We start from the raw sequence: 114490 nt of genomic DNA on the forward strand, positions 1-114490 counted from the left end.
GAACGTGTTTACGATCTCGCGAGCCAGAGCGAGACAAGGCGAAAACCGCTGAGAAAGCGGAGCGCACACGCGGCACACGAGCATTTCTCACCGTGCCGCATGTCACGACGCGCAGCAGATCGTAAACAGGTTCTTAGCCGCTCACCGTCAGCGCGGAGCAGCCGGCGCCGCCGGCCCGGCTGACCCGGATCTGCACCGGGATGCGCTCCTTCAGCGCCTCCACATGGCTGATCACGCCTATGGTTTTGCCGCCGGCGTTGAGCGCGTCCAGGGCGTCCAGCGCCAACTCCAGCGTTTCGCCGTCCAGGGTGCCGAAGCCTTCGTCCAGGAACAGCGAATCGATCGAGGTTTTGTGACTGGCCAGGTCGGACAGGGCCAGCGCCAGCGCCAGGCTGACCAGGAAGCTTTCGCCGCCGGACAGGGTGCGGGTGTCGCGCGCCGCGTCGCCCTGCCAGCTGTCGACGATTTCCAGCTCCAGCTCGCCGTCGGCGCGGCGGCGCAGCCAATAACGGCCGTGCAGCCGGCTCAGATGGCGGTTGGCCAGCGCCACCAGATGCTCCAGCGTCAGACCCTGGGCGAAGCGGCGGAATTTGTCGCCGGCGGCGGAGCCGATCAGGCCGTTCAGCCGCTGCCAGACGTCGGCTTCGTCGCGCAGGCCGTCGATGCGGGCGAACAGCTCCCGCTGTCCGTCGCGGCGCGCAAGGTCGTTGTCCAGCAAGGCGCGCAAGGCGCCGTCCTCGCCGGACAGCCGTTGCCGCTCGGCGTCCAGCGCATCCATGCGCTGGCGCAGTTCCGCTTCCGGCAGGTCTGAGGCGTTTTCCCGCTCCAGCGCTTCCAGCCGTTCCGCGCCCTGCTGACGCAGCGCCGCCGTGCGCAGCCGTTCTTGTTCCAGCTGCCGGCTCAAGGCGCCCAGGCGCTCGCGCTCCACATCCGGCAAGGCCGCCGCCAGGAAGGCGGCGGCGTCCGCAAACGGGCTGGCGGCCAGCGCTTGGGCCCAGGCCTGCTCCGCCTCTTCGGCGCGCCGCCGCTGGCGCGCGGCGTCCGCCTCCGTCCGTTCCCGCGCGCCCCGGTTCCGGGCCAAGGCCCGCGCCAATTCCTCGCAGTCCGCCGCCGCGGCGAGCCAAGCGGCCTCGGCGTCGCCCTGTTCCGGCAAGGGCGCGCCGTCCGGCAGCCCCAGCGCCTTCCAGCGCTCTTCCCAGTCCGCGACGCGCTCGCCGGCCAGCCGGTGCGCGGCGGCCTGGGCCTCCGCGTCCGCCTCGCCCTGCCGGCGGGCTTGCTCCAAAGCCTTCCAGGCTTGCCAATCGGCGTCGCGCCGCTGCAGCCAATCCGCCTCCCGCCCCGTTTCCGGGGCCTGGAAGCCGGCGGCGGCGATGTCGGCCTCGCGGCCCTCGGCCTGTTCCCGCCACTCGGCCTCGCGCTGCGCGAGTTCGTCCCCCAGCGTTTGCAGGCTCTGCTCCAGGCTGCGCAGGCCGTGTTCTTGCAACGTCCGTTTCTGGCTCAGCGCCTGCGCGGCCTCGCTCTGCCGCCGCGCGTCCGCGCGCGCCAGCTCCAGCGCCGCTTCGGCCTGCTCGGCGGCGCGCAGCGCGCTTTCCTGCCGCTGTTGCCGCCGCTCGGCGTCCTGGCTCGCCTGTTCCAGCCGCTCTCCGCGCCAATCATCGTCCGCCAGCCCGCAGGGCGCGCCCTCGCTCAACCATTGCGCGGCTAGGCGCTCGCGACGCGCTTGCTCCTGCTCTGTCGTCTCGTCCAGCTGCCGCAATTGCGCTTCGTCTCGCGCCAGTTGCGCCGCCGCCTGCTGGCCTTGCTCGCGCAAGGCCTCGAGCGCGGCCTCCTTGGCGCTCAAGGCCGCCTCGGCGGCGCCGATGTCCAGCGCCTGGTAGGCGGCCACCGCCGGATGTTCGCTGGCGCCGCACAGCGGGCAGGGTTCGCCCGGCCGCAAGGCGGCGCGGTGCTGCTCCAAGCTGAGGATGCGCCGCTCCTGCTCCAGCAGCCGCCGCTTGTCCGCCGTCTGCTCCTGCATCTGCCGGTAATCGGCGCGCAACCCTTGCAGGTCGGCGTCATGGCGGGCGCGCTCGGCTTCCAGCTCCGCCCTTTCCTCGCGCCGGCCGGCCAGCCGCGCTTCCAGCGGCCTCAGTTCGGCGGCCAGCGCCGCCAGGCCGCGCAAAACCGTGGATTGCCGCAAGGTGAGCTGCCATTGCTCGCGCCATTCGGACAGGCTGCAGCCCTCCTGCGCCGCGCTCGCGCCCTCTTCCGCCCGCCGCAAGGCGGCGTCGGCCTCAAGGCCCTGCCGTTCAGCCGCCTCGGCTTCCGCATTCAAGGCCGTCAGACCCTGCCGCTGGCGCAGCGTTTGCGCGTCCAGTTCCGCGATGCGCGCGGCGCAGCCCTCGCGCTGTTGGCGCAGCCGCTCCTGTTGCGCGAAGCCGGCTCGCCAGCGTTCCAGCAACTCGCCCAAGCGCGCGTGATGGCTCAACCGCCTCGCGGAGGCTTCTTGCTCTCCCGCAACGGCCTTGAGCGCGGCCAGGCGCTCGCGCTGGGTCCGCTCCAGCCGGCGGGCGTGGCTCAAGGTCCGCCAGTGGCCTGCCTGCCAGTCCGCGTTCAAGGCCGCGCTCTCCTGCCCCAGCGCCTGGCTTTCCGCGTCCAGCCGCAGCAACTCCGTCCGCGCCTGCTCCGTTTCGCGCCATTGCGGCTGGATGCGCCGCGCCGGTTCGTCTCGACGCAAACGCTCCAGCTCCGGCTCCGCCTGCGCTTCGCGCTCGCAGGCCCGCCGCCATTCGCCGTCCGCGTCGGCGCTGTGGCGCCGCGCCTGCTCGACGGCTTCTCGCCATTGCCATTGCCCGCGCGCCCGCTCCCACTCGCCTTGCGCCTGGAGCGAGACCGCGCCGAGCTCGGCCAGCCTCGCCTCCATTTCCCCCCGCCGCTCCGGCGCCAGCAACTCCACGCCGTCGGCGCGCGCCTGCCATTGCTCCAGAGTCTGGCGCGCGTCGCGGGCGCGCTCGAACACCTGTTGCGAGATCCGGCCGTAGATTTCGCTGCCGGTCAGCTCTTCCAGCAATTCCGCGCGCGCGTTGGCGTCGGCGTTGAGGAAGGCGGCGAAGCCGCCTTGCGCCAGCAGCATGGATTTGGTGAAGCGTTCGTAATCCAGGCCGGTGATGGCTTCTACGCGCTTGAGCTTGTCCGCCACCTGGCTGCTGAGAATCTCGCCGTCGGCGTCGGCCAGCTCCACCTTGGGCGCTTGCAGCGCGCCGTCGGGCTTGTCGCGGGCGCGGCGCTGGCTCCAGAAGGCGCGGTAACGCCGGCCTTTGACTTCGAATTCCACTTCCGCCAGGCAGTCCGCGGTGTGCCGGCTCATGATGTCGTTGCTGCCCTGGGTCACCGCGTCCAGCCGCGGCGTCTTGTGGTAGAGCGCCAGGCAGATGGCGTCCAGCAAGGTGGATTTGCCGGCGCCGGTGGGGCCGGTGATGGCGAACAGGCCGCTGCCGGCGAAGGGTTCGGCGCTGAAGTCCAGCTTCCACTCCCCTTGCAGCGAATTGAGATTTTTCAGGCGCAGGGTCAGGATCTTCATGCCGTCTCCTCCCGCAGCGCGGCCAGGGTTTCGCGGTAGCGCAGCCGCAGTTGCTCCTGTAGCGGAGGCTCCAGGGTTTCCAGCGCCAGCCGGCGCTCGAACACGTCCAGCGGCGTCAGTTCGTCCAGGGTCTCTCCTGCGACGGCGGCCAATCCGGCGGCGGCCTGCCCGCGCTCCCGCCTCACCCGCAGCAGTTCCAGCGGCAAGTCCGCGCACATCGCCTGCGCGCGGGCGGCCAGATCGCTCAGGTAGTCGTCGGCGCTGACCACGACCTCCAGCCACACCGGCCGTGCGGCGCTGCCGGCTTCGGCGGCCTCCGCCAACAAGGCCGGCAACTGCGCCAGGCTGCCGCGCAACGAGCGCAAGGGCTGAAAGCAAGGCACCGCCAGCGGCGTGACCGCGCGCAAGCCCTGGGCGTCCAGTTCCACCAACAGCACTTCCTTGCCCTGGCCGGCCTCGTCGAAGCTCAGCGGAATCGGCGAGCCGCTGTAACGGATGTGCTCGTGGCCGCCCACTTTCTGCGGCCGGTGGATGTGGCCGAGGGCGATGTAGTCGACCGGCGGGAAGGCGTTGCTGGGGAAGGCCTCCAGCGCGCCGACGTAGATTTCGCGGACGGATTCGCTAGCGCTGGCGCCCACCGTGGTCAGGTGGCCGCTGGCGATGATGGGCAGTTCCAGGCCCAGCGCCTCGCGGCGGCGCAGCGCCTGCTGGTACACCTGTTGGTAGCGTTCGCGGATGGCGTCCTGCAAGGATTGCTGCTTTTGCTCCGCGCTCTGGCCGGCCTGGCTGCGCAGCACGTCGCGCGGGCGGATGTAGGGCAGCGCGCACAGCAAAGCGCCCGGCTCGCCGTCGCGGCGCATCAGGACCAGCACCTGTTCGGCCGGATCTTCGCTCAGCGCCGGCACCACGCAGGCGGACAGATAGGACAGCAGCGCGCGGCTTTCCGCCAGCGTAGCCACGGAATCGTGGTTGCCGCCCAGCAGCACCAGCTGCACGCCGGCGCGGTGGGCGGCGGCGATCAGGCCGTTGTAGAGTTCGCGCGCGTAGCTGGGCGGCGCGCCGGTGTCGAAGATGTCGCCGGCCACCAGCACCGCGTCGGCCTGGTGGACGGCGGCCTGCTCCAGCAGCCAGTGAATGAAGGCCTGGTGTTCCGCCTGGCGGGTCTTGCCGATGAAATGCTGGCCCAGGTGCCAGTCCGAGGTGTGAAGAATGCGCATGCCGGCCGCTGTGTGGGATTGATGCCCGGCAGTGTACCGCGTTGCGGCGCGCGGCGGCGCCCGGCCTCCCGGTTTATCGCCCCGGCGCTATCTGACGCCGCCGGCCGGCGGCGGCAAGGTCTTGGCGTTCAGCGGCGGACAATAGGCGTAGCCGGGGTGGCTTTGGCAGTCTATCGGCGTCTTGGGCTGCTGCTTGTCGCGCAGCGCCTGATCGGCTTGTTGCTGAGCGAGTTCGGACGGCGGCTCGTTGAAACGCTTGCTGTCGTAGCCGCGGCTCCAGCCCGGGTCCGCCGTCGCGGCGGTCGGCGCGGACGCCACCGCCTTGATGTCCAGCGTCAGCGCCGCCGCGCCGGCGGCCAGGCTCAAGCCGGCCAGGAATAAAGCGATCTGCGTCGAGTACCTCATCCGCGCCCTTCTCCTTTGCTAAATCCATTGCTTGCGATCGCCGTCGCTTTCGCGTCGGCCGAATAGATAGCGACTGGTGCCGGGCCGGCAAGTTCCGCCCCGGCGCCGCGGCGTCCATATGGACAGATGCGCCGCTGCAGCCATGGACATCGCCGCCGTATGCCTACAGAATGCCGAGGCCTCGCCCCGGCAAGGCCTTGATCAACCTGCCCCGCTCGGTGCGCCCCCATGACCCATCCCGAATCCCTCGCCCTGCTCCGCCGCGTCGACCAACGCGTCCGACTGCAACTGTCGCCGCTGGCCGCCGCCATCGATCAGCAAGCGCATTACCCGGAAGATATCTTGCGCGGCCTGGGCGAAGACGGCGTTTACGCGGCGCTGTTGCCGGCGGAGGCCGGCGGCAGGGCGCCGGGCCTCGCCGCGGCGATGGCGGCCATCGCCGAAGTCGGCGCCGTCTGCGGCAGCACCGCCTTTCTCGCCTGGTGCCAGAGCGCCAGCGTCTGGCTGCTGCGCCACGCGCCGCCGCGGGCGGAACTGAAATCGCTGATGACGGAATTGGCCGCGGGCCGGCGCCTGGGCGGCCCCGGCCTGTCCAACGCCATCAAGCACCTGGCCGGCCTGGAGCCGCTGCGGCTGCGCGCCGAACCCTGCGCCAACGGCTATCGGCTGTCCGGCGACCTGCCGTGGGTGTCCAATATCGGCGACGGACATCTGTTCGCCGCCGCGGCCGCCGTCGCCGACGGCGGCAAGCTGGTTTTCCTGGCCGATTGCGACGCGCCGGGGGTGCGGCTCTGCGACGGACCGCCCACCGCCGGCATGGCCGGCACCCGCACGCTGAGCGTGAAGCTGGACCAGGTGTTCGTGCCCGCCGAGCGGGTGGCGGCGGAGCCGGCCGACTTCGCCGCCTTCATCCGGCGCGTCCGTCCCGGCTTCGTGCTGGCGCAGGCGGCGGCGGGCCTGGGCGTCGTGCAAGGCTGCCTGGACGACATTCAGGAAGCCAATCGGCGCGACGGCGAACAAAACCGTTGGCTGGACCATTCGTATCAGGATCTGGCGGCGGAATTGGCCAGTTTATGGAGCGAAGCGAAAACGCTGGCGCCTCAGGCCGAGGCGGGCCAGGTTCAGCCTCTGCGCGTGCTGCGCCTGCGCGCCGCCGTGGGGGAGTTGTGCCTGCGCGCGGCGATGTCGGCCCAGCTGCACGCCGGCGCCGCCGGCTTCCTGCTGTCGCACTCGGCGCAGCGGCGGCTGCGCGAAGCCAGCTTCATCGCCATCGTGACGCCGACGCTGAAACAGCTGCGCCGCGAGATCGATCTCGCGGAACAGGCGCAGCCGGCTTAGAACCTGTTCAAAGTCTGCTGTGCTTCGTGAAGTGTTGCACGGTGAGTACGAGCTCAAAATGCTCATGTACCACGTGTACATTCCGCTTTTTCGCTAGTTTTCGCCTTGTCTCGCCCTTGCTCGCGAGACTTTGAACAGGCTCTTAGAACCGCCGACAAAACCCCTGCTCCCGCCTTGCGCTTCCAGGTCGGAGCATGGGCCTTCTCCGCGAAGGGCGGTCAGCGCTAGTGACGCAGATAGGCGAACAGCGCCACCAGGGCGATACAGGCGATCAGCGTCGCATGCAGCAAGACTTCCTCTTGCCGGGCGCTGAGCCGCCATTTGGCGTGGCGCTTGGCGCCCGCCAGGGGTAAATGAGGCGAAAAATGCTGATAAAACGCGCTGGGACTTCGATCTGCGGAGTCGGAATGACCGCTTTTCATGAGAAATAACTCTGAAGTTGTCGGGTGTAAGCAATTTTACACCCGCCACTCTATGCTTTTTACATTTTTTTCACAAGCGCGGCTTGCCGGCCGCCGGCCCGGCGCTTTATTCGCAGCCGGGCTGACCCAGATCAAACGCCGGCGTCGCCCGCCTGGAAGCCCGTCAGCACGTTCACCGCGTTGACGCCGATGTCGTCCACCATATAGCCGCCCTCCATCACGAACAGCGTCGGCAGACCCAGTTTGGCGATGCGCGCGCCCAGACGCAGGAAGTCTTCGCTCTCCAGGCGAAACTGACTGATCGGGTCATCCTTGAAGGTGTCCACGCCCAGCGACACCACCAGCGCGTCCGGCGCGTAAGCGGCGATCCGGCCGCAAGCGTGGCTCAAGGCTTCGCCGTAGGCCGGCCAGCCGGTGCCGTGCGGCAACGGATAATTGTGATTGAAGCCTAGGCCGGCGCCTCGGCCCTGCTCGTCGCCATGGCCGGAAAAATACGGGTAGGAGGATTTGGGGTCGCCGTGCAAGGACAGGAACATCACGTCGTCGCGTTCGTAAAAAATGCTCTGCCCGCCGTTGCCGTGATGGTAGTCGACATCCAGCAAGGCCACTCTGCCGGCGCCGCCGTCCAGGCAGGACTGCGCGGCGATCGCCGCGTTGTTCAGATAGCAGTAGCCGCCCATATACTCGGCCGCCGCGTGGTGGCCGGGCGGCCGGCACAGCGCGAAGGCGCTTTGCTCTCCCGCCAGCAAGGCGTCCATCCCGCCCAAGGCCACGTCGGCGCTGGCGCGCGCCGCCTGCCAGGTGCCGGCGGTGATCGCCACCCCGGCGTCCATCGCGTAAAAGCCCAGCTTGCCGTCGATGAACTCCGGCTCGATGTCGCCGCGCAGATCGCGCACCGGCCAGATCAGCGGCAAGGCGTCGTGACTGCGGCCGGCGGCCGTCCACTCGTCCCAGGCCCGCTCCAGGAAACGCACGTAGCGCTGGCTGTGCACGCGGGCGTAACGCGCGCTGTCGTATGCGCGCGGCGCGGCCACCGGGCCCAGCCCCGTCGCCCTCACTCGCGCCAAGATGGTGTCCGCGCGTCCCGGCTGCTCGAAACAGGGCATCAACACCCCGTCCTTCAGTTCGCAACCATGGTGCAAATGGTGCGCGTCGCTGTAAATCGTCAACATCGCCGTCCCTCCTCGCCTCTCGCTTGAATCGGCAAAAGCCCAGTATGCGCCGCGGTCGCTGGAATAGTTTTGCTTTTGCCCGGGCTTCGGCGCTAATCTGGAGCAAGAAAGCGATATTGAAAGCGATGGTTGAGCATGAACAGACTCAAAACGCCGCTGGATGACACGGATCTGACTCTGTTGCGGCTATTGCAGCAAGACGGAGCCATGTCCAATCCCAAGCTGGCCGAACGCTTGTCCCTCAGCGTCACCCCGTGCTGGCGCCGGCTGAAGCGGCTGGAGGAAGCCGGCTACATCAAGGACTACCAGGCCAATCTGGACCGCCGCAAACTGGGTTACGACGTGCTGGCCTTCGTCCGGCTCAGCTTCGGCGAACACGCCGACGACGCCCCCAACCGCTTTGAAGCCCAGATGCGGGAACGTCCGGAAGTGCTGTCCTGTCACAAGATCACCGGCGACGCCGACTACCTGCTGCAAGTGGTCGCGCCCAATCTGGACGCGTACAGCGACTTCATCGAAACCGTGCTGCGCCGCACCCCGGGCCTGCACTCCATCCACTCCAGCCTGGCGCTGCGCGAAGTCAAGGCCGGCAGCCGCCTCCCCATCTAGCGCGCTCAGGCGCCATGGAAGAACCCGCCCATGATCACCGTCCACCACTTGAACAACTCGCGCTCGCAACGCGTGCTCTGGCTGCTGGAGGAGCTGAATCTGCACTATCGGATTCAACACTACCAGCGCGACCCGCTTACCCTGCTCGCCCCGCCGGAGCTCAAAGCCGCCCACCCGCTGGGCAAGGCCCCGGTCATCAGCGACGGCGAATTGACGCTGGCCGAAACCGGCGCCATCGTCGAACACCTGGTGGACACCTACGGCTCCGGTCGGCTCAAGCCCGCCGCCGGCTCGCCGGAGCACAGCGACTACCTGTTCTGGCTGCACCACGCCGAAGGTTCGCTGATGCCGCCGCTGGTGATGAGCCTGGTGTTCGCGCGGCTGGGCCAGCCGCCGGTGCCCTGGCTGCTGCGGCCGCTGGCGCGCAAACTGGCCGCCGGCGTTCGCCGCGCCTATCTGCAGCCGCAGCTGGACGCGCTGCTGAGCCATACCGACCACAGCCTGGCCCGCAACGGCTGGTTCGCCGGCCCCGTCTTCAGCGCCGCCGACATCCAGATGAGCTTTCCGCTGGAAACGGCGCGCGCGCGCGGCTTCCTGGGCCGGGAACACCCGCACGCGCTGGACTTTCTGCAGCGCATCCACGCGCGCCCGGCCTACCAGGCCGCGCTGGAAAAAGGCGGGCCTTACGCTTACGGCGCCGATTGAACCCTTATTAATTGAGCGGCGTCGAAACCAGGGAATATCCGCGGCATGGACGCCCTTCTTAATGGCAGGGCGCCGCTTATTTTCATTATTGCTCCATGCCTACGGCTTATTTAGTGTTGCGGCGCACACAAAAATGTAAAAAAGTTTGATTCAGGATTGCCTATACCCGCAAAGCCCCCTATAATCCGGGCATCTCAAATACTGCAAAGGTTCATCGTGGACAACGACGGAAGTAGTCGATCTTGTATCGCAACGCCGTCTTGCAGGATTTAGCAGAACGTTTCCTCTGCCACATCCTGCAATGACAGGGTGTGGTGTCTAAAAATTCGGCAGCAACGCACATCAGCGGCCCCTTCTTGAGCGGTCCAGTGCGAGCCGGAATCCAGGCCAAACGGCCGCTTAGTTCAGACATCCCCAGATTCGCGCCGCGCGGGCGGCTTGCCGCCTGATTGCGCACGGACTCCCCTAGACGGCGTTTGCCTTCGGATTTCGTCGCGTCCTCCTTGCATCGCCAACGGGAGGAATCATCATGCGCTTGATCACTAAACTGGCGGCCCTGCTACGCCCAGGCAAAACCACCGCTCCGGCAGCCGTTTACCAGTTGAACATTTTTTGCGTCCATGCGGACCTGACCATGCTGCGCGTGCAAGCGGCCAAGCAACTGCACGCCCGCGGCCTGGAGGTGGAACGCATCGCCCTGACCGCCGGAGACAACGACCTGGCCTGTCTGAGCGTGCTGTTCGCCTGTCCCGACGTGGCCAGCCGTTGCCTGAATCAGCTCGCCGCTCATTTCTGCCAGCTGCCCCAGGTCAACCGAGTGCACTGGGCGCGCCACGCGCAGCGCCCCCGCGTGCCCAACCGCGCCTTTTTGCTGGCCCAGCGGGCCCACTTGGCGCACTGAACGCCCCTTGCTTGAACAATTCCCGCGCGCGGCCCGTCCGCGCGATTCTTGAAACGCAAACGCTGCCAGCCAGCAGGAGGTTCTGATGTTGATTGAAGACCCTGAACCGCGACCGCGCCGGCCCATGGCGAATTGCTGATCTGAGCCTCTCCCTTATTGCGACAGCGGGACTGGCCAATTAGCCGCCGCCGACCATCGCAATCGACCATTGAGTTTATTTTCATTTCTGCGTCTATAAAACACGGAAAGGGAATAATGCTGCCTGTCGCATTTTCAAAATGAAAATGAGGGAGAAGAATATGCGCCACAATAAACTGGCTTGGTTATTTAATTACCTCGCGCGCACCCCAAGCAAACGCCAAGACGAAACCAGCTGCCACCTGAATGTGATTTGCGACATCCCGGTGATTACCGCGCTGCGCAAGCAATTATTCTGGGAAATGCACACCCTGGGCCTGGCGGCGACCCACGTCACCATCACGCCGGCTTCCACCGCCGGGCAAGCCTGCCTGAGCGTGCGGCTGGATTGCCCGGTGGCCCTGCGCCGCGCCTTCAATGAAATGGCGCTGCGCCTGAGCAAAATGCCGGAAATTCATCGCGTGCGCTGGGGGCGCCGCAAACCGGAGACGCGGGCGACGCCCCGTCGCTGGGCCGCCAGCGCCTGAGCGCCCGCCCAATAGCCGCCGCGCCCAGGCGCGCCGTTCAACCTCTTGAGTCAAGAAAGGCCAGCCATGTCTGAAGAACCGGAACCCCGATCTTGCAGACCCGAGGCCGCCCGCACCGCCTGATCTCCTCCGCCTGACGGCGGCGGGATAGGCTCGCGCGCCTCGCCACCGTCAAACACAGCCCTGTCATTGCATGCCGCCAGGCAGGGACCGGCACGTCCGCACGCGACGTAAAGCCGGATCGCAAGGAGATCGCCATGAACGACATCATCCGCCACAACATCCGGCCGCAGCGCTATCAACTGTCGGTCATCTGCCCCACGCAAGCGGTCAAGGCCGCGCGCAGGGAAATCCGCGCCGCCGCGCAGGGGCACGGACTGAAAGTGTCCAGCTGGAACGAAACCCTGCTGGTCGGCGAGTGCCAGGCTTCCGGCGCGCCGGCCAACTGGATGCTGGCCACCGAGTTCCGTTCCCGCGGCGACGCCTCCATGCACTTCCTGGAAGCCGTCATGCAGCGGCTCGGCAATCTGCCGCTGGCCCGGGTCCGGCTGGACATTCTGCCCGGCCAGATCCGGCCCGAGTGGTCCGCCGGGGTGCGTCCGCTGGCCCAGTCCTGATTCTTCTTTCCGCGCCGCCGCTCAGCCGCGGCGGCGCGGGCTTTCACACTTCAACTCCGCACAAAGGAAACACCATGACTGACGAAAGTTACCCGCGACCGCCCGCCCTGCATACACCGACAACAGCGCAGGCGGGCGCAAAACTCGAACTCAGAACATCCGCAACACCCGCTGTGCTGCGCCCGCCAGACAAACGCTCCGCCTAAACGGGCCGGACGTACTGCGCGGGACTCGCGCGCAGGAGACTAAACAATGACGAAACACACTAGCAGCCGACACAAGCTGAAAGGCTATGTCGCCACCCCTAGCGCAAAACAGGAAAAACCGGTCATCCGAGCGGTACAGGAAGCCGACAGCTCCGTAGAAGAAACCCTGCAACGCGTACGCGGCCACCAGGACGGCCTGACCATGGCGGAAGCGCATCAGCGCTACGCCCAGTTCGGCCCCAACGAGGTGGCCCACGACAAGGCGCCGCACCCGCTGATCCAGCTGGCGCACGCCTTCAAGAACCCCTTTGTCGTCGTACTGATGGTGCTGGCCGCCATCAGCTATTTCACCGACATCTACTTCGCCGCCCCGGGCGATGAGGAATGGACCGGCATCACCATCCTGCTGACCATGGTGGGCATCAGCGGCCTGCTGCGCTTCTGGCAGGAGTTCCGCTCCGCCAAGGCCGCGGAAAAACTCAAATCGCTGGTGCGCAACACCGCCACCGTGCAGCGCCGCCCGGCCAACGGCAGCAGCCCGATCCGCCAGGAAATCGCGATGAACGAGCTGGTGGTCGGCGACATCGTCCACCTACAGGCCGGCGACATGATCCCGGCCGACATCAAGCTGCTGGAGTCCCGCGACCTGTTCATCAGCCAGGCGGTGTTGACCGGCGAAGCGCTGCCGGTGGAGAAGTACGACACCCTGGGCGCGGTGACTGAGAAATCGGCCAATGGCCAGGCCAACGGCGACACCGATCTGCTCGACCTGCCCAATATCTGCTTCATGGGCACCAATGTGGTCAGCGGCAAAGCGTCCGCCGTCGTGGTGGCCACCGGCACCGACACCTATTTCGGCTCGCTGGCGCGCAGCGTGGTCAGCCACAAGCGCGTGGAAACCAGCTTCGACCGCGGCGTCAGCAGCGTGTCCTGGCTGCTGATCCGCTTCATGCTGGTGATGGTGCCGGTGGTGTTCATGATCAACGGCCTGACCAAGGGCGACTGGATGTCCGCCCTCACCTTCGCGCTGGCCGTGGCCGTGGGCCTGACCCCGGAAATGCTACCCATGATCGTGTCCGCCAACCTGGCCAAGGGCGCGGTGGCGATGGCGCGACGCAAGGTGGTGGTCAAACGGCTGAACTCGGTGCAGAACTTCGGCGCGATGGACGTGCTGTGCACCGACAAGACCGGCACCCTGACCCAGGACAAGATCATCCTGGAACACCATTACAATATCCATGGGCTCAAAGACGAGGGCGTGCTGCAACTGGCCTGGCTGAACAGCTTTCACCAGAGCGGCATGAAGAACCTGATGGATATTGCCGTGGTGGAGCACGCCGACGAGCTGGGCAAGCGCGTCAAGCCCGACGGCTACAGCAAGGTGGACGAAATGCCGTTCGATTTCGTGCGCCGCCGGCTGTCGGTGATCGTAGAAAACCAGCGCGGCCGCCAGTTGATGATCTCCAAGGGCGCGGTGGAAGAAATGCTGGCCGTCTCCAGCCACGTGCAGGACGGCGATCAGATCAAGCCGCTGACCGAGGACGAGCGCGCCGCCCTGCTCAAGCGCAGCCAGGAATACAACGCCGAGGGCTACCGCGTGCTGCTGGTCGCCACCCGCGACATTCCGGCGGAAGAAGCCAAGCGCAACTACAAGACCAATGACGAGGCCCAACTGGTGGTGCGCGGCTTCCTGACCTTCCTCGATCCGCCTAAGGACTCCGCGGCGCCGGCCATCCGCGCGCTGAAGGAATACGGCGTGGCGGTCAAGGTGCTGACCGGCGACAACCCCATCATCACCGCCAAGGTCTGCCGCGACGTGGGCCTCAGCCCCGGCGTGCCGCTGGTGGGCAAGGACATCGACGCGATGGACGACGTGGCGCTGTGCAGCGCGGTCAAGCACACCACCATCTTCGCCAAGCTGACCCCGCTGCAGAAGTCTCGCGTGGTCAAGGCGCTGCAGGCCAACGGCCACACCGTGGGCTTCCTCGGCGACGGCATCAACGACGCCCCGGCGCTGCGCGACGCCGACGTCGGCATCTCGGTGGACAGCGGCGCGGACATCGCCAAGGAGACCGCCGACATCATCCTGCTGGAAAAGAGCCTGATGGTGCTGGAAGAAGGCGTGATCAAGGGCCGCGAAACCTTCGGCAACATCCTCAAGTACCTGAACATGACCGCCAGCTCCAACTTCGGCAACGTGTTCTCGGTACTGGTGGCCTCGGCCTGGTTGCCGTGGGAGCCGATGCTGGCGATGCACCTGCTGATCCAGAACCTGATCTACGACGTGTCGCAGATGGTGCTGCCCTGGGACAAGATGGACCCGGAGTTCCTGAAGAAGCCGCGCAAGTGGGAAGCCAACAACATCAAGCGCTTCATGCTGTGGCTTGGCCCCACCTCCTCGGTGTTCGACATCACCACCTACGCGCTGATGTGGACGGTGTTCGGCGCCGGCGCGGCCTACTACGCGGGCATGGCCAACGGCGTCAGCGACGGCGGCGCCAGCATCATGCACTCCGGCTGGTTCATCGAAGGCCTGGTGTCGCAGACCCTGGTGGTGCACATGCTGCGCACGCGCAAGATCCCCTTCCTGCAAAGCACCGCTTCGCTGCCGGTCCTGCTGTCCACCTCGGTGGCCATCGCCATCGGCTGCTACCTGCCGTTCTCGCCGCTGGCGGAGAGCATAGGCTTCGTCAAGCTGGACACCAGCTACTTCTGGTGGTTGCTGGCCACGATGCTGGGCTATATGACGCTGGCGCAGACGGTGAAGACCTTCTACATCAAACGCTACGGCCGCTGGTTCTAAGCCGGCAGACAGTTCCAACCCCGACCCCGCTTGCGCGGGGTTTTTTTACGCCGACGCAAGCCATTCCCAGTTCGACGCCGCGCTGGCACAATCGCCTCGACCCCACCACAAGGAGATCCCATGAGCCTACCCTCTCTGCGCCGCGCCCAGCAGTGCTTCAAAAGCCTGCTCGCGCTTTCCATCGCCCTGTTCGGCCTGCTGGTCGCCAGCGGCAACATTCTGGACTACGACAGCAACTGGCAATTCGTCCGCCACGTGCTGGCCATGGACGGCATGGAGCCCTGGTTCAACGGCCAAGCGCTGAAAAGCCGCGCCATCACCCATCCCGGCGTGCAGCAAGCGGCCTATCTGGCCATCATCGCCGGCGAACTGAGCTTCGGCCTGATCTGCGCCTGGGGCGGCGGCGCCATGCTGCGCGGCGCGCTATGCGCGCGCGAGGACGCCTATCTGCGCGGCAAGACGCTGTTCACCCTGGGCTGCATTCCAGCGCTGCTGGTCTGGTACACCGGCTTCGCGGTGATAGGCGGCGAATACTTCGCGATGTGGGCCAGCCAATGGAACGGCCAGATGAAGGCCTACGCCTTCATCGGCTTCATCCTGCTGAGCCTGGCCTACCTGTCGCAGCCGGAAGCGGCGGACGTCTAGCCCGCCCGGCAACGGCGGCGGCCCTCGTATATCATGAACCATGCCGACCTTCGCATCCGCGCCATGCTGTCCCGCCGCCTGACCCTGCCCGCTCGCATCAGCCGCTGGCTGTTGATCTGCGTCGCCGCGCTGCTGCCTCTGACCGTCATCACCCCCATCGTCTATTGGCAGGAGAGCAACCGGCTACAACAGCAGGCCATGCTGCAAACCAGCCAGGCGGAAAGCATGCTGGACCTGATGCTGGACTACGCGGCGCAGGCCGCAGGCACCGTCGCCCCGCTGACCGGCCAGCCATGCTCGCGGATCGAACAGGCGCTGCGCAAACAGGTCACCATCGTGCCCTTCATCCGCAGCGTCACGCTGGAGCGCGGCGGCGTGCTTTATTGCTCCTCGCTGTTCGGCGTCTACCACCGGCAGATCTCGCCGCCGGACAAGCCGCAGCCGGAAACCACGCTGCGCCTGATGTCCGGCAACGAGCTGACGCCTGGCCGCCCTTTGATCATCTACCGCAAGCAGTCGGGCCAGGCCGCCATCTACATCGCCATCGACGGCGTGCACCTGCAGTTCAGCCTGGACATGGCCAGCGACTACGGCCCGGTCTATATGCGCGTCGGACGGCATTGGATAGGGCCGGATCACGCGGTGCACGACAACCCCAGCCCGCCCTTCGACCTGCTCACGATAGAACGCGCCTCCTCCCGCCACCCCTATACCGTGGTCAGCGGCTTCAACCACCGCGACCTGTACCGGCAGATGGCCAACAGCTATGAGCTGGTGTTTCTCAGCATGGCGGCGCTGGGTCTGGTGCTGGCCGCCGCGCTGCGCTGGCAGTTGAACCGGCCGGCCTCGCCCACCATAGAGTTGCGGCGCGCGCTGGACAACGGCGAGTTCGAACCCTTTCTGCAGCCGGTGGTGCGCGCGGACGGGCTGGGCTGGCAAGGCGCGGAAGCGCTGATGCGCTGGCGCCATCCGCGCGACGGCCTGATCCGGCCCGACCTGTTCATTCCCCGCGCCGAGGATTGCGGCATGATCGTGCCGATGACGCGGCAGATGATGCGCCAGCTGGCGCGAACCCTGGGGCGGAGCCGGCTGCCGCCCAAGTTCCACCTGGGCATCAACATCACCGCCGCCCATCTGCGCGACGACGCCTTGCTGGCGGACTGCCGACAGTTTCTCGACCACTTCCCGCCGGGGGAGCTGAATCTGGTGCTGGAGTTGACGGAAAGAGAGATGGTGGAGCCCACGCCGGAGGCTTGCGAGCGGCTGGCTCGGCTGCGCGAACTGGGAGTGAAGATAGCGATAGACGATTTCGGCACCGGCCATTCCAGCCTGGTCTATTTGCAGCAACTGCCGCTGGACGGCATCAAGATAGACAAAAGCTTCACCGCCAGCATAGGCACGGACGCGCCGTCCAGCCACATCGTCGACAGCGTGGCCGAGCTGGCGCACAAACTGAAGCTGGAAATCGTGGCGGAAGGGGTGGAGACCGAGGCCCAGCGCGCCTATCTTAGCCGGCTGGGCGTGGGCTGGCTGCAGGGCTATCTGTTTGCGCGGCCGATGCCGCTGCGCGAATTTCTGCTGCGCCCGGAGCTGGACGCCGCGCGGGCGGCGGCGTCCGACGTTTAGCGCCGACTTTCCTTGCAATCGTCCAGCAAGGCCTTGTCGCTGTTCTCGTTACGCAGCGCGCCTTCCGGCCCCTTGGTCCACCAGCTGTATTGCTCGGCCGCGTATTTGGCGCCGGAGCCGGACACCACATTGGCCAACAGCATGGTCTTGCCCTCGATAGGCAATACCGCGAAGCTCTGCCCGTTCTTGACGTTGTAATACTTGACCGTCAGCTTGGCGCCGCCGGCGCAGACGTAGTTGACGACCTGACGCTGACCGGCCTGGATCTCCGGCAAACTCAACGGTTTGGCCAGCGCGACGGCGCTGCTCAGGGTCAGCGCGGCGAATAATAGCGATTTCAATTTGCACACTCCTGTTCTCTGGCCGCCGGAATCGGGCCGGCGACGAAGGGGGTAGACCCCGGCGCGACGGCTTCGTTCGTCCCCACGATGAAAAAGCCCGCCGGCGGGCGGGCTTGAACGGCGAGCCGGGGGAAACGGCTCAGCCGTGCATGCGGGCGAAGTCCTGCATGAAGTTGGCCAGCGACTTGACGCCTTCTATCGGCATCGCGTTGTAGATGGAGGCGCGGATGCCGCCCACCGCGCGGTGCCCCTTCAGCTGAATCAGGCCGTTCTTGCGCGCCTCCAGCAGGAAGGTCTCTTCCAGGCCCTCATCCTTGAGCCGGAACACCACGTTCATTCGCGAGCGGAACGGCGCGTCGATATGGGTATGGTAGAAGCCGCCGCTGGACTCGATCACGTGATTGAGCAAGCCGGCCTTTTCCTCGTTGCGGGTGGCGACCGCCTTGACCCCGCCCTGCTCCTTCAGCCATTTGAACACCAGGCCGGAGATGTAGATCGGGAAAGTGGGCGGCGTGTTGTACATCGAATCCGCGTCGGCGTGGACCTGGTAGTTGAGCATGGTGGGCAGGTCGGCGCGCGCCTTGCCCAGCAGGTCTTCGCGCACGATCAACACCACCAGGCCGGACGGGCCGATGTTCTTCTGCGCGCCGGCGTAGATCAGGCCGAACTGGCTGACGTCCACTTCGCGCGACAAGAAGTCCGAGGACATGTCGCAGACCAGCGGCACGTCGGGCAGGCTTTGCGGCACGAAGGGGAATTGCAGGCCGCCTATGGTCTCGTTGGAGGTGTAGTGCAGATAGGCCGCCTTGGGGTCGCGCTGCCAGGCGGCTTCGTCCGGCACGTAGGCGAAGTTGCGGTCCTCGCTGCTGGCCGCCACATTGACCTTGGCGTAGCGGCGCGCTTCCTTGATCGCCAGCTTGGACCAGTGGCCGGTGTTGACGATGTCCACGCTGTCGCGCTCGCCCAATAGATTAAGCGGCACCTGGGAGAATTGCAGCGAGGCGCCGCCCTGCAGGAACAGCACCTTGTAGTTGGCGGGAATCTGCATCAGCTCGCGCAAGTCGTGCTCGGCGTCATGGATGATTTCCATGAACTCCTTGCCGCGATGGCTCATTTCCATCACGCACATGCCGGAGCCGTGCCAGTCCAGCATTTCGCTTTGCGCTTCGGCCAGCACCTGGTGTGGCAGCACGGCGGGGCCGGCGGAGAAGTTGTACACTTTGGCCATGTTCATCCTCTATTTGCGTTGACGGCCCTCGGCACCCGCGCCGGCGAACTCCGGGCCTTGATATGCGAAGGCCCGATCGCGAAGCGCCGGGCCTTTGTTATAGCTTACTGGCTGAGCAGGAAGTGGGCTCTCGCCACGGCGACCGGCTTTCGCCGGTCTTCCTGCCAGGCTTCGATCAGCACATTGGCCACCCGTTTGCCCTGCTTGGTGATCTCGCACTTGGCGTACAGGGTTTGCGCGCGGCCGGGGCGCAGGTAGTCCAGCGAGAAATCGACGATCTTCGGCGTTTCCAGCGATTCGCGGTTCCACATCAGATGCAGCATCGCCGCGCTTTCCAGGAAGCCGCCGATCAGGCCGCCGTGCAAGGCCGGCAAGGCGGTGTTGCCGACGTTGCGTTCGGAGAACGGCAGCAGGAACAACAACTCGCCGGCCTCGTCCTCGGCCAGCTCCATCCCCATCAGCTTGTTATAGGGCAGCTCGTTGACGATTTGCGCATAAGCTTTTTGATCGCGCAAGGCGTTGAAACGCTCCATGAACTGGCTCATGCGGCGGCCTCCGGCAGCATCGGCGTGCGGCTGGATTCGCGCATGAAGGTGGCCACGCCGTGGGCGATAGGATCGCTGGGCGATTCGTGGTAGCACACCGCGCGGGTAAAGGCGATCTGGCGGGTCAGCCGATAGCATTCCGCCCGGCAGAAGATGGGCTTGCCCGGCGTGGCGGCCTTCAGATAATCGATGCGCAGATCCAGCGTGGCGATGGTTTCCAGCTCCGGCAGATGCGCCGTCACCGCCACCGCGCTGCAGGTGTCCACCAGCGAGGTGATCACCCCGCCGTGCAGAATGCCGGTGACCGGATTGCCGACCAGATCCTCGCGCCAGTCCACTTTCAGGGTGGGCCTGCGCCCCTCGGTGCCGATGTACTGGAAACCCAGGGCGTGACAGTGCGGAAAGGAGACGAAAAGCTGGCTCATCGCCTCCAGCACTTCGGGATTGGCCGGCGTCGGAATCATGCCTCGCCGCCCTCGTCCGCGGCTTCGACGCCGTCTTCGCCTTCCAGCGCGTCCGCGTCGTCGTCGCTATCGCCCTCGGCCACTTTCTCCAGGCCGATCAGCTGCTCGCCTTCGTCCAGATTGATCAGGCGCACGCCCTGGGCGGAACGGCCGGTTTCGCGCACTTCCGCCACCTTGGTGCGGATCAGCACGCCGCCGGTGGTGATCAGCATCACGTCGTCGGTTTCCTCCACCAGGCTGGCGGCCACCAGCTTGAAGCCGGTCTTGTCGGTCAGGTCCATGGCGATCACGCCCTGGGTGCCGCGGCTGGTCAGGCGGAAATCGCCGGTGCGGGTGCGCTTGCCGTAACCGCCGTTGCTGGCGGTCAGCACCATCTGGTCTTCGGAATTGGTCACCAGCAGGGAGATCAGCTTCTGGCCTTCGCCCAGCTTCATGCCGCGCACGCCTCGGGAAGTGCGTCCCATCGGCCGCACCTGGCTTTCGCTGAAGCGCACCGACTTGCCGGCGTCGGAGAACAGCATCACCTGATCGCCCTCGACCGGCAGGCCGTCCTCGATCAGTTCGCCGTCGGCGACGATGTCTTCTTCGACGATGGTTTCGTCATCCTCGTCGCCCTGGCCGGCCACGCTCTTGCCGCAGGTCAGCGCCACGCCGATCAGGTAGTTGCCCTCGTCCAGATTGATGGCGATGATGCCCGCCGCGCGCGGCTTGGAGAAGGCGCGCAGCGGCGTCTTCTTCACGGTGCCGTCGGCGGTGGCCATGAACACGTACTGGTCGTCGCGGAATTCCTTGACCGGCAGCAGCGCGTTGATCTTCTCGCCCTCTTCCAGCGGCAGCACGTTGACCATGGGCTTGCCGCGGCTCTGGCGGCCGCCCTGCGGCAGATCGTAGACCTTGCGCCAGTAGCAGCGGCCGCGGCTGGAGAAGCACAGCACGAAGTCGTGGGTGTTGGCCACGAACAGGGTGTCGATGAAATCGTCGTCCTTGGTGGCGGCCGCCTGCTTGCCGCGGCCGCCGCGGCGCTGGGCGCTGTAGTCGTCGATGGGCTGGGCCTTGATGTAGCCGGTGTGGGAAATGGTCACCACCATGTCCTGCGGGGTGATCAGGTCCTCGATATTGATGTCGCCGCCGAAGGGCTCGATCTCGGAGCGGCGCGCGTCGCCGAACTGGGCGCGGATGGCGGTCAGTTCTTCGCTGATGATCTGGTTGATCCGTTCCGGCTTGGCCAGGATGTCCAGCAAGTCCAGAATCACCGCCATGATGTCGCGGTATTCGGCGACGATCTTGTCCTGCTCCAGACCGGTCAGGCGCTGCAGGCGCATTTCCAGGATGGCCTGGGCCTGGGCGTCGGACAGGCGGTAGCCGTTGGCCTTGAGGCCGAACTCTTCCGCCAACCCGTCCGGGCGCGCCTTGTCCTGATCCACGCGGGACAGCATTTCCTCCACCAGCGGCGAGCGCCATTCGCGCTCCATCAGCGCGATCTTGGCCTGCGGCGGGGTTTCCGACGCCTTGATCAGCGCGATGATTTCGTCGACGTTGGACAGCGCGACGGCCAGGCCTTCCAGGATGTGGCCGCGTTCGCGCGCCTTGCGCAGTTCGAAGATGGTGCGGCGGGTCACCACTTCGCGGCGGTGACGCAGGAATTCCACCAGGATCTGCTTCAGGTTCAGCAGGCGCGGCTGGCCGTCCACCAGCGCCACCATATTGATGCCGAAGCTGTCCTGCAGCTGGGTCAGCTTGTACAGGTGATTGAGCACCACTTCCGGCATTTCGCCGCGCTTGAGCTCGATCACCACGCGCATGCCGGACTTGTCGGATTCGTCGCGCAGGTCGGAAATGCCTTCGATCTGCTTATCGCGCACCAGCTCGCCGATGCGTTCCAGCAGCCGCGCCTTGTTCACCTGGTACGGAATCTCGTCGACGATGATGGCCTGGCGGTCGCCCTTGCCGATGTCTTCGAAATGGACGCGCGCGCGCATGATCACGCGGCCGCGGCCGGTGCGGTAGCCTTCCTTGACGCCGGCGGTGCCGTAGATGATGCCGGCGGTGGGGAAGTCCGGCGCCGGGATGATGTCGATCAGCTCGTCAATGGTCAGTTCGCTGTTGGCCAGCAAGGCCAGGCAGGCGTCCACCACCTCGTTGAGGTTGTGCGGCGGGATATTGGTGGCCATGCCCACGGCGATGCCGGAAGAACCGTTGATCAACAGATTGGGGATCTTGGCCGGCAGGATCAGCGGCTCGTGCTCGGAACCGTCGTAGTTGGGACCGAAGTCCACGGTTTCCTTCTCGATGTCGGCAAGCAGCTCGTGGGCGATGCGCGCCATGCGGATCTCGGTGTACCGCATCGCGGCGGCGTTGTCGCCGTCCACCGAACCGAAGTTGCCCTGACCGTCCACCAAGGGGTAGCGCAGCGAAAAATCCTGCGCCAGGCGCACGATGGTGTCGTATACCGCGCTGTCGCCGTGCGGGTGGTATTTACCGATCACGTCGCCAACGATACGCGCCGATTTCTTGTACGCGCGGTTCCAGTCGTTGGACAGCTCGTGCATGGCGTACAGCACCCGACGGTGCACCGGCTTCAGGCCATCGCGCACATCAGGCAAGGCGCGGCCCACGATCACGCTCATCGCGTAATCCAGATAAGAGCGACGCATCTCCTCTTCGAGGCTGATGGGGATGGTTTCCTTGGCGAACAGGTTATCGGTCATAGTTTCTTGATTCGTAAGGATGAACAGGCCGCCCTGCGATTGCGGGTGCATTCACGCGCCCGCCGCAGGGCGGCCAGCATAGGTAATGACAGCCCGTATTCTATCACGAAACGGTCATCTCCAACTGACTTCCGTCAGTCCGGAGCAGGCTCCTCCGGCCCTTCCGCGCCCTCGTCTTCCGCCGCGCCCAGTTTAAGATGCTGCTGTAATTGCTTGTTATTGCGCACCCCCAGCTTGCGCAGCCGCTCGGCGCTGGCCACCAGATTGCCGCGACCGCTGGACAGCTGCTTCATCGCGTCGCCGAAGCTGTCGCGCGCCACGTCCAGCTGCTTGCCCAGTTTCTCCAGATTGGCGGCGAAGCCGACGAATTTGTCGTACATCGCCCCGCCCTGACGCGCGACCTCCTGCGCGTTCTGGTTCTGGTACTCATAACGCCAGATGCTGGCCACGGTGCGCAGCGTCGCCAGCAGGGTGCTGGGCCCGACGATCATGATGCGGCGCTCGAAAGCCTCGTTGAACAAGCTCATGTCCTGCTGCACCGCCAGCAGATAGGCCGGCTCCACCGGAATGAACATAAACACGAAGTCCAGGGTGTTCAAGCGGTACAAGTCCTGATAGCGCTTCTCCGACAGCGCGCGGATGTGGTTGCGGATGGCCGCCACGTGGGCCTTCATCTCCGCCGCCCGCTCGGCCTCGTCCTCGGCGGCGGTGTAGCGCACATAGGCGTTCAGCGACACCTTGGAATCCACCACCAGCTGCTTGCCTTCCGGCAGGTCTATCACCACGTCCGGCTGGTAGCGGCGGTTGCCGTCCTCGCCGGCCACCACGTCGGACACCTGCACCCGGTACTCGCGGTCCTTGTGCAGGCCGGAGGTTTCCAGCACCCGCTCCAGCACCATCTCGCCCCAGGAGCCCTGCGCCTTGCTGCTGGCGCCGGTCAGCGCCCGGGTCAGCGCGATGGCGTCGTCGCCCAGCCGGACGTTGAGCTCTTGCAGGCGCTTGAGCTCGGTCTCCAGCGACAAGCGCCCCTGGCTGTCTTTCTCGTAGCTGTCCTGCACCAGCTTGCCGAAATCCTGCAGCCGCTGCTGCAAGGGCCCGAGCAGGTGGCCGAGATTCTGCTGATTCTGCTCGGTGAAGCGCTTGGCCTTCTCTTCCAGGATGTCGCCGGCCAGCGCCTTGAACTGCCCCGCCATGCTTTCGCGCGCCTCGGCCAGCAAGGCCAGTTTTTCCGCGTTCTGGCCGCGCTCCTGCTCCAGCAGCGTCGTCAATTCCTGTTCTCGCGCGGTCAGACGGGTAATCTCCTCGCCCTGGGTCTGCGTCCGCCCTTGCAGAACGGCCAGCATCTTGCCCTGCTCTTCGCTGGCGGCCAGCAGCGCGCCGACGCGCCGCAGCTCTGCTTGCAGCAGATCCAGCTGCCGCTCCCTGTCCTGCGCCTGCCGCTCCAGTTCCGGCACGCGCTGAGCGCGCGCCACATAGGCGCCCAACTGGGTCTGAGCGTCGCCCAGTTGCTGCCCCTGCTGCTGCAATTGCGCGCGCGCGGCCTGCTCCCGTTCCCTGCACTCGTCCAGCTGCAGACGCAGCATCTCCTGTTGCGCTCGCTGGTCCGCCGTCTGCCGTGCGAAACGGCCGCGCAGCATGACGGCGGCGGCGCCTGCGCTCAACAGGCCCAGCAGCAGGCCGATCACCAACATTTCCATCGTGAAGCCTCAAATGGGCCGGCCCGCTCTCAGCGGCCCGGCAGCGATTGTTCGATGACGAAGCGGAGCCGCTGCGCCAACGGCGCCGGCGGCACTTCGATGATTTGATAAGCCAGACGCCGATACGTCCGCTCCATCGCCTCGCAAGTGCGCTCCGCCTCGGCGAAACTCTGCTTGCGCTCCTGGTCCTGAACGAAGATGTCGCGCCACGGCGGCAGCAAGAACACTTGGCGATGGTAAGGGAAACGCTCGGCGGCGGCTTGCATGTGGGCGGGAATCGGCAGGCCCAGCAAATCCAGATAGCCAAGCACGTCGGGCAGGCCGCGGTCGAAGAACACCGGCCCGGGCAGGTCCGCCGCCAGCCGCAGGCTGCGCAACTCCCAGGTCAGCATCGCCTCGGCGAAGGCGCCGGGATCCACCCAGGGCAAGGCGCGCCCGCCGATCAGCGTCTGGTCCTGGATGATGGCGCGGCCGGCCTCGTCCATCACCGAATGCCCGGCGGCGCGCAAGGCTTCGAGCAAGGCGCTCTTGCCCGCGCCGGGGCCGCCGGTCAGCACCAGCCGGCGCGTGTCCGCCTGTCCGCTCACGCCGCCGCCCAATGCTGCAGATACACTTGCAGTTCCTTGCGGCCCTGCCACTCGTTGGCGATCAGCTGATAAACCGCGTCGACGTTGTCCGGCAGCCACTCCACCTGATTGAACAGCATGGCGTCGAACTCCTCGCCGTCGCGCGCCAGCCGCAGCTTCAAGTGCTTGTCGCCGACCACGCGCTGACTCATCACCGCGAAACGGTCGTGGAAGTAAGGCACCGGGAAGCCCTGGCCCCACACCTCGGCCGCCAACTGTTCGGCAAAGGCCAGGTTCAATTCGCGCGGCGCCAGGCTGCCGTCGGTCTCAATGGTGCGGGTCAGATGGCGCTCTTCCAGCAGTTCGCGCGCCACCGCCTCGAAAGCGCGCTGGAATTCGTCGAAGCGCGTCTGTTGCAAGCTCAGGCCGGCCGCCATCGCGTGGCCGCCGAACTTGAGGATCAGGCCGGGATGGCGCTTGAACACCAGGTCCAGCGCGTCGCGCAGATGGAAGCCGGGAATCGAGCGGCCGGAGCCCTTGATCTCGCCGTTGTCGCCGGGCGCGAACACGATGGCCGGCCGGTGAAAACGCTCCTTGAGCCGGGAGGCAACGATGCCGACCACGCCCTGATGCCAGTCGTCGCGGAACAGGCTAAGCGTGTAGCGGTTGTCGGCGTCGATGCCGGACAGCGCCGCCAGCGCCTCGTCCTGCATGCCGTGTTCGATGCTGCGCCGCTCGCGGTTGAGCTGATCCAGCTGCTGCGCCAGCCGCATGGCCTGCTCCTCATTGCCCGCCAGCAGACAGGCGATGCCCAGGCTCATGTCGTCCAACCGCCCGGCGGCGTTCAGCCGCGGACCCAGCGTGAATCCCAGGTCGAAGGTGTTGGCCTTGTAATGGGCGCGGCCGGCGACGCGGAACAAGGCGGCGATGCCCGGCACCATGCGGCCGGCGCGCATGCGCTTGAGGCCGTTTTCCACCAGGGTGCGGTTGTTCTGGTCCAGCCGCACCACGTCGGCCACCGTGCCCAGCGCCACGTAGTCCAGCAGTTCGCCCAGATTGGGCTGGCCGCGCTCGTCGAACACGCCGCGCCGGCGCATTTCGGCGCGCAGCGCCAGCAGCACGTAGAACATCACGCCGACGCCGGCCAGATTCTTGGACGGGAATTCGCAGCCGGGTTGATTGGGATTGACGATCAGCGCCTCCGGCAACACGTCGCCGGGCAGGTGGTGGTCGGTGACCAGCACCTCGATGCCGCGCGCCTTGGCGGCGAGCACGCCGTCCACGCTGGCGATGCCGTTGTCGACGGTGACGATGATGTCCGGGCTCTGACGCGCGGCCAGCTCCACGATCTCCGGGGTCAGGCCGTAGCCGTACTCGAAGCGGTTGGGCACGATGAAGTCGACGCGCGCGCCCAGCATGGACAAGCCCTTGACCGCCACCGCGCAGGCGGTGGCGCCGTCGGCGTCGTAATCGGCCACCACCAGCAGGCGCTGCTTATCGGCGATGGCGTCGGCCAGCCGGCTCGCCATCGGCAGGATGTTTTTCAGGCTCTGATAAGGCAGCAGCGCCTTGAGGCCGTAATCCAGCTCGGCGCAGTCGCAGATGCCGCGCGCGGCGTACAGCCGCGCCATCAGCGGGCTCAGGCCCTGGCGCAGCAATTGTTCGTGAGTGTCGGCGGGAATGCTTCGGGAAACGATTTGGGACATGTTTTCTCAATACAAGGCGGACAACGGCAGCGGCCGCTTCCAGAATTTCCACAGGTCGTTGCGGCTCACCTTCAATTCCAGCCCGCCGGGGCCGTGAGCGCGCAAGGCCAGGCTGTCGATCCGGCCCTGGCGCAAGGCCTGCAGCAGGGGCGCGAACCAATCGCGCTCCAGCCGCTGCAAGGTTTCGCGCCAGCCCCAGGCGTCGCGGTACTGCGCCGCCGCCTGCAAGGCGTCCAGCGCCAGCAAGCTGTCGCGCCCGCCGGCCTGGTCGATGAAGCCGGCGAAGTCGTAAGGCGCCGGCAGGCAGGGCTCGCCGGCCTCGGCTGCGATCCAGCCCAGCCAGTCCTCGTCGGCGAACACCTGCTCCGCCGGCGCGCGCCAGCCCGGCTCCACGCCGCCGCCCCACAGCCACAGGCTGTTGACGCCGAGCTCGCCGCGCGCCTCGCGCTCGTCGTTCAGCGGATGCGCGTACAGCAGCATCTGCAATTCATTCAGCAGCCGGCTCCAGTCCAGGCCGCGCTCGCCCTGCGGCAAGTGCTCGTTGATGTCCTCGCCCACCACGTCCGGCAGCGGGCTGAAGCTGGCGGCGGCCGGCGCGTCCAGCTGCAGCAGCCAGCGCCCGGGCTCCAGCGGATGGATGCGCCAGCCGTCGTCGGCGAAATGGCGGTTAGCCGCGTCGGCCAGGGTTTCGGCCTCGGCCTGGCTCAAGCTCATCACGCCGATATCGGCCAGCAAGGCGCGGTCGCGGTCCACGCGCACATGCACCGGATCGGCCAGCAGCCAGTCGCCCCGTTCCGCCGGCATGCCGGCGGCGCGCGCCCGCAAGCGCGCCAGGCCCGCCGCGGAGCCGCGCCACGGCGCGGTCAAAAGTTCGCTCAGCGTCGCCGGTTTGGCGGCGCGCTCGCCCTGGCCCAGCAGGCGCTGCAGGGCCGGAAGCTGCAGGCCCTTGCACACATCGGCGCCGTCGTGGCCGTCCAGCCAGAGCAGACCGGGCAACAACAATGTCAATTTCATTTATCGCTACACATGGATGACGAGATCGAAGTAATATCAAAGCCTTGCAAAAACGCCCTGGCATGGGCGCCGGGCGAAATCAGGCGGATAGCATCCGGAATCGCGGCTATAATTTACAGTTTGCACAGGAACTTATGCCGCGCAAGCTCCCCAAATGTTGAGACGCGGCCGCAAGGCCTGTGATTGGCAAATACGGAATTTACAAAGGTTGGCCCACGGCCAGCCTTTTATAGTGAACGATGGATTATCGCAAACTGCTACATATCCCGCAAAAATGCTTCCACAAGCTGATGAACCACCATCTGAGCTTGATCGGCGCGGCCGCCTCCCTGCCCTTGTTCGGCATGGCCACCGCCTTCGCCGTGGCTCAGAACGGCGCCCAACCCGCCGCCCCGGACATCCAGCAAAAAGAAGTCACCGAACGATTGAGCCTGCCCGCCTTCAGCTTCAGCGAAAGCGGCACCCGTTACTGGCGCGACGAGGCGATCCAGCGCGGCGACACCATCGCCCGCGTGCTGAACCGGCAGGGCATCCGCGACAGCGAGGCCAACCGCTTCCTGCACTCCAGCCCGCTGTCCAAGGACTTGCTCAAGTTGAAGACCGGCGCCACGCTGTCGGTGCAGACCAACGACTTGGGCGAATTGTTCGGCCTGCGTTTTCTCAATGACGACGAGAACGGCGAACAAGTGCTGGTGGCCGTCGAAAAGGTCAACGGCGAATGGCAGGCCAGCGCCGACCCGATCGCCACCGAGGCGGTGCAGACGGTGCGCTCGCTGCTGATCACCCGCTCGGTAGGCGCCGCGCTGGCCAAGGCCCAGGTGCCGCGCGACATCCGCGCCCAGCTGTCGGAAATCTTCGCCGACCAGTTCAACATCAACTCGCTGGGCAAGGGCGACCGCATCAATCTGGTGTACGAGACCCTGCTCTACAACGGCGCCCCCATCGCCGCCGGCAACCTGCTGGCGGTGGAAATCCAGCGCTCCGGCAAGCTGCACCAGGCCTTCTACTTCGCCCACGACAGCGAATCCGGCGCCTATTACGACGCGCTGGGCAAGCCGATCAAGCAGGGCTTCAGCCACCAGCCGGTGGCCAACGCCCGCATCAGTTCCGGCTTCGGCTTCCGCAAGCATCCGATACTGCGCTCGCTGCGCCTGCACTCCGGCGTGGACTACGCCGCCGCCACCGGCACCCCCATCATCGCCCCGGCCGACGGCACCATGGTCAAGGTGGAACGCCAGAACGGCTATGGCAATATGGTGGAAATCCGCCACAATCAGAAAATGACCACGCTGTACGCGCACATGAGCCGCTTCGCCCAAGGCGCGCGCGCCGGCAAGAGCGTCAAGGCCGGCGAAGTGATAGGCTATGTCGGCAGCACCGGCCGCTCCACCGGCCCGCATCTGCACTTTGAAGTGCGGATCAACGGCCAGGCGGTGGACCCGGCCACCAACGCGCTGCCGACGCCGGGCCTGAGCGCCACCCAGCTGGCCGAATTCAAATCCGGCAACCAATCGCTGACCGCGCACCTGAAACTGCTGCGCGAACTGCCCACCAATATCGCATTGCTAGACTGATGAATGAACGCTTGATCGGACTGATGTCCGGCACCAGCCTGGACGGCGTCGACGCCGTGCTGGTGCGCTTCGACGAACAGGGCGCGCCCAGCGTCGAGGCCGACCATTTCGTCGCCTACCCGCCGCGGCTGCGCGAACAGGCGCTGGCGCTGCAAGCCCGCGGCGACAACGAACTGGACCGCGCCGCCCGGCTGGCCAATGAACTGGCCGAACTCTACGCCCAGGCGGTCAACGGCCTGCTGGCCGCGCAAGGACTGAAGCCGGCCGACATCGCCGCCGTCGCCAGCCACGGCCAGACCATACGCCACGCGCCGGACGCAGGCTATACCTGGCAGATCGGCAATATGGCCCGCCTGGCCGAGCTGAGCGGCATCGACGTGATCGCCGACTTCCGCAGCCGCGACCTCGCCGCCGGCGGCCAGGGCGCGCCGCTGGTGCCGGCCTTCCATCAGGCGGTGTTCGGCTCGCCGACGCAAAACCGCGTGATCCTGAACCTAGGCGGCATCAGCAATCTGACCCGGCTGCACCCCGGCCAAGCGGTGGTCGGCTTCGACTGCGGCCCCGGCAATATGCTGATGGACGCCTGGTGCCTGCGCCACCAGGGCCAGCCCTACGACGCCGACGGCCAATGGGCGGCCCAGGGCGCGGTGGAGGCCTCGCTGCTGCAGGCGCTGCTGGACGAGCCCTTCTTCCGTCAGCCGCCGCCCAAGAGCACCGGCCGCGATCTGTTCGACCTGCCCTGGCTGGAACAAAAGCTGCTGGGCCGCCACGTGCCCGCCGTCGACGTGCAGGCCACGCTGCTGGAATTGAGCGCGCGCAGCGTCGCCCAGGCCATCGCCCTGCTCTGCCCGGCCAATCAGACGGTCTTCGTCTGCGGCGGCGGCGCGCGCAACGGCGCGCTGATGCGCCGGCTGGCCGCGCTGCTGCCGGAGCAAGACATCGCCGGCACCGCCGCGCTGGGCCTGCCCGAACACCAGGTGGAAGCCGCCGCCTTCGCCTGGCTGGGCTGGCGCTTCCTGCGCCGCCTGGCCGGCAACCTGCCAGAAGTGACCGGCGCGGCCGGCGGGCGCGTGCTCGGCGCGCTCTACCCCCGCTAGGCGTTTCAACAGGGAACGCCATCAAGTCTTGTCAGCAAAGCTGAATACATTCCGACACGCTTAAACCGGGCGTGTCAGGCTATAATCAGCGACAGTCATAGCCGAACAAGAGAAAAATGCGACTTTTCAAGCGCAAAGCCGTAGTCAAAAACAGCCAGACGCCGTTGCCGCCGCAGCTGGCCTCGCTGCTGCGCGAGGCGTGGTGGCTGCTGATGGCCGTGCTGGCCGTCTATCTGGTGCTGGTGCTGGCCAGCTACTCCCCGCTCGACCCCTCCTGGTCCCACAGCTCTTCCGACCCCACGGTGCGCAACTACGGCGGCGCTTTCGGCGCCTGGCTGTCCGACATGCTGCTCTACGTGTTCGGCCTGTCCGCCTGGTGGCTGGTGGTGTTCTGCCTGGTGGCCATCGCCTGGGGCTATCAGCGGATGGAAACCCTGGGCTTCAAGCTCAACCCGATCACCGTCGCCGCCATCGGCGGCTTTCTGCTGCTGCTGTTTTCCAGCGCCAGCATAGAAGCCATCATCCTGGCGGAAAAAGCGCTGAACCTGCCGCTGTCCGCCGGCGGCATGCTGGGCCATTTCATCGGCCTCGGCATCGCCCACGGCCTGGGCCTGTCCGGCGCCTACCTGTTGCTCAGCGTGCTGGCCGCCATCGGCTTCTCCCTGTTCACCGGCCTGTCCTGGCTGGACATCATGGAACGCCTGGGCGGCGCGCTGGAAGACGGCGCCCTGAAGCTGTGGCACAGCTGGCAGGCGCGCAAGGACAGGGAAATCGGCAAGGAAACCGCACAGAAGCGCGAAGCCAAGATCACCACCGAGAAAAAGAAGAACGAAGAGAAAATCCCTCTGCGCATCGAACCGCCGGTGCTGGACGTGCCGCTGTCCACCAAGGCGCAGAAGCCGGTGCAGCAATCCTTGTTCGCCGACCCCAAGGACGGCGCGCTGCCCGGCCTGACCCTGCTGGAAGCGCCCAAGGAACAACAGGAGCCGGTGTCGCAGGACACCGTGGAATACACCTCGCGGCTGATCGAGCGCAAGCTGGCCGACTTCGGCGTCGACGTCAAAGTGGTGGCTGCCTATCCCGGCCCGGTGATCACCCGCTACGAGGTGGAACCGGCGGTCGGCGTCAAGGGCGCCCAGGTGGTCAACCTGATGAAGGACCTGGCGCGCGCGCTGTCCCTGGTCTCCATCCGCGTGGTGGAAACCATTCCCGGCAAGACCTATATGGGCCTGGAACTGCCCAATCCCAAACGCCAGATCGTGCGACTGTCGGAGATCGTCGGCTCCGACGGCTACCAGAACATGGCCTCCAAGCTGACCATGGCGCTGGGCAAGGACATCGCCGGCCAGCCGGTGTCCGCCGACCTCGCCAAGATGCCGCACGTGCTGGTGGCCGGCACCACCGGCTCCGGCAAATCGGTGGCCATCAACGCGATGATCCTGTCGCTGCTGTACAAGTCCACGCCCAAGGAAGTACGACTGATCATGGTCGACCCCAAGATGCTGGAGCTGTCGATCTACGAAGGCATCCCGCACCTGCTGGCCCCGGTGGTCACCGACATGAAACAGGCCGCCAACGCGCTCAACTGGTGCGTGGCGGAGATGGAGCGGCGCTACAAGCTGATGTCCAAGCTGGGCGTGCGCAACCTGGCCGGCTTCAACCAGAAGATCAAGGACGCGGACAAGGCCGGCGAGAAAATTCCCAACCCGTTCAGCCTGTCGCCGGAAACGCCGGAGCCGCTGGACACCCTGCCGCTGATCGTGGTGGTGATAGACGAGCTGGCCGACCTGATGATGGTGGCCGGCAAGAAGATAGAGGAATTGATCGCGCGCCTGGCGCAGAAGGCGCGCGCCGCCGGCATCCATCTGATCCTGGCCACCCAGCGGCCGTCGGTGGACGTGATCACCGGCCTGATCAAGGCCAACATCCCGACGCGGATCGCCTTCCAGGTGTCCAGCAAGATAGACAGCCGCACCATTCTGGACCAGATGGGCGCGGAAACCCTGCTCGGCCAGGGCGATATGCTCTATCTGCCGCCGGGCACCGGCTACCCGGTGCGGGTGCACGGCGCCTTCGTCGCCGACGAGGAGGTCCACCATGTGGTGGAATTCCTGAAAAGCACCGGCGGGCCGGATTACGTGGAAGGCATTCTCACCGGCCAGAGCGAGGGCGACGACGGTTCGTCCTCCGGCCTCGACGGCGACACGGACGGCGAGGCCGACCCGCTGTACGACGAGGCCGTCGCCATCGTGCTCAAGACGCGCAAGGCGTCGATTTCCTCGGTGCAGCGCCATCTGCGCATAGGCTACAACCGCGCCGCGCGGCTGATCGAGCAGATGGAATCGGCCGGCCTGGTTTCGGCGATGGAAAGCAACGGCAACCGCGCAGTGCTGGCGCCGTCCCGCGAAGACTAAGACCCCCCAAAAAAAACCGCCCGGGCGTCACGCCGCCCGGCCCCAACCAAGAGGTCCCGCATGGCGGATTTCAAGCCCGAACCCCCTTTTCGCCACGACTACGCGCCCAAGACCGGCGTGCTGCTGATGAATCTGGGCACGCCGCAAGCGCCCACCGCCAAGGCCCTGCGTCCCTATCTGAAAGAATTCCTGTCCGACCGCCGCGTGATCGAAATCCCGCGCGCGCTCTGGTGGCTGATCCTCAACGGCGTGATCCTGAACACCCGCCCCGCTCAGTCCGCCAAGAAATACGCGGCGATCTGGGAAAAGGACGGCTCGCCGCTCTACACCCACACCCGCAAACAGGCGGCGCTGATCAAGGGCCAGCTGGGCGAGATGGGCTTGCGCAATCTGGTGGTGGACTTCGCCATGCGCTACGGCGAGCCCTCGGTGGAAAACGTCGTCGCCCGCATGCGCGAACAGGGCGTGGAGCGGCTGCTGGTGGTGCCGCTGTATCCGCAATACGCGGCCTCCTCCAGCGCCACCGCGCTGGACCAGTTGTTCCGCGCGCTGATGAAGCTGCGCAATATGCCGGAGCTGCGCACCGTTCGCCATTTCCACGACGACCCCGGCTATATCCGCGCGCTGGCGGAACAAGTGCGCGCGCATTGGCTACAACACGGCCGCGGCGACAAATTGGTGATGAGCTTTCACGGCGTGCCGCGTTTCACTCGCGACAAAGGCGACCCCTATCACTGCGAATGTCAGAAAACCGGCCGCTTATTGGCGGAAGAATTGGGTTTGTCGCAACAAGAGTATCAAGTCTGCTTCCAAAGCCGCTTCGGCCGCGCCGAATGGCTGCAGCCTTATACCAGCGAAGTATTGGCTCAGTTGGGCAAGGACAAGACCGGCAAGCTGGATATTCTCTGTCCCGGCTTTATCGCCGACTGCCTGGAAACGCTGGAGGAAATCGCGATGGAAGGCAAGGAAACCTTCCTCAGCCACGGCGGCGGCGAATATCGATACATTTCGTGTTTGAATGAAAATCCGCAATGGATTCACGCAATCTCGACTATGATCAAACAGAATCTGGCGGGATGGTGCGAGGCCCCGGAGGAAAACGCCCCGCTGCGCCAGCAACGCGCCCAGGCCCTGGGCGCCAAGACTTGAAACCGGACTGCTCGCAAAAATTCGAACAAGTCGTTTAAATTCAAAAACTTGAAAAACAAGAAACGCCACCTGGCAGTTATTCCAGGTGGCGTTTGCGCTTTAGACACACCATTAGCCAAGAAGTTTACAAATAGTTGCACCCCTCCCCGGTTTTGACATTGACACTCGCGCAAACAGCTACCCATAATCAAACGCAACCAATGGTCATTTTCACCAAATACCGTTGGCCACAAAGAGATGACTAGAGTCTACAGAATAGAGAATCAGGGGATACATCACATGAACAAATATGTCCGCCTCAGCGTCATTGCCGCTGCCGCCATGACCCTGGCCGCCTGCGGCAAGCAAGAGCAACCGGCCGCCAACCAGGCGGCTTCGGCCCCGGCTCAAGCCGCAGGCGACGGCGCCGTCGTCAAGATCGGCCAGGTATCGCCGATGTCCGGTCCGATTTCCCATCTGGGCAAGGACAACGAATACGGCGCCAAGCTGGCCATCGCCGATTTGAACGCCGCCGGCGTGGAAATCGGCGGCAAGAAGCTCAAATTCGAACTGGTGTCGGAAGACGACCAGGGCGACCCGAAGATCGGCACCCAAGTGGCGCAGCGCCTGGTTGACGCCGGCGTGGCCGGCGTGGTGGGCCACCTGAACTCCGGCACCACCATCCCCGCGTCCAAGATTTACTCCGACGCCGGCATTCCGCAGATCTCCCCGTCCGCCACCAACCCGGACTACACCAAGCAAGGCTTCAAGACCACCTTCCGTGTGATCGCCAACGACGTGCAGCAGGGCCGCGCGCTGGGCGAATTCGCCGCCGTCGGCCTGAAAGCCAAGAAGATCGCCATCATCGACGACCGCACCGCCTACGGCCAGGGCCTGGCCGATCAGTTCGAGGCCGCGGTCAAGGGCAAGGGCGCCGAAGTGGTGAAACGCGAGTTCACCACCAACACCGCCACCGACTTCAACGCCATCCTGACCTCGATCAAGGCCAGCAAGCCGGACCTGATCTTCTACGGCGGCATGGACGCGCAAGCCGGCCCGCTGGCCAAGCAGATGCAGCGCCTGGGCCTCAAGGCCAAGCTGATGGGCGGCGACGGCTGGCAAACGCCGGAATTCATCAAGCTGGCCGGCGAGGCCTCCGACGGCCAGTACGCGTCCAGCTGCGGCGTGCCGCGCGACAAGATGCCGGGCTTCGCCGCCTTCAACGACAAGTTCAAGAAGCAGTTCAACACCGAGGTGCAGATCTACGCGCCGTATGAATACGACGCGGTGATGGTGCTGGTGGACGCGATGAAGCGCGCCAAGTCCACCGACCCCAAAACCTATCTGGCCGAAGTGGGCAAGACCGGCTACACCGGCGTGACCGGCAAGATCGCCTTTGACGACAAGGGCGACATCAAGAACGGCGCGGTCACCGTGTACCAGGTCAAGGGCGGCAAGTGGGAAGTGGTGTCCACCGTCGGCGGCGAAGCCGCCGCCGCGCCGGCCGCCAGCGCCGCCCAGTAAGCCCGTCAAACCGCTAGACCCCGAAGAGGCGCTCCGCGCCTCTTTTTCTTTGCCCGCCGCCGGGCCTGTTCAAGGCCGCGCGGCGGACTTGGCGCCGCCGCCAAGAACAATGGCGCCCTGAGGCGCCATTGAGGGGACGACGGACGAGCCGCGCTCAGTCGCGGAACTGCGCCGCGTGGCCGGTCAGGATCGCCATGCCGGCCTTCTGGATGTCCTCGGAGATCAGCATCGCCGCGTTCCAGGTCGCCACATAATTAAGGCCGTCCGCCACCGAGTGGTCGCGGCTGTAGTTGAGCACGTCCTTGCAGCCGCGCATCGACAGCGGCGACTTGGCGGCGATCAGCCGCGCCGACTCCAGCGCAGACTCCAGCGCGGCGTCGGCGTCCGGCAGCACGCGGTTGACCAGGCGCATCGCCAGCGCCTCCTCCGCGGCCACGTCGCGGCCGGTCAGCGCCAGTTCGCGCGCCAGACCCTCGCCCACCACGCGCGGCAAGCGCTGCAGCGAACCCACGTCGGCCACCATGCCCACGTCGATCTCGCGCACCGAGAACACCGCGTCCGCCGCGGCGACACGGAAATCCGCGGTCAGCGCGATGTCCAGGCCGCCGCCGACGCAGGCGCCGTGCACCGCGGCGATCACCGGCTTGCGGCAGCGCTCCAGGCTGTTGACGCAGTCCTGCAGATCCAGGATCAGCCGACGCAGCTTCTCGCGCTTGCGCGCCTCGCAATCGTCGGCGATCTCCGCCTGCACGCCCATCAGCATGCCCAGGTCTATGCCGGAACAGAAATGGCGGCCCTCGCCGGCCAGCACGCCCACGCGCGCCTCCGGTGCGTCGTCCAGCCACTCGAAGGCCGCGCGCAAGTCCTGCCACATCTGCCAGTTCAGCGCATTGGCCTTGTCCGCGCGATTGAGGCGGATCAGCGCCACGTGCTGGTTCAGTTCTACGCGCATCGTTTCCAGATTGATCATGCCGCCGCTCCCTGTTCCGGGCGCTTCTTGGGAATCCACGCCCACAGCATTTCACATTCGATCGGAGATTCGCCGGATTCGTCGGTGACCAGCACCGGCACCAGCACCTCGCCCTTTTCCGTATCGTGCATCAGTTGGATCTGCTCGGCGTTCAGGCTGGCCACCGCGCGCATATCGCCCTGCGAGCGGCGCACGTAGTTGACCTTCATCGACTTGAGCAGCATCAGCTTGTCGTCCGGCATATTCATGCCGACGACGAAGCCGGTAGACGTCTCCGCCAGCAGGGCCATCGCCGCGGCGTGCACGCCGCGAATGTGGTTCTGCACCTTTTTGCGGTTGCGGATGGACACCGTCAAGCGCTGATGGCCCACCTCCTCGAAACGCAGGCCGGCGGTGGACAGAAACGGCACGATCTTGCCGAACATCATGCTCAATACCGTGCTGCGCATCCCCGCCGGCAACTTGCCCACTTTGTCGGCAATGCGGCTCATGCTGTTTTTCTTGTACTCCATGTAGCGCCCCTCTGTTGTTGTCGTGATTCCGGCACTCAATGCCCGGGCAAGCCCAATATCGCGCGCACCTGCCGCTTGATGGTGTCCAGCGCGCCGTCGTCGATGCGCGCCAGCTGCAAAGCGCCTTGCAGCGCGGAAAACAGCATCATGCCGATGGCCTCCGGCGTGCCGGCGTAGCGCATCTGGCCGCAGGCCGCGCCGCGCCGGGTGATGTCCACCGCCCACAGCCGCATCTCGTCGATGAAGGCCGCTGCCTCGCGCTGCATCTCCTCCGGCAGCGTCAGAAACTCGGTGCTGAGAATGCCGCTGGGGCAGATCTGCCGGTGCTGCCGGTAATAGCTGTCGCTCAAACCGAAATACGCCTCCAGCTGCGCGCCGGGGTCCAGCGCCGCCTGCTGGTCGATGAAGCGTTGGAAACGCCGGCGGTAACGCTGGATCAAGGCCACGCCCAGATCGCTTTTCTTGGGGAAATGATAATGAATGGCGGCGTTGCGCACGCCCAGCTCCGAGCTGATGTGCTGGTAGCTGAAAGCGTTGAAGCCCCGGCTGAGCAGCAGTTGCTCGGCGATGTCCAGAATGCGCTTGCGGGTGTCGGTCTTGGGGTCGGAGCCTTGAGTCATGCGAAGCACTCTACTTACTGGTCAGTAAGGTGTCAATTGCGCGATTTTGCAAGCAAAGCTGGAAACTGAATCAATCGTCCCCATCTCTAATCCCCGTTGCCGATTCCACGCGCCGCCAGCCGTCCGCCCGCGCAGGAAAATCAGGCCGCTTGCGCCTACCATTAAGATCAGAAGGCCGGAATCGAGCCCCCCGCCACCCACTTGCACCCAAACCAGCACCCTAGATGAGCGAAAACATTCAGTCCCCCAGCCTGGAACAGGCCTTGCGCCAGATCAGCCAAGCGCCGGCCCAGCTCGACGCCCTGTCCGCCCTGCTGCAGTGCCTGCGCCCCGACGACGCCGGCAAGCCGCAACAAGCGGTCGTCAACCTGCAAGCGCTGTCCTATCTGCTGGAGCATCATTCCGACTACCGCGCGGCCTTGCGCAAGGCGCTGCTGCAATTGCTGACCGAAACCCGGCAGATCCCGCTGTACACCGAATGCGGCATCCTGGCCAACGAAGGCTTCGGCTCCACCTTGCTGCGCCGCGTCGGCGAGCGCATCCTGCCCATGCCCTACAAGGCGGACTCGCTGCAGGACCGCTTCAGCCGGCTGTTCAGCTGGAAGCAGGACTACGTCTGGCTGGCGGCGATTCCCGACGCCACCTGGCACGCGCTGTGGCGGGCGATGGCCTGGCAGGAGAACGACAACGCCGACGGCTGGCAGCAGACCCGGCTGCAATTGCTGGAATCGGTGCAAGTGCTGTCGGCTCAGATCACCGCCATCGGCCTGGAACCCGAGCTGGTGCGCATCAACCCGGACATCGAGCGCTTCGAATCGCCGTTTCTCAATCTGAACGCCGAAGTGCAGCGCTATGTCGACGGCTACCGCCGCGATCTGGTGGAAGGCCTGCCGCGCGCCGAGGACGACAAGCACGTGCTGGTGCTGCTGGACCAGTGCGAGAGCATTCTCAACAAGGTGCGCAAGAACGCGCGCCGCTTCGGCATCTCGGTCAACCTCACCTACCACGGCCTGCGGCTGGCGCAGAGCATCGCCCGCATCCGCGCGCTGCTGGCCATTCTGGACCCGGAGCACGACCCGGCCTCGCAGCCGCATTTGTTTCAGCTCATCGTCACCTTCGCCCGCGCCGAAAACCGCAAATACAGCCTGCGCGACCTGTTCAAGTCCAATGTGGAGCTGCTGGCGCTGCAAGTCACCGAGCACGCCGGCCGCCACGGCGAGCACTACATCGCGGAAAGCCGCAAGGAATGGTCCGCGATGGCCAAGGCGGCGATGGGCGCCGGCCTGATCGTCGGCTTCATGGCGCTGATCAAGCTGATGCTCAGCCGCGGCCACCTGCCGCCGCTGTGGGAAGGCATCGCCTTCGGCCTCAACTACGCCATCGGCTTCATCATCGTGCAGATCCTGCACCTGACCATCGCCACCAAGCAGCCGGCGATGACCGCCGCGCGCATCGCCGCGGTGCTGCATGAAAACAACGGCCACAAGAAACAGCTGGAGGACCTGGCCGACCTGGTGGTCAAAGTGATGCGCACCCAGTTCGTCGCCATCCTCGGCAACGTGCTGCTGGCCATCCCCACCGCCGGCCTGATCGCCTTCGCCTGGCAGGCCGCCTTCGGCGCGCCGGTGGTGGACGTGGCCAAGGCGCAGCGCCTGCTGCACGACATCGATCCCATCCACAGCCTGGCGCTGCCCCACGCCGCCATCGCCGGGGTGTTCCTGTTCCTGTCCGGCCTGATCGCAGGCTATTACGACAACAAGGCGATCTACCGCCGCATCCCTGAACGCATCGCCTCCCACGCCGGGCTGAAGCGGCTGCTGGGCGAGCACCGCGCCTGGAAGCTGGGCAGCTATATCGAACACAATCTGGGCGCGCTGGCCGGCAATTTCTACTTCGGCATGTTCCTGGGCCTGACCGGCACCATAGGCTTCATCCTCGGCCTGCCCATCGACATCCGCCACATCACCTTCTCCGCCGCCAACCTGGCCTTCGCCACCGTGGCGCAGGACTTTCAACTGCCCCTGGCCACGGTGCTGCTCGGCTGCGCCGGCGTGGCGCTGATCGGCCTGACCAACCTGGCGGTCAGCTTCTCGCTGGCCCTGTGGGTGGCGCTGCGCTCGCGCAAGCTGTCCGGCAGTCTGCTGTGGCCGCTGGTGCCCATGCTGTTCAAACGCTTCCTCGGCGCGCCGCTGTCCTTCTTCCTGCCGCCCAAGGCCCCCGTCCAGGAGACGGCCGCCGCGGACGACGACGTCGGCGAGGTCAAGAACCACTCTTAAGAACCTGTTTACGATCTGCTGCGCGTCGGCGATACGGCGTTGAAACCCGCTTCGAAATGCTCATGTACCACGAGTACATTCCGCTTTCTCAGCGGTTTTCGCCTTGTCTCGCTCTTGCTCGCTAGATCGTAAACAGGCTCTAAGACGACGCCGGGCCGTCAACCGCCCGGCGCCGCCCGCGTTATTGCCGATGAAGGACTTAGAGCCGCCAACAAAACTGCGCAGCGTCCCCAAGCCAAGGCGCGCCGACGCAGGCAGTGCCTGCGGCACGACAAGGAGACGCAACGCAGGATGAGGGCTTATGTTAGCGACTCTTAAGGCTAAAGTTGGCGGCCGAACGGCCGATAGCATGACAGTAGTCCGTCCGCCGGCTGGCAGCCGGCGGCCCCGTGATGGAACGCGAACGACACAAGACTGAATTTTCTCGCAAGACAAGCGCGCCGGCGGCAGCGGCGCGCCAGGGAGGCGTCGTCATGGCATCCATCACCACCAGCGTAGGCCCGCTGGACGTGCAAAGCATTGTCAGCCAGCTGATCGCAGTGGACTCGCAGCCGCTGACCCAAAGCCAGACCCGGGTCAGCAACTACCAGTCGCAGCTCAGTTCCATCGGCCAGATCAGCTCGGCCTTGTCCAGCCTGCAGACCGCCGCCACCGCCATGTCTTCCGGCAGCTTTCTGCAACAGTTCCAGATCTCCTCCACCGACGGCACCGTCGCCAGCGCCAGCGCCACCAGCGGCGGCGTGGCCGGCAACTACGCGCTCAACGTCACCCAGCTGGCGCAGCCGCGGCAACTGGTGTTCGACCAAGACTCCAGCGGTCTGGCGATCACCGACCAGAACGCCGCGCTGAGCGGCGCGCCCGGCGCGCTGAGCTTCACCGTCAACGGCGCCACCAGCACCGTGCAGCTTGGCCAGAACGGCGGCGCCGTGTCGCTGTCCTCCATCGCCGACAGCATCAACAGCGCCGGCATCGGCGTCAACGCCTCGGTAGTGGAGTACGACAACACCTTCTCGCTGGTGCTGGCCTCCTCGCAATCCGGCCCCGCCAACGCCTTCAGCATCGCCGCCGGCGGCAGCGACAGCGGCGCCGTTTCCGGCAACACCCTGGCCGGCCTGGGCCAGAGCAGCGCGGCCGCCGGCGAATCCGCGGCGGCCCAGGACGCGCTGCTCACCGTCAACGGCGTCAAGGTTTCCAGCAGCAGCAATACCCTGAGCAATGTGATCAACGGCGCCACCGTCAACCTGAACAAGCTGGGTCAGGCGACGCTGAACATGAGCCAGAACACCGCCAACGTCACCTCCACGCTGCAGAACTTCGTCAGCGCCTACAACCAGGTGATCAGCGCCAGCAACGCCGCCCTTAACGGCAGCATGAAGAACAACAGCGACGTCATCGGCCTGCAAGAGCAATTGTCCGGCCTGCTCAGCACCCCGGTGCCGGGCGTCGACGCCTCTTCCTCCTACGCCTACCTGGCCCAGGTCGGCATCACCCAGCAGGCGGACGGCACGCTGAAACTGGACTCCAGCGCCTTCACCACCGCGCTGAACGCCAACCCCGGCGCAGTCGCCAATCTGTTCGGCAACGCCCAGAACAACGGCTACGCCAACACCTTCAACACCGCCATCAACAATCTGCTGGGCCCAAGCGGCATGGTCACCACCGAACAGGGCGACATCAACGTCAAAATCAATGACGAAAACAATCTGCAGACCCGGCTGAACAACCAGCTGGCCACCGAGAAAAGCTCGCTGCTGAACGAATACACCGCGCTGAACAGCGAGCTGTCGGCCATGCAGCAATCCACTTCCAGCCTGGCCAACCTGCTGGCCTGAACGCGTCGATGTTGGCGGCGGCGCCCTGCGCCGCCGCGGCGTTTGCCGTATACTGACGCAACTCACGCAGCCTTGCGCTGTCGAACCCCGTTTGCACCAGCCCTTTCAGGGCCCCGGATTCAATGACTGCCCGCATTCAATACTCTCGTCGCCAACTACTCCAGATGGGCGCGCTCAGCGCCGGCCTTGGCCTCTTGCAAGGATGTCGCACCATGGTTGACCAATCCCTTTCAACGCCGGCCGCCGTCGGCAGCAGCCTGTATTTCACCGCCTGCTCCGGTCCGCTGCCGGACGCGCGCCAAAAGCAGCAAGCCGTGGAACGGCTGCGCCTGGCCGGCTATCAGCTGGAAAACGTTCAGGCGCTGGACCGCCGCCATCAACGCTTCGCCGGCAGCGACGCGCAAAGGCTGGCCGACCTCAATCAGCTGATCTCGCGCCGCCGCGCGCCGCAGCTGCTGGTGGCCGGCCGCGGCGGCTACGGCGCCACGCGACTGCTGCCCCACATCGACTACGGCCGCCTCTGCCCGCTGCTGCGCGAATCCGGCAGCCAGCTGATAGGCTATAGCGACTTCACCGCCATCCAGCTGGCCTTGCTGGCCAAGGGCGGGCTGGGCAGCTTCGCCGGCCCCATGGTCAGCGACTTCGGCGCCAAACAGCCCAGCGCCTTCACGCTGAACGAATTCCTGACCACCACCACCACCGCCAACCGCCAGCTGCGCGTCGACGCGCCGCAAGCCCACAACGCCAGCGGCGAAGGCGTGTTCTGGGGCGGCAACCTCAGCGTGCTCAGCAGTCTGGTCGGCACCCCCTATCTGCCGGACATCAAGGGCGGCCTGCTGTTCCTGGAAGACGTGTCCGAACAGCCCTACCGCATCGAGCGCATGCTGCAGCAACTGCATCTGGCCGGCGTGCTGGCCAAGCAACGCGCCATTTTCATCGGCGATTTCAATATGAGCCGCCAGGTCGACATCTACGACCCCGGCTACACCCTGGACGCGGTGCTGGCGGAAATCCGCCGCCTGACCGGCGTTCCGGTGCTGACAGGCATTCCTTTTGGTCATGTCCACGACAAGACCACGCTGCCGCTGGGCTTCCCCGCCCGCTTCAGCGCCGACGGCGGCGGCCTGAGCCTGCAGTTCTTCGACTACCCGGTAACTCCGGACAATCCTCAGCAAAAAGAACTACTTAGCGCGGCCACACCGCTCTAGCGCCTCCCAGGCCGCCGCCGTCCGCGCGCGGCGCGCCTTGACGCTCCGGCGAGACTAGGGCAAGTTTTTCGGCTTGCCCGCCATCCCTCCTCAGGAGCCTCGCATGCCCCCTCGTTTCCCGCTGCTGGCCGGCGCGCCGCTGCTCGTCGGCCTGCTGGCTTCGGCGCCGGCCGACGCCGCCGAACACGGCTACCAGACCCCGCCCGCCGAATTGCAGGCGCTGGTGGACGCGCCGCGTCCGCCCTTGCAAAGCCTGGGCCCCAAACGCCGGACCCTGCTGCAAATCCATCGCCCCGGCCTGCCCGGCATCGCCGACGTCGCCCAGCCCGAACTCAAGCTGGCCGGCTTGCGCCTGAACCCCGCGATGCGCGCCGCCAGCCGTTTCGACTTCGGCACCGCTCTGAGCCTGCTGGACGTGAAGCAAGGCGGCAGCCGCGCGGTGCGCGGCCTGCCCGTCGGCGCCCGCATCGCCGACAGCGCCTGGTCCGCCGACGAAAGCCGCGTGGCGTTCAGCCTGTGGGGCGCCAAGGGCGTGGAACTGTGGCTGCTGAACGTGGCCGACGCCCGCGCGCACAGGCTGGGCGACTTCCACCTCAACGCCGCCACCGGCCCCGGCTTCGCCTGGTTCGGCGAACAACTGCTGATCAAGCGCGTGCCCGCGCGCCAAGGCCCAGCGCCGCGCCCGCCCCAGGCCCCAAGCGGCCCCAACATCCAACAAAGCGAAGGCGGCGCCCTGTCCCAGACCCGGACCTATCCCGACCTGCTCAAGACCCCGTACGACGCCGATGTGCTGGACTACCAGCTGCAAAGCCAGTTGGCGCTGGTCGGCCTGGACGGCAAGCTCAGCCCGATAGGCCAGCCTGACCGCTACCTCGGCGTCAGCGGCTCGCCCAATCGCCAATACCTGCTGGCCACCCGCCTGCAGCGCCCCTACTCCGGCCTGGTGCCGCTGTCGCGCTTTCCCAAACGCGTGGACGTGCTGGACCGGCAGGGCCGCATCGCCCGCACCGTGACCCAGCGCCCGCTGCTGGAACGCATGCCCTCGGGCAACGACGCGGTGGAGACCGGCCCGCGCGAAATCGCCTGGCGCGCCGACGCGCCGGCCAGCCTGTTCTGGGTGGAGGCGCTGGACGGCGGCGACCCCGGCCGCGCCGCCGCCGAACGCGACGCGCTCTACCTGCAAGCGGCGCCCTTCCAGCAAACGCCGCGCCAATGGCAGCGGCTGGCCAGCCGCTTCGCCGACGTCCGCTGGGGCCGCGGCGACCTGGCCCTGGTCCGCGAACACTGGTGGAAAACGCGCGAACTGAAAGTCTGGCGCGCGCGCCCGGATCAGGACGCGGCGCCGGAGCTGCTAAGCCGCCGCAAATCGGAAGACCGCTACAGCGACCCCGGCGAGGCGGCCATGGTCAGCAACGCCAACGGTCAGTCCGTGTTGCAGACCACGCCGGACGGCGGGTCCGTCTATCTGTTGGGAGAAGGCGCCGGCCCCGACGGCGACCGCCCCTTCGTCGACCGCTACGCGCTGGCCGACAAGCGCGCCACACGGCTATGGCAATCGCAAGCGCCGTGGTTCGAACAGCCGGCGGCGCTGCTGGACGACGCCGGCCGGGAGCTGCTGCTCAGCCGCGAAACCGTGGACCAGCCTCCCAACCTCTACCGCCTGGCGCTGGGACAAGCGTCCGCCCCTGTGGCGCTGACCCGCATTCCACACCCGACGCCGCAATTGAAAAACGTCGCCAAGAAGCTGCTGCGCTACCGGCGCGCCGACGGCGTGGAGCTGACCGCCACCCTCTACCTGCCTCCCGGCTACGAGGCCAAGCGCGACGGCCCGCTGCCGCTGCTGATGTGGGCCTACCCCACCGAGTTCAAAACCGCCGCCGCGGCCAGCCAGGTGACGGAATCGCCGTACCGCTTCAACCGCGTCAGCTATTGGGGACCGCTGGCGATGCTGGCGCGCGGCTACGCGGTGCTGGACGACCCGGGCATGCCCATAGTCGGCGAAGGCGACAAAGAGCCTAACGACAGCTATCTGCCGCAGCTGAAAATGAACGCCCAAGCCGCGGTGGACGAAGTGGTCCGCCTGGGCGTGGCCGACCCGGCGCGCATCGCCGTCGGCGGCCACTCCTACGGCGCCTTCATGACCGCCAACCTGCTGGCGCACACCCGGCTGTTCCACGCCGGCATCGCCCGCTCCGGCGCTTACAACCGCACGCTGACGCCTTTCGGCTTCCAATCCGAAGAGCGCAATTTCTGGCAGGCCCAGGCGGTCTACCAAACCATGTCGCCGTTCAACTACGCCAATCAGATCAAAGACCCGCTGCTGCTGATCCACGGCGAGATGGACAACAATCCCGGCACCTTCCCACTGCAGAGCGAACGGCTGTACCAAGCGCTGCAAGGACTGGGCGCCACCGCGCGGCTGGTGACCTTGCCGGCGGAAAGCCACGGCTACCGCGCGCGCGAATCCATCCTGCACATGCTGTGGGAGCAGGACCGCTGGCTGGGGCTGCACCTGGGCCGCGCCGACGCGGCCCGGCGGCCGTCCTAAGCGGCCAGACCGCGCGCGGCTTGCGCGGCCATGAGCAGGCCGACCGCCAGCATCAGGCCGGCCGACAGATAGGGCGCGCGCCGCGCCCACTCTCCCAGGCCGCCGAAACGGGCGCCGGCCTGGCGCACGCCCCAGGCGGCCAGCACCCCGACGCTGACCAAGGCCAGGGCCAGGCCCAGACTGAAGGAAAGCACCATGGTCGCCCCCAGGGAAAAGCGCTTCAGATGCAGGCATAGCAGCAGAATGGTCACCGAGGCCGGACACGGTATCAGGCCGCCGGTCAGGCCGAACAGCGCGATTTGCCCGGTGCCCACCTCCCGGCCGGCGAAGCGTCGCTGAATCTGCTCGGCGTGCGCGCGTTCATGCGCGTCCTGATAGACGGGCAACGCCGCCGGCGCGCGTCGCACGCTGTTTGCCGGGCGGCTTCCGGCGGCCCGGCGATAGGCCCCGCCCTGCGCCGCGCCGGCCGCAGGCGCGAGATGCAGCGGATAGCGGTGGGCATGGCCGCCGCGGGCCAGCCGCAAGGCGCTGACGCTGGCTCCGGCCGGCAACGGCGGACTCAACAGATACTCCCCCTCAGTTTCAAAACCGGATTCGCCCGCGCGGCCGTCGAGCTGCCACTCCAGCGTCAGGCCCAGTCCATCCGGCTTTGCGCGCCGCAAACCGACGCCGTACTGATACAAGGCCACGCGCGCGGCCGCGCCCGGCAACAGCAAGGCCTCCAGCAGACCGTGGCCGGTGTCTATCATGCGGCCGCCTCTGGGCGGCCGCCGCATGGCCCTCGCGGCCAGATTGTCGCGCCAGGTGCGCCACAGCATCCAGGCCGCCACCGCCATCACCACGACGGCTGAAAACAGCATCAGATAAGGCTCCGCCTGCTCGGCGATCAACTGATTGCCGTAATGGAGCGCCAGCGCCGCCAGCAGCCAGACGATCAACGAATGCGACAAGGCCGCGCACAGGCCCAGCAGCACCGCCTGGCCTATGCTGCCGCGGATGGCGATGATGAAAGAAGCCATCATGGTCTTGGAGTGCCCGGGCTCCAGCCCGTGCAACGCTCCCAGCAGGATGGCGGAAGGAATGAACAACCAGAGATTGATGCTTCCCTGTTGGATCAGTTCGGCGATTGGCGGCATCTTCGGCCTTCTTTTACAATACGTTCATGCCGGCCTCCCGCCCCCGGGCGGAAGAAACCGGCGCCACCGCAGCAAAGCTGCGCCCCATATACTATACCCCAGTATATTATCAACAATAAGGGACGTCTACGCGCATGCCGCATACCGTGAAAGACAAGAAGAAGTTATTGACCCGCGTCCGCCGCATCAAGGGCCAGGCGGAAGCGCTGGAACGCGCGCTGGAACAGGAAGTCGATTGCTCGGCCGTGCTGCAACAGATCGCCGCGGTGCGCGGCGCCGTCAACGGGCTGATGATGGAGGTGATAGAGGGGCATCTGCGCGAACACCTGGGCCCGGAGGCCGCCGACCCTCTGCAACGCAGCCAGGACCTGGAACAGGTGGTGGGCGTGCTGCGCTCCTACCTGAAATAAGAGCCCCTAACAAAACCGCGCAGCGCACCTGAGCCAAGGCGCGCCGACGCAGACAGTACCAGCAGTACGACAAGGAGGCGCAACGCAGGATCAGGGGTTTTGTTAGCGGGTCTAAGCGCGCAAAAAAATAGGGAGGGCTGAGCCCTCCCTTCAAGTCTTGTAGCCAGGAGTGTTACAAGAAATCCTGCGCCGCCGGCCGTGGGCCGGCGCGCGAATCAGCCTTTGCGCTTATTTCCAGTTCTGCGGCAGCTTGTAGCCCGCGTACTTCTGCTTGGCGAAAGCCTTGAACGCCGGCGAGTTGTAGGCCGCCACCACATCCTTGGCCCAGGGCTTGGCCAGGTCGGCCGCGCGCACCGCGCCCCAGTTGACGTAGGCGTAGCTCTTTTCCTGATAGATCGCCTCGGTCAGCTTGATGCCGGAACTGGTGGCGTAGTTGCCGTTGATCACCGAGAAATCCACGTCGCTGCGCGAACGCGGCAGTTGCGCGGCTTCCAGCGGAATGATCTTGATCTTCTTCACATTGACCGCGATATCGCGCTCGGAAGCGGTCAGCGGGTTGATGCCCGGCTTCAGCTTGACCCAGCCCAGATCTGCCAGCATCACCAGCGCGCGGGCGAAGTTGGACGGATCGTTGGGGGCGGCCACGGTGGAGCCCACTTTGACGTCCTTCAAAGCCTTGATCTTGCCGGCATAGATGCCCAGCGGCGCGGTGGGCACCTGGAAGGCCTCTTTCAGGTTCAGCTTGTGCTCTTTGACGAAATTGTCCAGATAGGGCTTGTGCTGGAACACGTTGACGTCCAGCGCGCCTTCCTGCAAGGCCAGGTTCGGGCGGACATAGTCGGTGAATTCCACCAGCTTGACCTTATAGCCCTGCTTTTCCAGGATGGGCTTGATCGACTGCTTGACCATGTCGCCGAAATCGCCGACGGTGGTGCCGATCACGATGTCCTTCTTGGCCGGGTCCGCCGCCAACGCCGCGCCGGCCACCGCCAGTCCCAATACCGAAGCCGCCACTGCCTTGATCACGAATCTGCGCATTTCTTTCTCCTGCTTGTCCATTGATGGGTAAAAGGTCCGGGACGTCGGCGGCTGCCGCCGGCGCCGGCGAATGTCAACGCTTGTCCAGCTTGGCCGCCAAGCGATTGCCCAGCAGCTGGATGATCTGCACCAGCGCCACCAGCATCAGCACCATGGCCACCATCACATCGGTCTGATAGCGGTAATAGCCGTAGCGGATGGCCAGATCGCCGATGCCGCCGCCGCCCACCACCCCCGCCACCGCGGTATAGCTCAGGAAGCTGATGGTCAGAATGGTCAGGCTGGAAATCAAGCCGGAGCGCGCCTCGTTGAGCAAGACCTTGCAGATGATCTGCAGCGGGCTGGCGCCCATCGCCTCGGCCGCCTCCACCACGCCGCGCGGAATCTCGCGCAGCGTCTGCTCGACCAGGCGGCCGAAATACGGAATCGCGGCGAAGGCCAGCGGCACCGAAGCGGCCACCGGGCCGATGGTGCTGCCCACCAGCGCCCGCGTCAGCGGCACCAGCGACACCATCAGGATGATGAAGGGGAAAGAACGCACCAGGTTCACCACCCAGCCCAGCACGCCGTTCAGCGCGCGGTTGGCGAATTGCTGACCCGGCTGGGTCAGATAGAGCACGATGCCGAGCGGGCCGCCCAGCAACACGGCCGCGCTCAGGCCTATGCCCAGCATCACCAGGGTTTCCTGGAAGGCCTGCCAGATTTCCGGCCCCATGCTCACCAGGTTTTGCAATGCTTCGTTCAGGGTTGCGGCATCCATTACGCGGCCTCCAGCAGAGAGCGCGCCAGATCGGAATCCGCCGCCACTTCGTTGTTCGACACATCCACCACTTCCACCACCCTGCCGGCGTCCAGAGCCGCCGCGCGGTGGCAGATCGCCCGCACCACGCCCATCTCGTGGGTGACGATGACGATGGTGACGCCGAAGCGTTGATTGATGTCCTTCAGGCACTCCAGCACGGCCTGGGTGGTTTTCGGGTCCAGCGCCGAGGTGGGTTCGTCGGCCAGGATAACCTTGGGATTGGGCGCCAGCGCGCGGGCGATGCCGACGCGCTGCTTCTGGCCGCCGGACAGCTGCGCCGGGTAGTGATTGGCGCGGTCCAGCAAGCCCACCACTTCCAGGCATTCGTTGACGCGCTTGTCGATATCCGCCTTGGCCCAGCCCGCCACTTCCAGCGGGAAGGCGACGTTGCCGGCCACGGTGCGGTTGGCCATCAAATTGAATTGCTGAAACACCATGCCGATATTCTGGCGCGCGCGGCGCAAGGCCTTGGCGGACAGGCTGGTCAGGTCCTCGCCGTCGACGATGACCGCGCCGTGGTCCGGGCGCTCCAGCAGATTGATCAGGCGCAGCAAGGTGGACTTGCCGGCGCCGGAAAAGCCGATCAGTCCGAAGACTTCGCCCGGACGAATGGTAAGAGAGGTGTCCGTGACTGCGTCGAACCAGCCCCCCTCAGGGTGACGGAAACGCTTACGAACATTTTGCAGATGAATCATTCCAAACACTCCAAAAGCACAAGGCCCGCCAACGAACGCGGCGGGCCTTGCATGGGAATCTTCGGAATCACTGCTGAATCGAGATTACTGTAAGCAGATGCTGGATCACGTCCTGGGTCTGCTTACCCACGCTTTAGCTGTTTTACGCCCGCAAGCTGTGTTCAAATCGGCGACTAAATTTGTTTATGATTGAACATCTATTTTCGTTTTCAGTCAATAGCTTCATTCAAAAAAACATCGAAACTGTCTCATCCCGTTCAAAAACAGCGCCTGCTTAGCGCAAAGCCTTATAAGCAAATTCGCCTGCCGCATATGAAAACCGCCGCCAGCATGCGCTGGCGGCGGCGGAGCTCAAGCCCGGATCGAGGCTGGATTACTGCGCGTCGGACAAGCCTTGCTTGCCCATGGTCACGCTGTACTTCTGACGCAGCGTGTCCAGATAGCTGGACAGCTGGGCGTTGGCGTTCATCTCGCCCAGGATCGCGCTCAGCTGGCCGCGCTCGGCCTCGCTGGCCGCCGGCGCCGGAATCACCTTGTCGATGCGGTACAGCGCGTAATCGCCGTTGTCGCGCTTGGCGCCGGCGAAGGCCGGCAGCTTGCCCGACTGAGCGGCGAACACCGCGCGCGCGTCGGCGATGGGCAGGCCGGCCGGGTCGCGGCGCAACAGGGTCTTGGCTTCGCTCCAGGCCTTGCCCTCGCCCTTGCCGGCCTTCAGCTCGGCCAACAGAGCCTGGCCTTTCTTCTCGGCCAGCTTGGCGCCTTCCTTGGCCACCAGCTCGGTCTTGATCACGTCGCGCACCTCGTCCAGCGTCTGCTGACGCTCCGGCTGATGCTCGGCCACGCGCACCACCAACAGGCGGTTGTTGCCGATGTCCACCGGCTCGCTGTTGTGCTTCTTCTTCAGCACGTCCTCGCTGAACGCCGCCTCAAGCACCTTGGGGCTGTTGAGCAGAGGATCGGCCGCCGGCTTGCCGCGGCTCAGCCAGTCGGAATGCTGCGGCTGCAGCTTCAGCTGCTCCTGCAAGGCCTTCAGCGAATCGCCCTGCTGGTAGGCCAGCTCGGTCAATTTGTCGGCCTGGCTGCGGAACAGGCCGCCCGCCTGCTGACGCTGCAGCTTGTCGGCGATCGCCGCCTTCACCTCGGCGAAGTCCTGCGCCTTCACTTCGTCCAGCTTGATGATGTGATAGCCGAACTCGGTCTCGATCACTTCGCTGATCTGACCCGGCTTCATGCGGAACACCGCGTCGTCGAAGGGCTTCACCATCATGCCGTGGCCGAAGAAGCCCAGATCGCCGCCATTGGCCGCGGAGCCCGGGTCTTGCGACTTGGACTTGGCCAGCTCGGCGAAACGGGCCGGATTGGCGCGCACTTCCTTCAGCAGCGCTTCCGCCTCGGCCTTGACCTTGGCCTTCTGCTCCGGCTTGGCGTCCTTGGCCACCGTCAGCAGGATGTGGGAGGCGCGGCGCTGTTCATTGCTGAACTCGGCCTTGTGTTGTTCGTAGTACTTCTGCAGCTCGGCGTCGCTGGGCTTGAGGCCTTGAGCCAGCGCGTCCTGGGACAGCAGCACGTAGTCGAGCTTGACCCGCTCCGGCACGCGGAAACGCTTCAGGTTGGCGTCGTAGAAGGCCTTGAGCGCGGCGTCGTCGGTCTTGACTTCGGCAGCGAAGTCCGCCGGCTTCAGCAGCAGCGAGCGCACTTCGCGGCCCTCGCCCAACAGGCCGGCCAGGCGGTTGACCACGGTGCCCGCCACGAACTCGGTGCCGGCGATGCCGGTCAACTGGCCTTGCAGCACGATGTCGCGCTTGACCTGGGCTTCGAAAGCCTCGGGCGACGGATAGCGGTTCTGCAGGAATTCACGATAGCGTTCCGGGCTGAACTTGCCGTTGTCCTGGAAGGCGGGAATGGAGGCGATGACTTTGCGCAACTGCTCGGGGCTGACGGAGACGCCGCGGTCGTGCGCGTCGGACAGCAGCAGTTCTTGGCGGATCAGGTTTTCCAGCGCGGCCTGACGGCTGGCCGGATCGGTGGGCTGGCCCTCCAGGGCTCGATCCAGATCGCGCTTGTAAATCTTGGCAGAACCTACCTTGGCGAGATAAGGGTCGTCGGAAGCTGCTTCATAGCTGCCCACGCCGAAGCCCACGAAGGTCAACGCAACAGCTCCCAATACAACCTGAATGAAGACTTTATTGTTCTGGACAAACTCGAACATGGCGATTGGCTTGAGCCACCCTTGTCAAAAAAAAAGGTGAACGCTGTATTTCGTTCACCTTTTTGTGAGTTCTGGCGGAGCGGACGGGACTCGAACCCGCGACCCCCGGCGTGACAGGCCGGTATTCTAACCAACTGAACTACCACTCCAACCGTAACTTGGTGGGCGTTGACGGAGTCGAACCGCCGACATTCTGCTTGTAAGGCAGACGCTCTACCAACTGAGCTAAACGCCCCTCGAAACACCTTGCCAGCCGCTAAGGGCTGCCAAGGCCGCTAATTATAGCGCGTCTTTCAGTGCCTTGCCAGCACGGAACTTCGGCGAACGAGCTGCCGGGATCTTGATGGTGGCGCCGGTCTTCGGGTTGCGGCCGCTGCGTTCTGCGCGCTCGCCAACATAGAAGGTGCCGAAGCCCACCAGGGTCACGGTGTCGCCCTTTTTCAGAGCGTCGGTTACAGCGGCCACCATGCCGTCCAGCGCCTTGGCGGCGGCGGCTTTGGAGATATCGGCCTCAGCGGCAATAGCGTCAATCAGTTCAGACTTGTTCACGTAAGTCCCCTTTCGTCGTTCTCGGTCTACGTAATTCGGATAAAAACCGCTTGCTTTATAGCAAGGGCGAAATCCTTGTGTCAAGCGGCTTTGACGGGCATTTTGCCATTTCGCAAACACGCTGGAAAGCCGCTTGGACACAAGTTATTCAGCGTTCGGCTAAGGCCATGATTCTTAATGCTTCATCACGGACACGCCTTGCGCGCTTTCTTGCGTCGCTCGCAACTCCTCCGCCGGCTTGTCCTCCTCCGACAAAGGCTCCGGTTGCCGTTCCAACGCCAATGCCAAGACCTCGTCTATCCACTTAACGGCATGGATTTCGATTTTATGCTTGATATTGGCGGGAATTTCAACCAAATCTTTTTCGTTGCCTTTGGGGATCAACACATGCTTGATCCCGCCGCGATGGGCGGCCAGCAGCTTCTCCTTCAGGCCACCGATGGGCAACACCTCGCCCCGCAGCGTGATCTCGCCGGTCATCGCCACGTCGGCGCGCACCGGGATGCCTGTCAGGATGGACACCAAAGCCGTGGTCATCGCAATGCCGGCGCTGGGGCCGTCCTTGGGCGTCGCGCCTTCCGGCACGTGGATGTGCATATCGCTCTTCTCGTAGAAGTCGGGCTTGATGCCCAGCGAACGCGCGCGGCTGCGCACCACGCTCATCGCCGCGGTGATGGACTCCTGCATCACCTCGCCCAGCTGGCCGGTGCGAATGATGTTGCCCTTGCCCGGCAGCGACACCGCCTCGATGGTCAGCAATTCGCCGCCCACCTCGGTCCAGGCCAGGCCGGTGACCTGGCCGATGCGGTTCTCGTCCTCGGCGATGCCGTAGTCAAAACGGCGCACGCCCAGGAATTTGTCCAGGTTGCGGCCGCTGACCGTCACCTTGGCCGCCTTGCCGGCCTTCAGCGAGGCGCTGGTCACCACCTTGCGGCAGATCTTGGCGATCTCGCGGTCCAGGCTGCGCACGCCGGCTTCGCGGGTGTAGTAGCGCACGATGTCGCGCAGCGCGGACTCCTGCACCGCCAATTCGCCTTCCTGCACGCCGTTGGCCTTCATTTGCTTGGGCAGCAGGTATTTGGTGGCGATATTGACCTTCTCGTCCTCGGTGTAGCCGGCCAGACGGATGATTTCCATCCGGTCCAGCAGCGCCGGCGGAATGTTCAGCGAGTTGGCGGTGGCCACGAACATCACGTCGGACAAGTCGAATTCAACTTCGGCGTAGTGGTCGATGAAGGAGTGGTTCTGTTCCGGATCCAGCACCTCCAGCAGCGCCGACGACGGATCGCCGCGGAAATCCGCGCCCATCTTGTCCACTTCGTCCAGCAGGAACAGCGGGTTCTTCACCGCCGCCTTGCTCATGTTCTGCAACACCTTGCCCGGCATCGAGCCGATGTAGGTGCGGCGATGGCCGCGGATCTCGGACTCGTCGCGCACCCCGCCCAGCGCCATGCGCACGAACTTGCGGTTGGTGGCGCGCGCCAGGGACTGGCCCAGCGAGGTCTTGCCCACGCCCGGAGGCCCCACCAGGCACAGGATGGGCGCCTTGAGCTTGTCGACGCGCTGTTGCACCGCCAGGTACTCCAGAATGCGCTCCTTGACCTTCTCCAGGCCGAAGTGATCCTCGTCCAGCACTTCCTCGGCCTTGGCCACGTCCTTGCTGATCTTGGTCTTCTTCTTCCACGGCAGTTCGAGCAGGGTGTCGATGTAGTTGCGCACCACGGTGGCTTCCGCCGACATCGGCGACATCATGCGCAGCTTCTTGAGCTCGGACATCGCCTTCTCGCGGCCCTCCTTGCTCATGCCGGCGGCCTTGATCTTGTTTTCCAGCTCGTCGAGGTCGCTGACCTCGTCCATCTCGCCGAGCTCTTTCTGGATCGCCTTGACCTGCTCGTTCAGGTAGTACTCGCGCTGGCTCTTCTCCATCTGCCGCTTGACGCGGCCGCGGATGCGCTTTTCCACCTGCAGGATGTCGATCTCGCCTTCCAGCTGGGACATCAGGTGCTCGAGGCGCTGCTGCACGTCGAACATCTCCAGCACCTCCTGCTTCTGTTCCAGCTTCAGCGGCAGGTGGGCGATGATGGTGTCGGCCATGCGGCCGGCGCGGTCGATGCCGGCCAGCGAGTTCAACACCTCGGGCGGGATTTTCTTGTTCAGCTTGACGTACTGCTCGAACTGAGCAAGCAGCGCGCGGCGCATCGCCTCGGTCTCGGTCGATTCCTCGGCCTCCGGGCTCAGCGGCTTGAAGGCGCCGACGAAGCATTCGTTCTCCTCGCCGACGGACTCTATCATCGCGCGCTGGCGGCCTTCGACCAGCACCTTGACGGTGCCGTCCGGCAGCTTGAGCATCTGCAACACCGAGGCGATGGTGCCGACCTGGTACAAGTCGTCGGCGGACGGTTCGTCCTTGGAGGCGGAACGCTGCGCCACCAGGAGGATCTGCTTGCCCTCGTCCATCGCCAGCTCCAGCGCGCGTATGGACTTGGCGCGGCCGACGAACAACGGGATCACCATATGGGGGAAGACCACCACGTCGCGCAACGGCAGCAATGGCAGCGCGGCTTCTTCTTTGAGTTCTGCGGGTTGCGGCATATCACCTAACCTTGCTTATGAAACAATGCTTGGGAGATGGGGGGCGGACAGTAAAATTCAACACCCCCATACTAAATCAGATTTCCGGCTCTACAAATAAAAAACCGCCCGGTTTGGGCGGTCTCCGGAGTCGCGGCGGACAATCAGGCCGATTGCGCCTTGTCGTCCTTGTCGCGATAGATGAACAACGGCTTGTCGCCCTTGTCGATAACCTTTTCATCCACCACCACTTTTTCCACGTCGCCCATGGACGGCAACTCGTACATGGTGTCGAGCAGCGCCCGTTCCAGAATGGAGCGCAGGCCGCGCGCGCCGGTCTTGCGGACCAAGGCCTGCTTGGCGATCACGCGCAAGGCGGACGGACGCACTTCCAGCTCCACCGACTCCATCGAGAACAGCTTCTGATACTGCTTGATCAGCGCGTTCTTCGGCTGGGTCAGGATGGTGACCAGCGCCTCCTCGTCCAGTTCCTCCAGCGTGGCCGCCACCGGCAGCCGGCCGATCAGTTCGGGAATAAGACCGAAACGGATCAGATCCTGCGGCTCCACTTCCTGGAACAGCATGGACAAGCTCTTGCCGTCGTCCTTGGAGCTGATGTCGGCGCCGAAACCGATGCCGCCCTTCTCCGAGCGCTGGCGAATGATCTTCTCCAGGCCGTCGAAAGCGCCGCCGCAAATGAACAGGATGTTGGTGGTGTCCACCTGGATGAATTCCTGGTTCGGATGCTTGCGGCCGCCCTGAGGCGGGATCGAGGCCACGGTGCCCTCGATCAGTTTCAGCAAGGCCTGCTGCACGCCCTCGCCCGATACGTCGCGGGTGATGGACGGGTTTTCCGACTTGCGCGAGATCTTGTCGATCTCGTCGATGTAGACGATGCCGCGCTGGGCCTTGTCCACGTCGTAGTCGCATTTTTGCAGCAGCTTCTGGATGATGTGCTCGACATCCTCGCCCACGTAGCCCGCTTCGGTCAGCGTGGTGGCGTCGGCGATGACGAAGGGCACGTCCAGCAGACGGGCCAGCGACTGGGCGAGCAAGGTCTTGCCGGAACCGGTCGGACCGATCAGCAGGATATTGCTCTTGGCCAGCTCGACGTCGCTCTTGCTCGCCGGGCTGCTCAGCCGCTTGTAGTGGTTGTACACCGCCACCGACAGGGTTTTCTTGGCGAAATCCTGACCAATGATGTATTGGTCGAGATCCGCGCGGATTTCCTGAGGCGTCGGCAGCGGACGATCTTCGGAGGCGGACGCGGCATCGCCGACGCCCTTCTCCAGCTCCTCGCGAATGATGTCGTTGCACAACTCGACGCATTCGTTGCAGATGAAGACCTGCGGCCCGGCGATCAGGCGTTGGACTTCATGCTGGCTCTTGCCGCAGAAAGAGCAGTAGAGAAGCTTTTCATTGCTGTTCTTGTCAGCCATTGGCGGATTCCATCACTCCTTAAGCTTTCACGTCCTTGTGGGACGTCAGCACTTTGTCGATCAAGCCGTAGGCCTGAGCCTCGTCGGCGGACATGAAGTTGTCGCGCTCGGTGTCGGCAACCACTCGCTCCAGCTGCTGGCCGCTGTGCTTGGCCAGCAGCTCGTTCATCTTGGCCTTGACCTTGACGAGTTCGCGAGCGTGGATTTCGATGTCGGTGACCTGGCCGGACAGACCGCCGCCGTACAGCAGCGGCTGGTGAATCATCACCCGGCTGTTGGCCAGCGCGAAGCGCTTGCCCTGCGCGCCGGCGGCGAGCAGGAAGGCGCCCATGCTGGCGGCCTGGCCGATGCACAAGGTGGAGACATCCGGCTTGATGAAGTTCATCGTGTCGTAAATGGACATGCCCGCGGTAATCGACCCACCCGGCGAGTTGATGTAGAAGTGAATGTCCTTGTCCGGATTCTCCGATTCAAGGAACAACATCTGCGCCACAACCAGGTTGGCCGACTCATCCGTGACAGGGCCCACCAGGAACACGATGCGCTCCTTCAGCAGACGCGAGTAGATGTCATACGCGCGCTCGCCGCGGCCGCTTTGTTCCACCACCATGGGCACCAGGCCCAGACCTTGAGGTTCCATCATCGATTTCATCGGCCACTCCAGCTGTTATCAGGCGTTGTTGCCCATCAGGGCGTCGAAGGACAGTTCTTTCTCTACAACATTGGCCTTGGACAGCACAAATTCAACCACATTGTCTTCCAGCACCATGGAAGTCGGGCCTTCCAGGCGGTCCGGGCTGGCGTAGTACCAGGTCAGCACTTCAGCCGGATCTTCGTAGCTGTCGGCGAACTCGGTGATCATGGCCTTGACTTGGTCCGGCTGGGCTTCCAGCTTGTTGGAGTCAACGACTTCGGACAGGATCAGGCCCAGGGCCACGCGGCGCTCGGCTTGCTGAGCGAACAGTTCCGGCGGGAACGGCATGTCTTTGACGTTCATGCCGCGTTGCTGCATGTCGCGACGAGCCTGCTCGACCAGACGGCCGATTTCCAGGCTGACCAGGGCTTTCGGCAGTTCAATCTCGGTGGAGTCCAGCAGCGCCTGCATCACGTTTTCCTTGGTGCGGGCTTGCAGGCGGCGCTTCACTTCGCGCTCCACGTTCTTGCGGATTTCGGCGCGCATTTTCTCAACGTCGCCGTCGGCGATGCCCAGCAGCTTGGCGAACTCGTCGTTCACTTCCGGCAGCACGGCTTCAGCCACGTTCTTCAGCAGGATTTCGAACACGGCGGTTTTGCCGGCCACGTCCTTGCCATGGTAATCCTCGGGGAAGCTCACTTCCACGCTCTTGATGTCGCCTTCCTTCATGCCGGTGACGCCGGCTTCGAACTCGGCCAGCATCTGGCCCTGGCCCAGCACGAACGGGAAGTTCTCGGAGGAACCGCCTTCGAAGGCCACGCCGTCGATGGCGCCCTTGAAGTCGATGATCACGCGGTCGCCGGCGGCGGCTTCGCGCTCAACGCGGTTGTAGCGAGTGCGCTGCTTGCGCAGGATCTCGATGGTTTTCTCGATTTCGGCGTCGGTCACCCGGGTCAGCGGCTTTTCCACTTCTTTGCCGGCCAGCTCGCCCACTTTCACTTCCGGGTAAACCTCGAAAGTGGCGGCGAACTTGAAGTTTTCCTTGTCGTCGCCGGCGGCTACCGGCTCGAAGCGCGGGTAGCCTGCAACGCGCAGCTTCTGCTCGCTCACGGCGGAGTAGAAACCCTGTTGAACCTGTTCACCCATCACTTCTTCACGCACCTGGGCGCCGTAGTTCATTTCCACGATCTTCAGCGGAGCCTTGCCCGGGCGGAAACCTTGAATCTTGGCGTTGCGGGCCACGCGCTTCAGGCGTTCGGCCACTTGCGCGTCGATGGCGGCCATAGGCAGGGCGATATTCATGCGGCGCTCAAGATTGCTCAATGTTTCCAGCTGTACTTGCATGTTAAATCCTATAAGTGTGTGACAGGTTTAGTCATCTGGGACGGTACGACGCCACGGATCGGCAGACTCGAAGGACATTGCCTCACCTTGAGTGGCGCTGCGCGGAGTTACACCGCGCACCCAACGCGAAAGCGGACAGTATAGCACGCGGCCGACGCTGGCAAGTAGCCGCCGCGCCGCCGCGGCCGGCGGAACGGGCCTTGCGTCGCCTCGGTTTCCGGCGCGGCGGCGGCCGGAAAAACGGCAAGCTTTTGAATCGACGCGTGAATGCGCGAATGATTTTGGCCTGAACCAAGCCCGGCCGATAGGACGGCTCGGACAAGCGATAAAGGATTTCAATCAGCAATGTTGAATATTCCAATCGAGCCGACGCTTAACCTTGCCCCGCCGCTCTTGTATATTGTCAGCCGAAACGGCCGCCGCGGCGCAAACGCGGCAGGCCCCGGCGAGACTCCGGAGCTTGGATTCCGCCGGCTTGGCTCCATACTTCAGAACTGAACGGCGCGTTCGCGGCTCCAAGCACTCCGCCCCGGACCCGCGCCATCGGCTCTCTTACCGCTTCTCACACAGGAAAACATCATGACCACGACTCGCCACAGCCCCCTGCTGATTCTTGGCTCCGGCCCCGCCGGCTACACCGCCGCCGTTTACGCGGCGCGCGCCAACCTGAAGCCGGTGCTGGTCACCGGCCTGGCGCAAGGCGGCCAGTTGATGACCACCACCGATGTGGACAACTGGCCCGCGGACGCCGCCGGCGTGATGGGCCCGGAACTGATGCAGCGTTTTCAGCAGCACGCCGAGCGCTTCGGCACCGAAATCCTGTTCGACCACATCCACACCACCCATCTGCACGAAAAACCGATCCGCCTGGTGGGCGACAACGGCGAATACACCTGCGACGCGCTGATCCTCGCCACCGGCGCTTCGGCCAAATACCTGGGCCTGGCCTCCGAAGAAGCGTTCAAGGGCAAGGGCGTGTCCGCCTGCGCCACCTGCGACGGCTTCTTCTACCGCAACCAGGACGTGGCGGTGATCGGCGGCGGCAACACCGCGGTGGAGGAAGCGCTGTACCTGGCCAACATCGCCAAGCACGTGATCCTGATCCATCGCCGCGACACCTTCCGCGCCGAGAAGATCTTGATCGACAAGCTGATGGAGCGCGTCAAGGAAGGCAAGATCAGCCTGAAGCTGAACGCCACTCTGGACGAAGTGCTGGGCGACGACTCCGGCGTCACCGGCCTGCGCCTGAAATCGATGCAGGACAGCAGCACTGAAGAGATCAAGGTGCTGGGCCTGTTCGTCGCCATCGGCCACCAGCCGAACACCGAAATCTTCAAGGGCCAGCTGGAGATGGACGCCACCGGCTATCTGATCACCAAGAGCGGCCGCGAAGGCAACGCCACCGCCACCAGCGTGCCGGGCGTGTTCGCCGCCGGCGACGTGCAGGACCACATCTACCGCCAGGCGGTGACCAGCGCGGCCTCCGGCTGCCAGGCCGCCCTGGACGCGGAGCGCTACCTGGACAACCTGAAGTAAACGCTTGAAAGCCTTCAAGAAAGCCTTGCAAGGCCTGCGCCAGCAGGTGCGCGATTCCCGCGCGCCGGCTGGCGTTTCCGTTTCCGCCGCGCCGCAGGCCGAGCCGGAGCCGGATTTCCGCCAGCTGTTCCGCGACGTCAAGCCGCTGAAGCCGGACGGCCGCCACGCCAGCCCTCGCCCCAAGCCCAGCCCGCATCCGCGCCGCCGCCATCAGCACGGCCAGACGTCGGAAGCGGTGCAACAGGCCTTGCTGCAGCAGATGGTGGGCTGGTTCGAGCCGGCCGAGATCGACGCCCATTTCGCCCGCCCCGGCATGCCTTCCGCCACGCTGAAGAAGCTGCGCGCCGGCTTCTGGCCGGTCAGCCGCCAGCTCGACCTGCACGGCTGCGACCGCTACCAGGCGCAGGACGCGCTGGCGCTGTTCCTGCACCAGGCGCGGCGCCACGGCCCCTGCGTGCGGGTGATTCACGGCAAGGGCTTCGGCTCCAACGGCCAGCCGGTGCTCAAACGCATGGTGCGCGCCTGGCTCAAGCACCACCCCGACGTGCTGGCCTTTTGCGAGGCCGGAGAATCCATGGGCGGCGCGGGCGCGCTCTTGGTGCTGCTGCGGCGCGAGCACGCGCCGTGAAAATTTCGTTACCCATTCCCATTGTCTAACCGGGCGGGAATCCGCTAATCTCAAAACAAGGCGGACGCACCGACCCAGTTCCACCACAGGAGTTACTGCATGTCCGGCATTGCTTGCCCCGACTTCACCCTGCCCGGCACCGCCGGCGTCTCGTTTCAGCTGTCCAGCAGCCCCAAGCCGCTGGTGATCTACTTCTACCCCAAAGACAACACCCCGGGTTGCACCAACGAAACCATGGATTTCCGCGACCTGCACGCCGAATTCGCCGCCGCCGGCGCCGCCGTTGTCGGCATTTCCCGCGACAGCCTGAAGTCTCACGAAAACTTCAAAGCCAAGCTGGAGCTGCCGTTCGAATTGTTGTCCGATGCAGAGGAGGTTGTTTGCAATCTATTTGGCGTCATCAAGATGAAGAATATGTATGGCAAACAGGTCAGAGGGATTGAACGCAGCACCTTCGTGATAGGCCGGAACGGCGACATCGCGCGCGAATGGCGCGGCGTCAAAGTGCCGGGCCACGCCGCGGCGGTGCTGGACTTCGTCAAGACGCTCTAAAAAACCGCGACGGGGTCGGCCGATTCCCGGCCCGCCCCGCGATAAAACCAGGGGATCATCATGGCCAGCCGCAAAAAAATCAGCGCCAGCAAGCTGTTTGTTCTCGACACCAACGTGCTGCTGCACGACCCCACCTGCTTGTATCGCTTCGAAGAACACGATGTGTTCATCCCCATCATCACGCTGGAAGAACTGGACACCCACAAGAAGGGCATGTCCGAGGTGGCGCGCAACGCGCGTCAGGCCAGCCGTTTCCTCGACGAGATCGTCAGCGGCGCCGAAGCCAAGATCGAATCCGGCATTCCGCTGAAGAGCGCCAGCCGCGACGCCGCCACCGGCAAGCTGATCCTGCAGACCCAGGCGATACACAGCGTGCTGCCGCCGTCGCTGCCGGTGGGCAAGGCCGACAACCAGATCCTCGGCATCGTGATGGCGCTGAAGGAGTTGCAGCAAGGCCGCTCGGTGATCCTGGTGTCCAAGGACATCAATATGCGCATCAAGGCCCGCGCGCTGGGCCTGGACGCGGAAGACTATTTCAACGACAAGGTGCTGGAAGACACCGACCTGCTCTACACCGGCACCCGCGAGATCGACGAGAGCTTCTGGGAGCGCAACGGCAAGGACATGAAGTCCTGGCAGGAACAGGGCCGCAGCTACTATCAGGTCAAGGGGCCGGACGGCCAGAACCTCTACGTCAACCAGATGCTGTGGCAGGAAGGCGCCCAGCCGCTGCAGGCGCGCGTGACCCAGGTGGAAGGCAAGACCGCGGTGCTGCAGACGCTGAAGGACTACAGCCACCACAAGAACAACGTCTGGGGCATCACCGCGCGCAACCGCGAGCAGAACTTCGCCCTCAATCTGCTGATGGATCCGGAGGTGGACTTCATCACCTTGCTGGGTCAGGCCGGCACCGGCAAGACGCTGCTGACGCTGGCCGCCGGTCTGGCGATGACGCTGGAGCAGAAGCTGTACTCCGAAATCATCATGACTCGGGTCACCGTGCCGGTGGGCGAGGACATCGGTTTCCTGCCCGGCACCGAAGAGGAAAAGATGGCGCCGTGGATGGGAGCGCTTGAAGACAACCTGGACGTGCTCAACAAGAGCGACGACGACGGCGGCGACTGGGGCCGCGCCGCCACCCGCGACCTGATCCGCTCACGCATCAAGGTCAAATCGCTGAACTTCATGCGCGGCCGCACCTTCCTCAACAAATACCTGATCATAGACGAGGCGCAGAACCTGACGCCCAAGCAGATGAAGACGCTGATCACCCGCGCCGGCCCCGGCACCAAGGTGGTCTGCCTGGGCAATATTTCACAGATCGACACCCCCTATCTGACCGAGGGCAGTTCCGGCCTGACCTATGTGGTGGACCGCTTCAAGGGCTGGGGCCATTCCGGCCACATCACCTTGCAGCGCGGCGAGCGCTCGCGGCTGGCCGACCACGCCGCAGAAGTGCTGTGATGCACCCGCGCCTGGAGCTGCTGCATCAAGCCCCGGCGCCAACGGCGGCGCGTCTCGCGCCGCCGTTGTTGTTCGTGCACGGCGCCTTTTGCGGCGCCTGGTGCTGGCGGGAAAACTTCATGCCCTGGTTCGCCCGGCAAGGCTACGATTGCTGGGCGCTGAGCCTGGAAGGCCACGGCGGCAGCGAGGGCCGGGACTATCTGGCCGCCATCGGCGTCGACGACTATGTGCGCAACCTTGACCTCGCGCTCAAGCAACTGCCGGCGGCGCCGGTTATGGTGGGCCACTCCATGGGCGGCTACGTGGTGCAGCAATATCTGAGCCGCCACAAGCTGCCCGGCGCGGCCTTGCTGGCCTCGGTGCCGCCCGGCGGCCTGGCTTCGTCCAGCCTGCGCTTGCTGACGCAGGCGCCGGCCTTGTTTCTCAAGCTCAATATGTACCAGCACGGCCTGTACGATCCGGAGTTCGTCGAACTGAAGGACATGCTGCTGTCGCCTGACGCGCCGGAATCGGCGGTGGAACTGCTGATCAGCCGTTGCCAGCAGGAGAGCCCGCGCGCGCTGATGGACATGACCCTGGTCAACCCACTGGCCAACCGGCCGCTGGCGCGGCTGCCGGCGCTGGTGCTGGGCGCGGCGGAAGACCGGCTGGTGGGGCCGGAGGACGTGGTGGCCACCGCGCGGCGCCTGGACGTGGCGGCGGACATCCTGCCCCATCTCGGCCATATGATGATGCTGGACACGCGCTGGGAGAGCGCGGCGGAATGGCTGGCGGAATGGCTGGAACGGCAGTTCCCGGAAGACTGGGACCAGGCGCTCAGCGCCTGAGAACCGGTTTACGATCTGCTGCGCGTCGTGATGCGCGGCACGATGAGTACAGCTTAGAAATGCTCATGCGCCACGAGCATACTCCGCTTTTTCAGCCGCAACGCCTTAGAACCTGTTTACGATCTGCTGCGCGTCGGCGATACAGCGTTGAAACCGAGCTCAAAATGCTCATGTACCACCTGTACATTCCGCTTTTTCTCTCGTTTTCGCCTTGTCTCACCTTAGCTCGCGAGATCGTAAACACGTTCTTACCCGCTAGATCGTGAACAGATTCTGAAACCCGACAATAAAAAAAGCGGCCTAGGCCGCTTTTTCAGTCACCCCGCCGTCTCAGGCGCGGGTATCGATGTTCTGCCCCAGATGGGCCGGATTGCTGGCCTGGGCCTGCGCCATATTGTCGGACGCGCCCTGCACCAAGCTCAAGGCCGACTGCGACTGCGCCGACATGGCTTTTTTCAATGCGTAGATCTGGATGCTGTTGGACACGCCCTGCCCGCTGATCTGACTCAATCCATCCATACTTCGCCTCCCTCTGAAACACGCACAATGCGCATGGCTATAGTCTAGACGCATCGCCTCCGGCTGTCATCGCTGAATTTAGTCTTTTGTATCCAATACACTACAACGCCGACCGCACAGCGCCATCGCCGCGCATAATCATCGCGTCCCTTCATTCCCGAGTCCGTCCATGCGCCTGCACAGCCTGTCCCTGATCGATTTCCCGCTGATCCACCAAGCCTTCGCGCTGGCGTTCAGCGACTACCTGCTGCCGATGCGAATGGACGAAGAACAGCTGGCCGCCATGCTGCATCGACGCGGCTGGCGTCCGGAGCTGAGCGCCGGCGCCTGGTGCGACGGCGCCCTCGTCGGCCTGTGGCTGGCCGGCGTGCACTGCGACGAGGCCGGTCCGATCGGCTATTGCATCGCCACCGGCGTGACGCCCGACGCGCGCCGCCAAGGCCTGCTGCAGGCCATGGCCGCCGCGACGGAGCAAAGACTGGCCAGCCGGGGCATCCATCGTCAACGACTGGAAGTGATCGCCGACAACGCCGCGGCCATGGCCGCCTATCTGCGCCTCGGCTTTCGCCCGCACCGGCGGCTGGACTGTTACCGCATCGAACACGCGCTGGCCGTGGACGCCGCGCCCGGCTGGCGTTGCGAAGCCGCGGATCTGTCGCAATGGCCGCGCTGGCCGCTGCACAGCGAGCCCGCCGTGCCCAACAGCCGCGACAGCCTGGAGCGCGCGCGGCCGCCGCTGCAGTTGCTGACCGCGACGCGGAATGGCGAGGTGCTGGGCTACGCGCTCCACTCCGCCGCCGGCGACGTCGCGGAGCTGGCGGTCGCGCCGCCGCATCGGCGCCGCGGCGTCGCCCGCTCCCTGCTGGCCGCCGTACAGCGGCAAACCTCCGCGCCCGCGCTGGCCGTCAGCAATCTCGACGCCGACGACCTCGCCGGCGCCGCCCTGCTGCGCTCTTGCGGCGCCGGGCTGTGGCTGTCGCAATGGGAGATGCGCCGCCCTTGACCCGCGGCATGCCAAAGCAGTAATATCAAACAAATGTTTGCAAAACGGACAAATGTTTGATGACAGAGCGGGAACAACAAATCCTCGCCCTGCTGCGTCGGGATCCGCTGATCCCGCAGCAGGAGCTGGCGGATCAACTGGGCATCAGCCGCTCGGCGGTGGCCGGGCACATCATGAATCTGGCGCAGAAGGGGCATATCCGCGGCAAGGGCTACATCCTGGCCGAACAGCGCTATGTCGCCGCCGTCGGCGGCGCCAATATGGACATCGTCGGCAGCGCCTCCGCCGCGCTGCGCCACGGCGACTCCAACCCCGGTCAGGTGCGCTGCTCGCCCGGCGGCGTGGCGCGCAACGTCGCGGAAAACCTGGCGCGCCTGGGCGCAGACTGCCGGCTGGTATCAGTGGTGGGCGACGACATCCACGGCCGCTCGCTGCTGGAAGCCACCCAGCGCGCCGGCGTCGACGTGCGCGGCTGTCTGACGCTGCCGGACGCCGCCACATCCACTTATCTGTCCATCCAGCAAGCCGACGGCGACATGGCGCTGGCCATCAACGACATGGACATCCTCAACCGGCTGACGCCGGAGCGCCTGCAAGCGCAGCGCGATCTGGTGCGCCACGCCGGCGCGGTGGTGGCCGACACCAATCTGAGCCCCGACGCGCTGGCCTGGCTGATCGCCGAAACCGGCGACAAGCCGCTGTTCGTCGACCCGGTGTCCGCGTTCAAGGCCGAACGCGTGCGCCCCTGGCTGTCGCGCATCCACACGCTGAAACCCAACCGGCTGGAAGCCGCCGCCTTGTCCGGCCTGCCGCTGGAGCGGGCGGAACACGCGCCGGAAGCCGCGCGCTGGTTCCATCAGCAAGGCGTGCGCCGCGTGGTGCTGAGCATGGCCGGCGCCGGCATCTATTACAGCGGCGAAGCCGGCGACGGCTGGCTGGACGCGCCGGACTGCGCCATCGTCAACACCACCGGCTCCGGCGACGCGCTGATGGCCGGCCTGGCCTGGGGCTGGCTCAATGAATTGTCGCTGGCGGACAGCGTGCGCTTTGCCCGCGGCTGCGCCGCGCTGACGCTGTCCTCCGCCGCCACCAACAACCCTTCGCTGTCGCGCGCGGCGGTGGAAGCTTATCTGAACGCCTGATCTCGTCATCAACAAGGAGCACGCAATGCACAACGCCCATCTCGACATCCATCCCGAAGTCGCCGCCGCCCTGGCCGCCAACCGCCCGGTGGTGGCGCTGGAATCCACCATCATTTCCCACGGCATGCCCTACCCGCAGAACGTGGAAACCGCGCTGCAGGTGGAAGCGGAAATCCGCGCCCACGGCGCGGTGCCGGCCACCATCGCCATCATCGACGGCCGCCTGAAGGCCGGCCTGAGCGCGGACGAGATCGAATACCTGGGCAAGGGCGGCCGCGACATCCCCAAAGTCAGCCGCCGCGACCTGCCCTTCATCGTCGCCGGCAAGCGCAGCGGCGCCACCACCGTGGCGTCCACCATGATCATCGCCGCGATGGCCGGCATCCGCGTGTTCGCCACCGGCGGCATCGGCGGCGTGCACCGCGGCGCGGAACAGAGCTTCGACGTTTCCGCCGACCTGCAGGAACTGGCGCAAACCCCGGTGGCCGTGGTCTGCGCCGGCGCCAAGTCCATCCTGGACCTGGGCCTGACGCTGGAATACCTGGAAACCCACGGCGTGCCGGTCATCGGCCACCGCTGCGACCGCCTGCCGGCCTTCTTCACCCGCGACAGCGCCTTCAAGCTGGACCACCGCCTGGACGAGGCCGCCGACATCGCCGCCGCGATGCAGGCCAAGTGGAGCCTGCAGCTGCGCGGCGGCATGGTGGTGGCCAACCCGATTCCGGAACAGTACGCGATGCCGCGTGACAAGATCGACGCCGCCATTGAGCAGGCGCTGCGCGAGGCCGAGGAGCAAGGCGTCGGCGGCAAGGAGTCCACGCCCTTCCTGCTGGCCCGCGTCTGCGAGCTGACCGGTGGCAACAGCCTGGCCGCCAACATCCAGCTGGTGCTGAACAACGCCCGGCTGGCCTCGGCGATCGCGGCGCGCTACTGCGAACTGAACGCCGGCTAAAGCCGGCTTGACGGCGGCGCGGATTGAGGCTGTAATTCCCTGCCCCAATCCTTGCCGCCGCCATGAACGCCCCCCTCTCCAACACGATGCTGGACGACTGGCGCAACCGCCTGATCGGCCTGCTGCAACAACAGCCTGCCGACGACGACGGCGCCCACGACCTCAATCACTTCCACCGCGTCTGGGCCTGCGCCCGGGAGCTGCTGGGCGCCCACCCCGGCGCCGACGCGCTGACCGTGCTGGCCGCCTGCTATCTGCACGACCTGGTCAACCTGCCCAAGAACCACCCGGAACGCCATCTGGCCTCGCGCCAGGCCGCCGCTCGCGCCCGCGCGCTGCTGGCCGCCGACGGCTTTCCGCCGGAAAAGCTAGACGGCGTCGCCCACGCCATCGAGGCGCACAGCTTCAGCGCCGCCATTCCGCCGCAAAGCCTGGAAGCCCGCATCGTGCAGGACGCAGACCGCATGGACGCGCTGGGCGCCGTCGGTCTGGCGCGGCTGTTCTACACCGCCGGCCGCATGGACTCGGCGCTGGCCCATCCGCTGGACCCGCTGGGCGAAGCGCGCGAGCTGGACGACCGCCGTTGGGCGCTGGACCACATCGAGGTCAAGCTCGCCAAATTGCCGGCCATGATGCAGACCGAGGCCGGCAGGCGCATGGCGGAACTGCGGCTGCAGTGGCTGCGCGACTTCCGCCGGCAATTCTGTCAGGAGTGGCGAACCAGCTAGCCCCAGCAAGCGTCGAACTCGGTAAGCCTTTGATAGTCAAATCAAAACAATTCTAATTTTGAAACTATCAATACGATGACAAAACCATTGGCATGGCGCAAAATAGTCGCACCCCACCCCCGAGTTCAAGCATGATTCTGAAGCTGCAACGCAATACCCAAGGCCGCGACTGGGCGGTCGGCGACATTCACGGCTGTTTCCGCCAATTGTCGCGCCTGCTGAAAATGGCCGCCTTCAATCCCGAATGCGACCGCCTGTTGTCGGTCGGCGACATGATAGACCGCGGCGCCGACAGCGCGGCGGTGCTGGAATGGCTGGCGCAACCGTGGTTCTACGCCGTGCGCGGCAATCATGAGCAATTGGCGATCGATTCGCTGCTGGGCGACAAACAGGCCGAAATCCGCCACGTCAACAACGGCGGCTCCTGGCTGCTGACGCTGCCTGCGCCTGAGCGGCAAGCCTGCCTGGCCGCGTTTCAACGCCTGCCCTACGCCATAGAAGTCGGCGACGCCGACGGCGGCAAGATCGGCGTGGTGCACGCGGACTGCCCGGGCAACGACTGGGACGCGCTGGCCGCCGGCCTCGCGAACGGCACGCTGCCGGAAACCGGCCGCAACGTCGCGTTGTGGTCGCGGGAACGCGCGCGCCAGGGCCGAGGCGGCGTCGTGCGCGGCGTGGACCTGCTGTTGGTGGGCCACACCCCGCAAGCCAGCGCCACCCGCTTCGACAATGTGCTGAACCTGGACACCGGCGCGGTCTACGGCGGCAAACTGACCCTGTTCTGCCTGAACGATTTCGTCGAACTGTCGCTGCCCAGCGAAGACGACGCCCTGCTCGGCTTCCACCTGCACGAATAGCGCGACGGTGGCGCGCCGCGGCCGGGATGGCTAGAATGCGGCGCTCTGTCTATTTCCCCAGGAGCCCAAGATGGCCAGCAAGAAAGCCGCGACCAAGCCCCAGGCGCAGCAACGCCAGCAGCAGGACAAGCGCTGGAACGCCGCGGAGCAGGCCTGCCGCGAAATCATGGCGCTGCTGGAAGCGCTGGGCCCCAGCCTGGCCTCGCAGCAAACCGCGACGCAATACGCGCAGATGGCGGCCGTGTACTACAAGAAAGTCCGCAACGGCCGGGTGCTGTCTCCCGGCGACTTCAATCTGGCCGCCGACGTGGCCGCCAGCGCCCGCCGCGCCTTGCAGGCGCTGGCCCCCACGCTGGACTTCTCCTCCCAGCCGCAAGCGTCCGACTGCCAACGCATGCTGGCGCTGGCCGACGAGGTGCTGGCGGCGATGAGCGAATTGAAGGCCGCCGGCCGCCGCCAAGCTTAAAGCGACGCCTTTCAGGCGTCGTCGGCCGCCAGTTGCTCCGTCTGCTGCAAGCGCCACATCTCGGCGTAGCGGCCGCCGCGCTCCAGCAGTTCGCGGTGGCTGCCCTGCTCCAGCACGCCGCCGGCCTCCATCACCAGAATCTGGTCGGCGTCGACGATGGTGGACAGCCGGTGGGCGATGATCAGCGTGGTGCGGTTGGCGGAAATTTCCGCCAGCTCGCGCTGGATCGCCTTCTCGGTGCGCGAGTCCAATGCGCTGGTGGCTTCGTCGAAGATCAGAATGGGCGGGTTTTTCAGAATGGTGCGCGCAATCGCCACCCGCTGCTTTTCCCCGCCGGACAGCTTGAGGCCGCGTTCGCCCACCATGGTGTCGTAACCGTCCGGCAGGCCGCTGACGAAATCGTGGATGTGCGCGGACTTGGCCGCCTCCATCACCTCCTCGCGGCTGGCGCCCGGCCGGCCGTAGGCGATGTTGTAATACACCGTGTCGTTGAACAGCACCGTGTCCTGCGGCACGATGCCGATATGGGCGCGCAGGCTGTCCTGAGTCAGTTCGCGGATGTCGCGGCCGTTGACCAGGATGCGGCCCTGGCCGACGTCGTAATAGCGAAACAGCAGCCGCGACAGCGTGGATTTGCCGGCGCCGCTGGCGCCGACCACCGCCAGCGTCTTGCCGGCCGGGATTTCGAAGCTGACCTCGTTCAGAATCCGCCGCTTGCTCTCGTAAGCGAAGCCCACCTGCTCGAAGCGCACCGCGGCCGCCGGCGCGGCCAGCGCCGCCGCCCCCGGCGCGTCCGCCACTTCCTCGTTGGCGCCCAGCAGCGCGAACATGCGCTCGATGTCGGCCAGCGAATGCTTGATCTCGCGGTAGACGAAACCGAGGAAGTTCAACGGCGCGTACAACTGGGTGATGAAGGTGGCCACCAGCACCACGTCGCCCACCGTCATCCGCCCGGCCACCACCTCGCGCGCGGACAAGATCATGATCAGGGTGACGCCGCTGGCGATGATCAGGCCCTGGCCGGCGTTGAGCATGGACAGCGACACCTGGTTCTTGATCGCGGATGCCTCCCAGGCCGCCAGGTTCTTGTCGTAACGCGCCGCCTCGTAGCCTTCGTTGTTGAAGTATTTGACCGTCTCGTAATTGAGCAGCGCGTCTATCGCCTTGGCGTTGGCCTTGGAATCCAGATCGTTCATGCTGCGGCGGTAAACGGTGCGCCACTCGGTCACCACCAGAGTGAAGGCGATGTAGACGGCAATGGTGCCGAAGGTCACCAACGCGAACGGCCAGGCGTAGCGGTGCAGCAGGATGGCGGTGACCATGCCGATTTCCAGCAAGGTGGGCAGGATGTTGAACACGGTGAAGTTCAGCAGAAAGCCTATGCCCTTGGTGCCGCGCTCGATGTCGCGGCTCATGCCGCCGGTCTGGCGCTCCAGATGGAAGCGCAAGGACAGCCTCAGCAGATGCTGGAACACGCCGCGCGCCACGCTGCGCACCGCGCCCTGTATCACCCGCGCGAACACCGCGTCGCGCAGCTCGCCCAGCACGCTGGACAACAGCCGGGCGCAGCCGTAGCCGGCCAGCGCCAGCACCGGCAGCGCCAACAGCGTGGCCGGCACCGAGAGTTGATCGACGATGTCTTTCAGGTACAGCGGCACGCTGACCGCGGCCACCTTGGCCAGCACCATACAGGACAGCGCCAGCAGCACCCGCCACTTGAACACCCATAAATAGGGCACAAGCGTCTTGAGGGTGGCGACATCGTTGCGGCGGCCCGGAGCCGGGCCGGAATGGGTGAAACGCATATTTTGGGATTGCCTGTTGCGTCAAGCTGTTCCAAAGTGAGAGCTGAGCTGTCTTGCAGACATCATCAACGCTCGCCAGGGGGCGCGGACATGTGGATATTATTGCTGGAAGCGGCGATTGCCGGCGGATTGGCCACCTTCATCGTGTGGTGGACCTGGCCAAGGGAAAAATAGCGCCGCCGGCCTCGGGGTTTTAGTGCAGCACGCGCGGCGCCACCAAGTTCATCTCGGGGATTTCCGCCTCGAAACGCTTGCCGTCGTCGGCCAGGAACTGATAACTGCCCTTCATTGAACCGTAAGGCGTTTTCAGATGGGTGGCGCTGGAATAGTCGAAAGACTGGCCCGGCTCGATGCGCGGCTGCTCGCCCACCACGCCCATGCCGCGCACTTCCTGCACCTGCTCGTTGGCGTCGGCGATGATCCAGTGGCGGCTGACCAGCTGCGCCGGTTCGCTGCCGGTGTTGGTGATGCGGATGCGATAGCCGAACACATAGATGTCGTTGGCCATATTGGATTGTTCTTCGATGTAATGCGGTTCGGCTTCCACTTCGACACGGTAGGTTTTTTCCGCCATGTTCAGCGCTCCTTTTGTTGTTTGTGCTTCATTTTATCCCGCCGGGACGCTTTTGGCGCGGTAGAATGTGGCCATCCCGTGTTCATCCTTGCCCAAAGCAACGCCCTATGCGCACTTTCCGTATCGCCCCCAGCATTCTTTCCGCCGATTTTTCCTGTCTTGGCCAAGAGGTTCGCGACGTGATCGCCGCCGGCGCCGACATCATCCATTTCGACGTGATGGACAATCACTATGTGCCCAACCTGACCATAGGGCCTATGGTGTGCGAAGCCATCCGCCCGCACTGCGAGGGCACGCCCATCGACGTCCACCTGATGGTGAAGCCGGTGGACAGTCTGGCCGCCGCCTTCGCCAAGGCCGGCGCGGACATCATCACCTTCCATCCGGAAGCCTCCGAGCACGTCGACCGCACGCTGGGCCTGATCAAGGACGCCGGCTGCAAAGCCGGCCTGGTGTTCAATCCGGCTACCTCCTTGTCCTATCTGGATCACGTGATGGACAAGATAGACATGGTGCTGATCATGTCGGTGAACCCGGGCTTCGGCGGCCAGAAGTTCATCCCGCACGCGCTGGACAAGGTGCGCGAGGCGCGCCGCCGCATCGATGAATACACCGCCAAGCATGGCGGCGAAATCTGGCTTGAAGTGGACGGCGGCGTCAAGACCGACAATATCCGCGCAGTGGCCGAGGCCGGCGCCGACACCTTCGTCGCAGGCTCCGCCATCTACGGCCAGGCCGACTACACAACCGTGATCGACGCGATGCGCGCCGAGCTGGCCCAGCTCCGCTGAAGCCGGCCCTCTCCCCAGGAGCACAGATATGCATGCCTTCATCGTGACCGGCGCTTCCCGCGGCCTTGGCCTGGCGCTGACCGAAGCCCTGCTCGCCGACGGCTACCGCGTCGCCGGCCTGGCGCGCGGCGCCGTGGACGCGCTGGCCGCGCTGGCGCGCCGCTACCCGGAACGCCTGAGCGCCATCGACGTCGACCTTTCCGACGCCGCCGCGGTGGCACCGGCCATCGCCGCCGCGGTGGAGCAACTGAAGCCGGCCGATTGCGCCAGCCTCAACCTGATCAACAACGCCGGCGTGGTGAGCCCCATCGCCCAGGCCGGCCACTACCCGGCCGAGGACGTGGTCCGCGCGCTGGCGATCAATCTGGCGGCGCCCATGCTGGCCACGGACGCGCTGCTGCGCGCCAGCGCCGGCTTCAAGGCCCGCCGCCGCATCCTCAACATTTCCTCCGGAGCCGCCGCCAAGCCCTACCCGGGCTGGAGCGTGTATTGCACCACCAAGGCCGGGCTGGACCACTTCAGCCGCAGCGTGGCGGCGGAACAGGCCGGCCAGGCCAACGCCGCGCAAATCGTCGCGCTCTATCCCGGCGTGGTGGACACCGATATGCAGGCCAGCATCCGCGGCAGCGACGCCGAGCAATTTCCGCAGAAAGCGCGTTTCGACGCGCTGAAGGCGGACGGCGAACTGAGCACCCCGGCCGCCGCCGCGCGCCGCATCGTCGATCACCTGCTGTCGCCGGCCTTCGGCCTGCAAGCCGTGGTGGACATCCGCAACCTGGGCTGAGAAGCTGTCCGCGCCCTGCCGCGCTTTGGAGCAGGCAACGGGCGGAGCCCAGTCCCCGCGCGCCACGCCTGCCCGGCTAAACCCAACCGGCGGCCCACGCCGCCGCACTGAAACGCATATGAATCTGAAACACATCAAAGCCGTCGCCTTCGATCTGGACGGCACCCTGGTCGACTCCATCCCCGATCTGGCCGCCGCCGCCAACGCCATGCGCGAACATCTGGACCTGCCGCCGCTGCCTGCGCTGCGCATCCAGGAGCATGTCGGCGACGGCATCGCCAGCCTGGTGCACCGCGCGCTGACCAATGAGCGCGACGGCCAGGCCGATCCGGCGCTGTGGGAGCGCGGCTACGTCTTCTTCATCCAGTACTATCGCGAACACCTGAGCGACAACACCGCCGTCTATCCCGGCGTGGCCGACGGCCTGGGCCTGCTGCGCGCGCTGCAGCTGCCGCTGGCGGTGATCACCAACAAGTCCGAACGGCTGGCCGTGCCGCTGCTGGAGCAGCTGGGCCTGCGCGACCACTTCAGCCTGGTCATCGGCGGCGACACCCTGCCGGAAAAGAAACCGTCGGCGCTGCCCTTGCAACACGCCTGCCAGGCGCTGGGCATTCAGCCCGAGCAAATGGCCATGGTCGGCGACTCCGCCAACGACGTGCTGGCCGCCCGCAATGCCGGCAGCGCCGCCGTCGCCGTCAGCTACGGCTACGCGGACGCCGCCTCCTTGGGCGCCGACCTGGTGGTGGCCAATATTGCCGAACTTTACGATTTGATGAAGAATAGCTGATCAGCTGATAACTTCTTTTACGGATGACAACTTCATGATGAGACAAGGATACCGGCTTGGATGCCGATGGCGTCGCTCAATGCCTGTTTGACAAGCTGCATTCGACCTCACCACGACCGCAAAAGCGCAGGACCCGCCATGACCCATGAAGAATTCAACCGCCTGGCCGCCGCCGGCTACAACCGCATCCCGGTCAGCCTGGAGCTGTTCGCCGACCTCGACACCCCGATGTCGGTCTACCTGAAACTGGCCAACCAGCCTTATTCCTATCTGTTGGAGTCCGTCGTCGGCGGCGAGCGCTTTGGCCGCTACTCCTTCATCGGCCTGCCGTCCACCACCCGGCTGCGGGTCAACGGCCGGCAGGTGCAGGTGGAATACGGCGACAAGGTGATCGAGCGCCACAGCGGCGACCCGCTGGCCTTCATCGAGGCCTTCCAGCAGCGTTTCAACACCCCGCCGCAACCCGGTCTGCCGCGCTTCGCCGGCGGTCTGGTCGGCTATTTCGGCTACGACACCATCCGCCACATCGAAAAGCGGCTGTCCGAAACCAGCAAGCCCGACACCATAGGCACGCCGGACATGCTGCTGATGGTGTCCGAAGAGCTGGCGGTGGTGGACAATCTGTCCGGCAAGCTGTACCTGATCGTCTACGCCGATCCCGAGGTGCCCAACGCTCTGCTGAAAGCCGAGGCGCGGCTGGCGCAATTGCGCGCTCGCCTGCGCGAACCTCTGGAAGCGCCCCTGTCCTTGCCTACCCAAGGCACGCAATCGGCGTCCGAATACGGCGAACAGGCGTTCAAGGACGCGGTATCCGCCTGCAAGCGCTACATCCACGACGGCGACATCATGCAGGTGGTGCTGTCGCAGCGCATGCAGATGCCGTTCGCGGAGTCCCCGCTCAGCCTCTACCGCGCGCTGCGCAGCCTGAACCCGTCGCCCTATATGTTCCTCTACCATTTCGACGACTTCCACGTGGTGGGCGCCTCGCCGGAAATCCTGGTGCGCCGCGAGCAGGACACCGTCACCGTGCGTCCCATCGCCGGCACCCGCCCGCGCGGCCAGACCCGCGAGCAGGACGAGGCGCTGGCCGCCGAACTGCTGGCCGACCCCAAGGAAATCGCCGAACACGTGATGCTGATGGACCTGGGCCGCAACGACGTGGGCCGCGTGTCCGTCACCGGCAGCGTGCGCGTCACCGACAATATGGCGATCGAGCGCTATTCCCACGTGATGCACATCGTGTCCAGCGTCGAAGGCAAGGTCGGCCCGGAAGTGTCGAACATCGACGTGCTCAAGGCCACCTTTCCGGCCGGCACCCTGTCCGGCGCGCCCAAGGTGCGGGCGATGGAGATCATCGACCAGTTCGAGCCCAGCAAGCGCGGCATCTACGGCGGCGCGGTCGGCTACCTAGGCTTCAACGGCGACATGGACCTGTGCATCGCCATTCGCACCGCGGTGCTGAAAAACCGCATGCTCTACGTGCAGGCCGGCGCCGGCATCGTCGCCGACTCCTCGCCGGACATGGAATGGCAGGAAACCCAGAACAAGGCGCGCGCGGTCCTGCGCGCCGCGGCGCTGGCCCAGCAGGGCCTGGACGCCTGAGCCGACGACACGGCCCGCCTAGGCGGGCCGTTTGATTTGGAACGGACGCCGCGCCGCGCGAAAAGTCGACCCGCTCTCAGGCCGCCGGCCACAGCACCGGAAACCAGTCCTCGCGCAGGCGCTGGCCCGGCAGCATGCCGTGCTCCGGATACGGCGGCGAAGTGCGGCCCGGACGTTCGGCGTAGCGCGCGTCGTCGCCCAGCCAGCGCAAGGACAGCGCCCGCCGCCGTTCGCCGCCGGGATTGCCGCGCGCGCCGTGCACGGTGCGAAAATCGAAAACCACCGCGTCGCCTGGCTCCAGATCCCACTCCAGCACGGTCATCCCAGGTTCGCGGTCCGGGTCCGGCGCATCGCGGTAGCGGCGAGCGTCGCCCTGGTAAAATCCGGACTCGTCCTTCCAGCGCAGCGGCCGCACCCACTCCTCCCAACGATGGGAACCGGCGATCAGCCGCAACGTCGCCTCCCGCACCGGGTCCGCCGGAATCCAGAAACTGACGGTCTGCTCGCCGTCGACAAAGTAATAAGGGATGTCCTGATGCCAGGGCGTGGGCTTATGGGTGCCCGGCTCCTTGACCAGCACATGCTCGTGGAAGAATTGCGCGCTGCCCGAGCCCATCAGCGCGGCGGCGCCGGCCGCGGCCGGCGACTCCCGCACCACCGCCTCGAACTCGGGAATGCGCCGCCAGTTGCAGTAATCCTCGAAGAAAGACCCCGGCTCGCCGGCGGCCACCACATTGCCGGCGTAAGGGCCGGGCGCGCGCAGATTGCATTCGATGCCGGCGGCGATGGCTTCCACCCAATCGCGGAACAGCCCGCGCAGGCAGACGGCGCCGTCGCGCTGAAAAGCGGCGACGTCGGCGGCGGAAATTTCGGGACAGGCAAGCATGGCGTTCTCCTTATCTGCTGCGGGTGGGCGCCGCCGCTGCGGGCGGCCGTCCTCACTATCGCCGCAAATCCATGCCAGAATAAAATAATATGTTTTGACCATACTCCTCGGAAAAAGCGATGAAGCTGACCCTGCGTCAATTGCGCTACGCGCTGGCCGTGGCCCGCCACGGCGGCATCAGCGCCGCGGCCGAACGGCTGAACGTGTCTCAGCCGGCGATATCCGCCGCCGTCGGCGAGCTGGAAACCATCCTGGGCCAGGCGCTGTTCGTCCGCACCCGCGGCGCGGGAATGGCGACGACGCCGTTTGGCCGGCAGGCGCTGGCGCAGGCGCGGCGAACCGTGGAAGCCGCGATGGCGCTGGAGGGGCTGGCCGACAACGCGGACGCCTTGGCCGGAGAGTTGGCGCTGGGTTGCTTCGAGGACTTGGCGCCCTATTGCCTGCCGCCCCTGCTGCGCGCCTTGGGCGAACGCCAGCCGCGGCTGCGCGTGGAGGTGCGCGAATGCGGCTTCGACCTGATCGGCCCGCAACTGCTGCAGGGCGGGCTGGACGCGGCCATCAGCTATGATCTGGCGCTGCCGCCGGCGCTGGCCTTGACCGAACTGCGCACGCTGGCGCCGCACGCGCTGCTGGCGGTCGATCATCCGCTGGCGCGGGCGGAACAGGTGGGTTTGAAGGAATTGTGCGAATGGCCGCTGCTGCTGACCGAGCAGGCGCACAGCGGCCCGCATTTTCTGGACTTGCTGCGCATGCACGGCCTGCGGCCGGCGCGGCTGGAGTCGGTGCGCAGTTTTGAGCTGCAACGCGGCATGGTGGCGCACGGCCTGGGCGTGGCCATCGCCTACACCCGGCCCAGCGGCGATCACAGCTACGACGGCCAGCCGCTGGCGCTGCGCCCCATCGCCGAGCCGCTGCCCGCTCAGCGCATCGTGCTGGCCTGCCTGCGCGAGCGGGCGGACACGCCGGCCGTCGCCGCGCTGCGGGAATCGGCGCTGGACTGGTTCTCGGCCAGACCGGAGTTTGGCGTCGGCGCGCCAGACGAAAGCGGCTGAGATTTGCGCCGCCTCATCGCGACGCGGACCGCGGTTCAGCCGGCCTTGGCTTGCAGATACTGGCCTATCTTGGCCGCGCTGATCTTCTGCATGCCGCACAGCTGGCCGTGCTCACACAGATGCGCGCCATAGCGGCTGCTCAGTTCGCCCTGCAAATGCGATAGCAAATGCGCGGCCATTTCCGCGTCGGCCAGCGCGCGGTGGGCGCGGCCGGTGTCCGGCAGGCTCAGCCAGCGCGCCAAAGTGCCCAGCTTGTGGTCCGGCGCCTGCGGCAGCACCCGGCGCGACAGCAGCAGGGTGCAGGCGAAGTCCTGTCTGCGCGACAGGCCCAGCTGGGCCAGCTCGTAGTCCCAGAACTTGCGGTCGAAGCTGGCGTTGTGAGCGGCCAGCGGCGTGTCGCCGACGAAGCGCGCCGCTTCGGCCATCGCCACCGCCGGCGGCGGCGCGTCGCGCAGCATCGCGTTGCTGATGCCGGTCAGGCGCTCGATCATCGGCGGAATCCACACCCCGGCGTTGATCAGGCTTTGATAACGGCCGACGATGCGGCCGTCTTCCAGCAAGGCCACTCCGATTTCGGTGGCGCGGCAATCGCGCCCCGGAGAGGCGCCGTTGGTTTCGAAGTCGATGACGGCGATGCGCCGACTCATTTCAGCGCCGCCCGCGCCGCCTCTTCCGGGCTCAGACCATCGTAGTACTGGTCGGTGTACCACTCGGCCTGTTCCTCGATATGCTCCTGAGCCTCGGCCACGGTGGCGCCGGCCGCCACCAGATGGGTTTCCACCTCCGCGCACCATTCCAGCAGCGCGCGGGTTTCCTCGTCCAATTCGTCCTGTTTCTGTTTTTTGGCCATGGCCGCATCCTCCGCGCCGCTTCGGCGTGTCAAAAACCGTGCATTCTACCCGCGCCGGCCGTGGCGGCCAAACCCGATCAGACCCGCATGTGGCGGATGGACTCGCTCAACTCGCCGAAATGGCCGCGCAGCTGCACCAGCTCGTCCTGCACCTGGCCCACCGAACGGCTGGTGGTGCCGGCGTGCTGGGTCACCTCGTCGACGTTGACCAGGATTTGCGCGCCGGCCGCCTTCTGATTGTCCAGCAGCCGGGAGATATTGCGGATGCGCTCCTCCGCCACCCCGGCCTGGCGGCCGATCTGATCCACCATGCCGCCCAGCTGCTTCACCAGTTCCACCCCCTGTTCCACCTGGCCGACGCCGCTTTCCATGCCGCTGACCACTTGTTCCGAGGTGGCCTGCAACTGGGAAATGACGTTGACGATATCCGCCGTCGCCTGCGCGGTGCGCTCCGCCAGCGCGCGCACTTCGTCCGCCACCACGGCGAAGCCGCGGCCGGACTCGCCGGCGCGCGCGGCCTCGATGGCGGCGTTCAAGGCCAAGAGATTGGTTTGCTCGGCGATGCCGCGGATCGAATCCACCATGCCGCCTATCTTGCGGATGTCGCCCTCCAGCAATTGCACGCTGTTGGCGCTGTGATGAATGGTTTGGGCCAGGTTGCCGATATTGCCCACGGTCTGTTGCACCGCCTTGCTGCCTTCGCTGGAACATTGCCCCACTTCGCCGGCGATGCGCAAAGTGCTGTCGGCGTGCTCGGCCACGCTGGCCAGATGGTCGGCCAATTGCTGGATGGCGCCGGCCATGGACTGCGCCGAATCGGTTTGCAGCCGGCTGGCCTGCTCCACGCTCTGGGTGAGCTGGGCGATCTCGTCGACCGAATCTCCGAGCGCGCCGGAGGTCTGGCCCACCTTGCCGACGATGCCTTGCAGGGTGTCCATCAGGGTGTTGAACTCGCCGATGGCGGCGCCCAGCTCATCGCGCCGTCCCACTTGCGCGCGGATGGACAGGTCGCCGCTGCGCTCGATGCGCTGCGCCGCGTCCTTGAAACGCTCGATAGGCGGCAATACCGAACGCGCCACCCACCAGCACAGCAGGGCCATCAGCAAGGCTGCGGCCAGCGCCGCCACGATGATGAGCACGGCGGCCACGCCCACCTGCGCCACGGTGCTGTCGTTCTGCCGCCGCGAACCGTTGTCGATGGCGTCGGCCAGTTTTTCCATCTTGTCCTCCAGCAGCGCGAAGTCCTGCTGGAAATCCTTCAACTTGGCGGTCGCCTGCTCCGGTTGGTCGAAGCCGACGGCGACGATGGCGGCGGCCGCGCCGGTATAGCGCTCCACCACCGGCAGGATCTGCTCAAGCAGGGCGCGGGCCTCGGGATCGCTGACCTTGTCCTGGTTTTCCTTCATCGCGCCGAGAAAGCGCTTGCGGTGCTCGTCCACGTCCTTGCGAATCTCGGTCAACGCGGCGCGGTCGCCGTTCTTCTGCGCCAGCATCAGCGCCAGCACGTCGCCGTGCACCGCGTCGTGCATCATGTCGGCGTCCATCTGCCGCCGCACCGCGCCCTGGCTGTCCAGCAATTCATTGATGCTGCGCACCAAGTGCGCCGTGCTTTGGTAGCCGACCGCGCCGATCAGCAGGCAGGATACCACTACGCCGAAAGCCAGCAGCTGCAGCTGCGCCCGAATCGTCAAGCCTTTCATCGCGGCCCCTTTGCCTCAGTATTAATGCTCTCAGCATTAACACTAATACATTCCCGCGATTCCGCCGAAGCAATTGCGCCGGCTACAGATCCACCTTGCCGCGCAGGGATTTGACTTCGCCGCGCCGCGTCTTGCCGGCCAGCCGGCGCTGCTTGGAGCCGTAAGTGGGTTTGGTGGCGCGGCGCGCCTTGGGAGTGTGGCTGGCGGCGTCGACCCAGGCCTGCAGCCGCTGCAGCGCGTCGGCGCGGTTCAATTCCTGGGTGCGGTGCTGCTGCGCCTTGATCACCAGCACGCCGTCCTTGTTCAAGCGCTGGTCCGGTAGGGCCAGCAGGCGCTCGCGCAGCCATTCCGGCAAAGAGGAGGCGCGCACGTCGAAGCGCAGATGCACCGCCGACGACACTTTGTTGACGTTTTGCCCGCCCGCGCCTTGCGCGCGCATCGCGCTGAATTCCACTTCGCGCTCGCTGATCGGATACCGCGGCTTGTCCATGATGCAGACCAACAATCAAAAGAGATAATTGTAGCGCACGCGCCGCATCCCATGGCATGGGGCTGCGTTTTATTTCAGAGTGAAATTGTATGAATATCAATAGACTGCTATTGTCGTGCGCTTGCCTGGCCGATACCCTGCCAGACGCTCTTTGCCCATAGAACACGATGTCATTTTTCCTCGACCCTCGGACAACGCTGGCCTGCACCGCCGGCTACAGCCTGGTCATTTCCCTGGTCACCTTCCTGTTCTGGCAGCGCAGCCAGCGCCAGCCCGCGGTGCTGGCGCTCGCCATCGGCGGCTTGCTGGACGCGGCGGCCGGCCTGCTCTATCTCGCGCCGCTGGAGCTGGACCCCGCCCTGATCTCCATCAGCGCCAAACTGCTGATCCAGTTGGCGGCGCTGCACGTGCTGATCAGCATCGAGCGTTTTTACAAGCACTCCAGCCACTTCAGCCTGCCCTTGGGTCTGGCCCTGGTCTTCATTCCCCTGCCGCTGTTCATCCACGACGGCCTCGCGCATTCTGCGCTGGCCCGCCACGCCATCTTCTCTCTGGGCGCTTGTCTGCTGTGGGGCTTGATCGCCTGGCGGCTGTGGCAGGCGGAACAGGATTCGCCGCGCGCCGGCAAGTCGCTGGCCTCGGCGCTGGCGGTGCTGACCCTGCTGCTGGAGATGACGCGGCTGGCGCTGGCGCTGTCCGCGATGCAGCCCGACATCGAAGTCGCCGGCCAGCCTCAGAACCTGTTGCTGCTGATGACGCAGTGGTCCGGCTACGGCGTGGTGGTGTGCCAGCTCTATCTGGTCTACGAGCGGGCGATGGATCAGCTGTTGCAGCAATCGCGCAGCGACAGCCTGACCCGCTTGCTGAACCGGCGCAGCTTCGACGAGGAAGCGGTGACGGCGTTCCGCCTGGCCCAGCGCGAACGGCGAGCCTTGTCGCTGATCGTGCTGGACCTCGACCATTTCAAAAGCATCAACGACCGCCACGGCCACCTGGCCGGCGACCAGGCGCTGACCGCGCTGGCCGACTGCCTGCGGCGCCAGGCGCGCCAGACGGATCTGATCGGCCGCCACGGCGGCGAGGAGTTCTGCATCCTGCTGCCGGACACTGGCCGTGAGCAGGCGGCGCAGGTGGCGGAGCGGCTGCGCGCCGCCATCGCCCGCATCGAGCTGCCGCTGCCGGAGGCCGGCGCGCGGCTGCGTTTCACCGCCAGCCTGGGCGTGGCCTGTCTGAACAGCAGCCACGCCTCGCTGGAAAGCCTGTTCTGCGAGGCCGACGCCATGCTCTACCAGGCCAAGCACCATGGCCGCGACAAAGTGATGCTGTCGGCGCTGCCCGCCGCCGCGGGCTGACTCAAGAGCGGGCGGACTGGGCCAGGCCCTCGCACACCGGCTTTTGCGGATCGCCGGCCGGCAGCTTGCCGCACACCGCGTCCAATTGTCCTGCCAAGCGCGCCAGCGCCGCCGTCTGCTGTTGCTGCCGGCCCCAGGCCTTGAGCCGGTTCACCGCTTTTTCCAGCGAGCGCCGGTTGCGTTCGTAGAAGGCGCTGGGCGTGCTGCCCGCCTCCTTGAAGATGGCGCTGGCGGTGTTCTCGATCCGCTTCTCGTCCCCCGGCGCCAGTTCAATCGCCCCGCTCAGATAGCTGACGCCCCATTGCAGCCGCGTGGCCGGGCCGTTGGCGGCCTCGTAGGCCTGGCGGTACCAGTCCAGCGCCGCGGCCTTGTCGCCGCGCTGCTTGGCGTTGGAGGCCAGGATCAGCATGTGGTAGTACGGCGCGTGGGAGCGGCCCAGTTCCGCCTTCAGCAGCGCGTCGGATTCGTCCAGCCAGCCCGCCTGAGTCAGCAGATCGGCGCCGGCGGTGATCACCGCCTGGCGTTCATAGGGATTGGCGGTGCCCTTGTCCGCCGCCACCACCCTTTGCTTGACCTCGTCGCGCAAAACGCGCGGCAGCTCGCCCTTGGGCTGGTTCAAACGCGCCAGCGCCAGCCGCGACGACAAGGCGCCCAGACGGTCGGCGGTGGACAGGCCGGCGTCCGCGGCCAGTTTTTCCAAGGCGGCGTCCCATTGCGCCTCCAGCGCCAAACGCTCGGCCCCCTCCGCGCTCAAGGCTTTGACGATGTCGGCGGCGCTGTTGATCAGAATGTCGGCGTTGGCGCGCGGCTGCGCCAAGGCGGCGCGCGCCACGGCCAGCCCTTGCGCGCGGTCCGCCGCCGGCGTCTCCTCGCCCGCCGTCGCGGCCAGCGCTTTCAACTTCAGCCGCAGCGCGGTGGCCGCCGGCTGCGCCGGCGCCTTGTCCGCCAAGCGCGCCAATGTCGCCGCCACCTGTTTTTCAGGCACGATCTGCGCCTGGTCGGTGTCCCAGGAATAATCCGCCAGCAATTGCCAATCGCCGTCCGCCAGCTTGTCCCCGGCCAAGGCCGCCTGCAGCAGCGCCTTCACCGGCCGCGCCGCCGCCAGCCCCAGCTCCAGCGTGCGCAGATAGCGCTCCGGGTCCACCTCGCCCGGCAGGCGAGTGATCTCGGCGCCGTCCGGCCGGAACAGAATCATGGTTGGATAGCCGCGCACTTTGAATTCGCTGCCCAGTTTTTGCGCGTCCGGGCTGTCGCCGTCCAGGTAGACCGGCACGAACTGGCGGGTGCGGGCGATGAAGTCCTGGCGGTTGAAAATGGTGGCCTTGACCTGATTGCACGGCGGGCACCATACCGCGCCCCAGTACAGGAACAGCGGCTTGTTTTCCGATTTAGCCTTGGCGAAGGCCGCCGGCACGTCGCCCTGCAGCCAGCTGATGCCGGGCGGCAGCGCGTGACCGTCGGCGGGAGCGGAGGCCGCCGCTGCCGGCAGCGCCAGGCTGGCGGCGACAAAGGCCAGCGAGATCAAGGTTAGCTTCATCGCGGAATTCTCTTAATGGTTGGCTTGTCGGACCATGCTAACGCAATTATTCCCATGTAATAAAGCTCGATCGCTTCTGTATTTAGCTGGAAAAAATCCATTGTCGGGATCACCTCCCCTTAGAGCCTGTTCAAAGGCTCACGAGCAAGGGCGAGACAAGGCGAAAACTAGCGAAAAAGCGGAATGTACGAGCGGTACATGAGCATTTTGAGCGCGTTTTCAACGCCGTATCTCTGAAGCGCAGCAGACTTTGAAAAGGTTCTTAACGGCAAACGACCCTGGCGACGATACACAAGCCGCCAGGGTCGTTTCATTGAAGCCGCCTAACCGACGCAGATGTCGGCGGCGTGTTTCAGAGCAGTTCCAGCGCCATCGCCGTCGCCTCGCCGCCGCCTATGCACAAGCTGGCCACGCCGCGCTTGCCGCCGCGCTGACGCAAGGCCGACAGCAGGGTGATGATGATGCGCGCGCCGGAGGCGCCGATGGGATGGCCCAGCGCGCAGGCGCCGCCATGGACGTTGACCTTGTCGTGCGGCAGGCCCAGATCGTGCATCGCCGCCATCGTCACCACGGCGAAGGCTTCGTTGATCTCGTAGAGATCGACGTCGCCGGCGCTCCAGCCGGCCTGGGCCAGCAGCTTGCGGATCGCCTCCACCGGCGCGGTGGTGAACCAGCCCGGCTCCTGGGCGTGGGTGGCGTGGCCGACGATGCGGGCCAGCGGGCGCAGGCCGCGCCGCGCCGCCTCCTCCGCCGTCATCAACACCAGCGCGGCGGCGCCGTCGGAAATGGAGCTGGCGTTGGCCGGCGTCACCGTGCCGTCCTTCTTGAACGCCGGCTTCAGCGTCGGAATCTTGTCGACATTGGCCTTCAAGGGCTGTTCGTCGGTGTCCACCACCTGATCGCCGCCGCGGCCGCTGACCGTCACCGGCGCGATCTCGTCGCGGAACAGGCCGTCGCGGATCGCCGCCTGGGCACGGTTCAGCGAGGCGATGGCGAAGGCGTCCTGGGCCTCGCGGCTGAAGCCGTACTTCTCGGCGCACCATTCGGCGAACACCCCCATCAGCTTGCCCTTGTCGTAGGCGTCCTCCAGACCGTCCAGGAACATGTGGTCCTTGATTTCGCCGTGACCCAGCCGCAAGCCGGCGCGCGCCTTGGTCATCAGATAGGGCGCGTTGCTCATGCTTTCCATGCCGCCGGCCACCATCACCCGCGCGCTGCCGGCGCGCAAGAGATCATGGGCCAGCATCGTCGCCTTCATGCCGGAGCCGCACATCTTGTTGACCGTGGTGCAGTTCACCGCCAGCGGCAGGCCGGCGCCCAGCGCCGCCTGGCGCGCCGGCGCCTGGCCCTGGCCGGCCGGCAGCACGCAGCCGACGATGGCTTCGTCGATGTCCGCCGCCGGCACGCCGGCGCGCTCCACCGCGGCCTGGATCGCCGCCGCGCCCAGTTCCGCCGCCGTCTTGGCAGCCAAAGCGCCCTGGAAGCCGCCCATGGCGGTGCGCGCCATGCCCACGATCACGATGTCTTGCTGTTGCATTGCTCACTCCTCAAGTCGATTGCCGGGCATCCGCGCCGCGCTTGTCCAGCGTTTTCTCGCACTGATGCCGCAATTGGGAAATTTCGCTCAGTACCACCTTGATGTCTTCCATCTGCTCCAGCAGCTGCTGTTCCTTGCGCTGCAGGATGCGGATGAATTCGTGCAGCTGCGGCGCGTCGTCGCTGGCCGCGTCGTACAGCGCGAACAGCTCGCGGATTTCCTGCAGGGACAGGCCGATGCGCTTGCCGCGCAGAATCAGCATCAGCCGCACCCGATCGCGGCGGCTGTAGATGCGGCGCTGCCCCGCCCGCAGCGGCTCCAGCAATTGCTGGTCTTCGTAAAAGCGGATGGTGCGCGTGGTCACGTCGAACTCCTGCGCCAACTCGGTAATGCTGTAAGTCTGCTCCGCCATCTTCCTCTCCGCCCTCCCCGGCGCCGCCGGACCATTCGCGCAACATTCGCCGTTGCGCTTGTCATTGTTGATTGACGTTAACGTAAACGTCAAGCTATCTTGAATACAGCATAGAGCAAATAGTCGAGGAAACAACATGCAAGCCAAAATCGCAGTGGTGGGCGCCGGCACCATGGGCAACGGCATCGCCCAGGTCTTCGCAGCCCACGGTTACGACGTGCGCCTGGCCGACGTCAACCAGGCCGCGCTGGACAAGGGCCTGGCCGCCATCGCCTCCAGCCTGGCGCGCCTGGTGAAGAAAGAGCTGCTGGCCGAGGCCGACGTTCCCGCCATTCTCGCCCGCATCCAGACCACCACCCGCCTGGCCGATCTGGCCGACCGCGACCTGGTGGTGGAAGCCGCCACCGAAAACGCCGCGGTCAAGGAAAGCATCTTCCGCGAGCTGGCTGCCGTGGTGCGCCCGGACGCGGTGCTGGCGTCCAATACCTCGTCGATTTCGCTGACCCGCATCGCCAGCTGGGTCAGCCAGCCGGAGCGCGTGGTGGGCATGCACTTCATGAACCCGGTGCCGGTGATGCAGCTGGTGGAAATCATCCGCGCGCTGCAAACCAGCGACGCCGCCTACCGGCTGGTTTACGAACTGAGCCAGGCGCTGGGCAAGACTCCGGTCACGGTCAAGGACGCCGCCGGCTTCGTCTCCAACCGGGTGCTGATGCCGATGATCAACGAGGCCGCCTTCACGCTGTACGAAAACCTGGCCAGCGCCGAGGACATCGACACCGTGATGAAGCTGGGCATGAATCACCCCATCGGCCCGCTGGCGCTGGCGGACCTGATCGGCCTGGACACCTGCCTGTCCATCATGGACATCCTCTACACCGAATTCCGCGACAGCAAATACCGCGCCTGCCCGCTGCTGGCCCAACTGGTGCAGGCCGGCCACCTGGGCCGCAAGAGCGGCAAGGGTTTTTACAGCTACGCCTGAGCCGGCACCGCCGGCAACGGGCTTTATCAAGATCAGACGGAGGCAGCACCATGACCCAGGCAGTCCCCACCATCAAATTGCTGATCGGCGGCGAATTCGTCGAATCCCGCAGCGCCGAATGGCGTGACATCGTCAACCCGGCCACCCAGGAAGTGCTGGCGCGGGTGCCGATGGCCACCCAGGACGAAGTCGACGCAGCCGTCAGCGCCGCCAAGACCGCCTTCACCAGCTGGAAGAAAACCGCCATCGGCGCGCGCGCGCGCATCTTCCTGAAATACCAGCAATTGATCCGCGAACACATGAAGGAACTGGCGGCCTTGCTGACCGCCGAACAGGGCAAGACCCTGGCCGACGCCGAGGGCGACATCTTCCGCGGCCTGGAAGTGGTGGAACACGCGTCCGCCATCGGCAATCTGCAACTGGGCGAATACGCGGAGAACGTCGCCGGCGGCGTCGACACCTATACCGTGCTGCAGCCGCTGGGCGTCTGCGCCGGCATCACCCCGTTCAACTTCCCGGCGATGATTCCGCTGTGGATGTTCCCGATGGCCATCGCCACCGGCAACACCTTCGTGCTCAAGCCCTCGGAACAAGACCCGATGGTGACCATGCGCCTGGTGGAGCTGGCGCTGGAAGCCGGCATCCCGCCCGGCGTGCTCAATGTGGTGCACGGCGGCGAGCAGGTGGTCAACGCCCTGTGCGATCACCGCGACATCAAGGCGGTGTCCTTCGTCGGCTCCACCAAGGTGGGCACCCACGTGCACCAGCGCGCCAGCCTCAACGGCAAGCGCACCCAGTGCATGATGGGCGCCAAGAATCACGCCATCGTGCTGCCGGACGCCAATAAGGAACAGGCGCTGAACCAGTTGGCCGGGGCCGCTTTCGGCGCCGCCGGCCAACGCTGTATGGCGTTGTCGGTGGCGGTGCTGGTGGGCGAGGCCCAACAGTGGATTCCGGAACTGGTGGCCAAGGCGCGCGGCCTGAGCGTGGGCGCCGGCAAGGACAACCCGGACCTGGGCCCGCTGATCTCCTGCGCCGCCCGCGAACGCGTGGCCGGACTGATCGCCCGCGGCGTGGAAGAAGGCGCGCGCCTGGAGCTGGACGGCCGCGACATCAAGGTGGCCGGCTACGAGCGCGGCAACTTCGTCGGCCCCACCATCTTCTCCGGCGTCAAACCGGAAATGAGCGTCTACCACCAGGAAGTTTTCGGCCCGGTGCTGTGCCTGATGGCGGCGGACTCGCTGGACGACGCCATCGCCATCGTCAACGCCAACCCCAACGGCAACGGCACCGCGGTGTTCACCCAGAGCGGCGCGGCGGCGCGCAAGTTCCAGGAAGAGATAGACGTCGGCCAGGTGGGCATCAACGTGCCCATCCCGGTGCCGGTGCCGCTGTTCAGCTTCACCGGTTCGCGCGGCTCCAAGCTGGGCGACCTCGGCCCCTACGGCAAGCAGGTGGTGCTGTTCTACACCCAGACCAAGACTGTCACGAGCCGCTGGTTCGACGACGCCGCCAGCGGCGGCAAGGTCAATACCACTATTTCGCTGCGCTGACCGGGAGCCCGCCATGGATTTCGCACTGACCGAAGAACAGATCGCCTTTCAGGACAGCGCCCGCGACTTCGCCGCCAGCGAGCTCGCGCCGCGTGCCGCCGAATGGGACGAAGAGGAAACCTTTCCGCTGGAGGTGATCCGCCGCAGCGGCGAGATGGGCTTTCTCGGCCTGTACACGCCGGAAGCCTACGGCGGCCTGGGCCTGCCGCGGCTGGACTCCGCCATCATCTTCGAAGAGCTGGCCGCCGGCTGCACCTCCACCGCCGCCTATCTGACCATCCACAATATGGTCAGCTGGATGATAGCCAGCTTCGGCAGCCCGGAACTGGCCGAGCGCTGGGTGCCGCGCATGGTCAGCGGCGAGCTGCTGGGCAGCTACTGTCTGACCGAACCCGGCGCTGGCTCCGACGCCGCCTCGCTGAAGACCCGCGCCGAGCGCAAGGGCGATCACTACGTGCTCAACGGCTCCAAGATGTTCATCTCCGGCGCCGGCAGCACCCAGGTGCTGGTGGTGATGGCGCGCACCGGCGGCCCGGGTCCCAAGGGCGTGTCCGCCTTCGTGGTGCCGGCGGACGCCGCCGGCGTGCAGTACGGCAAGAAAGAGAAAAAAATGGGCTGGAACAGCCAGCCCACCCGCGCCATCACCTTCGACAACGTGGAAATCCCGGCCGCCAACCGGCTGGGCGAGGAAGGCCAGGGCTTCGCCTTCGCGATGAAGGGCCTGGACGGCGGCCGCATCAATATCGCCACCTGCGCGGTGGGCACCGCCCAGGCCGCGCTGGCCGCCGCCCAGCGCTATGTGCAGGAGCGCCAGCAATTCGGCCAGCCGCTGGCCGAACTGCAAAGCGTGCAGTTCCGGCTGGCGGACATGCTGACCGAGCTGGTGGCCGCGCGGCAGATGGTGCGGCTGGCGGCGTGGAAACTGGACCAGGCCAGCCCGGACGCCAGCGCTTATTGCGCCATGGCAAAGCGGCTGGCCACCGATCTGAGTTTCAATGTGGCCAACAACGCGCTGCAGCTGTTCGGCGGCTACGGCTATCTGAAGGACTTCCCGCTGGAACGCCATGTGCGCGACCTGCGCGTGCACCAGATTCTGGAAGGCACTAATGAAGTGATGCGGATGATCGTGGCGCGCAAGCTGCTGCAGGACGGCGCGCTGGAAACCCTGCGCTGAGCGAAGCAGGCAAAAGCCCCACTGCGGCCTTGCCTCAGCCGCTTCGCTGGATTTTCCGGCCTCGCTCATCCACACCGAATCCATAAAGGCATACGCTATGAACAATTACGCCCACCTGAACGTGGAAAAACGCGGCCACACCGCCGTGGTCACCCTAGACAACCCGCCGGCCAACACCTGGAACCGTGACAGCCTGAGCGCGCTGAAGCGGCTGGTGGCGGACCTGAACGCCGACCGCGACATCTACGCGCTGGTGATCACCGGCCAGGGCGAAAAATTCTTCTCCGCCGGCGCCGACCTCAATCTGTTCGCCGACGGCGACAAGAAGGTGGCCACCGAGATGACCATGCTGTTCGGCGAGGCCTTCGAGGCGCTGTCCGCCTTCCGCGGCGTCAGCATCGCCGCCGTCAACGGCTACGCGATGGGCGGCGGCCTGGAGTGCGCGCTGGCCTGCGACATCCGCATCGCCGAGGAACAGGCGCAAATGGCGCTGCCGGAAGCCGGCGTCGGCCTGCTGCCCTGCGCCGGCGGCACCCAGAACCTGCCCTGGCTGGTGGGCGAAGGCTGGGCCAAGCGCATGATTCTGTGCGGCGAGCGCGTGGACGCGCGCACCGCCGAGCGCATCGGCCTGGTGGAGGAAGTGGTGGCCAAGGGCCAGGCGCTGGACGCCGCGCTCAAGCTGGCGGAAAAAGCCGCGCGCCAGTCGCCGTCGTCGGTGACGGTGTGCAAGCAGCTGGTGCAGCGCGCGCGGCTGCAGCCGCCGGCGCACAATCTGATCCACGAGCGCGAAGGCTTCATCAAGCTGTTCGACACCCAGGACCAGGGCGAAGGCACTCGCGCCTTCCTGGAAAAACGCCCGGCGCAGTGGAAGAACGCCTGACCCTCACCCAAGGACGAATCCGCCATGTCCCACCTGGTACTGTTTGAAGAACTGCCGGTCCGCGGCGGCCAGCGCATCGCCATCGCCACGCTGAACGCGGAAAAATCGCTGAACGCGCTGACGCTGGAGATGATACGGCTGCTGGACGCGCGCTTGAGCGCCTGGGAGAACGACGACGCCGTGGTGGCCGTGCTGCTGCGCGGCGCCGGCGACAAGGCCTTCTGCGCCGGCGGCGACGTGCGCTCGCTGCGCGCCGCGCTGCTGGAAGACGGCGACGCCTATCCCAACCCGCACGCCGTCGCCTTCTTCAGCGAGGAATACCGACTCGACTACCGCATCCACCGCTACCGCAAGCCGCTGATCGTCTGGGGCGGCGGCATCGTCATGGGCGGCGGCCTGGGCCTAATGGCCGGCGCCAGCCACCGCGTGGCCACGCCGGCCACCCGCATCGCGATGCCGGAAATCACCATAGGCCTGTACCCGGACGTGGCCGGCAGCTGGTTCCTGCAACGGATGCCGGCCAAGCTCGGCCTGTTCCTCGGCCTGACCGGCGCGCCGCTGAACGCCGGCGACGCGCTGCTGTGCAATCTGGCCGACCACGTGCTGCCGGCCGACGGCCAGCCGGCCTTGCTGACGGCGCTGCGCGAACTGGCCTGGGAACAGCCGGCGGAACGCCACCACGGCCTGGTCAGCGCCTTGCTCAACGAAATGGAACGCGGCGTGGCGCTGCCGGAGGCCAACGCCGGCCGCAACCTGCTGGCGGTGCACCAGCTGATGAACCGCGGCAGCCTGGAAGCGGTGGCCGCCGCGCTGCGCGACACCGCCTTCGAAGACCCGTGGCTGGCCGCCGCGGCCAAGAGCTTCGCTCACGGCTGCCCGACGTCGGCCGCCGTCTGCTGGGAAATCTTCCAGCGCGCCAGGCATCTGTCGCTGGCCGAAGTCCTGCGCATGGAGCTGGCGCTGTCGGTCAACTTCTGCGCCAAGCCGGACTTCCGCGAAGGCGTGCGCGCGCTGCTGGTGGACAAGGACCGCGCGCCGCAATGGCATTGCCGCGAGCTGGCCGACATCCCGCCGGGCTGGGTGGACAGCCATTTCGATTCGCCGTGGACGCCGGCGGAACACCCGCTGGCCGCGCTCCAATAACAATCGAGGAGACAGATTATGCAAACCATCGCCTTCATCGGCCTGGGCAATATGGGCGGACCGATGGCCGCCAACCTGCTGAAGCAGGGTTATCGGCTTAACGTATTCGACCTGTCCGCCGACGCGCTGGCCAAGCTGACCGCCGCCGGCGCGCGCGCGGCCGCGGACGCCGCCGACGCCGTCCGCGGCGCCGACGCGGTGATTTCCATGCTGCCGGCCGGCCGCCACGTGGAAGGCTTGTACCTGGGCGAGTCCGGCCTGTTCGCGCAACTGCCGGCCGGCACCCTGGTGATCGATTGCAGCACCATAGACGCCGCCACCGCGCGCCGGGTGGCCGCCGCGGCCGACGCCGCCGGCCTCAAGATGCTGGACGCGCCGGTGTCCGGCGGCACCGCCGGCGCGGCCGCCGGCACGCTGACCTTCATCGTCGGCGGCGCCGCCGCCGAACTGGAACGCGCGCGGCCCTTGCTGCAGGCCATGGGCAAGAACATCTTCCACGCCGGCGCCGCCGGCGCCGGCCAGACCGCCAAGATCTGCAACAATATGTTGTTGGGCATCCTGATGGCCGGCACCGCCGAGGCGCTGGCGCTGGGCGTCAAGAACGGGCTGGACCCCAAGGTGCTGTCCGAGATCATCAGCCAGAGCTCCGGCCGCAACTGGGCCACCGAGCTGTACAACCCCTGGCCCGGGGTGATGGAGAACGCGCCGGCCAGCCGCGGCTACAGCGGCGGCTTCATGACGGAACTGATGTTGAAAGACCTGGGCCTGGCCGAGGAAACCGCGCTGCACAGCCACGCGGCCAATCCGCTGGGCTCGCTGGCGCGCAATCTGTACGAGGAACACGCGCAAGCCGGCTTCGGCAAGCTGGATTTCTCCAGCATTCTCAAGCACTTCCACCCGCTGGATTGAGCGCCGTCGCGCGGCCCCGCCTTGGGGCCGCCGACAGCCGCCGTTCAGTGCTTGGCCAGGCCGAAGAAACGGCGGATCTTGTCCACCAGCTCCGCCCGCTGCGGCGAGCCATGGCCTTCCTGCCAATCCTGCGGCAGCTTGCGGGTGCGTTCGGCCAGCCGTTCGGCCAGAATCGACGAGATCGCCTCCGCCAACTCCTTGCGCGAACTCAGAATGGACTGGAAGGACTCCTTGTCCAGCCGCAGGCACTCCACATTGGAGCGCGCGATCACGGTGCCGCTGCGCGCCTCGCCGGTCATCAAACCCATTTCGCCGAAGAAATTGCCGCCCTCCAGCACGTCCACCAGCTTGCGGCTGCCGTCCGGCAGATTCACCCACACCTCCACCTCGCCGTTGAGCATGATGTAGAGCCAGTGCGCCACCGCGCCCTGATGCATGATGATGTCGCCGGTGACGAAGGGGGTGAACTTGAGCTGGTCGGCCAGCACCACCAGTTCCTCGTCGTTGAGGCTGGACAGCAGCTCCACCTTGCGCAGCGCCTGCACCCTCTCCTCCAGGTGCTTCTTCATCCGCGCTTCCATGTACTTTTCATTGTCCTTGATGGTCAGCACATTGTAGTGCGGCGAGGACATCTTCAGATTGTGGCGGCGCAGGGCGGCGTCGATATGGGTGCGCACCACGGAGTCGGTCAGGTCGTCGGCGGCGAGATCGGTCAGCCAGTAACGCACCGCGTACTTGCTGTAGCCGTTTTCGAAGCCCATCAGAATGCAGTTGGGCTCCGGCGACAGCGCCACGCCGGGCAATTGCGCCTCGCGCAGGGAACGCTCCACCACGGAAATGATCTGGTTGGGCAGCGTGTCCCAATTGATGTTGAACCATACCCAGCGCCGCCATTGCAGCGGCGCGCCCTGGTGCTTGCCCAGGATGGCGAACTGCCCCTTCATCAGCTGGCTATTGGGAATCACCACGGTTTCCCAGTTGCGGGTTTCCACCAGCGTGGCGCGCCAATTGATTTCCACCACCCGGCCGGACAGCTCGCCGGACTTGATCCAGTCGCCCACCTCCACCGAATTGTCCAGCTGCAGCGACAGGCCGGCCAGGATATTGCCCAGCGTGTCCTGCATCGAAAACGCCAGCACGCCGGTGATCACCGCCGAGGTGGTGACGATGTGGCTCAGGTCCAGGCCGGCCAGGCGCAGCAGCACCAGGCCCCAGCCCACGCAGCCCAGCACCAGCAGAATGTCCTCCAGGATGCGCGGCGGATGCAGGCGCAGCAAGGGCAGGAACAGCCGCATCAGCATCATCGCCCACAGCCGGATCAGCGCCAGGCCCAGCACGATGATGGCCACCTGCTTGACCCACTCCGCCACCGCCTGCCCTTCCTGAGGGCCCAGATTGATCACCACCAGCGCAATGGCGGCGGCCAGCAAGGAGCGCAGCGTCGATTTGCGGGTTTCCGGCCGCAGCAGATAGAGCAAGGCGGCGCAGGCGGCGGTCAGCGCCACGAACAGCGTCAGGCTGTCGTGCCACGCCTGAGGGATCAGCTTTTCCAGCCAGCTAACCGTCGGGGCCGTATCCATGCCGCCTCCGCGATGAAGTCTTGATGGGAAACCGCCGATGGCGGCGCCGCTGCGGCAGGAAGAGAGAGGGAACAACAGGCCGGCCGCTTTTCATTGATAGCCCATCGCGGCGGATAAAAAAAATCCCTCCCGTGTAGGGAGGGCTGCAAGGTATCGGGGAAGTGTAATCGCCGGAGCTGGGGAGCCGCCGGAATCACAGCGCCCTGCTATACCAGTGCAGCGCGCAATTGAATGCTACACATTCCCATAGCATTTAGATATGAGTACATTTACTTAGCAAGCATGTCTCGCAGGACAGGCTCCACTTCGTCCGGCGTCGTCAGCCTGCGGATGCGCTCGAACAAGGCGCCGGCCTCCGGCCAGGTGCGCTTGAGCTGCCCCAGCCATTGCTTGGTGCGCGCCACCGGGTAGCGCCCGTCCTCGGACTGGACGCGGCACTGCAGGAACAGGTCCAGCACCCAGGGCTGCATCTCGCTCCAGGCCATCGGCTCGGCGCCGTCCCCGCGCTTGATGCGCAACGCCAGGTCCGGGCAGGCCACCAGGCCGCGCCCTATCATCACCGTGTCGCAGCCGCTTTGCTCGCGGATGGCGCGGTAATCGTCCAGCGTCCACACCTCGCCGTTGGCCACCACCGGCACCGCCACGCTGTCGCGGATGCGGGCGATCCAGTCCCAATGCGCCGGCGGCCGGTAGCCCTCCACCTTGGTGCGGCCGTGCACCGCCAGTTCCTGCGCGCCGCCGGCCTCCAGCGCTTGCGCGCATTCCAAGGCCCGGCTTTTGTCTTCATAGCCCAGCCGCATCTTGGCGGTGACTGGTATTTCCGCCGGCACCGCCGCGCGCACCGCCTGGACGATCTGGAACAGCAGTTCCGGATCGTTGAGCAGAACCGCGCCGCCGCGATGGCGGTTGACAGTGGGCGCCGGACAGCCGAAATTCAGGTCTATGCCCGGCGCGCCCAGGCTGGCGGCCTTGGCGGCGTTCTCGGCCAGACAGGCCGGGTCCGAACCCAGCAACTGCACCCGCACCGTGACGCCGGCGCGGGTCTTGCCGCCGCGCGCCAGTTCCGGCGCCAGGCGCATGAAGGTGCGCGTGGGCAGCAGCGCCGAGGTGACGCGGACGAACTCGGTCACGCACAGATCAATGCCGCCCACCCGGGTCAGCACATCGCGCATCGCCTCGTCCACCAGGCCCTCCATCGGGGCAAGAACCAATTTCATTGCAAACGTCGCCGGAAAAAAGGCGAATATTGTACCGCAAAGCGGGGAAAGGCACTCCATGCAAATCGCCATCCGCCAAGCCGGCGCGGAATCCGTCCGCGACTGGCTGCCCTTATTCCTGGGCTATCTCGACTTTTACCGGACGGCGCAGCCGGCGGAAGCCTGCGCCGCCTTCCTGGAACAACGGCTGCGCAAGGGCGAAGCGGTGGTCTTTCTGGCCGAGGACGCGGCCGGCGTCCAGGGCTTTGCCCTGCTCTATCCCGGCTTTTCCTCGCTCAGCCTGCGCCCGCACTGGCTGCTGCACGATTTGTTCGTCTCGCCCGCCTGCCGCGGCGGCGGCGTGGGCCGACTGCTGCTGGAGCATTGCCAAGCCCATGTCGCCGCGCTGGGCGGCGGCCTCACGCTGCAAACCGCCCACGACAATCTGAACGCGCAGCGGCTGTATCAGCAATCCGGGTTTAAACTGGACACCGAATTCCGGGTCTATGAATGGAGCGCCCCCGCCTCGGCGCCGCCGGCCGCGCCTTGACGCGCCGCCAAGCGCTGCGGCATCCTTCGCCCCCTTGATGACATTGCCCAATGGAGCCGACATGAAAAAGCATCGCGTCATCTTCGACACCGATCCCGGCCTGGACGACGCGGTCGCCATCCTGTTCCTGCTGGGCGCTCGCGCCGACATCGAACTCTTGGGCCTGACCACGGTGGCCGGCAACGTCGGCGTGGAACTGACCACCCGCAACGCGCGCATCGTCTGCGAATGGGCCGGCCGCGGCGACGTGCCCGTCTACGCCGGCGCAGACCGGCCGCTGGTCCAGGCCTACCAGGGCGCCGAGCACGTGCACGGCGCCAGCGGCCTGGACGGCGCGCCGCTGCACGAGCCCGCCATGCCGGTGCGCGCCGAACACGCGGTGGACTTCATCATCGACACCCTGCGCCGCGAACCGCCGGGCAGCGTCACCCTGTGCCCGGTGGGCCCGCTGAGCAATATCGCGCTGGCGCTGCGCCGGGCGCCGGACATCGCCGCGCGCATCGGCCGCATCGTGCTGATGGGCGGCGGCTATTTCGCCGGCGGCAATATGACCCCGGCGGCGGAGTTCAACATCCACACCGACCCGCACGCGGCCGACATCGTGCTGCGCAGCGGCGCGCCCATCGTGATGCTGCCGCTGGACGTCACCCACCAGGCCACGACCACGCCGGCGCGGGTGCAAGGGCTGCGCAGCCTGCCCAACCGCTGCGGCCCGCTGGCGGCCGCGCTGCTGACCTCGCTGGAGCGCTACGACGTGCAAAAGCTGGGCCAGGACGGCGCGCCGGTGCACGACCCCTGCGTGATCGCCTATCTGCTGCGCCCCGAGCTGTTCCGCGGCCGCGAAGTCAACGTGGTGGTGGAACTGGCCGGCCACTACACCACCGGAGCCACCGTGGTGGACTGGCACGGCGAATCCGGCCGCGCGCCCAACGCGCTCTACCTGACCGAGGTGGACGCCGACGGCCTGTTCCAACTGATGGCCGACGCCCTCTCCCATCTGCCGTAAACCGAAGGAGGCCCCATGAAAATCGTTCCCGGCATCTATCGCCATTACAAAGGCCCGCTCTACGAAGTGCTGGGCACCGCCACCCATTCCGAAACCGGCGAACTGCTGGTGATGTACCGCGCGCTCTACGGCGAATTCGGCCTGTGGGCGCGGCCGGCCGGCATGTTCGAGGAAAGCGTCGCGCACGAAGGGCAGACCCTGCCGCGCTTCGCCCTGGTCAAGGCCTTCTGAGCGCCGCGATGCGCGTATTCCGCACCGACCAGTTCCCGCTGCCGCTGCCGCCCGGCCACCGCTTCCCGGCGCGAAAATACGCGCTGCTGGCGCAGGCGGTGGCCGGCTTCGCCGCCGAAGCGATGGACACGGCGCCGGCGGCCAGCCGCTACGAGCTGGCGCTGGCCCACGACGACGCCTATCTGGAAAAAGTGTTCAACGGCGCGCTCAGCGCCGCCGAACAGCGCGAGATCGGCCTGCCGTGGAGCCCGCAATTGCTGGAACGCAGCCGCCGCTCGGTGGGCGCCACCATCGCCGCCGCCCGCTGGGCGCTGGCGCGCGGCTGCGGCGTCAACCTGGCCGGCGGCACCCACCACGCCGGCCGCGCGATGGGCAGCGGCTTCTGCGTGTTCAACGACATCGCCGTGGCCGCGCGGCTGATGCTGGACGAAGGCCTGGCCCGCCGCGCGCTGGTGATAGACCTGGACGTGCATCAGGGCGACGGCACCGCCGCCATCGCCCGCGGCGACGCGCGCATCTTCACCTTCTCCATCCACGGCGCCGGCAATTTCCCCTTCCGCCGCGAAGCCGGCGATCTGGACATCGAGCTGCCTGACGGCGCCGGCGACGACGCCTACCTCGCCGTCCTGGCCGAGCAACTGCCGCGGCTGTTCGCCGCCGACCCGGACCTGGTGTTCTACCTGGCCGGCGCCGACCCCTACGCCGGCGACCGCCTGGGCAAGCTGGCGCTGAGCCGCGACGGCCTGGCCGCGCGCGACCGCATGGTGCTGGAGTCCTGTCGCCAGGCCAAGGCCGCCGTCGCCGTCGTCATGGGCGGCGGCTACGCGGTGCCCATCGAAGACACCGTGGCGATCCAGACCGAAACCGTGCGCCTGGCCTGGCAACTTTTCGGCGCGCCGGGACAGATTTCCCCCGCCGCCGCGACTGATACACACCCACCCCGTCAATGGAGTCCCATATGAAAACCGCAACCTTCGCCGGCGGCTGCTTCTGGTGCATAGAGAGCGCCTACAACCGCCTGGCCGGCGTCCACGGCGCCGTTTCCGGCTATACCGGCGGCCCCGGCGCCAACCCCAGCTACAAGGAAGTCTGCAGCGGCCGCAGCGGCCACGTGGAAGCGGTACAGATCCGCTACGACCCGGCCCAGATCGATTACGACACCCTGCTTCGCGCCTTCTTCGCGCTGCACGACCCCACCACCCTCAACCGCCAGGGCAACGACCTAGGCCCGCAATACGCGTCGGTGCTGTACTACCACGACGAGGAACAGCGCCAGGCCGCCGAACGCATGCTGGCGGAGCTGGCCGGCAACTACCCGGACCCCATCGTCACCCGGCTGGAGGCCGCGGCGCCCTTTTATCCGGCCGAAGACTATCACCAGCAATACTTTGACCAACATGGCCACGAACCCTATTGCCAGATGGTCGTAGCGCCAAAATTGGCCAAATTTCAGCAATATTTTTCTGTTTACTTAAAGAAATAAGCCACACCCTGCCAGGGGCGAGCCCAGCTCCCGGCTGGGTTCGCGCACCCCGGGCATCGCCGCTATAATCCGGCTCAGTAGCGGCGATGCCCAGATTGGCTGCGCGCCGGACGAACCCAATCTCCCCATGGCAGACAAGCACAGCATCATCACTGCATTCCGCACCGCCCTCACCCGTCACCTGGACCTGTTGCGCACCGCCTCCCCGCGCGGACGCCTGGCCTGCGCCGTGTTGTGGCTGCTCACCTTCGCCCTGTTGCTGGGCCAATCGGTGGCGCTGGACCTCAACCAGCAGCATCAAGAGCACCAGCAGGTGCACAGCCTGATCCTCTCCGGCCTGCAAACCCGGCTGCAGGAAAGCGAGATGCTGCAGCAAAGCGTGGTCGACATCGTCGACCAGGAAAACAGCCTGCGCGAAGCGCGCATCCGCCTGCTGGTGGAATCGCTGGCGCGCGAACAACCGCAGCTGTATTTCATCGGCTACCAGCCGCTGGTCAGCCACGCCTACCGCCGCGAATTCGAACGCATGCGCAGCCAGTTGCAAGGCCAGCCCTACCGCATCCGCGACTACCAGCACCAGCAGGACAACGCCTGGGACCAGCAGCAAGCCTGGCGGCTGGCGGCGAAACGGCCGCGCTACCTGCCGCTGAGCATGGCCGAACCCGGCCTCGCCTCCGACGACTGGCGCGAAATGGGCCTGGACCTGCTGGCCGACAGCGTGCTGGCGCCCACCGTCCACCGCGCGATGGGCCAGGGCGAAGCGGTGTCGCCGGTGCTGCGTCTCAACAACGGCAAACAGGGCCTGGCCTTCTTCTCCGCCATCTACAACACCGAAGCGCCGTCGCCGGTGCCCTTGGTGCGCAGCGAGCAGACCGCCGGCATGGTGGTGCAAGTGCTGTCCCTGGACAGACTGGTCAGCCTGACCCCAAACATGGCGACGCGCTACAGCGTGGCGCTGCAGCGCAAGGACAGCGCGCCCAGCGGCTACGACCCGTTGATCTACCGCCACCAACAACAGGACCAGCCCGGCTGGCTGGCGCAATGGCTGCTGCCCTCGCTGGAAATCCGCAAAAGCCTGGACACCCCCTATCTGCCCTATGAGCTGACGGTGCGTCGCCAGCTCAGCTTCGACCGCACCGCGCCGCTGGAACTGCTGCTCAGCGCCGTCTTCTCCCTGGTGCCCGCCTATCTGCTGCTGATCATCCTGGCGTTGCTGGCGCAAAACCGCCAGGCGCAGGAACAGGCGCAAGACCGGCTGCACCGCGAGCGCGAATACGCGATGGTGGCGCTCAGCGGCATCAGCGACGCGGTGATCAGCATCGACATCGACCTGAGCATCCGCTACCTCAACCCAGCGGCGGAAACCCTGCTCGGCCTCAAGATCGGCGACGCCGCCCAGCGCAAACTGCACCAGGTGGTGCGGCTCAACTACGAGTTTGCGCGCCAGGTGGAGGAAGATCCGGTGCACAAGGCCATCCAGCGCCGCGAAACCGTGCTGCTGGCGCAAAACTGCTACCTGATCCGCAGCGACGGCGAAAAACTGCTGATCGAAGGCTCCGTGTCCCCGCTGCCCGGCCGCGACGGCCGGCTGATGGGCGCGGTGCTGACCTTCCGCGACACCGCGCCGATCCGCCGCCGCATGCTGGCGGCGCTGGAAGCCAGCGAAACCCGGCTGCGTCAGCACGAAATGGAGCTGGCCCGCGTCGCCCGCATCAACACCATGGGCGAAATGGCCTCCGGCATCGCCCACGAAATCAACCAGCCGCTGTCCGCCATCATGAGCTACTGCCAGGCCGGACTCAGCCTGCTGGAAGACGAAGAGCCGGACATGGCCATGCTGCGCCGCGCGCTGGACTCCTCCGTCACCCAGGCCAGCCGCGCCGGCCAGATCATCCAGCGCCTGCGCGAATTCGTGATCAAAAAAACCCAGCAATTCAATCCCATAGATCTGAATCAGGTGGTGGGCAACGCGCTCAACCTGCTGGAATACGAACTGAAAACCCACGATATTCATATTGAGCAGAATATTTGCCACGACCTGCCATTGGTCTACGCTGACAACATACAACTGGAACAAGTGGTGCTGAACCTGATGCGCAACGCGCTGGACGCCATGGAAACCGTCGCCCCCTGGGGGCGGCTCAGCATCGCCACCAGCCTGAACGGCCGCTGGATCCGGCTGAGCATAGGCGACAACGGCGCCGGCATCGCGCCGGAATTGCTGGACCGCATCTTCGCGCCCTTCTTCAGCACCAAGGCCAGCGGAATGGGACTGGGTCTGGCCATCTGCCAGACCGCCATCGAGGCGTTCGGCGGCAAGCTGAGCGCTCGCAATAAATCAACCGGCGGCGCGGAATTCATCATTGAACTGCCGCAACGGGACGCGCCGCCGTCAACGGGGTAACCGGCAGGAGTCAAAAACACAATGCAAAACACCACGCCAACCGTCTACATCGTCGACGACGACCCAGCCGTGCTGGACTCGCTGGCCATGCTGATCGCCGCGCAAGGCATGCGCACCGTCACCTTTCCCAACGCGATGGAATTCCTCGCCCACTACGGCGGCAACGACATCGCCTGCCTGGTGCTGGACATCCGCATGCCGCAAATCACCGGCCTGGCGCTGCAAGAACAGCTGATCGACAAAAACGTGACCCTGCCCATCGTCTTCATCACCGGCCACGGCGACATCGAACAATGCCGCCGCGCCTTCCAGACCGGCGCCATCGACTTCCTGACCAAGCCGATAGACCAGGCCCGGCTGATCGAAAGCCTGCGCAAGGGCATACGCCTGAGCATCCTGCAACACCGCAAGGAAGAAGAAACCCAGGAAGTGATGGGCCTGCTCGCCCGCATCAGCGGACGCGAGCGCGAAGTGCTGGAACTGGTGGCGGACGGCATGTCCAGCAAGGAAATCGCCCGGGTGCTGGACCTGTCCCCGCGCACCATAGAAGTACATAGGGCCAACCTGTTCAACAAACTCGGTGTAGACTCTCTGGCGGACCTGGTGCGCTTCTACCTGAAAGCGCTGGAAGCCACCGGCAAGAAACCCAACGACGACAGTTTTTTGAACGATACGCCCACCCCTTACTGAAACAACGCCATGGAACGACTGTTCAAGCATGTCTGCCTGGTGGCGCGGCACAGCAAGCCCGCCATCGTCGAATCCCTGCGCCAGCTGGCCGACCACCTGTCCGCCGCCGGCGCCACCGTGCTGATCGACAAGGACAGCGCCACCCAGCAAGAGGCCGGCCCGCACGCGCTGATAGACCGCAACGACATGGGCAAGCTGGCCGACATCGTCATCGTGCTGGGCGGCGACGGCACCATGCTGTCCATCGCCCGGCTGCTGGCGCCCTACCGCGTGCCGCTGATCGGCATCAACCAGGGCCGGCTGGGCTTCATGACCGACATCCCGCTGCACGAGATGCTGGACTCGGTGGACGCCATCCTGCGCGGCGACTTCGTGCCGGAAGACCGCATCCTGCTGCAGGCCGCGGTGATACGCGAAGACGCCGAAGTGGCCAACGCGCTGGCCTTCAACGACGTGGTGTTCAGCCGCGGCGCGATGGGCTCGATGATAGAGTTCGAAGTCTTCATCGATAACCAGTTCGTCTACAGCCAACGCTCGGACGGCCTGATCGTCTCCACCCCCACCGGCTCCACCGCCTACTCGCTGGCCTCCGGCGGCCCCATCCTGCACCCCACGCTGCAGGCCATCGCCCTGGTGCCCATCTGCCCGCAATCGCTGAGCAACCGCCCGATCGCGGTCAACGACTCCTGCGAAGTGGAATTCATGCTCACCCGCGGCCTGGACGCGCGCGTGCACTTCGACGGCCAGTCCCATTGCGACCTGATGGAAATGGACCGCGTGCTGATCCGCCGCTACCGCAACCCGCTGCGCATCCTGCACCCGGTGGGCTACAACTACTACGACATGCTGCGCCACAAGCTCCACTGGGGCGAGCGCCTGCTCTGACACCTGACGCGAACACCCATGCTCCTATCGCTGACCGTTAAAGACTTCGTCATCGTCGACAACATCTCGCTGGACTTCCACGCCGGCTTCACCGTGCTCACCGGAGAAACCGGCGCCGGCAAATCCATCCTGCTGGACGCCTTGAGCCTGCTCTTGGGCGACCGCGCCGAAGGCGCGCAAGTGCGCGAAGGCGCCGAACGCGCCGAGATCACCGCCGAATTCGACACCCGCGGCCGCCCGGAAATCGACGCCTGGCTGGAAGAAAACGGCCTCAACGGCGACGACGACGTGCTCCTGCTGCGCCGGCTGCTGGACAAATCCGGCCGCTCGCGCAGCTTCGTCAACGGCCAGGCCGCCACCCTGAGCCAACTCAAGCAGCTGGGCGAATTCCTGGTCGACATCCACGGCCAGCACGCCCACCAGTCGCTGATGAAGGCCGACGCCCAGCGCCAGCTGCTGGACGCCTACGCCGGCTCCGTCGCGCTGGCCCGCGACGTCAACAAAGCCTGGCAGGACTGGCAGGCCGCCCGCCGCGCCCGCTCTGACGCCGAGCGGCTGTCGCGCGAATCCGAAGTCGAACGCGAACGGCTGAACTGGCAGATCAACGAGCTGAGCGAGCTCAATCTGCAGCCGGACGAATGGAGCGCGCTGAACCAGAGCCACTCCCGGCTGGCCAACGCCGCCGAACTGGCGCAAAGCGCCCAGCTGGCGGTGGAAACCCTGTCCGAGATGGACAACAGCTGCCTGACCATGCTGTCCCAGGTGCAAACCCGGCTCAGCAAGCTGGCCAACCTGGACCCGCGGCTGGCGGACACCCTGTCGCTGCTGGACTCCGTGGACGCCGAACTGCGCGAAGTGGTCTACAGCCTGCGCGACTACGCCAGCGACATCGACGAAAACCCCGGCCAGTTGGCCGAAGTGGAAGGCCGGCTCGACGCGCTGATGAGCACCGCGCGCAAATACCGGGTGCAGCCGCAAGACCTGCAGGAAAAGCTGGACGACTGGCAGCAGCAGCTGCAAGCGCTGGAAGCCTCCGCCGACATCGAAGCGCTGTCCCTGGCGGAAACCTCCGCGCTGGCGCGCTACCGCGCGCAGGCCGAAGCGCTGTCCGGCAAGCGCCGCCAGGCCGCCAGCGAACTGTCCGCCCGCATCGGCGCGGAAATGCAGCACCTGGCGATGAGCGGCGCGCGCTTCGCCATCGAACTGGCCGCCCTGCCAGAACCCGGCGCCCACGGCCTGGAATCCATCGAATACCTGGTGGCGGCCAACGCCGGCACCAGCCTGCGCCCGCTGGCCAAAGTGGCCTCCGGCGGCGAACTGTCCCGCATCAGCCTGGCGATGCAGGTGGTGATCAGCCAGGTGGCCAGCGTGCCCACGCTGATCTTCGACGAAGTGGACGTCGGCATCGGCGGTCGCGTCGCCGAAGTCATCGGCCACATGCTGCGCCAGCTGGGCCAGCGCTACCAAGTGCTGTGTATCACCCACCTGCCGCAAGTGGCCTCCTGCGGCAGCCACCACTGGCAGGTCAGCAAGAGCGAGCACAAGGGCCGGGTCAAGAGCCGCATCGAGCCGCTGGACAGCGAGCAGCGGGTGCTGGAGATCGCCCGCATGCTGGGCGGCGTGGAACTGACCCAGACCACGCGCGAACACGCGGCGGAAATGCTGGCCTCAAATGCGGCGGCCCTCTAGGCAAAGCGCCTAAGACCCGCTAGAATTGCGCGCTCTTAACCGAGTTGGGAAGCGTGGCCGAGTGGTTTAAGGCACTGGTCTTGAAAACCAGCGATGGGAAACCATCCGTGGGTTCGAATCCCACCGCTTCCGCCAAAACACATGCCGTCCTAGTTAGCGCCAATCTGTAGGAGTTCCGATTTGGTCTAATGGGATGGCCGTCCCCGCTTGCCAAGCAAACTTTTTGTTTAAGCCAAGAACAAGGTTGGGATTGCAGCCATACATCCGGACTTTTAACAAGGCCGTCGCCTCTGTCCCTAATTGGGATATGCTCACCGGCTCCGCTATCAGATCACCGCGCTTTACACACTTTGATAGTCCCGGGATATGTCGGTCACGATCTTACCTGTCTTGCCATCACATCAAGATTGCCTGCGCAACCGCTGGAAGTCTTCACTAATCTGCGTTGTCAAAATCGACCGACCCGACTACGTCCCGGCAAATACCGGGGTGTCGTCGAACCGGAACTCACCCTTATGCGCCAACAAGACCCAAATGATGCGGGCACTCTTGCTGGCTAGCGCCACCACCGCCACATTTGCATGCCGCCGTATCATCACCCCGCTCAGCCACGTTGAGGCGCGATCAGTTTTGCCCGTTGCAAAGCGCAGCAACGCACGAACGCCACAAGTCATCAGAGTACGCAAATAACTGTCACCACGTTTGCCAATCCCGAGCAAGGTCGACTTGCCGCCGCGGGAGTGTTGTCGCAACACCAAACCAAGCCAGGCTGCAAATTGCCGGCCACTGAAATTTTGCCCCCCTCCCCCCACGATGGCGACAACGGCACTCGCAGCAAGTGGTCCGATGCCAGGGACCTTTGCTAATCGGACGCTAGCAGCAGAGTTACGGCACCAGCACTGAATGTCCTGCTCTAGCGCCTCGACCTGCCGGCCCAGCTCTTTCAGGTGGTCCGAGAGCGCCCTCAACAACTGTTTGAAGGTGCGGGTCAGCTCACTCTCGCCGCCCTCCAGAATCTCCGGAATACGTCGGCAGATCGTATGAATACCTTGTGGAATGACAATCCCAAACTCGGCCAATAGGCTGCGAATTTCACTGGCGGTCGCGGTGCCCGCTTTCACAAAAGCGGCGCGAGCGCGATGTACTGACAGAATCGCTTACTGCTCGACAGCCTTGATCGGCACAAAGCACACGTCCAGCCGGGTCGCCGCTTCGCAAATCGCCGCGAAATCGGCTGCATCGTTCTTGTTAGTCTTGACGTCGGCTTTGACAAACTGCGGCGCCATCAGTTGAACGGTACGGCCAAAGCCTTGCAGCAACCGTGCCCAATGGAGGGCACCACACAGGCCTCCATGCCAATCAGGCATGAAGGTAGATTGACGAAGAAAGCTGCCATCTGCTCGCGGCGCAACTGTTTCTTCAGGGCTGCTTGCCGTGCTCATCTACGCCATGCAATTGGAAAACCTGCTTTGCCAGGTCAATGTCGACAATCACAGGATGTCCCGTCCGTGAGCGATGGTTTGACACTGCCACTCTGGCGCATCGATGCCGTTAGACGGGGGCGTCATCCCATTAGATCAGCGCTGAACTTCCAGACCCAGCCGACGCGGAATCTTGGCACGAATTTCCCGTCGCGGAGTGGAAAGCAGCGAGAGGCTGAATTGCCACCGTTGGGTGGTAGAACGCATTCATTCTTGGCCAGTGGGCTTCGACAAGTTGCGCATCCGCTTCGATGCGGCGGTTAGATACGCATTTCGCTTTGCTCAAGTTGGCTTTCTCGTTGATCTATCTACGATTTATCGACAGATTTTGCTAGCCGGTCTTAATTCCCCCGTTCATTTTAGCAAGAACATTCGCACATTTTTTAAGCAATTCAATTTCAAGTTCGCCAGTTAACTTCGCTAATACGGCTTATTACCTTACCCCTTGTATTGTTGGAAGATGGCTAAAAATGTATAATATTCATATTTTTTTCATTCTAACCAGTTTCGAGCTTCACACAACCACTTTCATTTTTTGGTTGATGGCTCACGGGTAAGCAAATTATAAGATATGACAACGTATCAAGCACATCTTTCGCATCCAAAGTATCGTCCAGACATTGATGGCTTACGGGCCGTTGCTGTATTAGCTGTTGTTGCTTTCCACGCTTTCCCAGGTTGGGTTCGTGGTGGCTTTATCGGGGTTGATGTCTTTTTTGTAATTTCTGGCTATCTCATATCTACTATCATTTTTGATAACTTAGAAAAGGGCACATTCAGTTTCTCTGATTTCTATTCACGCCGTATTAGACGCATTTTTCCGGCTCTCTTGCTTGTTTTGATTGCTTGCTTTGCTTTTGGTTGGTTCGCATTGTTAGCGGATGAGTACAAGCAATTAGGAAAGCATATAGCTGGTGGCGCAGGTTTTGTTTCAAACTTTGTGTTATGGAATGAAGCAGGCTACTTTGACAACTCTGCTGAAACTAAGCCGTTGTTACATTTATGGAGTCTAGGCATTGAGGAGCAATTTTATATTGCATGGCCGTTTTTACTATGGTTCGCTTGGAAGCGAAATTTCAATCTTTTAACAATCACAATCATTGTTTCCGTTATAACTTTTTCACTAAATATTAAAGGCGTTAAGCAAGATATGGTTGCGGCCTTTTATTCACCCAAAACAAGATTTTGGGAATTGTTAAGTGGAAGTTTATTGGCTTGGGTTGCGTTATACAAGAAGAATGCATTCGCCAACGTGAAAAGCAAGATTGATGTTTGGCTTTCTCGCATTGTATATAGCGGCAAGAGTGAGAATTCTGGCAAGACACTATCTGATGTGTGTTCGTTTCTTGGCTTATTCTTGTTACTATATGGATTTTGGCGAATCAACAAGGAGCTGATCTTCCCCGGGACATGGGCATTAGTACCAGTCTTAGGTGCTGTACTAATTATTACAGCCGGTTCTAAAGCTTGGGTTAATCGCATAGTCCTGTCTAATAAAATTGCTGTTTGGTTCGGTTTAATCAGCTTTCCACTTTACTTGTGGCACTGGCCATTGCTTTCGTTTGCTAGAATTGTTGAAGGCGAAGCACCCAGTCGTGACATACGCATAGCGGCTATTGTACTCTCCGTTGTGCTTGCTTGGCTTACGTGCAAGCTTATTGAACGGCCGCTACGTTTTGGCAACCACAGCAAGATTAAGGTAACAGTGCTCGTTACTCTTATGACTATTGTTGGTTACGTGGGTTACAACATACACAAACGGAATGGGCTTGAGTTTCGCGTTTCTAGATTTGCAAAAATTTCTAAAGCAGCAGGCGAGTGGCAGTATCCTGGAAAACTAACTCCATTCAATTTTGAAGGAAGAACTTTTTTAAGGCAAAATTCAAAAAAAATGGAGGTTACCTTATTCATTGGCGACTCAAACAGTGAGCAATATTATGTTAGAACTGATGAATTAATTTCCACCCTGCCAAATGCTGTTAATAGCGTAATCTTTGCTACTGGCGGAGGGTGTTTAGCTATTCCAGCTTCTCCATATGATGAAGCTCATAAGCATTGCACCAATCTAATGGAGAGCGCTTTTAATTACGCGAAAAGCGATGTAAACGTCAAAAACATTGTGATCGGTGCGCAATGGCCCCAATACTTAAAAGATGGGGCGGCTTTAACTGGCAAATTTGGCGTCGGCGAGAAAGATTATCTTGCCTCATTGAAAAGATTGGCCGCCTACATTAGAGAGTTGAAGCGACTAGGTAAAAATGTCTATATTGTACTCAGCATTCCAATTGGCAGTGAACTAGATCCAAAATTTATGATTTTCAGAGGGCTTAAGCACTTCCCACACTTAATGCTAATGAGAGAGGGAGGATTAAGCCGTCAAGTTATAAATGAACGATACGGAAAGGTTCAAGAGGATTTAAGAAAAGTAGTTGAATCAAGTGGTGCTAAGGCTGTAAACCCCATGGATTTCTTGTGTAATTCTGTGGTATGCCCCAGCGTGGATGGCAATGGTGAGCCGATTTACAAAGATGGTGGACATTTACGTCCAGCATACGTCAGAGATAGGGCTCGCTTCATAGACAGTCTCCTTACTAGCGGCTAAATTTTTGAGAGTGACATTTTGCTTTATTTTTGACAGCGCAATTAATTGCATTAATAGACCACCTTAGCCACGTAACTACTGAGTGAAAATAAGTGTCCCTCCATTAACCCCAGCCCTACGCTGGGGTTTTTCTTGCCCGTGTTCGGAGCAGCTTATGCCATTCAAATATATCGACTATCACCACATGTCCCGACACGCGCTAAACTAGCGGCATGTATGCTATATCTCCATATTCGCATTGCCGCTCACAAGCGGCAAGAATCTAGCCCAATGCGGAAAAAAAGTTTTTATAACTCATTGATAATTCGACCGCCAAAAGAATAGCCCAAGCAGATGCTTGGGCCATTGCCGTTTCGGGACCTTTACCGCGTGGTTTCTACCTGCCCAGCCCACTCCCAGCTAGCAAAATTTTGTTCTCTTCCATGATGCCCTCCTTGCTGTTGGACACCAAAGCACCCTGCCACGGCGCTTTGGCGATGGCCCTGCTTCAAAGGCACCACTTCTTCAGCTGTCCAAAACAAATAAAGCCCAGTTATTACCGGGCTCTACGCTGTTGGGGACCAAACGCATCCTTGACAGCAGGCTAATTTTCCAGCTCCATGGAATAGTAACTATTTCTTATTTTTACCTTGTTATCATTTTCTATTTTTTTATTCGCAAAGCTCCACATTTCTTTTAGGTTTTCCTTAAAGAAATAACCATCCTCCCTAGAATCATATTCACAATTTCTAATTTTATTGTTTCGCCACAACCAGATTTCACTACTGCCCATATCAGAAAAAGCAGTCAATACCTGAGCCACCGAGTTGGCAACCCCAACACATACACCATATCTTTTGGATGCAGCCGCATCCACTTCCTTTGCTCCTGTCACTATCGAAAACAACATCAGAGCACTTCCTAAAAGCAAAAACCGCATAACCATCCTTATACAACATCAAGAAGCCCTCCAAAATGGAGGGCGAACCAAATTAGAACTTGTAGCTTACACCAAGCTTGAATAGATTGGTGCCCGATGTCACATCCTTACTATCCTCACTCATGGAGTTCATCGCACTCTTGATATACTCGTACTCACCACGCAGGGCAAAGTTTTTTGTGATCGCATAGCTAGCACCAATGCCAATACCAGGCAATACTTTACTTCTACTGGCGCTGAAACTGGATCCGTCGGCTTCGACTTTCAATGTGCCATGTACGTTGTTAAGGCTGACTTTGCCAAAAAGTTCAACATCTTCTGACACTGGCAGAATCCCAACCAAAGCCAGTCTCTCAGCATGCATCGGTATCGAGAAGTTTGCTTTCCCGTCTCGCCCGGTAGCAGAGGATTTCATCTTACCTAAGTCGAGATATGACAGTTCCGTCGCAAAGTAGGAGCCGAAGCGGTAGCCGGCTCCGACCTCCCAGATACCTCCTGCGCTTTTACTGTCAGAGATGCCTTCATGGCTTTTCATCTTTTCCGAGTTGTAGCCCAGATTACCAAAAACATATGCACCACTCTCAGCCGCATGAGCGGCAACTGCGGACATACTCAGAATGGATGCAATGATGATTTTTTTCATTTTTAACCTACTGGTTGGGGAATGGGCATTCATTTTCACCAGAATATTTCAAACGTTTGTATTACATCTGTCGCGCGACTAGCCAAGTTCCGTAACATGGTGTAAATATTTGTTTACAAAACACACTTGGCATAAGTTGATTGCATAAAATCACATTGGAAACATCCATTAAACCCATGAAAAATAGAGCAATTAATCGAGACACCTAAGCTAAGTGCACTTCAGAATCCCTGCGTATTGCTATTGCACACCCAAGAATCCTGCCACAACGCTTGAGTGTGCTGTCGACATCTGTGCCAATCGTCACCCGCTGCCAACCCTCATTAAGAAAAAACAGCTCCGCGAACCAAAGTTCGCGAAGCTGTTGTTTCAGATTGAAAACAGGAAAAGCTTACAAATTACTGCATTGCCCCGTCACGCCGCTGCGCCAAGATTTGCCACCTGCATTTTTGCAGTTATGCGCATGTTGGTGATTGCCAATAACCTTCCCTGTGCAGTTCTTTGCAGAGAAGCACTGCCCCGGTTTTCTTGGCTGAATTTGATTGACTAAAGCGTCCACTGTATTGCTGGCATTGTTGCTGGCTTGTTGCGTGGCGGAGGTGACTTCCTGAGTATTGGAAGACCCAGCCGGAGATGCGCTGACCAAGGAAGAAGCCAGCAAAAGGGCGGCGGCAAAAGGAAGATTCAGAATATTAATAGCCTTCACAATTAAACTCCTTTAAATGTGCTGGAAAAATGCAAAATCAGCAAGTTTCCATAGTGACAATAAAATTAAGGCAATAGGAATACCTTGAGGCGATTGTCTCGATACTCGCACAAACCTTGATTAATACAGTCAAAACACAACTGACATTAACAATCAAGTCAACACCAATGCGGCCGCACACTTTAAGGACTGACTGACATGCCCTCAGTTCTCAATTTTTGCTAGGTATTATTCACATTCTTTTGTGATTATTTGAAATGGATTAACCCTACGTGCTAGAACATAGCAGAAAAAAATCTTCAGCCTATTAGGCGGTCAGGGGTTTTGTTAGCTGGTCTAAGCAATTAATCCATATTCAAACCGCCGAACACACTGCTGACAGCGTGAATTGGCTGATCATGCAGACTAATCAAATCACACAAAAAACAATATGAATTAAAAGCAATGTAAAAACCTGCCCGCTGTCAGTCCGAATCTCACCGCCTCCGTCCAAATCAAAAGCCCGGACATATCACCCGGGCTTTTGCCTTTTTCGCCCCGCGTCCGGGGCCATCTACCTGGCGGTGTTGCCCTGCATCGAAGCAATCAGCAACTGCAGCCGCTCATACGCGCATTCCACGCCATACCTCGCCTCCAACAGGCTCCACAAAACCTCCGGGGACAGTTCTACGATGAACGGGGTTTGACGCGGCGGTTGACGGGACATCTCCCGGCGCAGCGCCTCGGGCAATTGTTTGAAATGGGATTGGGCGGCACGAATATGCCTGAGGGCGCGACGCGCCTCGCGTAGGGTGTCGATCTTGGCCATGGCGGCCTCCTGTATGTCGTTTTGAGTTCTGCCCCTTTTGAGAGGGCGGCCGGGTGCTCAAAACCGCATACAGACGGCGGGCGTATTCCCCTTGCGGGTATTGTATTAGCCGCACACCCGGCCATGGACGCGCATTGTCCCACAACTGGGCGTTTGCCAAAACCATGGACGCAAAAATCCGCGAATCTTACGGGTGCGGTAGCCGCTGTATGTTTGTTTGGTGTTTTGAGCACCGGGAATGACCATAGCCCGTTGGCGCGAAGCATGTCAACGGCACATGGTCCGCCGTCGTCTACACTCAAGTAGCATCGCCGTATTGGAGAATCCCATGTCCACGCCGCCGCGCCATCTCAGCGTCAGTATTGCCTGCCCTTTCGCCCGCGCCTACGCCTTGCTGGCGCCGCCGGAAAACTTCCTGCGCTGGGCGTCCGGCCTGGCCGGAGCCTTGTGCCGCGACGGCGGCGGCTGGCTGGCGGACACGCCGCAGGGGGTGATGCCCTTGCGCTTTTCGCCGGCCAACGACTACGGCGTGCTGGATCACTGGGTATCGCCGCCCGGTCAGGCGGAAATCTATGTGCCCTTGCGCCTGCTGGCGCGGGACGACGGCTGTGAACTGCTGTTGACCTTGTTCCGCCAGCCCGGCGTCGACGACGCGCAATTCGAAGCCGACGCCGACTGGGTGGCGCGCGATCTGGCCGCGGCCAAGGCCTGGCTGGAGCGGGGCTGAGCCGCGACGCTCAGTGCGCCGCCTGCGCCGCTTCGGCGGCGAAGCAATGCAACACGTGCCGGCCGATGCTGCCCGCCAACTCCTCGTCGGCCAGGAACACCGCCCCCAGCCCTTCCCCGCGCAACAGCTCCGCCTCTTCGGCGTTGCGCGCGCGCAGCGCGATGCGCAGCTCGGGGTTCAGCGTGCGCGCCACCTCCACCATCTGCCGCAGATTCAGCGCGTCTGAGGTGGTCACCGCCAGCACCGAGGCGTTGACGATGTGGGCCTGGATCAGCACGCCCGGCTCGGCGGCGTCGCCGGTCACCGCCGCCCGGCCCTGATTGCGCAGCGTTTCCACCAGCTCGCGGTTGTGGTCCACCACCACAAAGGGCACCCGATTGCGCTCCAGCTCCGCCGCCACGCCGCGGCCGATGCGGCCGTAGCCCACCAGCACCACCTGGCCTTCCAGGTATTTGCGCTCGGTGCTCATCGGCAGCTCGGCGTAGGGATCGGGCCGGCGCTCCAGACTGCGCGCCCATTCGGAACGCGCCAGCAGCCAGCCGCGCAAAGGCTCCAGCAAGGCGAACAACAGCGGATTGAGGGCAATGGAGATCAAGGCGCTGGCCAGCACCAGGCTCATGCCCTGCGCCGACAGCAGGCCCAGCGTCACGCCCAGGCCAGCCAGGATGAAGGAGAATTCGCCGATCTGCGCTAGGCTGGCGGCGATGGTCAGCGCGGTGGTCAAGGGATAGCGGTAAAGGATGACCAGGATCAGCGCGGCCAGGGTTTTGCCCAGCATGATGACGGCCACCGCGCTCAGCACCATCAGCGGCTGCTCCAGCAGAATCGCCGGATCGAACAACATGCCCACGGACACGAAGAACAATACGGAGAAGGCGTCGCGCAGCGGCAGCGATTCGCGGGCGGCGCGGTGGCTGAACTCGGACTCGCGCATCATCATGCCGGCGAAGAAAGCGCCCAGCGCGAAGGAGACGTTGAACAGATGGGCGGCGCCGAAGGCGATGCCGATGGCCGCCGCCGTCACCGCCAGCGTGAACAGCTCGCGCGATCCGGTCTTGGCCACCCGCCACAGCAGCCACGGCAGCAGGCGCCGGCCGGCAATCAGCATCAGGGCGATGAAGGCGGCCACCTGCAGCAAGGTCAACATGATGGTCTGCCACAGCGGCGCGGCGTTGGCGGCGGCGGGCGCGCCGCTCAGCAGCGCGGCCAACGGCGGCATCAATACCAGCACCAGCACGCAGGCCAGGTCCTCCACCACCAGCCAGCCCACGGCGATGCGGCCGTTAATGGTGTCCAGAATGCCGCGCACTTCCAGCGCCTTGAGCAGCACCACGGTGCTGGCGCAGGACAGCGACAGGCCGAAGATCAAGCCGCTGGACCAGCTCCAGCCCCAGCACCAGGCGATGAACAAGGCCAAGCCGGTGGCGGCGCTCATCTGCACGATGGCGCCCGGCACGGCGATGCGCTTGACCGACAACAGGTCTTTCATCGAAAAGTGCAGGCCGACGCCGAACATCAGCAGCATCACGCCGATTTCCGACAGCTGCGCGGCAATCTTCATATCGGCGACGAAACCCGGCGTGGCCGGGCCGATGACGATGCCGGCCAGTAGATAGCCCACCAGCGCCGGAATGCGCATCCGCTCGCAGAGCAGGCCCAGAATCAGGGACAGGCCCAGGCCCGCCGCAATGGTGGTAATCAAGGAAACATCATGGACCATGGCGGCCGCCTCCCTAGTGTGGATTTTTTATTTAGGCGCACAGGATGCTGCGCAGTTTGTTTTCAGACTAGAGGGGCATGAAAAATGAAAGTTCCGCTGTAAAAATCACGCGGACAAACGGGCGCGCCGGTCTGGGAAACCGCCCGCGACTAGCGTTTGGCGGCCTTGATTGAATACATCAGCTCGTCGCCCTCCGCCAGCAAGGCCTCGATGGAGAAATGGCGCTCCGCGTCCAGCTCCACGATGCCGTCGGAAAACGCCAGTTGGTAAGGCTGGCCGGAGCCGGCGTTGTAGGCGTCCAGATGACGCGAGAACTTGGCCACCGCCGCATGAGCCCGCTCATGCTCAACCTCGGACAACAACACCACGAACTCGTCTCCGCCCAGCCGCGCCAGCAAGTCCGCCGAGCGGAAAGAGCTTCGCATCAGCTCGGCGAAAGTCGCCAGCGCCTGGTCGCCGGCGGCGTGGCCGAAGCAATCGTTGATCGCCTTGAATTTATCCAGATCGAGGAAGGCCAGGCTGACCGGCAGGTTTTGCCGCGCGCAGAAATTAAGGCTGTACTGCGCCAGCAGCCGGAAGCCGCGCCGGTTGGAAATACCGGTCAGTTCATCGGTGGTGGCGGCTTGGAAGGCGATCAGCTCCGCCTCCACCATGCGCGCCAGATCGTGCAAGGCCTGCGCGTCGTCGTGATCGAACTCGCGCGGCTGGACGTCGATCACGCACAGGGTGCCCACCTTGGCGCCGTTGGCGGCATGCAGCGGGCAGCCGGCGTAAAAACGGATATGCGGCGCGCCCGTCACCAGCGGGTTGTCGGCGAAGCGCTCGTCCGCCAGCGCGTCCGGGATGTAGAAGATGTCGTCGCCCAGGATGGCGTGGCCGCAGAAGGAGATGTCGCGCCCGGTCTCCGACGCCGACAGGCCGACGCAGGATTTGAACCACTGGCGGTTCTCGTCCACCAGGCTGACCAGGGCGATGGGCACCCGGAACAAGCGTTTGGCCATCCGGGTCAGGCGGTCGAAACGCTCCTCCGCCGCGGTGTCCAGCACGCCGAGCGCGCGCAAGGTCGCCAAGCGCTGCGGTTCGTCCGCCGGAATGTCCGGTGTATTCATGTCCGCCTCCTGCTGTCTGTCCGCCGCCCGCGCGGCTTTCCGTATAATGATAATAGCATTATACGGCGCAAACAAAACGCCGAAAGCCGCGCGCGCGCCGCCGTCTAACGCGGACGCCAGCCGCTTTCGCGCAAGGCGCTCAGCAGGCGGTTGGCGTCCAGCCCGCGCGCCGCGTGGCCAAGGTTGCCGCTCAGGTCCCCGGCCGCCAGCAAGGCGTTGACGATGGCCTCTTCCACCGCTTCCGCCGCCGCCTCGAACAAGGGCGAGAGATGGTCCGCGTTCACCATCTCCACCGCGCAGGTCAGCGCTCCCTTGCCGGCGTAATCGGTCATCGGCAGGCCCTGATTGCCGGTGGCGAAGGCCACGAAGATGTCGCCGCTGGAATCCTCGGTGCCGCCGCCGGTGCGGGCGATGCCGATGCCGGCGCGCTGCGCCAGCCGCCGGCATTGATCCGGCAGCAAGGGCGCGTCGGTGGCCAGCACCGCCACGATGGAGCCCATGCCGGGCTGCGGCAGCCGCCCGGTCTCAAACGGCGAGGGAATCTCCGCGCAACTCAGGCGGCGGCCCACCGGATAGCCCTCCACCAGCAAGGAGCCGCGCTTGCCGTGGTTGGCCTGCACCAGCGCGCCCACGGTCCAGCCGCCCGCCTCCGCCGGCAGCCGCCGCGAGGCGGTGCCGATGCCGCCCTTGAACTCGTGGCAGATCATGCCGCTGCCGCCGCCCACGCTGCCCTCGGCCGGCAAGCCGCCGCTGGCCGCTCTTTGCGCGGCGCGCGCATGCTCCGCCGTCACGTGGAAGCCGTTGATGTCGTTGAGCAGGCCGTCGAAGGTTTCCAGCACCACCGGCATGGTCCAATACAGCTGCGGCTCGCCGGCCACCGCTTCGCGTTCGCCGG

At 64.7% G+C, this 114490-nt stretch carries 100 protein-coding genes, 3 tRNA genes and 1 pseudogene (1 of these 104 cut by a window edge); 54 read left to right on the forward strand and 50 right to left on the reverse strand.

The window, feature by feature from the left end:
- Positions 1-133 precede the first annotated feature (133 nt).
- The 3 genes from VK98_RS14400 to VK98_RS14410 form a co-directional block, all read right to left on the reverse strand.
- A complete protein-coding gene (locus VK98_RS14400; protein ID WP_048414708.1) occupies positions 134-3559 on the reverse strand; it encodes an AAA family ATPase in 3426 nt (1141 codons plus the stop codon).
- Positions 3556-4776 (reverse strand): exonuclease subunit SbcD, encoded by a 1221-nt coding sequence (gene sbcD, locus VK98_RS14405; protein ID WP_048414709.1) that lies wholly within the window; start codon positions 4774-4776, stop codon positions 3556-3558. The genes VK98_RS14400 and sbcD overlap by 4 nt, the downstream gene beginning before the upstream one ends.
- 87 nt (positions 4777-4863) lie before the next feature.
- Positions 4864-5181 (reverse strand): hypothetical protein, encoded by a 318-nt coding sequence (locus tag VK98_RS14410; protein ID WP_048414710.1) that lies wholly within the window; start codon positions 5179-5181, stop codon positions 4864-4866.
- A gap of 228 nt (positions 5182-5409) precedes the next feature.
- On the opposite strand from VK98_RS14410, the gene VK98_RS14415 reads away from it, so the two are divergent.
- Positions 5410-6519, forward strand: a complete 1110-nt coding sequence (locus VK98_RS14415; protein WP_048414711.1) for an acyl-CoA dehydrogenase family protein — start codon at positions 5410-5412, stop codon at positions 6517-6519.
- Between the two features lie 224 nt (positions 6520-6743).
- On the opposite strand, the gene VK98_RS14420 is transcribed toward VK98_RS14415, so the two are convergent.
- Both VK98_RS14420 and VK98_RS14425 read right to left on the reverse strand, forming a co-directional pair.
- Complete coding sequence (locus tag VK98_RS14420; protein WP_048414712.1) at positions 6744-6941, reverse strand: hypothetical protein; 198 nt, start codon at positions 6939-6941, stop codon at positions 6744-6746.
- Between the two features lie 131 nt (positions 6942-7072).
- Complete coding sequence (locus VK98_RS14425; RefSeq protein ID WP_048414713.1) at positions 7073-8113, reverse strand: histone deacetylase family protein; 1041 nt, start codon at positions 8111-8113, stop codon at positions 7073-7075.
- Between the two features lie 135 nt (positions 8114-8248).
- Here VK98_RS14425 and VK98_RS14430 point away from each other — a divergent pair, with 135 nt between their 5' ends.
- The 8 genes from VK98_RS14430 (at position 8249) to VK98_RS14465 (ending at position 16890) form a co-directional block, all read left to right on the forward strand.
- Entirely contained in the window at positions 8249-8722 is a 474-nt protein-coding gene (locus tag VK98_RS14430; protein WP_231589288.1) for an Lrp/AsnC family transcriptional regulator, read from the forward strand.
- Between the two features lie 30 nt (positions 8723-8752).
- Positions 8753-9427, forward strand: a complete 675-nt coding sequence (locus tag VK98_RS14435; RefSeq protein WP_048414715.1) for a glutathione S-transferase — start codon at positions 8753-8755, stop codon at positions 9425-9427.
- Between the two features lie 529 nt (positions 9428-9956).
- Entirely contained in the window at positions 9957-10328 is a 372-nt protein-coding gene (locus tag VK98_RS14440; RefSeq protein ID WP_048414716.1) for a hypothetical protein, read from the forward strand.
- 299 nt (positions 10329-10627) lie between these two features.
- Positions 10628-10993 carry a hypothetical protein gene (locus VK98_RS14445; RefSeq protein WP_048414717.1) on the forward strand — a complete coding sequence of 122 codons (366 nt, stop codon included), beginning with the start codon at positions 10628-10630 and terminating at the stop codon, positions 10991-10993.
- Between the two features lie 257 nt (positions 10994-11250).
- Positions 11251-11610, forward strand: a complete 360-nt coding sequence (locus tag VK98_RS14450) for a hypothetical protein (protein WP_048414718.1) — start codon at positions 11251-11253, stop codon at positions 11608-11610.
- Between the two features lie 252 nt (positions 11611-11862).
- The gene (gene mgtA, locus VK98_RS14455) at positions 11863-14619 is read left to right on the forward strand and encodes a magnesium-translocating P-type ATPase (RefSeq protein ID WP_048414719.1); all 2757 of its coding nucleotides are present in this window, start codon (positions 11863-11865) and stop codon (positions 14617-14619) included.
- 120 nt (positions 14620-14739) lie between these two features.
- Positions 14740-15264: a DUF2165 family protein gene (locus VK98_RS14460; protein ID WP_048414720.1), complete on the forward strand. Its 525-nt coding sequence runs from the start codon at positions 14740-14742 to the stop codon at positions 15262-15264.
- Between the two features lie 33 nt (positions 15265-15297).
- On the forward strand, positions 15298-16890 hold the full coding sequence (locus VK98_RS14465; RefSeq protein ID WP_082159039.1) for an EAL domain-containing protein: 1593 nt from the start codon (positions 15298-15300) through the stop codon (positions 16888-16890).
- Here VK98_RS14465 and VK98_RS14470 read toward each other — a convergent pair.
- The 9 genes from VK98_RS14470 to VK98_RS14510 form a co-directional block, all read right to left on the reverse strand.
- On the reverse strand, positions 16887-17231 hold the full coding sequence (locus tag VK98_RS14470; protein ID WP_197083056.1) for an MliC family protein: 345 nt from the start codon (positions 17229-17231) through the stop codon (positions 16887-16889). The genes VK98_RS14465 and VK98_RS14470 overlap by 4 nt on opposite strands.
- Before the next feature lie 139 nt (positions 17232-17370).
- On the reverse strand, positions 17371-18459 hold the full coding sequence (serC, locus tag VK98_RS14475; protein ID WP_048414850.1) for a 3-phosphoserine/phosphohydroxythreonine transaminase: 1089 nt from the start codon (positions 18457-18459) through the stop codon (positions 17371-17373).
- Positions 18460-18563: 104 nt separating this feature from the next.
- Positions 18564-19004: a PaaI family thioesterase gene (locus tag VK98_RS14480; RefSeq protein WP_048414723.1), complete on the reverse strand. Its 441-nt coding sequence runs from the start codon at positions 19002-19004 to the stop codon at positions 18564-18566.
- Positions 19001-19468 (reverse strand): PaaI family thioesterase, encoded by a 468-nt coding sequence (locus VK98_RS14485; protein ID WP_048414724.1) that lies wholly within the window; start codon positions 19466-19468, stop codon positions 19001-19003. The genes VK98_RS14480 and VK98_RS14485 overlap by 4 nt, the downstream gene beginning before the upstream one ends.
- On the reverse strand, positions 19465-22176 hold the full coding sequence (gene gyrA, locus VK98_RS14490; protein ID WP_048414725.1) for a DNA gyrase subunit A: 2712 nt from the start codon (positions 22174-22176) through the stop codon (positions 19465-19467). Before gyrA ends, VK98_RS14485 begins: the two co-directional genes overlap by 4 nt.
- A 134-nt stretch (positions 22177-22310) precedes the next feature.
- On the reverse strand, positions 22311-23873 hold the full coding sequence (gene rmuC, locus VK98_RS14495; protein WP_048414726.1) for a DNA recombination protein RmuC: 1563 nt from the start codon (positions 23871-23873) through the stop codon (positions 22311-22313).
- Between the two features lie 29 nt (positions 23874-23902).
- Positions 23903-24460: an AAA family ATPase gene (locus VK98_RS14500; protein ID WP_048414851.1), complete on the reverse strand. Its 558-nt coding sequence runs from the start codon at positions 24458-24460 to the stop codon at positions 23903-23905.
- Positions 24457-26145, reverse strand: coding sequence for a single-stranded-DNA-specific exonuclease RecJ (gene recJ / locus VK98_RS14505; protein WP_048414727.1), 1689 nt, complete (start codon positions 26143-26145; stop codon positions 24457-24459). Before recJ ends, VK98_RS14500 begins: the two co-directional genes overlap by 4 nt.
- 6 nt (positions 26146-26151) lie before the next feature.
- A complete protein-coding gene (locus VK98_RS14510; protein ID WP_048414728.1) occupies positions 26152-27159 on the reverse strand; it encodes a hypothetical protein in 1008 nt (335 codons plus the stop codon).
- 239 nt (positions 27160-27398) lie between these two features.
- Here VK98_RS14510 and VK98_RS14515 point away from each other — a divergent pair, with 239 nt between their 5' ends.
- The 5 genes from VK98_RS14515 to VK98_RS14535 all read left to right on the forward strand — a co-directional run bounded on the left by VK98_RS14515 (position 27399) and on the right by VK98_RS14535 (position 34896).
- Entirely contained in the window at positions 27399-28733 is a 1335-nt protein-coding gene (locus VK98_RS14515; RefSeq protein WP_048414729.1) for a M23 family metallopeptidase, read from the forward strand.
- On the forward strand, positions 28733-29830 hold the full coding sequence (locus VK98_RS14520; protein ID WP_048414730.1) for an anhydro-N-acetylmuramic acid kinase: 1098 nt from the start codon (positions 28733-28735) through the stop codon (positions 29828-29830). Before VK98_RS14515 ends, VK98_RS14520 begins: the two co-directional genes overlap by 1 nt.
- 116 nt (positions 29831-29946) lie before the next feature.
- Positions 29947-32244: a DNA translocase FtsK gene (locus VK98_RS14525; RefSeq protein ID WP_048414731.1), complete on the forward strand. Its 2298-nt coding sequence runs from the start codon at positions 29947-29949 to the stop codon at positions 32242-32244.
- Positions 32245-32304: 60 nt separating this feature from the next.
- Positions 32305-33393 (forward strand): ferrochelatase, encoded by a 1089-nt coding sequence (gene hemH / locus VK98_RS14530; protein ID WP_048414732.1) that lies wholly within the window; start codon positions 32305-32307, stop codon positions 33391-33393.
- Positions 33394-33672: 279 nt separating this feature from the next.
- Positions 33673-34896 (forward strand): branched-chain amino acid ABC transporter substrate-binding protein, encoded by a 1224-nt coding sequence (locus tag VK98_RS14535; RefSeq protein WP_048414733.1) that lies wholly within the window; start codon positions 33673-33675, stop codon positions 34894-34896.
- A gap of 154 nt (positions 34897-35050) precedes the next feature.
- Here VK98_RS14535 and VK98_RS14540 read toward each other — a convergent pair whose 3' ends face one another.
- From VK98_RS14540 to VK98_RS14550, 3 genes are read right to left on the reverse strand one after another with little or no spacing between them, the layout of a single operon-like run.
- On the reverse strand, positions 35051-35866 hold the full coding sequence (locus VK98_RS14540; RefSeq protein WP_048414734.1) for a crotonase/enoyl-CoA hydratase family protein: 816 nt from the start codon (positions 35864-35866) through the stop codon (positions 35051-35053).
- The gene (locus tag VK98_RS14545) at positions 35863-36357 is read right to left on the reverse strand and encodes a DUF4442 domain-containing protein (RefSeq protein WP_227108215.1); all 495 of its coding nucleotides are present in this window, start codon (positions 36355-36357) and stop codon (positions 35863-35865) included. Before VK98_RS14545 ends, VK98_RS14540 begins: the two co-directional genes overlap by 4 nt.
- 56 nt (positions 36358-36413) lie before the next feature.
- On the reverse strand, positions 36414-36998 hold the full coding sequence (locus tag VK98_RS14550; protein ID WP_048414735.1) for a TetR/AcrR family transcriptional regulator: 585 nt from the start codon (positions 36996-36998) through the stop codon (positions 36414-36416).
- Positions 36999-37222: 224 nt separating this feature from the next.
- Here VK98_RS14550 and VK98_RS14555 point away from each other — a divergent pair, with 224 nt between their 5' ends.
- From VK98_RS14555 to VK98_RS14570, 4 genes are all read left to right on the forward strand, one after another.
- Positions 37223-39274 (forward strand): site-specific recombinase, encoded by a 2052-nt coding sequence (locus VK98_RS14555; protein ID WP_156187884.1) that lies wholly within the window; start codon positions 37223-37225, stop codon positions 39272-39274.
- Positions 39275-39747: 473 nt separating this feature from the next.
- On the forward strand, positions 39748-41106 hold the full coding sequence (fliD, locus tag VK98_RS14560; RefSeq protein ID WP_048414736.1) for a flagellar filament capping protein FliD: 1359 nt from the start codon (positions 39748-39750) through the stop codon (positions 41104-41106).
- Between the two features lie 212 nt (positions 41107-41318).
- Positions 41319-42314, forward strand: coding sequence for an LD-carboxypeptidase (locus VK98_RS14565; protein ID WP_231589289.1), 996 nt, complete (start codon positions 41319-41321; stop codon positions 42312-42314).
- 103 nt (positions 42315-42417) lie between these two features.
- Positions 42418-44862 carry a prolyl oligopeptidase family serine peptidase gene (locus tag VK98_RS14570; protein ID WP_048414738.1) on the forward strand — a complete coding sequence of 815 codons (2445 nt, stop codon included), beginning with the start codon at positions 42418-42420 and terminating at the stop codon, positions 44860-44862.
- Here the strand turns inward: VK98_RS14570 and VK98_RS14575 are convergent.
- Complete coding sequence (locus VK98_RS14575) at positions 44859-45998, reverse strand: sulfite exporter TauE/SafE family protein (RefSeq protein ID WP_048414739.1); 1140 nt, start codon at positions 45996-45998, stop codon at positions 44859-44861. The two genes, VK98_RS14570 and VK98_RS14575, sit on opposite strands and share 4 nt — an antisense overlap.
- A 134-nt stretch (positions 45999-46132) precedes the next feature.
- On the opposite strand from VK98_RS14575, the gene VK98_RS14580 reads away from it, so the two are divergent.
- The gene (locus tag VK98_RS14580; RefSeq protein ID WP_048414740.1) at positions 46133-46408 is read left to right on the forward strand and encodes a metal/formaldehyde-sensitive transcriptional repressor; all 276 of its coding nucleotides are present in this window, start codon (positions 46133-46135) and stop codon (positions 46406-46408) included.
- 228 nt (positions 46409-46636) lie between these two features.
- On the opposite strand, the gene VK98_RS14585 is transcribed toward VK98_RS14580, so the two are convergent.
- From VK98_RS14585 to tig, 11 genes are all read right to left on the reverse strand, one after another.
- Complete coding sequence (locus VK98_RS14585; RefSeq protein WP_048414741.1) at positions 46637-47446, reverse strand: MetQ/NlpA family ABC transporter substrate-binding protein; 810 nt, start codon at positions 47444-47446, stop codon at positions 46637-46639.
- Between the two features lie 73 nt (positions 47447-47519).
- Positions 47520-48206, reverse strand: a complete 687-nt coding sequence (locus VK98_RS14590; protein WP_048414742.1) for a methionine ABC transporter permease — start codon at positions 48204-48206, stop codon at positions 47520-47522.
- Positions 48206-48943: a methionine ABC transporter ATP-binding protein gene (locus VK98_RS14595; RefSeq protein WP_048414743.1), complete on the reverse strand. Its 738-nt coding sequence runs from the start codon at positions 48941-48943 to the stop codon at positions 48206-48208. The genes VK98_RS14590 and VK98_RS14595 overlap by 1 nt, the downstream gene beginning before the upstream one ends.
- Positions 48944-49316: 373 nt before the next feature.
- Positions 49317-51152, reverse strand: a complete 1836-nt coding sequence (locus VK98_RS14600; protein WP_048414744.1) for a SurA N-terminal domain-containing protein — start codon at positions 51150-51152, stop codon at positions 49317-49319.
- Between the two features lie 72 nt (positions 51153-51224).
- Positions 51225-51301: transfer RNA gene (locus VK98_RS14605), tRNA-Asp, on the reverse strand.
- A 10-nt stretch (positions 51302-51311) separates the two neighbouring features.
- Positions 51312-51387, reverse strand: a tRNA-Val gene (locus VK98_RS14610).
- Between the two features lie 44 nt (positions 51388-51431).
- Entirely contained in the window at positions 51432-51701 is a 270-nt protein-coding gene (locus VK98_RS14615) for an HU family DNA-binding protein (RefSeq protein WP_019101406.1), read from the reverse strand.
- A 174-nt stretch (positions 51702-51875) separates the two neighbouring features.
- Positions 51876-54293 (reverse strand): endopeptidase La, encoded by a 2418-nt coding sequence (gene lon, locus VK98_RS14620; RefSeq protein ID WP_048414745.1) that lies wholly within the window; start codon positions 54291-54293, stop codon positions 51876-51878.
- A gap of 143 nt (positions 54294-54436) precedes the next feature.
- A complete protein-coding gene (gene clpX, locus VK98_RS14625; protein WP_048414746.1) occupies positions 54437-55711 on the reverse strand; it encodes an ATP-dependent Clp protease ATP-binding subunit ClpX in 1275 nt (424 codons plus the stop codon).
- Positions 55712-55730: 19 nt separating this feature from the next.
- Positions 55731-56363 carry an ATP-dependent Clp endopeptidase proteolytic subunit ClpP gene (clpP, locus tag VK98_RS14630; protein ID WP_048414747.1) on the reverse strand — a complete coding sequence of 211 codons (633 nt, stop codon included), beginning with the start codon at positions 56361-56363 and terminating at the stop codon, positions 55731-55733.
- 18 nt (positions 56364-56381) lie between these two features.
- Positions 56382-57689, reverse strand: a complete 1308-nt coding sequence (gene tig / locus VK98_RS14635) for a trigger factor (protein WP_048414748.1) — start codon at positions 57687-57689, stop codon at positions 56382-56384.
- A 579-nt stretch (positions 57690-58268) separates the two neighbouring features.
- Between tig and trxB the strand changes: the two genes are divergently transcribed.
- The 5 genes from trxB to VK98_RS14660 all read left to right on the forward strand — a co-directional run bounded on the left by trxB (position 58269) and on the right by VK98_RS14660 (position 62696).
- The gene (gene trxB, locus VK98_RS14640) at positions 58269-59225 is read left to right on the forward strand and encodes a thioredoxin-disulfide reductase (RefSeq protein ID WP_048414749.1); all 957 of its coding nucleotides are present in this window, start codon (positions 58269-58271) and stop codon (positions 59223-59225) included.
- Positions 59226-59229: 4 nt separating this feature from the next.
- Positions 59230-59853, forward strand: a complete 624-nt coding sequence (locus VK98_RS14645; RefSeq protein WP_048414750.1) for a Smr/MutS family protein — start codon at positions 59230-59232, stop codon at positions 59851-59853.
- A 99-nt stretch (positions 59854-59952) separates the two neighbouring features.
- Positions 59953-60405: a peroxiredoxin gene (locus VK98_RS14650; protein WP_048414751.1), complete on the forward strand. Its 453-nt coding sequence runs from the start codon at positions 59953-59955 to the stop codon at positions 60403-60405.
- A gap of 60 nt (positions 60406-60465) precedes the next feature.
- Entirely contained in the window at positions 60466-61869 is a 1404-nt protein-coding gene (locus VK98_RS14655) for a PhoH family protein (protein ID WP_048414752.1), read from the forward strand.
- On the forward strand, positions 61869-62696 hold the full coding sequence (locus VK98_RS14660) for an alpha/beta hydrolase (protein ID WP_231589290.1): 828 nt from the start codon (positions 61869-61871) through the stop codon (positions 62694-62696). Before VK98_RS14655 ends, VK98_RS14660 begins: the two co-directional genes overlap by 1 nt.
- Before the next feature lie 330 nt (positions 62697-63026).
- Here the strand turns inward: VK98_RS14660 and VK98_RS14665 are convergent, their stop codons facing one another.
- A complete protein-coding gene (locus VK98_RS14665) occupies positions 63027-63215 on the reverse strand; it encodes a putative motility protein (RefSeq protein ID WP_048411033.1) in 189 nt (62 codons plus the stop codon).
- A gap of 169 nt (positions 63216-63384) precedes the next feature.
- On the opposite strand from VK98_RS14665, the gene VK98_RS14670 reads away from it, so the two are divergent.
- From VK98_RS14670 to VK98_RS14695, 6 genes are all read left to right on the forward strand, one after another.
- Positions 63385-64218: a GNAT family N-acetyltransferase gene (locus VK98_RS14670; protein WP_048414754.1), complete on the forward strand. Its 834-nt coding sequence runs from the start codon at positions 63385-63387 to the stop codon at positions 64216-64218.
- 59 nt (positions 64219-64277) lie between these two features.
- Positions 64278-65360 carry a PfkB family carbohydrate kinase gene (locus tag VK98_RS14675; RefSeq protein WP_048414755.1) on the forward strand — a complete coding sequence of 361 codons (1083 nt, stop codon included), beginning with the start codon at positions 64278-64280 and terminating at the stop codon, positions 65358-65360.
- Positions 65361-65385: 25 nt separating this feature from the next.
- Positions 65386-66312 carry a pseudouridine-5'-phosphate glycosidase gene (locus tag VK98_RS14680; protein WP_048414756.1) on the forward strand — a complete coding sequence of 309 codons (927 nt, stop codon included), beginning with the start codon at positions 65386-65388 and terminating at the stop codon, positions 66310-66312.
- Positions 66313-66374: 62 nt separating this feature from the next.
- Complete coding sequence (locus VK98_RS14685) at positions 66375-67040, forward strand: HD domain-containing protein (protein WP_197083057.1); 666 nt, start codon at positions 66375-66377, stop codon at positions 67038-67040.
- 131 nt (positions 67041-67171) lie between these two features.
- The gene (locus tag VK98_RS14690; RefSeq protein WP_048414758.1) at positions 67172-67897 is read left to right on the forward strand and encodes a metallophosphoesterase; all 726 of its coding nucleotides are present in this window, start codon (positions 67172-67174) and stop codon (positions 67895-67897) included.
- A 70-nt stretch (positions 67898-67967) separates the two neighbouring features.
- On the forward strand, positions 67968-68363 hold the full coding sequence (locus VK98_RS14695; protein ID WP_048414759.1) for a hypothetical protein: 396 nt from the start codon (positions 67968-67970) through the stop codon (positions 68361-68363).
- A gap of 11 nt (positions 68364-68374) precedes the next feature.
- On the opposite strand, the gene VK98_RS14700 is transcribed toward VK98_RS14695, so the two are convergent.
- Both VK98_RS14700 and apaG read right to left on the reverse strand, forming a co-directional pair.
- Positions 68375-70168, reverse strand: coding sequence for an ABC transporter ATP-binding protein/permease (locus VK98_RS14700; protein ID WP_048414760.1), 1794 nt, complete (start codon positions 70166-70168; stop codon positions 68375-68377).
- Positions 70169-70361: 193 nt separating this feature from the next.
- Positions 70362-70742 (reverse strand): Co2+/Mg2+ efflux protein ApaG, encoded by a 381-nt coding sequence (gene apaG / locus VK98_RS14705; protein WP_019101389.1) that lies wholly within the window; start codon positions 70740-70742, stop codon positions 70362-70364.
- Between the two features lie 107 nt (positions 70743-70849).
- Between apaG and rpe the strand changes: the two genes are divergently transcribed.
- From rpe to trpE, 4 genes are all read left to right on the forward strand, one after another.
- Positions 70850-71533 carry a ribulose-phosphate 3-epimerase gene (rpe, locus tag VK98_RS14710; RefSeq protein WP_048414761.1) on the forward strand — a complete coding sequence of 228 codons (684 nt, stop codon included), beginning with the start codon at positions 70850-70852 and terminating at the stop codon, positions 71531-71533.
- 28 nt (positions 71534-71561) lie between these two features.
- Positions 71562-72317: an SDR family oxidoreductase gene (locus tag VK98_RS14715; RefSeq protein WP_048414762.1), complete on the forward strand. Its 756-nt coding sequence runs from the start codon at positions 71562-71564 to the stop codon at positions 72315-72317.
- Positions 72318-72435: 118 nt separating this feature from the next.
- Positions 72436-73104: a phosphoglycolate phosphatase gene (locus tag VK98_RS14720; protein WP_048414763.1), complete on the forward strand. Its 669-nt coding sequence runs from the start codon at positions 72436-72438 to the stop codon at positions 73102-73104.
- A 138-nt stretch (positions 73105-73242) separates the two neighbouring features.
- Positions 73243-74706, forward strand: coding sequence for an anthranilate synthase component I (gene trpE, locus VK98_RS14725; protein ID WP_048414764.1), 1464 nt, complete (start codon positions 73243-73245; stop codon positions 74704-74706).
- 76 nt (positions 74707-74782) lie between these two features.
- On the opposite strand, the gene VK98_RS14730 is transcribed toward trpE, so the two are convergent.
- Positions 74783-75592, reverse strand: coding sequence for a phytanoyl-CoA dioxygenase family protein (locus tag VK98_RS14730; RefSeq protein WP_048414765.1), 810 nt, complete (start codon positions 75590-75592; stop codon positions 74783-74785).
- A gap of 119 nt (positions 75593-75711) precedes the next feature.
- Between VK98_RS14730 and VK98_RS14735 the strand changes: the two genes are divergently transcribed.
- Positions 75712-76644 (forward strand): LysR family transcriptional regulator, encoded by a 933-nt coding sequence (locus VK98_RS14735; protein ID WP_048414766.1) that lies wholly within the window; start codon positions 75712-75714, stop codon positions 76642-76644.
- A 35-nt stretch (positions 76645-76679) separates the two neighbouring features.
- On the opposite strand, the gene VK98_RS14740 is transcribed toward VK98_RS14735, so the two are convergent.
- From VK98_RS14740 to arfB, 4 genes are all read right to left on the reverse strand, one after another.
- Positions 76680-77291, reverse strand: coding sequence for a PolC-type DNA polymerase III (locus tag VK98_RS14740; protein WP_048414767.1), 612 nt, complete (start codon positions 77289-77291; stop codon positions 76680-76682).
- Complete coding sequence (locus VK98_RS14745) at positions 77288-77494, reverse strand: hypothetical protein (RefSeq protein WP_019101381.1); 207 nt, start codon at positions 77492-77494, stop codon at positions 77288-77290. The genes VK98_RS14740 and VK98_RS14745 overlap by 4 nt, the downstream gene beginning before the upstream one ends.
- Before the next feature lie 77 nt (positions 77495-77571).
- On the reverse strand, positions 77572-79194 hold the full coding sequence (locus VK98_RS14750; RefSeq protein WP_048414768.1) for a methyl-accepting chemotaxis protein: 1623 nt from the start codon (positions 79192-79194) through the stop codon (positions 77572-77574).
- Positions 79195-79276: 82 nt separating this feature from the next.
- A complete protein-coding gene (gene arfB, locus VK98_RS14755; RefSeq protein ID WP_048414853.1) occupies positions 79277-79684 on the reverse strand; it encodes an alternative ribosome rescue aminoacyl-tRNA hydrolase ArfB in 408 nt (135 codons plus the stop codon).
- Between the two features lie 167 nt (positions 79685-79851).
- On the opposite strand from arfB, the gene VK98_RS22865 reads away from it, so the two are divergent.
- Entirely contained in the window at positions 79852-81036 is a 1185-nt protein-coding gene (locus VK98_RS22865; RefSeq protein WP_053077401.1) for a diguanylate cyclase, read from the forward strand.
- A gap of 1 nt (position 81037) precedes the next feature.
- Here the strand turns inward: VK98_RS22865 and VK98_RS14765 are convergent, their stop codons facing one another.
- The 3 genes from VK98_RS14765 to VK98_RS14775 all read right to left on the reverse strand — a co-directional run bounded on the left by VK98_RS14765 (position 81038) and on the right by VK98_RS14775 (position 84522).
- The gene (locus VK98_RS14765; RefSeq protein WP_048414769.1) at positions 81038-82573 is read right to left on the reverse strand and encodes a thioredoxin fold domain-containing protein; all 1536 of its coding nucleotides are present in this window, start codon (positions 82571-82573) and stop codon (positions 81038-81040) included.
- Between the two features lie 352 nt (positions 82574-82925).
- Entirely contained in the window at positions 82926-84110 is a 1185-nt protein-coding gene (locus VK98_RS14770) for an acetyl-CoA C-acyltransferase (RefSeq protein ID WP_048414770.1), read from the reverse strand.
- Positions 84111-84120: 10 nt separating this feature from the next.
- Positions 84121-84522 (reverse strand): MerR family DNA-binding transcriptional regulator, encoded by a 402-nt coding sequence (locus VK98_RS14775; protein WP_019101375.1) that lies wholly within the window; start codon positions 84520-84522, stop codon positions 84121-84123.
- Positions 84523-84658: 136 nt separating this feature from the next.
- Here VK98_RS14775 and VK98_RS14780 point away from each other — a divergent pair, with 136 nt between their 5' ends.
- The 6 genes from VK98_RS14780 to mmsB all read left to right on the forward strand — a co-directional run bounded on the left by VK98_RS14780 (position 84659) and on the right by mmsB (position 91166).
- Positions 84659-85507, forward strand: coding sequence for a 3-hydroxybutyryl-CoA dehydrogenase (locus tag VK98_RS14780; protein ID WP_048414771.1), 849 nt, complete (start codon positions 84659-84661; stop codon positions 85505-85507).
- A 50-nt stretch (positions 85508-85557) separates the two neighbouring features.
- Positions 85558-87060 carry a CoA-acylating methylmalonate-semialdehyde dehydrogenase gene (locus tag VK98_RS14785; RefSeq protein WP_048414772.1) on the forward strand — a complete coding sequence of 501 codons (1503 nt, stop codon included), beginning with the start codon at positions 85558-85560 and terminating at the stop codon, positions 87058-87060.
- 13 nt (positions 87061-87073) lie between these two features.
- Positions 87074-88234, forward strand: coding sequence for an acyl-CoA dehydrogenase family protein (locus VK98_RS14790; protein WP_048414773.1), 1161 nt, complete (start codon positions 87074-87076; stop codon positions 88232-88234).
- A 97-nt stretch (positions 88235-88331) separates the two neighbouring features.
- A complete protein-coding gene (locus VK98_RS14795) occupies positions 88332-89114 on the forward strand; it encodes an enoyl-CoA hydratase (protein WP_048414774.1) in 783 nt (260 codons plus the stop codon).
- 24 nt (positions 89115-89138) lie between these two features.
- On the forward strand, positions 89139-90257 hold the full coding sequence (locus VK98_RS14800; protein WP_048414775.1) for an enoyl-CoA hydratase/isomerase family protein: 1119 nt from the start codon (positions 89139-89141) through the stop codon (positions 90255-90257).
- 18 nt (positions 90258-90275) lie between these two features.
- The gene (mmsB, locus tag VK98_RS14805; RefSeq protein WP_048414776.1) at positions 90276-91166 is read left to right on the forward strand and encodes a 3-hydroxyisobutyrate dehydrogenase; all 891 of its coding nucleotides are present in this window, start codon (positions 90276-90278) and stop codon (positions 91164-91166) included.
- 44 nt (positions 91167-91210) lie between these two features.
- Here the strand turns inward: mmsB and VK98_RS14810 are convergent, their stop codons facing one another.
- Entirely contained in the window at positions 91211-92746 is a 1536-nt protein-coding gene (locus VK98_RS14810) for a mechanosensitive ion channel family protein (protein ID WP_048414777.1), read from the reverse strand.
- A 269-nt stretch (positions 92747-93015) separates the two neighbouring features.
- Positions 93016-93963 (reverse strand): tRNA-dihydrouridine synthase, encoded by a 948-nt coding sequence (locus tag VK98_RS14815; protein WP_048414778.1) that lies wholly within the window; start codon positions 93961-93963, stop codon positions 93016-93018.
- A 58-nt stretch (positions 93964-94021) separates the two neighbouring features.
- Between VK98_RS14815 and VK98_RS14820 the strand changes: the two genes are divergently transcribed.
- The 10 genes from VK98_RS14820 (at position 94022) to VK98_RS14865 (ending at position 103015) form a co-directional block, all read left to right on the forward strand.
- The gene (locus VK98_RS14820; RefSeq protein ID WP_048414779.1) at positions 94022-94492 is read left to right on the forward strand and encodes a GNAT family N-acetyltransferase; all 471 of its coding nucleotides are present in this window, start codon (positions 94022-94024) and stop codon (positions 94490-94492) included.
- Between the two features lie 61 nt (positions 94493-94553).
- Positions 94554-95498: a nucleoside hydrolase gene (locus VK98_RS14825; protein ID WP_048414780.1), complete on the forward strand. Its 945-nt coding sequence runs from the start codon at positions 94554-94556 to the stop codon at positions 95496-95498.
- A 15-nt stretch (positions 95499-95513) separates the two neighbouring features.
- Positions 95514-95729 carry a DUF1653 domain-containing protein gene (locus VK98_RS14830; RefSeq protein ID WP_048414781.1) on the forward strand — a complete coding sequence of 72 codons (216 nt, stop codon included), beginning with the start codon at positions 95514-95516 and terminating at the stop codon, positions 95727-95729.
- Positions 95730-95737: 8 nt separating this feature from the next.
- Positions 95738-96691: a histone deacetylase gene (locus VK98_RS14835; RefSeq protein WP_082159043.1), complete on the forward strand. Its 954-nt coding sequence runs from the start codon at positions 95738-95740 to the stop codon at positions 96689-96691.
- The gene (msrA, locus tag VK98_RS14840; RefSeq protein ID WP_048414782.1) at positions 96688-97212 is read left to right on the forward strand and encodes a peptide-methionine (S)-S-oxide reductase MsrA; all 525 of its coding nucleotides are present in this window, start codon (positions 96688-96690) and stop codon (positions 97210-97212) included. Before VK98_RS14835 ends, msrA begins: the two co-directional genes overlap by 4 nt.
- Before the next feature lie 127 nt (positions 97213-97339).
- Positions 97340-99616 carry an ATP-binding protein gene (locus tag VK98_RS22870; protein ID WP_053077402.1) on the forward strand — a complete coding sequence of 759 codons (2277 nt, stop codon included), beginning with the start codon at positions 97340-97342 and terminating at the stop codon, positions 99614-99616.
- A 21-nt stretch (positions 99617-99637) separates the two neighbouring features.
- Positions 99638-100306, forward strand: coding sequence for a response regulator transcription factor (locus tag VK98_RS14850; protein ID WP_019103053.1), 669 nt, complete (start codon positions 99638-99640; stop codon positions 100304-100306).
- Between the two features lie 9 nt (positions 100307-100315).
- Positions 100316-101191, forward strand: coding sequence for an NAD kinase (locus VK98_RS14855; protein ID WP_048414783.1), 876 nt, complete (start codon positions 100316-100318; stop codon positions 101189-101191).
- Positions 101192-101209: 18 nt separating this feature from the next.
- Positions 101210-102880, forward strand: coding sequence for a DNA repair protein RecN (recN, locus tag VK98_RS14860; protein ID WP_048414784.1), 1671 nt, complete (start codon positions 101210-101212; stop codon positions 102878-102880).
- 47 nt (positions 102881-102927) lie between these two features.
- Positions 102928-103015: transfer RNA gene (locus VK98_RS14865), tRNA-Ser, on the forward strand.
- Between the two features lie 332 nt (positions 103016-103347).
- Here the strand turns inward: VK98_RS14865 and VK98_RS14870 are convergent.
- Positions 103348-104374: pseudogene (locus VK98_RS14870) on the reverse strand (IS110 family transposase).
- Between the two features lie 558 nt (positions 104375-104932).
- On the opposite strand from VK98_RS14870, the gene VK98_RS23405 reads away from it, so the two are divergent.
- A complete protein-coding gene (locus tag VK98_RS23405; protein WP_082159044.1) occupies positions 104933-106963 on the forward strand; it encodes an acyltransferase family protein in 2031 nt (676 codons plus the stop codon).
- A gap of 583 nt (positions 106964-107546) precedes the next feature.
- Here the strand turns inward: VK98_RS23405 and VK98_RS23770 are convergent.
- The 4 genes from VK98_RS23770 to VK98_RS14880 all read right to left on the reverse strand — a co-directional run bounded on the left by VK98_RS23770 (position 107547) and on the right by VK98_RS14880 (position 110039).
- Positions 107547-107852 (reverse strand): hypothetical protein, encoded by a 306-nt coding sequence (locus tag VK98_RS23770; RefSeq protein WP_156187885.1) that lies wholly within the window; start codon positions 107850-107852, stop codon positions 107547-107549.
- 82 nt (positions 107853-107934) lie between these two features.
- Complete coding sequence (locus tag VK98_RS14875) at positions 107935-108525, reverse strand: porin family protein (RefSeq protein ID WP_048414785.1); 591 nt, start codon at positions 108523-108525, stop codon at positions 107935-107937.
- Positions 108526-108916: 391 nt separating this feature from the next.
- Positions 108917-109231, reverse strand: a complete 315-nt coding sequence (locus VK98_RS23775) for a hypothetical protein (RefSeq protein ID WP_156187887.1) — start codon at positions 109229-109231, stop codon at positions 108917-108919.
- Positions 109232-109784: 553 nt separating this feature from the next.
- Positions 109785-110039, reverse strand: a complete 255-nt coding sequence (locus VK98_RS14880) for a hypothetical protein (RefSeq protein WP_048414786.1) — start codon at positions 110037-110039, stop codon at positions 109785-109787.
- A 328-nt stretch (positions 110040-110367) separates the two neighbouring features.
- Here VK98_RS14880 and VK98_RS14885 point away from each other — a divergent pair, with 328 nt between their 5' ends.
- Positions 110368-110766, forward strand: a complete 399-nt coding sequence (locus tag VK98_RS14885; protein WP_048414787.1) for a hypothetical protein — start codon at positions 110368-110370, stop codon at positions 110764-110766.
- Between the two features lie 10 nt (positions 110767-110776).
- Here the strand turns inward: VK98_RS14885 and ybaL are convergent, their stop codons facing one another.
- The 3 genes from ybaL to VK98_RS14900 all read right to left on the reverse strand — a co-directional run.
- Positions 110777-112486, reverse strand: coding sequence for a YbaL family putative K(+) efflux transporter (ybaL, locus tag VK98_RS14890; protein ID WP_048414788.1), 1710 nt, complete (start codon positions 112484-112486; stop codon positions 110777-110779).
- Positions 112487-112635: 149 nt separating this feature from the next.
- Entirely contained in the window at positions 112636-113595 is a 960-nt protein-coding gene (locus VK98_RS14895; RefSeq protein WP_048414789.1) for a diguanylate cyclase, read from the reverse strand.
- 104 nt (positions 113596-113699) lie between these two features.
- Positions 113700-114490 carry the 3' portion of a P1 family peptidase gene (locus VK98_RS14900; RefSeq protein ID WP_048414790.1) on the reverse strand. The gene runs 331 nt beyond the window's last position, so only the last 791 of its 1122 coding nucleotides appear in the window; the start codon falls outside the window, past its right edge; the stop codon is at positions 113700-113702.

It is taken from the genome of Chromobacterium sp. LK11 (assembly GCF_001043705.1).
In the GTDB taxonomy this organism is placed as follows: domain Bacteria; phylum Pseudomonadota; class Gammaproteobacteria; order Burkholderiales; family Chromobacteriaceae; genus Chromobacterium; species Chromobacterium alkanivorans.

Excerpts from the sequence above, each read along its gene's own strand:
- VK98_RS14440 (WP_048414716.1), top strand. The coding sequence starts at position 9,957 with ATGCGCTTGATCACTAAACTGGCGGCCCTGCTACGCCCAGGCAAAACC.
- VK98_RS14885 (WP_048414787.1), top strand. The coding sequence starts at position 110,368 with ATGTCCACGCCGCCGCGCCATCTCAGCGTCAGTATTGCCTGCCCTTTC.
- mmsB (WP_048414776.1), top strand. The coding sequence starts at position 90,276 with ATGCAAACCATCGCCTTCATCGGCCTGGGCAATATGGGCGGACCGATG.
- VK98_RS14660 (WP_231589290.1), top strand. The coding sequence starts at position 61,869 with ATGCACCCGCGCCTGGAGCTGCTGCATCAAGCCCCGGCGCCAACGGCG.
- VK98_RS14795 (WP_048414774.1), top strand. The coding sequence starts at position 88,332 with ATGAACAATTACGCCCACCTGAACGTGGAAAAACGCGGCCACACCGCC.
- VK98_RS14420 (WP_048414712.1), bottom strand. The coding sequence starts at position 6,941 with ATGAAAAGCGGTCATTCCGACTCCGCAGATCGAAGTCCCAGCGCGTTT.
- VK98_RS14570 (WP_048414738.1), top strand. The coding sequence starts at position 42,418 with ATGCCCCCTCGTTTCCCGCTGCTGGCCGGCGCGCCGCTGCTCGTCGGC.
- VK98_RS14590 (WP_048414742.1), bottom strand. The coding sequence starts at position 48,206 with ATGGATGCCGCAACCCTGAACGAAGCATTGCAAAACCTGGTGAGCATG.
- serC (WP_048414850.1), bottom strand. The coding sequence starts at position 18,459 with ATGGCCAAAGTGTACAACTTCTCCGCCGGCCCCGCCGTGCTGCCACAC.
- VK98_RS14410 (WP_048414710.1), bottom strand. The coding sequence starts at position 5,181 with ATGAGGTACTCGACGCAGATCGCTTTATTCCTGGCCGGCTTGAGCCTG.
- VK98_RS14555 (WP_156187884.1), top strand. The coding sequence starts at position 37,223 with ATGAGCGAAAACATTCAGTCCCCCAGCCTGGAACAGGCCTTGCGCCAG.
- VK98_RS14525 (WP_048414731.1), top strand. The coding sequence starts at position 29,947 with ATGCGACTTTTCAAGCGCAAAGCCGTAGTCAAAAACAGCCAGACGCCG.
- gyrA (WP_048414725.1), bottom strand. The coding sequence starts at position 22,176 with ATGACCGATAACCTGTTCGCCAAGGAAACCATCCCCATCAGCCTCGAA.
- VK98_RS14600 (WP_048414744.1), bottom strand. The coding sequence starts at position 51,152 with ATGTTCGAGTTTGTCCAGAACAATAAAGTCTTCATTCAGGTTGTATTG.
- recJ (WP_048414727.1), bottom strand. The coding sequence starts at position 26,145 with ATGTCCCAAATCGTTTCCCGAAGCATTCCCGCCGACACTCACGAACAA.
- VK98_RS14445 (WP_048414717.1), top strand. The coding sequence starts at position 10,628 with ATGCGCCACAATAAACTGGCTTGGTTATTTAATTACCTCGCGCGCACC.
- VK98_RS14520 (WP_048414730.1), top strand. The coding sequence starts at position 28,733 with ATGAATGAACGCTTGATCGGACTGATGTCCGGCACCAGCCTGGACGGC.
- mgtA (WP_048414719.1), top strand. The coding sequence starts at position 11,863 with ATGACGAAACACACTAGCAGCCGACACAAGCTGAAAGGCTATGTCGCC.
- VK98_RS14700 (WP_048414760.1), bottom strand. The coding sequence starts at position 70,168 with ATGCGTTTCACCCATTCCGGCCCGGCTCCGGGCCGCCGCAACGATGTC.
- VK98_RS14535 (WP_048414733.1), top strand. The coding sequence starts at position 33,673 with ATGAACAAATATGTCCGCCTCAGCGTCATTGCCGCTGCCGCCATGACC.
- VK98_RS14695 (WP_048414759.1), top strand. The coding sequence starts at position 67,968 with ATGGCCAGCAAGAAAGCCGCGACCAAGCCCCAGGCGCAGCAACGCCAG.
- VK98_RS14515 (WP_048414729.1), top strand. The coding sequence starts at position 27,399 with ATGGATTATCGCAAACTGCTACATATCCCGCAAAAATGCTTCCACAAG.
- VK98_RS23405 (WP_082159044.1), top strand. The coding sequence starts at position 104,933 with ATGACAACGTATCAAGCACATCTTTCGCATCCAAAGTATCGTCCAGAC.
- VK98_RS14540 (WP_048414734.1), bottom strand. The coding sequence starts at position 35,866 with ATGATCAATCTGGAAACGATGCGCGTAGAACTGAACCAGCACGTGGCG.
- VK98_RS14880 (WP_048414786.1), bottom strand. The coding sequence starts at position 110,039 with ATGGCCAAGATCGACACCCTACGCGAGGCGCGTCGCGCCCTCAGGCAT.
- clpX (WP_048414746.1), bottom strand. The coding sequence starts at position 55,711 with ATGGCTGACAAGAACAGCAATGAAAAGCTTCTCTACTGCTCTTTCTGC.
- apaG (WP_019101389.1), bottom strand. The coding sequence starts at position 70,742 with ATGGCGGAAAAAACCTACCGTGTCGAAGTGGAAGCCGAACCGCATTAC.
- VK98_RS14655 (WP_048414752.1), top strand. The coding sequence starts at position 60,466 with ATGGCCAGCCGCAAAAAAATCAGCGCCAGCAAGCTGTTTGTTCTCGAC.
- VK98_RS22865 (WP_053077401.1), top strand. The coding sequence starts at position 79,852 with ATGTCATTTTTCCTCGACCCTCGGACAACGCTGGCCTGCACCGCCGGC.
- VK98_RS14545 (WP_227108215.1), bottom strand. The coding sequence starts at position 36,357 with ATGAGCCGCATTGCCGACAAAGTGGGCAAGTTGCCGGCGGGGATGCGC.
- VK98_RS14780 (WP_048414771.1), top strand. The coding sequence starts at position 84,659 with ATGCAAGCCAAAATCGCAGTGGTGGGCGCCGGCACCATGGGCAACGGC.
- fliD (WP_048414736.1), top strand. The coding sequence starts at position 39,748 with ATGGCATCCATCACCACCAGCGTAGGCCCGCTGGACGTGCAAAGCATT.
- hemH (WP_048414732.1), top strand. The coding sequence starts at position 32,305 with ATGGCGGATTTCAAGCCCGAACCCCCTTTTCGCCACGACTACGCGCCC.
- VK98_RS14575 (WP_048414739.1), bottom strand. The coding sequence starts at position 45,998 with ATGCCGCCAATCGCCGAACTGATCCAACAGGGAAGCATCAATCTCTGG.
- VK98_RS14565 (WP_231589289.1), top strand. The coding sequence starts at position 41,319 with ATGGTTGACCAATCCCTTTCAACGCCGGCCGCCGTCGGCAGCAGCCTG.
- rmuC (WP_048414726.1), bottom strand. The coding sequence starts at position 23,873 with ATGGAAATGTTGGTGATCGGCCTGCTGCTGGGCCTGTTGAGCGCAGGC.
- VK98_RS14815 (WP_048414778.1), bottom strand. The coding sequence starts at position 93,963 with ATGAAATTGGTTCTTGCCCCGATGGAGGGCCTGGTGGACGAGGCGATG.
- VK98_RS14580 (WP_048414740.1), top strand. The coding sequence starts at position 46,133 with ATGCCGCATACCGTGAAAGACAAGAAGAAGTTATTGACCCGCGTCCGC.
- VK98_RS14675 (WP_048414755.1), top strand. The coding sequence starts at position 64,278 with ATGACAGAGCGGGAACAACAAATCCTCGCCCTGCTGCGTCGGGATCCG.
- VK98_RS14735 (WP_048414766.1), top strand. The coding sequence starts at position 75,712 with ATGAAGCTGACCCTGCGTCAATTGCGCTACGCGCTGGCCGTGGCCCGC.
- VK98_RS14510 (WP_048414728.1), bottom strand. The coding sequence starts at position 27,159 with ATGAAATTGACATTGTTGTTGCCCGGTCTGCTCTGGCTGGACGGCCAC.
- VK98_RS14745 (WP_019101381.1), bottom strand. The coding sequence starts at position 77,494 with ATGGCCAAAAAACAGAAACAGGACGAATTGGACGAGGAAACCCGCGCG.
- tig (WP_048414748.1), bottom strand. The coding sequence starts at position 57,689 with ATGCAAGTACAGCTGGAAACATTGAGCAATCTTGAGCGCCGCATGAAT.
- VK98_RS14430 (WP_231589288.1), top strand. The coding sequence starts at position 8,249 with ATGAACAGACTCAAAACGCCGCTGGATGACACGGATCTGACTCTGTTG.
- ybaL (WP_048414788.1), bottom strand. The coding sequence starts at position 112,486 with ATGGTCCATGATGTTTCCTTGATTACCACCATTGCGGCGGGCCTGGGC.
- VK98_RS14765 (WP_048414769.1), bottom strand. The coding sequence starts at position 82,573 with ATGAAGCTAACCTTGATCTCGCTGGCCTTTGTCGCCGCCAGCCTGGCG.
- VK98_RS14855 (WP_048414783.1), top strand. The coding sequence starts at position 100,316 with ATGGAACGACTGTTCAAGCATGTCTGCCTGGTGGCGCGGCACAGCAAG.
- trpE (WP_048414764.1), top strand. The coding sequence starts at position 73,243 with ATGACCCATGAAGAATTCAACCGCCTGGCCGCCGCCGGCTACAACCGC.
- lon (WP_048414745.1), bottom strand. The coding sequence starts at position 54,293 with ATGCCGCAACCCGCAGAACTCAAAGAAGAAGCCGCGCTGCCATTGCTG.
- VK98_RS14730 (WP_048414765.1), bottom strand. The coding sequence starts at position 75,592 with ATGCTTGCCTGTCCCGAAATTTCCGCCGCCGACGTCGCCGCTTTTCAG.
- VK98_RS14770 (WP_048414770.1), bottom strand. The coding sequence starts at position 84,110 with ATGCAACAGCAAGACATCGTGATCGTGGGCATGGCGCGCACCGCCATG.
- VK98_RS14820 (WP_048414779.1), top strand. The coding sequence starts at position 94,022 with ATGCAAATCGCCATCCGCCAAGCCGGCGCGGAATCCGTCCGCGACTGG.
- VK98_RS14450 (WP_048414718.1), top strand. The coding sequence starts at position 11,251 with ATGAACGACATCATCCGCCACAACATCCGGCCGCAGCGCTATCAACTG.
- clpP (WP_048414747.1), bottom strand. The coding sequence starts at position 56,363 with ATGAAATCGATGATGGAACCTCAAGGTCTGGGCCTGGTGCCCATGGTG.
- VK98_RS14650 (WP_048414751.1), top strand. The coding sequence starts at position 59,953 with ATGTCCGGCATTGCTTGCCCCGACTTCACCCTGCCCGGCACCGCCGGC.
- VK98_RS14810 (WP_048414777.1), bottom strand. The coding sequence starts at position 92,746 with ATGGATACGGCCCCGACGGTTAGCTGGCTGGAAAAGCTGATCCCTCAG.
- VK98_RS14415 (WP_048414711.1), top strand. The coding sequence starts at position 5,410 with ATGACCCATCCCGAATCCCTCGCCCTGCTCCGCCGCGTCGACCAACGC.
- VK98_RS14585 (WP_048414741.1), bottom strand. The coding sequence starts at position 47,446 with ATGCGCAGATTCGTGATCAAGGCAGTGGCGGCTTCGGTATTGGGACTG.
- VK98_RS14480 (WP_048414723.1), bottom strand. The coding sequence starts at position 19,004 with ATGAGCCAGTTCATGGAGCGTTTCAACGCCTTGCGCGATCAAAAAGCT.
- VK98_RS14550 (WP_048414735.1), bottom strand. The coding sequence starts at position 36,998 with ATGACTCAAGGCTCCGACCCCAAGACCGACACCCGCAAGCGCATTCTG.
- VK98_RS14830 (WP_048414781.1), top strand. The coding sequence starts at position 95,514 with ATGAAAATCGTTCCCGGCATCTATCGCCATTACAAAGGCCCGCTCTAC.
- VK98_RS14775 (WP_019101375.1), bottom strand. The coding sequence starts at position 84,522 with ATGGCGGAGCAGACTTACAGCATTACCGAGTTGGCGCAGGAGTTCGAC.
- VK98_RS14685 (WP_197083057.1), top strand. The coding sequence starts at position 66,375 with ATGAACGCCCCCCTCTCCAACACGATGCTGGACGACTGGCGCAACCGC.
- VK98_RS14400 (WP_048414708.1), bottom strand. The coding sequence starts at position 3,559 with ATGAAGATCCTGACCCTGCGCCTGAAAAATCTCAATTCGCTGCAAGGG.
- VK98_RS14435 (WP_048414715.1), top strand. The coding sequence starts at position 8,753 with ATGATCACCGTCCACCACTTGAACAACTCGCGCTCGCAACGCGTGCTC.
- VK98_RS14850 (WP_019103053.1), top strand. The coding sequence starts at position 99,638 with ATGCAAAACACCACGCCAACCGTCTACATCGTCGACGACGACCCAGCC.
- VK98_RS14800 (WP_048414775.1), top strand. The coding sequence starts at position 89,139 with ATGTCCCACCTGGTACTGTTTGAAGAACTGCCGGTCCGCGGCGGCCAG.
- msrA (WP_048414782.1), top strand. The coding sequence starts at position 96,688 with ATGAAAACCGCAACCTTCGCCGGCGGCTGCTTCTGGTGCATAGAGAGC.
- VK98_RS14790 (WP_048414773.1), top strand. The coding sequence starts at position 87,074 with ATGGATTTCGCACTGACCGAAGAACAGATCGCCTTTCAGGACAGCGCC.
- VK98_RS14895 (WP_048414789.1), bottom strand. The coding sequence starts at position 113,595 with ATGAATACACCGGACATTCCGGCGGACGAACCGCAGCGCTTGGCGACC.
- trxB (WP_048414749.1), top strand. The coding sequence starts at position 58,269 with ATGACCACGACTCGCCACAGCCCCCTGCTGATTCTTGGCTCCGGCCCC.
- VK98_RS14690 (WP_048414758.1), top strand. The coding sequence starts at position 67,172 with ATGATTCTGAAGCTGCAACGCAATACCCAAGGCCGCGACTGGGCGGTC.
- VK98_RS14740 (WP_048414767.1), bottom strand. The coding sequence starts at position 77,291 with ATGAGTCGGCGCATCGCCGTCATCGACTTCGAAACCAACGGCGCCTCT.
- recN (WP_048414784.1), top strand. The coding sequence starts at position 101,210 with ATGCTCCTATCGCTGACCGTTAAAGACTTCGTCATCGTCGACAACATC.
- VK98_RS14785 (WP_048414772.1), top strand. The coding sequence starts at position 85,558 with ATGACCCAGGCAGTCCCCACCATCAAATTGCTGATCGGCGGCGAATTC.
- VK98_RS14825 (WP_048414780.1), top strand. The coding sequence starts at position 94,554 with ATGAAAAAGCATCGCGTCATCTTCGACACCGATCCCGGCCTGGACGAC.
- arfB (WP_048414853.1), bottom strand. The coding sequence starts at position 79,684 with ATGGACAAGCCGCGGTATCCGATCAGCGAGCGCGAAGTGGAATTCAGC.
- VK98_RS14720 (WP_048414763.1), top strand. The coding sequence starts at position 72,436 with ATGAATCTGAAACACATCAAAGCCGTCGCCTTCGATCTGGACGGCACC.
- rpe (WP_048414761.1), top strand. The coding sequence starts at position 70,850 with ATGCGCACTTTCCGTATCGCCCCCAGCATTCTTTCCGCCGATTTTTCC.
- VK98_RS14715 (WP_048414762.1), top strand. The coding sequence starts at position 71,562 with ATGCATGCCTTCATCGTGACCGGCGCTTCCCGCGGCCTTGGCCTGGCG.
- VK98_RS14665 (WP_048411033.1), bottom strand. The coding sequence starts at position 63,215 with ATGGATGGATTGAGTCAGATCAGCGGGCAGGGCGTGTCCAACAGCATC.
- VK98_RS14425 (WP_048414713.1), bottom strand. The coding sequence starts at position 8,113 with ATGTTGACGATTTACAGCGACGCGCACCATTTGCACCATGGTTGCGAA.
- VK98_RS14465 (WP_082159039.1), top strand. The coding sequence starts at position 15,298 with ATGAACCATGCCGACCTTCGCATCCGCGCCATGCTGTCCCGCCGCCTG.
- sbcD (WP_048414709.1), bottom strand. The coding sequence starts at position 4,776 with ATGCGCATTCTTCACACCTCGGACTGGCACCTGGGCCAGCATTTCATC.
- VK98_RS14680 (WP_048414756.1), top strand. The coding sequence starts at position 65,386 with ATGCACAACGCCCATCTCGACATCCATCCCGAAGTCGCCGCCGCCCTG.
- VK98_RS14485 (WP_048414724.1), bottom strand. The coding sequence starts at position 19,468 with ATGATTCCGACGCCGGCCAATCCCGAAGTGCTGGAGGCGATGAGCCAG.
- VK98_RS23770 (WP_156187885.1), bottom strand. The coding sequence starts at position 107,852 with ATGTTGTTTTCGATAGTGACAGGAGCAAAGGAAGTGGATGCGGCTGCA.
- VK98_RS22870 (WP_053077402.1), top strand. The coding sequence starts at position 97,340 with ATGGCAGACAAGCACAGCATCATCACTGCATTCCGCACCGCCCTCACC.
- VK98_RS14460 (WP_048414720.1), top strand. The coding sequence starts at position 14,740 with ATGAGCCTACCCTCTCTGCGCCGCGCCCAGCAGTGCTTCAAAAGCCTG.
- VK98_RS14835 (WP_082159043.1), top strand. The coding sequence starts at position 95,738 with ATGCGCGTATTCCGCACCGACCAGTTCCCGCTGCCGCTGCCGCCCGGC.
- VK98_RS14750 (WP_048414768.1), bottom strand. The coding sequence starts at position 79,194 with ATGAAAGGCTTGACGATTCGGGCGCAGCTGCAGCTGCTGGCTTTCGGC.
- VK98_RS14670 (WP_048414754.1), top strand. The coding sequence starts at position 63,385 with ATGCGCCTGCACAGCCTGTCCCTGATCGATTTCCCGCTGATCCACCAA.
- VK98_RS14875 (WP_048414785.1), bottom strand. The coding sequence starts at position 108,525 with ATGAAAAAAATCATCATTGCATCCATTCTGAGTATGTCCGCAGTTGCC.
- VK98_RS14595 (WP_048414743.1), bottom strand. The coding sequence starts at position 48,943 with ATGATTCATCTGCAAAATGTTCGTAAGCGTTTCCGTCACCCTGAGGGG.